The following is a 113,076-nucleotide window of genomic DNA, read 5'->3' as shown; positions in this document are numbered from 1 at the left end:
AATGATCATGTTTGCTTTATAGACTGCGATCGTATCGCCAATGCCAAGCTCTAATTCTTCCATAATGCTGATATTGTGAACACTCGCACGGCTCACTGTCGTCCCTTCCAGTTCCACCGGTTCAAAAATTGCAACCGGATTGATAAGCCCTGTTCTTGACGGACTCCACTCAATCTCAAGAAGGGTCGTCTCTCGGATCTCATCTGCCCATTTAAACGCAAAGGAATCTCTCGGGAACTTGGAGGTTGTACCAAGCGACTGCCCATATGCAATGTCATCATATACAAGCACCAGGCCATCTGACGGAAAATCATTGTCTGCAATCTTCTCCGAAAAGAATTTCACACGCTCTTCAATCGTACCGGCTGTGACCTCATATCCTTCCACCACTTCAAATCCTTGTTCTTTTAACCATTCCATCTGATAAATTCTGGAATTCTTAAAGTCCACATCATCTGCTTTTACAAGTGAAAATGCGAAGAACTTCACATTTCTTTTTGCAGTAATCTCATTATTCAACTGGCGTACTGAACCGCTGCACAGATTTCTTGGATTTTTATATTTTGCATCTACATCTTCAATCTCTTCATTGATTTTTTCAAAATCACGATAGCCGATGATCGCCTCTCCACGCAGAATCAATTCTCCCTGATAAGAGATATGAAGCGGCAGGTTCTTAAATACCTTCGCATTGTTAGTGATAACCTCTCCGACCTCTCCATTTCCCCTTGTTACTGCTTTTTGTAAAGTTCCATTCTGATATGTCAGCACTATGGTCAACCCATCTAATTTCCAGGAAATCCTTGCCTTCTGGCTTCCCAGAAATTCTTTTAATTTCGACACTTCCTTCGTTTTATCTAAAGAAAGCATCGGTTTTTCATGCCGTTCTTTCGGAAGCTCACTTAGCACCTCATATCCTACATTGACTGTAGGACTTGATGCCAATGTAATTCCCAGTTCTTTTTCCAACGCAAGTAACTCATCGTAAAGTTTGTCATATTCATAGTTGCTCATAATCTCCGCAGTTCCCTGATAATATGCCTTTCCTGCCTCATTCAGCAATTGTACCAGTTCCTGCATACGCTGTTTTTTTTGTTCCATGCTTTCTACCTCATTGTTCTTGTTTCTTTGGGATCACCGTCTCATTGGAAGAATCCTTGATCAATTCATATAATTTTTGAATTTCTGCTTCCGTCACCTTCCGGTATTCCCCCGGCTTTAACTCTCCAAGTGTGATGTTCATTACCCTGATACGTTCCAGTCTTGTCACTTTATAGCCAAGATATTCACACATCCTGCGAATCTGCCTGTTGAGTCCCTGTGTCAAAATAATCCGGAATTTATATTTTCCGAGCATCTCCACCTTACATTTTCTCGTGACCGTATCAAGAATCGGCACACCTTCCGCCATCTTCTCAATAAATTCTTTTGTCACCGGCTTATTGACTGTAACTTTATATTCCTTTTCATGCTGATTTCCTGCGCGCATCATCTTATTGATAATGTCTCCATTATTTGTCATCAAAAGCAGCCCTTCTGAATCTTTATCAAGCCTTCCGATATATGTGACCCTTGTCGGATAATTCAAAAACCGAATAATATTGTTTTTTTCTTTTTTTTCTTCTGTGCAGACGATTCCAACCGGCTTGTTGACCGCAAGCAGTACCATCTCATTTTTCTGCCGGACTTCTTTCTTGCCTACACACACTCTCTGGGAAGGACTGACACGCATTCCCATCTCTGCACGCTTTCCATCCACGGTCACTTTCCCGCTTTCAATCAGACGGTCCGCCTCCCTTCTGGAACAGAGGCCTGCCTCACTCAAAAACTTATTCAATCTTACTGTTGTCTCTGTAGTTTGATTTTCTCTCATCTTTTCTCCTATAAACTAAAATATGCCTTGATAAATCTGGTCAGACTCTCCTGATCTTTTGCTCCCATCAGTTCTCTGCTGGAATGCATTGCAAGCAACGGCACACCCAAATCTACCGTTCTCACCGGAAGCATCGCCGATGCGATTGAACCGAGTGTTCCGCCCCCTGTCACATCCGAACGATTTACAAATTTTTGATACGGAATCTGTTCTTTTTCACAAATCTGCTGCACGATTCCGACCGCTTCACTGTCTGTTGCATAGCTTTGTGAGCATGCTTCTTTAATGCAGAACCCTTGATTCAACATATTCTTATTTGTCGGGTCATATTTTCCCCCATAGCTTGGATGAAATCCATGACTGACATCCACAGACATTAAAAGCCCCTCCGCAAGTGCATTCTTGTACATCTGTTCAGACCCTCCAAGTGAAAGATAAATTTTCTCCAGCAAATACGGAAGCATCATAGATCCGGCTCCCTGCTTTGTCCTGCTGCCGACTTCCTCATGATCAAATATCGCGATCACATTCAGCCCTTCTTTTCGTTCACCTTCTAAAATTCCATCGACAAGCGCCTGAACAGACGTGAGATTATCCAGTCTCGGCGCCGAGAGGAATTCTTCGTGCAATCCTATCTTCTCTGCCCTGTCTGCATTATACAGATTCAATTCATAATCCAAAATCTCATCCACCTGCACTTGAAGCTTTTCCGCAAGCGCACTCAAAAAGCAGTTTTTATCCACCTCTTCTTCCAAGATTCCCACAATCGGAAGCATCTGTGTCTGCTTATTCAATTCTACGCCCTTATTCATCTCTCGTTCCAGATGAATCGCAATATTCGGAATCGTAAATAATGTTTTCTCGAGATCAACGAGACTAACTTTTGGACGAAATACATCATCAGATTTTAAGACGACACGTCCTGCGGCAGACAGTCCACGATCCAGCCAACTTGACAAATTCACCCCGCCATAACTCTCCACATTAAGTTGTACATATTTTTCTGTAGTCACCTCCGGATTTGGTTTGATACGAAATCCCGGAAAATCCCCATGTGCTGCCGCAATTCGGAAACTCTCTTTTTCTTGAAAACGACTCCCGATCGTAAATGCAAAAATACTGGAGCCATGATGAATCACCATATATTTCCCGCCTTTTTGCAAATTCCAGTTGTTTTTCCAACACAGTTCCTCATATCCCTGCTTTGCTAACTGATCTTTCACTGCTTCCACTGTATGAAACTGTGAGGTTGCCTTCCTGATAAGCGAAAGTAAGTTATCTATATAGTTTGTCTGTTGCATGCTTTTTACTCCTTTTATTGCTGTTTAACTTTCATGATACTGTTTTGGTTTCCAAAAGTCAACGTATCTGCTATAATACCATTATTGGATTTTATTTAAAGGAGATTTTTTATGCTGACAAACACACTTACAACCGAGCCAGTACGAAAATTATTCTTTCGTTACCTCATTCCTTCTATCTGCGGAACGATGGTAACGTCTATTTATGTACTTGCTGACACAATTATTATCGGGAAAGGAATTGGCATTGATGCTATGGCTGCATTAAATATCATCCTCCCGCTGTTTAATATTTTCTTTGGCACCGGACTTTTATTTGGTGTCGGCGGTTCTGTCTTAATGTCAATCGCCCGCGGAAAAGGCGATACTCAGACCGGAAACTGTTATTTTTCTGTCGCAGTACTTTTGAATGCCATCACCTGTATTTTATACATGATTCTATTTTTAAATTTCATGGAACCGATCGCACGTTTTCTTGGCGCAACAGATGTAACAATGCCTTATGTACTCAATTACGCGCCGTACGTGATCTTGGGACTTGGCTTTTTTGCATTCTCCACTTTTCTACAAACCTTTGTAAGAAATGATGGTGCACCAAAGCTTTCCATGATTGCCGTTGTATCCGGCGGTGTCCTGAATGTTGTTTTAGATATTGTTTTTGTATTTCCTTGTAAAATGGGCATGGCAGGAGCAGCAATTGCAAGTGTGCTTGGATCCGTACTTACAACTGTTATTTTGCTGTTCCATTTTCGCTCTAAGTCAAACGGACTGCATTTTAGCTTAAAGAAATTTTCACCTGTATTCATCACAAGTATCTACAAAAATGGATTTACAAGCTTTCTTGTGGAAGTCTCGTCCGGAATTGTTATGTTTGTTTTCAACTTACAGATTTTAAAATATATTGGCGATATCGGTGTGAGCATGTATGGTGTCATTACAAATACCGCTATTGTAGTCATCTGCCTGTGTAACGGAATCAACCAGGCTTCTCAGCCGATCATCTCAACCAATCATGGTGCAGGGCTTATTGATCGTATTGAGACTGTAAAAAAACTGGGACTGAGAACTGCATTTATCATCTGCTCCGTTCCGGCTGTTTTAGGATTGATCGTGCCAAATTTGTTTACTTATATTTTTATGAATCCAAATGAACAAATACTTGCCCTTTCATCCACTGCAATTCGTATTTATTTTGTTGGATTCTTTGTAATCGGATTGAATATGTTTATCATTGGCTATTTTCAATCTACAGTAAAACCACAGCTTTCATTGTTCCTCTGTCTTTCCAGAGGGTGTGTACTTGCAATTATCTTTGTATTTGTGCTGCCTCCGCTTATCGGAGTCATTGGAATCTGGGTATCTGTACCGCTTGCTGAATTCATTACACTGATTGCCGGAATATATTTCTTGAAAAAGAATGAAAAGGAGAGGATCTCATGATTGCATTAAAATTGCCGGAAGTAAAAGAATGTATGTCCAAGCTGTTATTATCGGACACCTTCGACTCATTTTTATTCATAGAAGGAGAAATTGTCACCTATAATACATTTTCCATTAATGGATTTCTCAAAAAAGATTTTTTTGAGAAAGACCTGGCTCCTTCCCGAGATTATTCATTGTGGAAAGATATTAGAGAGTACGCATTTTCTTTGATCAAGGGAAAAAAAACTCCCCTTAGTTTTCGCTTTGTATTCGGACTGTCAGAGGCGAATATTGAAAGATTACTGAAACAGCAGGAACTGAATTTCCAGCCACAAGATGTGCAGGGATTGTATCTCAATCTAAAATATGATGGTCAGAATCTTACCTGCGTCACCGGAACTTCCATGAGACTGTTCACTTTGGATAAGTCTTTGGAGGAAGCATGGGATCAGATGGTTCAAAGATTCTTTTTGAAAAAAGAGATTAGCGCAGAAGTCTTATAAGATGAAAAAGTAATAGAGGTCACGGTATCTCTATTACTTTTTATTTTCATTCATTCGTGGTAAAATGAGTGTTTTCGCACCTTATCGTTCTTCCTCATCAACACGTCCTATTAAGCGAATTAAGTCCTTATATCCGGATTTTTCAAGTAACTGCTTAAACCCAAAAAGTACTTCTTCTTTCGTGTAATCATTTCTTCTCAAAAAATCATCATCTTTTTGACTTAGATGTTGATAAAAAAATGCCGCCGCCATGACTTCTTCTTTATTTGTATAATCGAGATCTTCCAGCAAAAGATTCTCGGCTTCGTTTATATCTCCCTGGTCAATCATATCGAAAAAATATTTCAGCGTATTTCCTGAGACTTCATATTTATTTTCGTCTTCTAATTCGACAGAAACATATTTCTTCCCAAATACCAAAGAAAACAATACTTGTACCATTTCTTTTATCATTCGCATAATATAATCTTTCTCGTCTACAACTCCCATAGTCCATCCCTCCACGTTTTCAATATTCTAAAATCACTTTTTTCTATCTTCCTAGGCAAATCACTATTTCATTCTTTGCGTACTCAGTTGCAACTGTTCAACCTTTATCGTCCTTCCTTTATTGTCCTCGTCTTTAGAATTCTCTATTTCTGAATTTCGAATACTCAAAATGATTTCATCTTGAACCTGTAAATCCTCAAATGATATACTTACAACTTGTCCTGTATCATAATCACAGTAAATCATAGGAATGGATGAACAATCGATAAGACAGTTTTTACCTAAAATGCCTTCTTCTGCACCGTCTTTTACAGTTATCGTGTTGTTTCCCTCATCAATTTCTGTAATTACTGCATTCACGCCTAAATGAACTGGGTTATCTTTTAATGAACTACACGCCGTCATAGAAATCATAAAAAGAAATACGCACAACACCATTCCAATTTTTTTCATACTCTACCACCTTCTCCAAACTCAAGTTTTGATCTCCCCATCTCCGTTGCCTCTAATGAAATAGCTGAAATACCTTTACTTTTAATATCTTTAATCAACATATCTAATGTTTTATAGGCAATGCCCTTCCTTCTGTACTCAGGCTTTGTATACATATTCATTATATATGCCTTAGTTCCGCTTGGGTTGTTGTAGGTCGGCATTACTTGAAAAAAGCTAACACCACCCGCACCAACAACACAGTTTTAGTCAAAAACCAAATATGCAATATGCGAGCCATTACAAAGAGCTTTTTGATAATAATCATAGGATTGTCTTTCCACTTCGCTCCTACGATAACCTATTCTATTTCACAGCCACAAGTTCTGCTTCCTCTTCCTCGAAATAGTCAGCCGTATTACTGCTTAGTCCACTTGCTTTCCACGCCTGTCCAAACGTAATATCCTCTAGGTTACTCAGGAAAACAAATGTACGATCTTTAGCTGCTCCATTCATTCTTCCTGTTATCTCCAGTCTATATTTATATGTATGCGTGTCTGTCCCCCATGTACCATCACTCATTTCATAATATTTAACTTTCGTTACCAGCTTATTCTGTTCAGAATACTCTTCAACGAATTCCGGATCAGTCACATCATAAGTACTAATTACGGTTGCTTCGTCTTCTCTGACTTTCTGTTCTTCCAAAAAATCAGTTTCCGCATGCTTCTTAACCTCTGACGGTTCTTTCTGCGAACATCCAAACAGACTAAGTAACATGAATGTTACCAAGGTGATCCTAAATATTTTTTTCATCTGCTGCGAAAACTGATACATAATATTACTGATTCTTTCCGACATATTTCCCCTCCTTACTTTCAAATCGACCTTTCTTTATAACCTCATTTTACTCCATTTTCTCCATCTTGCCTATCCTAAAATCAATGAATTTTCCCATCCCAAAATTTGTCAGCTTCACACCTTCCAGCTCCACCTGCTGCTCTTTTTCCAACACATATCCTCGTCCTTCAAAAAACGGTTTTGCCGTAATGGAAGCATGTACGCTGATCTTTTGAAGCCCAAATTTCTTGGCATGCTGTTCCAACTCATCGCAGATTGCCGTTGCCACACCTTGATTTTGAAAATCTTTATGCACAAACAGATGGTCCAAATATCCTGTTCTGTCTATGTTTCCATATCCTATAATCTTCTCTCCCTCTACGGCAACGACTGTATAAAGTTTTTCAAAAAATGTTTTATTTTTTCTAAGATTCTCACATCGGTTTGACCACACTTCCACCTGTTCCTGCAAATAATCTTTTCGATTCACAGTTTGAATTGTCTCATAAAAGAGCTGCACAATTTCTTCCAAATCTTCTGCCTGATACTTTCTAATCTCCATCACAATCCTCCAATTCTTCTAAATTTATTCCATAGCCACAAAATGCGCAAACCCACCTGTGGATTTGCGCATCTTTTATTTCTCTTATTATTTTGCCAATAACATCATAATCTCGTTGCTTCTGTTGATAAACGCTGTCATTTCTTCCGGATTCAACGGTTTGTTACTCAACATTGCAAGGTCAAATAACTGTTTACAGAACATTGGTACATGTTCTCCATCTTTATTTTTGAGTACATACTGTACCAATGGATGATTTGCATTCAATACAAGTGTCACATCTGTTCCGAACATAGATGGATCCATTCCGTACATATTGTACATCTTCATCATTTCCTGCATACGGCGTGACTGCTCTGACAATGTTACCATAGATGCCACATTTTCATTTTTCAGCTTCTCTACTTTAACTTCCAGCTTGTCATTTTCCAATGCTTTGCGGAATACATCAGTCAATGTCTCTGTATCTGCCTTGAATGCTTCTTCTTCCTCTTTTGCAACTTCTTCTTTGAATGTGTCTGTCAAATCTGCATCGATACGCTGGAATTGTACATTCTCATTGCGCTGCTCAAGCTGTGTCACAAACGGAGAATCAATATTATGTGTCAGCAGCACTGCATCCAAACCTTCCTGTTTGAACATATTAATGTACTGGCTCTGCTGTTGTTCGTCTGTCACATAGTAAATTGTTACTTTCTTCTCTTCTGTATTTTCGCCCTCTGATGCCTCTGTCTTTTCTTCTTCAGCCTTCGTCTCTTCTGCACCGCCATTTTTTGCAATGCAGTCTTTGAGTGTCAAATATTCATGGTCAATATTTTTGAATAAAATGTAATCACTCATCTTGTCACAGAATTTTTCATCTTTCAAGCAGCCGAATTTGATAAATGGGCTGATATCATCCCAGTATTTTTCATAAGATTCTCTGTCGGTCTTACACATTCCTGTAAGCTTATCTGCCACTTTCTTTGAAATGTAATCTGAGATTTTATTTACAAATCCGTCGTTCTGCAATGCACTACGTGATACATTCAGCGGAAGATCCGGACAGTCAATCACACCTTTTAACAGCATCAGGAATTCCGGAATGACTTCTTTGATATTATCTGCGATAAATACCTGATTATTGTATAATTTAATCTTTCCTTCCACGGAATCATACTCTGTGTTGATTTTCGGGAAATACAAAATACCTTTCAAATTGAATGGATAATCCATATTCAGATGGATCCAGAACAATGGCTCTTTGTAATCCATAAACACTTTGCGGTAAAATTCGATATAATCCTCTTTTGTACAGTCATTTGGATGTTTTGTCCAAAGTGGAGTTGTATCACTCAGAGAAACCGGACGTTTGTTGATTTTCACTTTATCTACTGCCGGTGAAACTTCCACCATCTCTTTCTCGCCGTTCTCATTTTCTTTTTCTTCCATCTTTGCTTCTTCATGAATACGTTCCACGATGACATCATCATCTTTCAATTCCTCTTCCAAAATTGTCTCGTATTCTTGTTCTGCATTTTCTTTTGACAGGAAAATCTCTACCGGCATGAAAGAACAGTATTTTTCAATCACTTCTCTCACACGATATTCATTCGAAAACTGCACACTTTCTTCATTCAGGAACAACGTGATCTCTGTTCCAACTGTGTTTTTGCTGCCTTCTTCCATATCATATTCTGTGCCGCCGTCACATGTCCAGTGTACCGGAGCCGCACCTTCTTTGTAAGACAATGTATCAATGTGAACTTCCTCTGCTACCATAAATGCCGAATAAAATCCAAGACCAAAGTGTCCGATCATATCGTCTTCTGTTGTCTTGTCTTTATATTTTTCAAGAAATTCTGTTGCACCGGAAAATGCAATCTGTGTAATATATTCTTCTACTTCATCCGCAGTCATACCAATACCGGTATCAATAAATTTCAATGTTTTTTCTTCCGGATTTACCACTACCTTGATGCTTGCTTTATAGTCATCCGGCAGTTGATATTCTCCCATCATATCTAACTTTTTCAATTTTGTGATCGCATCACAACCATTTGAAATCAACTCACGCACAAAAATGTCGTGATCTGAATACATCCATTTTTTTATAATTGGAAAAATATTTTCACTGTTAATTGAAAGGTTACCGTGTTTTGCACCCATTTCTAACAACTCCTTTTTATCTTTAATTATCAATTCTCGGCGTTTTGCCTCATCTATTTGATATATTAATACTCTGATTTTTAAATGTCAATAGAAAATTAGCACTCTTTTAAAGTGAGTGCTAATAATCTTATGAACTTTATTAAATTCTCATAAACTATTCTACACTTTTCAGTGATTCAACCATATCTATACGCTTTAATTTGAAATACATTACCCAATTCACAAACAATGAAAATCCAACCGTGAATAAAAAGCTGTACAAAAAGCTTGGAAAATCAATATTTCTTCCAAACATAATTCCTTCCACTTCCACGGTAACAATCACAAATTGATGCAAAATCTTTCCGATTCCCATTCCAACCAGCGATCCAATAATTGTCAGCAAAATATTTTCCCGAAATACATACGATGCAACCTCTTTATCATAGAACCCAAGCACTTTTAAGGTTGCAAGTTCTCGTTTTCGTTCTGTAATATTAATGTTATTCAAATTGTAAAGCACAACAAACGCCAGCATTCCCGCCGAGATAATAAGTACCACAATAACCAGATTCAGACTGCCGAGCATATCTGCAATCCGCTCTTCCATATTATTTGTATATGTCACGTTCAAAACTGCATCCTGCTCAATCAGTTTTTCCCCGATTCCCATCAAACCTTCTTCATCATATTTCTTCATCTTGAACATAATACTATTTTCTTCCGGCTCTTTTCCATAAAGTTCTTCATATAATCCGGTTGTCATATACATATAGTTTCCAATATAGTTTTCACATACCGACACAACTTTCACCTTTACGTCACCGGTATCTTCTTGTATGGTAATCATATCTCCTGATTTCACATCTAATTCGGTGGCTACCTTCTCTGTTAATATCACACCTTCATTTGTCAATTCATATTCTTCTTTTGTAACACGATTTCGAAATGTCATAAATGGCTCCAAACCATGCTCCTTTACCGGAACACTCAGGTAGATTTCCTCTTCTCCTGCCGCGCTCTTCACTGTCTTATTTTTCATCATGACTTCCGAATACGTATCAATCTGATGTTCGCCTTCAAGCGTTTCCCTTAAACTCATCTTTTCCTGTTCTGATAAGTCCGAAGACAAATATGCCATCCCGTCATACTCCTGCAATTCTCCATATTGGAGCGTTGCGATATTGGTAATGGAATCTTTGAGTCCGAATCCCACTAACATCAATCCCATACAACCGCCAATTCCAATGATCGTCATAAAAAACCGTTTTTTATATCGGAAAAGGTTACGAATAGAGGATTTCCAAATGAAACTTAAATGTTTCCAAATAAACGTAATACGCTCTAAAAAAATTCTTTTGCCTTGTTTTGGTGATGGTGGGCGCATTAATACCGCCGGCAATGCCATCAGTTCTTTATAGCAGGCTGCCAGTGTTGCCACGAATGTACATAATACTGCGGCTGCTGTAGCCATGACCGCATATGACACATGATACGGCACAATGATATGCGGAAGATGCTGATACATAATCTTATAGGCATACACAATAATAAACGGGAATAGTTTCTCTCCAATCAGCACCCCGAAAACACTTCCTCCAAACGTTGCCAAAAGCGCATAATTCAAATATTTTTTCGCAATATCAATCTTGCTGTATCCGAGTGCCTGAAGTGTTCCGATCTCCACTCTCTGCTCTTCAACCATTCGTGTCATTGTCGTGAGGCTGATCAGTGCCGCCACAAGGAAAAACAACGCCGGAAACACCTTCCCGATTGCCCGCATGCGATCCGCATTTTCTCCATATTCTGAATATTCCGGCAAAGTGCTTCTGTCATATACATACCATGTCGGAGTTTCTATCTTTGCAATCTCTTTCTGGGCATCTTTGATCTTTTGTTCCCCTTCCTCAATCTTTGCCTGCGCCTCCGTCTTTGCAGTCTCATACTCTTCTCTACTTTTAATCAGCGTCTGTTCTTGTTCCTGCAAAGTATTTTCTCCACTCTCAAGTGTCTCTTCTTTTTCATGCAGCTCTTCCCACGCTGTATCAATCTGAGCCTGCCCGTTCTGGATTGTCTGCAGTGTGCAAGACAGCGATTCTTCTCCGGCGCTCAGCTGTTCTTTTGCCTGTTCAATCGCGATTTTCCCTTCTGACAACTGATTTTTCATCGCAGTAAGCTTTTCTATGTTCGCCTTAAGTTCTGCCTCCCCTGCATTCAACTGTTTCAATAACTCTGCTGCGATTGCCTGATCTTTTGGGTCTTCGCTGTCTTTGATGGTATTGTACTGCTGCCATCCCGCGTCTAACTTGGCTCTGGCATCTGCAATCTGCTTCTCGGCAGCCTCAATCTGTGGCGCTGCCGCCTCAGCCTGCTGCTGATATTCTTTTTCTTTTTTCTCTAATTCTTCTTTTTGGCTATCCAGTGTTTCTTTTCCGGTGCGATACTCTTCTAGTCCGGCATCCAGTTCTTTCTGCTTTTGATATAAGGTCTGTTTCGCATTTTCAATCTGCTCTTTTCCAGATGCAATTTCTGCTTTCGCATTCTGGATCTGTATTTCTCCATCTTTCAGCTTTTGTTCTGCATCCGAAAGTTCCTGCTGCGCGCTCGCTTTTCCGTCTTCCAACTCCTGTCTCGCCTTGTCAATCTCTTTGTTCGCCTCAGCTGCCAGAGACTGTTTCCGCGCCTCACATCTAGCATCTGTAATTTTCTCAATCTCATCAATCACATGATCCACTTTCTTTTGATACCCCTCTGTAAACGCAGTTTCCTCTTTTGCCCCGGCTGCTTTTACATAAATTTCTGTATAGGTATCCGGAGAAAAATTTTCATCTGTCACAGCGAGGAACCCACTGACCGTTCCTGTTCCAATCAGACTGCTTCCCCTTCCAAACGAGATGTAGGACGGGCTGCTTCCTGTTCCCACGATTTTAAACTCTTTGACCTCCAATATCCCGGAATTTTCTCCCGTCAGCGTAATCGTATCACCAATCCGATAAGAAGTACCTTCTAAAAAATCTATATCTACAAGACACTCTCCTTCTTTTTCAGGCATTCTTCCTTCACTTACCGTCAACTCATTCATGGACTCCGGAATAGACATCACATGAAGAACCTTTTGATTATCATCTATATTAAGCAGCATGTCCTGACTAAAACCGCCCTCTGCTTTAGCTACATCTGAAAGTCCTTCAATCGCATGCAGATCATCTTTTGTCAGTCCCATCGTGCTGATCACCTTGATATCCATCAGATTTTTTTCATCAAAATAGGCATCTCCGGAAATTCTCATATCCGGTTCCGATGCTCGAATTCCGGAAAAAAATGATACGCCCAATGCTACTATAAAAAATATCGACAAAAAACGTCCCAGGCTTTTTCGTATCTCCATATAAAAATCTTTTCTCAACGCTCGTTTTTTCATACTTATCTACCACTCAATCGTCTCAACCGAAATCGGATTCTCATTCAATGTCACTTTAGAAACCTTTCCGTTCTTTATTTTAATCACACGGTCTGCCATCGGTGCAATCGCCGAATTGTGCGTAATCAAAATGACCGTCATCCCCTTCTTACGACACGTATCCTGCAACAGTTTTAATATTGCTTTTCCTGTATTGTAATCCAGCGCTCCCGTTGGCTCATCGCAAAGTAACAATTTCGGATTTTTTGCCAGCGCCCTTGCGATAGAAACTCTCTGCTGCTCTCCGCCGGAAAGCTGCGCCGGAAAATTCGCCGCTCGTTCTCCCAGTCCGACATCCTCAAGCACCGCCATCGCATCCAGAGGATCTTTACAAATCTGAAGTGCCAGTTCTACATTTTCCAGCGCAGTCAGATTCGGAACCAGATTGTAAAACTGAAACACAAATCCGATGTCATCTCTTCTGTATGCCGTCAATTGCTTTGTATTATAGGTTGTGATATCATTTCCATCTACAATCACCTCTCCGCTCGTCGCCGTATCCATTCCTCCTAAAATGTTCAAAACAGTAGTCTTTCCCGCTCCACTTGCTCCGACAACAACTGCAAATTCTCCCTTTCCAACAGAAAAATCAATTCCATCCGCAGCCGCAATCTCCACTTCTCCCATCTTATATATCTTTTTTACTTCTCTCAGTCTCACATAATCTTCCATTCAAATGCCTCCCAACAAACTATAAGTTATTGTTCAGTAACAACTTTAACTATTTTCATTATAGCATAAATTGTTACCATTGACATACGACTCTTTCTTCCTTTACAATAAAACTTAATCACGTGTTACTGTGAACAGCAACACTCAAGCAAAGGAGGATTACTATCTTGGATGGTTTAAGAATTATTCCCGTCACAAATGAAGAGCTTATTTTTTCTGTTTCCGCACTTGCAGATGAAATCTGGCATGAACACTTCTCATCGATTCTTTCAACAGAACAGATTGATTATATGCTCGAAAAATTTCTTTCACCGGAGGCTTTGGCAGACCAGATCAATCATGATTATGAATATTTTTTATTTTCATACGAGTACACATTTGCTGGATTTGCCGGCATTCACGAAGAAAATGGCAGCCTGTTTTTAAGCAAGCTCTATGTACATAAAGATTTTCGCGGCAAAAAAATCGCATCTTATATGTTCCGGAAATTTATCGAGATCTGCAAGATGAGAAATCTGAATAAGATTTGGCTTACCTGCAATCGTTTTAACGAGAGCACACTTGCAGTCTACGAACATCTCGGATTTCAAAAAGTGAGAACCGAAGTAACCGATATCGGACAAGGTTATGTGATGGACGACTATATCTTAGAATATAAAGTAGAATAGTATCAGGGCAGAGTGTAATCACTCTGCCCTGATACTATTCTACATACTGATCTGCATAATATGCCCCATAATCTTCCGATTCAATTTTCTCACTCGGTGTGAGAATGATAATTCCTTCTTCCACCGTCACGGTCGTTCCTTCCGGCAGCACCACATTGTGGTAAATTTCCTCCGGTTCTCCAAGCAGAACACTTCCTGTGCTTATTTCATACTCTTCAATATCCTCTTCGCGAATGGTACCCGGCACAATGTATTTCATATATCCCATTCCATACTCCTCTTCATCAGGACGCCGAAACGTGACATCATAAACTCCCGCCGGAAAATCTTTCCCCGCAACCGCATCCTCTTTGATCTCAACGCTTTCTGTCAAAGGATTTTCCATTCCTGATTTCATTCCTTGCACCTGTGCATTCTCAGAGATGAATTTTACTTCCAACTGTGAATCTATATCTACTTTCGCCCCTGCAAACAAACGGAAATCTTCTATCTCTCTTTCGACACCTTCCTCTTGTGCATCTGCCAAAAATTCAGAATAGTACACATGGTTTTCACTGTCTTCCAAATCAACGCTTCCACTTCCCGATAACAATTCTACCCGGTACTGCCCCTCCGGAATATGCAGCCCGACAATATATTCTCCTCCCGTGTAGGTCTCCTCAAAGTGCTCTCCTGTCTCAGGCAGTGTCTTCTCCAAATACTTATATGGATCATATTCCTCCACAGATTCTTCTTTCCAACTGCTCATTTGTATCTTTTGAGCAATCTGGGCAAATCCAGTGATTACAAATATCAGAATCCCTATGACAACGAAAATCTTAACCGTATGTTTGCCCTTCTGAAATTGTTTTGCCGGCACCTTCTTCACAGTATGGGCTTTCGAAACTTTCTCCGCCTCATGATGTACATGCGTCAAAGGCTCATGAGTGCATTTGCTTTCATTCACTCTGTAAGATACATCACTTTTTGAATTGTCCAGACCACACTCCACGCATTTATTGTTTACCAGTTTCCCTCCGCATAAACTACATCTTCGTCTTCTCATCAGGCTCCTCCTTTATCGGACATTCCTCTTAACGTTTACCAAAATTGCTTTCACCCAACGGTCGGCAAGCTCCGGCCAAATAGACACTTCCTCATTCGGTTCATCTTTCGGTCGAACCTTTGTGACTTCTTCATAAACTTTTTCTTCTGCCTCTTTCGGCAATGTAATCGTTCCATTTTCGATACTTTTTACTAAAAGCTGCATCTGCTCTTTTGTATATGCGCCTCCGCATTCTCTGCTCGCCCACTGTTCATTGGCAAGTGACAAGCCATGCTTTCCATGTGAAAATATGTGGAACGCATACAAAACGCCCTGATCTTTACAGGCTCTTGCAAACAAGTGGCTGTTCTCCACCGGCACGGTCTGATCATCTACCGTGTGCCACACAAAGCAAGGCGGCATTTTCTCTGTCACATGTTTTTCCAGCGACATATATTCCATCTCTTTTTCAGAAGGCTCTTTTCCGTATAACGCTTCAAACGAACCTCTATGCGCATATACTCCGGAAGTAATAACCGGATAGGATAAAATTACCGCGTCCGGTCTGCACGAGAAATGTTTATACACTCTGTGCTCATCCTGAATATCTTCATAGTGTACACACACGCTTGCGCAAAGATGACCACCTGCCGAAAATCCACACAAAATAACTTTTTCCGAATCTATCTGATATCGTTCCGCTCCCTGCCTGATCTTGCGGATGGCACGCGCCAAATCTTTCATCGGCTGCTCCTTTAACGGTTCTGTCATCGTCAAATCAGTCGTATACGTCAGCACAAACGTGTTATATCCCTTATCATAAAACGTTCTTGCCACAATCTCACCTTCCCGCTGCGAGACAAATCGATACCCACCGCCCGGAACGATGATCATGCAAGGTCTGATTTTTTCATCTTCATGAATATAACTCACCAGATTCGGTACAAATCCACATGCAAGCGGATACGAATATTCTCCGTTTTCCCATAGTCTGATCACTTCTCCAAACATCTTTTCCCCTCTCTTTTTACAATGCTTTTACAGCCTCTAAAACAGCATCTCGCTCCGCTGTATTCTCAGGTCCATACGCAATACCGATCAGCACCGCATATCCATCTACCATACGGACATACGACTCACTGCATCGCTTTGTGTCATCCGATGTAAAATCAAGTTTCAGACATTCGTATGTCTCACCTGCAATTTTTTTTGAAAATATCTCTCCGTCATTTGTAAATTTTACTTTCGTCTCATATTGCTGCATAACCGTCTTTTTACTGGACTCCACATATTGTTCTGCCGACATATCGTCACCTTCCATGTTCCACGTAATCACACTGACAGATGTTCCTTTTTCCGATATCGCTGCCATCTCCATGCGTCTTCCACTTGTACTTTTCATTACATTAGCAAAAGAAACACTTGATTTCAATTGCTCATCAATCTGATCCTGAGAAGACATCTCAAATCCTTCCGGCGCGTCAAAAGAAATACCCAGCATCTCACTTTCGTAATGAGTACCCGTAATCTTTCCTGGTTTGTAAGAATCTTTTTCCATAATCATCTCCACGATTACCAATCCCATAATCGCAAAAACAACCAACAACAATAAAGGCAACGCCGTACGGACATACCCCGGCTTTGTTTTTACACTTTGAAAGTTTCTTTTTTCTACTTTTTTCATGCGCGTTCTCTCTTTCTTTTCTATATTCTCTTTTCTTATAGTAAATATAGTAACTTTTTTTCCGAATTTAAGCAATAGTATTCTACTAAAATAAGCACTAAAGATTTCCTGCGCAACAAAAAATAAGCTTTCAGATAAAATAACATAATCTCTGCCATCTCATCTCAAAGCTTATCGCCAAACAATATTCCAATAAAAAATCGGAGTGACGTGATTCGAACACGCGACCTCTACGTCCCGAACGTAGCGCTCTACCAAGCTGAGCCACACTCCGTTTTTTGTAACTACGGAAAAGGGATTCGAACCCCTACTAACAGAGTCAGAGTCTGCTGTGCTACCATTACACCATTCCGCAATGTTCTGTGTTCTCTTGCGAACAAATATTATTATACATATATTTCAAAAAATTGCAAGCACTTTTTTAAATTTTTTTTATTTTTTTGTTTTTTCTTACAATTCGCACTAGAAATCCCTTGACCTTGGCACTATACTAAGGTTTACTATTTGATTATCAAATCTAGGAGGTATTTCATAATGAAAACGATTTGGGAACGGTTCACAGACGGATTTACTCTTAAAAAGATCACATGGATCGTACTTGGCGCTGCCATTTGTTCTTTTGGAATTTACAATATTCATCAACAGACAGGAATTACCGAAGGCGGCGTGCTTGGCATGATGCTGCTTATCAATCACTGGTTTGGCATCTCTCCTTCTGTTATCACTCCGATACTGGATATTTCCTGCTATCTGCTTGCCTTCAAATATTTGGGCGGTAGATTTATCAAGATTTCCATTATCTCTACGCTCAGCGTCTCTTTGTTTTTTGAAATTTGGGAATTATTCCCTCCGGTCATTCCGGATCTGACACCTTATCCACTTGCCTGCGCTTTGCTTGGAGGTATTTTTGTCGGAATCGGAGTTGGTCTGATCGTTCGGCAAGGCGGTTCAAGTGGTGGTGATGACGCGCTGGCACTCACAATTTCAAAAGTGACGCGTTGGCGCCTTTCCAGATCCTATCTGTTTACGGATTTTCTGGTACTTGGATTGTCTTTGTCTTACATTCCTTTTGAACGAATCATTTTTTCTGTAATAACTGTTATGGTATCGTCACTATTGATTGATTTTGTCCAAAATTTCAATTTAGACGAAACTTCTGTACCTGCCAGCGAATAAATAGGAGATATGCATTATGAAAAAATATTTTAAAATTGGGGAAATCGCAAAACTTTATCACATTGGAACAGATTCTTTGCGTTATTATGAAAAACTTGGGATTTTGACTCCCAAGCGCAGCGAAAATGACTACCGGCTATATAGCCTTCATGATATTTGGCGTCTGAATGTCATTCGTGACCTGCGAAATCTGGATTTTTCAATGGAACAGATTAAAGACTATCTGAATAACCGCAGCATCACCTCTACCGAATCTCTGTTTGAACAGGAATTGTCTGCAATTGATAACAAACTGGAAGAATTATATGCGCTGAGAGAAAATGTTCAAAATCGTCTTCAGACTTTAAAAGACGTCAGGCGCCATCCTCTTGGCATCATAGAGCAGACTTATCACCATACGAGACATTGCCATATGATACAGTCCGGTTACCAGACAGATGAGGAGATGGACGTTCTGATCAAGCAGCTGTTAAATAAAGATGAACACAATCTTTATATCATCGGAAATAATCGTATTGGCTCTCTTCTTGCTTTAAACGATGTGCGCAAACAACATTTTCAGGATTATCAGGCTGTATTTATCATTGATGAGCACGGAAACGACACACTTCCCGCCGGTAATTATCTTTCACTTTGCTATCAGGGAAGCTGCAACCAAAACGCCACATATATACCAAAAATGCTTGACTATGCATCCAAAAACGGATTGACACCTGTCGATCCTGTTCTTGAAATTCTTTGGGTTGACATCCATCAGTCAGAAGATGCAAATGAACATATCATAGAATTACAGATACGATGTATCTAATTTTTAATCTGTTTTTTTTATTTTTTTATACAAAATCACTTTTTTTGAAATCTTTACCAAAAATAAATTGTACAAATTCCAATTTTGTGATAAAAAATAAAGGTAAGGTTTTTATTCTAGCCCTTAATTCAAACACAGAAAGGATATTTTAAGATGAAAAAGATTTATGAAGGAAAAACAAAAGACGTATTTAGCCTTGACAACGGAAATGTATTATTAAAATTTAAAGATGACTGTACTGGAAAAGACGGAGTATTTGATCCAGGCGAAAACGCTGTTGGTTTAACAATCGAAGGAATCGGAAAAGCAAACTTAGAGACTTCTGTTCATTATTTTGAATTATTAAAAGAAGCCGGAATCAAAACACACTATGTAAGTGCGAATGTAGAAGAAGCTACTATGGAAGTACTTCCAGCAACTGTATTCGGACACGGACTTGAAGTAATCTGCCGCCTTGTTGCAACAGGAAGCTTTATCCGCAGATACGGAGAGTACATGGAAGACGGAACTGTATTAGACGGTGGATATGTAGAATGTACTTTCAAAAATGACGCTCTTGGCGATCCACTTGTTACAAGTGAAGGTCTTGCAGCTCTGGGAATCATGACACCTGAGATGTTCGAAAGCATGAAAGAACAGACATTAAAGATCACAAAGATCGTTGCTGATGATTTAAAATCAATCGGTCTTGATTTATGGGATATCAAATTCGAATTTGGTTACAACAACGACGAAGTAATCTTAATTGATGAGATCGCTTCTGGTAACATGCGTGTATACAAAGACGGAAAAATTGTAGAGCCAGTTGAATTGACAAAATTAATTTTAAATAGATAATTATTTTTTAAGGAACGTGAGAATTTTCCCCACGTTCCTTTGTTTTATTACAATTTTTGAATCCGCTCGATCGCTGCAACTGTATTTTCATATGTTCCAAACGCTGTCAGTCGGAAATACCCTTCTCCGCTCGGACCAAATCCGGATCCAGGTGTTCCAACAATTCCTGCATTCTCTAACAGATAATCAAAAAACTCCCACGAAGTCATCTGATCAGGTGTTTTCAGCCAGATATATGGCGCATTGACTCCACCTGATACAGTGTATCCCGCTTCCTTCAGGCCATTCGAAATCGTCTTTGCATTTTTCATATAGTACGCTACCTGCTCTTTCAGCTGCACCTTTCCAGCCTCTGAATACACGGCCTCTCCTGCTCGCTGAACAATATACGGCGCCCCATTGTATTTTGTGCCATGACGTCTCGCCCACAGTGAATGCAGTGTCACATCTCCACATTTCAACTCTTTTGGAATGACTGTAAATCCAAGACGGACACCTGTGAATCCGGCATTTTTTGAAAAACTGCGAAGTTCGATTGCGCAAGTTCTCGCCCCATCACATTCATAGATACTGTGCGGCACATCTTCTTCTGAAATGTATGCCTCATACGCCGCATCATATATGATGACAGCTCCGACTTTATTCGCATAATCAACCCACACCTGCAGTTGTTCTTTTGTAATCGTCGAACCTGTAGGGTTATTCGGGAAACAAAGATAGATGATATCCGGTGTCTCCTTTGGCAATTCCGGTGCAAATCCATTTTCAGCAGTACATGGCATATAGATCACATCGCTCCACATCTCTGTCTTTGCATCATACACTCCGGTGCGCCCTGCCATGACATTCGTATCCACATACACAGGGTAAACCGGATCACATACTGCAATTTTATTGTCTTTACTGAAAATCTCCTGAATATTTCCGGAATCGCATTTTGCACCATCTGAAATAAAAATCTCGTCCGCTGAGATGTCGCAGCCTCTTTGGACATAGTCATTTTTTGCGATTGCACTTCTTAAAAATTCATATCCCAAATCCGGCGCATAGCCATGAAATGTCTCCGACACTCCCATCTCGTCTACCGCCGTATGAAGTGCATCAATAATCGCAGGAGCAAGCGGTTGTGTTACATCGCCGATTCCAAGCCGGATGATAGACTGTTCCGGATTTGCCTGTGTGTAGGCAGCCACTTTCTTTGCAATTGTCGAAAACAGATAGCTTCCCGGCAGTTTCAAATAGTTGTCATTTATTTTAAACATATTCTTTTTCCTCCGTTTATAGGTTTATTTCTCCGTCAAATGAAACTTCCGCCGGACCGGTCATATATATCTTGTCCGCCTCTTTATCCCATTCGATTTGTAAATCCCCTCCAAGTAATTTTACTGTCACTTTATCTTCTGTAAATCCATTTAGAATACATGCGACTGCGACTGCACACGCTCCCGTTCCGCAGGCCATCGTCTCTCCCGATCCACGTTCCCACACACGCATCTCAACTGTATTTCGATCAAGCACTTTCACAAATTCTGTATTCACACGATTCGGAAAACGCTCATGATTCTCAAATGCCGGACCGATTGTCTCAATATCAAGTCCTTTCACATCTTCTACATAGACGACCGCATGAGGATTTCCCATTGAGACTCCGGTCATACGATACTCAGTTCCATTCACGTTGATAGGCTCATCAATCACACGGTTCCCATCCGCCACAATCGGAATATTTTCCGGCACAAGCTCCGGACTTCCCATATCTACTTTTACAAGTTTCACTTTTCCATCTTCCACCGTCAAATCTAAATATTTGATTCCGGCAAGTGTCTCAACAGAGATGTGCTCTTTCTCTGTCAGACCGTAATCATACACATACTTTCCAACACAGCGGATTCCGTTCCCGCACATCTCACTTCTCGAACCATCCGCGTTGTACATCTCCATCTCAAAATCAGCCACATCAGACGGATTAATCATGATCAATCCGTCTGAACCGATTCCAAAATTCCGGTTGCTTACCTTTTTCGCCATCTCTGGCGGATTTTCAATAGTCTCTTTAAAACAATTCACATATACGTAATCGTTTCCCAAACCTTGCATTTTCGTAAATTTCATTTCATTTCTCCTAACTCTCTTATCCTGACATAACACTTAGTACCATCTGTGCCGTCTCTACCATATTTGTTCCACTGTCCATACTACATTTTTGCAAATAATGATGAGCCTCGTCCTCAGTCATGTTGTTACGGTTCATCAGTAATACTTTCGCTTCTCTCAGTAACGCCTGTTCTTTCTCGCTGCGGGCTTTCGGCTTCGCATTCCTCTTCTTTCTCCGCCTTTCTATCGCCTGCAGCATCATGTTCAGCGTGCTGAGCAAATCATGCACCTTCAGCGGCATCGTAAGTCCTACCACGCCGTTTACAATCCCATCTCCCCATTTATCCGGAGATGCGATCACGAGCATCTCAAATGTATCCGGCAGATATTCCCGCAATTCCGTATACATCATATCCAGCATCTTATAACCGCAAATCACAATTCCTTCATCCAACGTCTCCGCACTTTGTATTGCCTGGGCTCCTGTCGTCCCGATTCCTGTAACTGCCAGACCATTTCGCACTAAGATATTACGAATATTCGTTGCTGTATCCTTTTTGGGAAACACAACAATAATTTTACTCATACTTACCTCCTTCGGCTCAACGGGTTATTCATTACAGAAAGACTCAAATCTTGTGCAAATATTTTTCCAGTTCCCAGCCTGTCACATACTCTCGGAACTGCTGGTATTCATTTTTCTTTGCCATAACATATTTGGCTGATAAATCTTCTCCCAAAACATTCTGAACAAATGTATCCTCTTCAAAAGCTCTGACTGCTTCCAGGAGACTTCCCGGAAGTAACTCATTATATTTTTCCATGTGTTCCGGCGGAAGGATCTTCTTTTCAATTCCTTCTAATCCAGCCGCAAGGCACACTGCAAATGCGAGATATGGATTGGCAGATGGATCTGGACTTCGAAACTCAACTCTCGTTTTCTCCCCGCGCTCTGCCGGAATCCGAAATACCGGTTTTCTTCTTGTCACGAGTCTTTTATAAGAATTTACAATCGGATTGGTGATCAGTGTAATCGCCTGAATATGCGCCATAATTCCTCCGATGAAATAACTTGCTTCCTGACTCAGTCCATTCTCACCATTCTCATCGGCGAACAGATTCACTCCGTCTTTTGTCAAGGACATATTCAGATGCATACCCGAACCATTTTCTCCTGATTTTGGTTTCGGCATAAATGTTGCATGCAGTCCGTGCCGTTTTGCAATCGTTTTTACCACAAGTTTAAATGTCATCATCTTATCGGCGGCAGCCAATGTCTCATCATATCGGAAATCAATCTCATGTTGTGCCGCAGCCGCTTCATGATGAGAAGTCTCGATCTCAAACCCCATATCCTCCAATGTCAGGACCATGTCACGTCTTGCATTCTCCCCGAAATCCAAAGGTCCCAAATCAAAATATCCTGCATTTTCATGGGATACGGTTGTCGGGAGTCCATGATCATCTGTATGGAACAAAAAGAACTCACACTTCGGGCTTACTTGTAGTTGATATCCCATAGCTTTTGCTTTCTCAACCGTCTTTTTTAGAATATGCCGCGGATCATTCTCAAAAGGGGTTCCGTCCTGACGATACACATCACAAATGAGTCTCGCAACCTTTCCCTGCTGTGGTCTCCACGGAAAAATCTCAAATGTATTCAAATCCGGATACAGATACATATCCGAGTCCTCATCCTTTGCAAATCCCTCGATGGAAGAACCGTCAAACACACATCGGTTATCCAGCGCTTTTTCCAGCTGGTTTGTCGTGATTGCTATATTTTTCATCATTCCATATATATCTGTAAATTGAAGCCGGATAAAGCCCACATCCTCTTCTTCTACAAGTCTGTATATGTCTCTTTTTGTATAGTTTCTCACTGATATCCCTCCAAATCCTGAAATAAAAATGGACGTTCTCACTCCACGGAAAACGCCCTTGTTTCTTATAATTATATCGACCTGCTTTACGTTTGTCAATTACTTCTAAAATGATTTTATCAGTCTTAATTTCTCATTTATTTTTTATCTGTCTTCCGGTCACATCCAAATGATAATTTTCTTTATAAATTAGTTCTGACACCGGAACCAATTCATATCCTTGTTCTCGAAGCCCCAAAATCACAGATTCCAAAGCATCTTTTGTATATTTTGCTCCACTATGCATCAAAATAATCGCCCCACTTTTTAATTCTTTATTTTTTAAAATAGTTTTTACAATGCTTTCCTTCCCATAATCCTTCCAATCCTGAGAATCAATCGACCACTGTATCACTTCGTATCCACAAGCTTTTGCTGTCCTGATCACTTGATCATCATAATCTCCATAAGGAACTCGAAACAATTTCATCTCCATCCCCGTCAAAGCTTTTACTTTTTCGTGTACAGATACAATCTCTTCTTTGCAAGCTTCCTTTGAGAGCTGGCTCATCGCTTTGTGATTCTCACTATGATTTCCGATATCGTGCCTTGCAAGCTGAATCTGTTTTACATCTTCCGGATATTTCCCTACCCAGTTTCCTGTAAGAAAAAACGTTGCCTTCACATCATATTTATCCAGCACATCCAAAATCTGCTTCATATATTCATTTCCCCATGTTGCATCAAAGGAAAGCGCCACCTGCTTTGCTTCTGTCTCCACAGAATAAATCGGCAATTCTCTGCCGTTGACTGTGTTGCTTACAGATATTTCTCTCACCGCACCCATACACGTTCCTAAAATAAACAAGCAAACCAATACAGACATCAGAATTTTTCTCTTCATCCAAACACCCACTCTCTCTTTTTATTAATATATGCACAAACTTTTCAGACATAACATCTATGCAAATTGCACAAAATAGGAAAGATTACTATTTTTATCTAGACATTTATCAAAAATTCTGCTAGAATAAATTTTGTCAAAAAGATTATGATAGTAACTGATCTATCATGTTATTTATAAGGAGGTATTACTATGAAGAAATATATTTGCGAACCATGTGGCTATGAATACGATCCAGAAGTTGGTGATCCAGATAATGGAATCGCTCCTGGAACAGCTTTTGAAGATATCCCGGAAGATTGGGTATGTCCAATCTGCGGAATGGGTAAAGAAGTATTTGTAGAAGCATAATTACTTTTGACTTTATTTTCAAAAATCCGAAGAGAATCCTCTAACACGTGAATTCTCCTCGGATTTTTTGTATATTCCAACAAATTTATTAAAAATATTTCTTTTTTAATGAAACTTTTTCCTTTGATTTTGTGTATAGGTAAGTGAAAGGGGGGATTTCAATAAGATGAAAAAACTGGTATTGGATGAAAAAACATTGGAAAACCTTATGAAACAATATACCGGATATGTTTATACGATTGTAAAAGGGATTTCCTGTGACTGTTTAGAAAAGGAAGATATGGAAGAAATTGTTTCTGACGTATTTTTTTCCTTATGGAAATCACAGCAGTCATTTGAAAATCACAATACTTTGAAACCATATTTAGCACAGATTGCCAGAAATCAAACACGAAACCGCTTACGAGAAAAACATAAACAGATTGTTCTTGAAGAAGAGAGTGTATTGGATTTTATCTGTGTGGATGAATATTTCGGTGAAAAAGAACAAATCGAAAAAATTCGGGAACTGCTAAATGAGCTTAATGCCGTTGAACAACATCTGATGTTGGCATATTATTTTTACGGATTTAAACTGAATGAAATCGCCAATACAATGCAGTTACCCATATCTACTGTGAAATCCAAATTATACCGAGGGCGCGATAAACTAATCACAAAATTCAAAGAAGGAGGAGTGACTCATGAAAAAAGTAAATCTGTATGAATTATTTGGACATTTGGATTCAAAAGATGTATTGCTTACAGACATAAAGTCTGATTCTGTCAACTGTGACGAAGAGAAAATTCGAAATATGACACTCAAAAAAGTTCACCAGAATATGAAGCAGCAAAAGCAGGTTCGATTTTTACGGACTATGAAACGACTGGCGGCTGGTTTCGTCTTGGCAGCAATATTGGGTGGCGGTGCATATGCGGTGGCATCTGAGGAACTTGGATGGTCTATAAAAAAAATGTTTGGTCTAAACGAAAAAGAAGTCCTTACTTCAGACCAAAAAATTTCGACAGATGATTATTCTCTCTCCCTTGTAGACATGGCATATGATGGTAATATCGGACGTATACTGATAAAACTGGAAGCACTGACAAAAGAAGCAGAAAAAGAACTGAAGCAGCTGCCAGGTCCGGTTGCCTCAAAAGCGGCAAGCATGTGTTATTATACTGATCTGTCAAATGAAAAAGAAGCTTATTACTGGCTGGACATAAACGGGGAACAGGAGAATATCCGTATCAACATTCCAAAATCCACACAATATCTCACCGTTTCACTAAAAAAGACGATAGAACCAAAATCTATAGCTTTAGGAAAATCTGAAATGTATACAAAATTAGAATACTCTCCACTTGGAATCACAATATGGGCAGAAGGAGATACAGATACCAATTTTCCTGAAGATCCCGGGGACGTCCAGATTACTTTCCGCTATAAGAATGGTAAAGAAGACGTTTTGACAGGAAAATCATCAACAGAAAAGAAAGTTGGAATAAATCATTCCAGTCGTGAGGCAGTTCAAGATGATTCCTTTGAAGGATTCCGTTGGATTTATGGCTTCTCGAACCGCTGCGATTGGACGCAGATAGATGCAATTGGAATCGATGGAGTTTGGTATCCACTATAGATCTCAGACTTCCTCCTGCTAGTCTGAAGATTTATCCTTTTCAAACAAAATCTCCATTCTTGTTCCTTCTCCAACTTTACTGTTCACTGTAATCTCTGCATTGTGCAAAATCGCACCGTGCTTCACAATCGAAAGTCCGAGACCGGTTCCTCCGGTCTCTTTTGAATGACTTTTATCCACACGGTAAAAGCGCTCGAAAATACGTTCTTTCTGGTCTTCCGGTATTCCAATCCCGGTATCCTGAACAATCACTTTCGGTCCTTTGAGTGTATTGCCCACCCAGATTTTCACTTCACCGCCTGACACATTATACTTGATCGCATTTTCACAGACGTTGTAGATCATCTCATCCAAAATTCTTTTTACACCATGATAAATCACAGTTTCTCCAATCACTTCCAGATGCACTTTCTTCTTCTCTGCCTGCGGTGCCAGTCTGCTGCAAATTTCCCGCGCCAATCCGAATAAATCCACATCCTCCTGCTCAATTTCAACATTTCCCTCATCCAACTTAGACAACTTAATAATATCTTCAATCAAGGTAATCAGACGACTTGCCTCATTATAAATCCGCTCAGAAAATCCAATCATATCATCCGGTTTCACAAGTCCGCTCTTCATAATCTCAGCATATCCGGAAATAGAAGTAAGCGGTGTCTTCAATTCATGAGAAACATTTGCGGAAAATTCCTTTCGCATGTTTGCCACAGCCTCTTTTTCTTTGTTCTGTTTGTCAATGCTTAACAACAAGGGTTTAAATTCTTCATATACATTGTTCTCAAGCGGTTCTTCCAAATTCAGATTATTAATCGGGCGTATCAATCTCGACGTCTGCCATTTTGCAAGAAAATAGGCAAAGCAAAACATTCCAACCGCAATCACCGCCATATAAGGCAGCATATCCATAATTGCCGGCTGCACATTATCTACTGTTTTTGCAACTCTCAGGATATTTCCATCATTCAAGGTTAGTGCATAGTAATATGTCTGCTCTCCTAAGGTATTCGACTTTCTCAAATCTTCCCCCCAACCGTTCGCAAATGCATCCTTGACTTCTTTTCGCTCTTTGTGATTTTCAAATGTAAAATCATCTTCTTTTGAATCATATAAAACAGTACCATTCTCATCAATCACTGTCAGCCTCGTCTTCACCTGTGCCGCATCCATATCTTCCAGATACTTTGTCCCGGATATATTGATTGCCGTCTGAATATATACGGCCTCCTGCTTTAGCTCTGCTTTCATATTATTCAGAGACTGAAAATATGTAGCCGCAATCAAAAGCGAAAAGGTTGTAAGAAGTGTAATGCAAAGTACTAAAAGCATACTTTTTTGTATTTTAACTCTCATTGATCTCTCCTAACCTGTAGCCGACTCCCCGCACAGTCTGAATCATATCACCGGCGCTTCCTAGTTTCTGTCTGAGTGTCCGCACATGAACATCCACTGTACGTGTCTCTCCGTCAAAATCATATCCCCATACTTCCTCTAATAAACGATCTCTTGTCAACACAATATTGTGGTTCTGCACAAGGCGACCGAGCAATTCAAATTCTTTCAACGTAAGAGTCACCTGTTTTCCATCGACAAACACTACATGCTTTTTCAAATCCATGGAAAGATTGCCGACCGAATACTGTCCCTCTTCCTTCTCTTTTTTGGTTCTTCGAAGTACTGCCTTGATCCGCGATACCAACTCCATCATTCCAAACGGTTTTGTCACATAGTCATCCGCTCCGCCATCAAGCCCTACTACTTTGTCGTACTCTGCCCCTTTTGCTGTCACCATAATGACCGGTATTTCCTTTGTCTTTGCCGAATTCTTAAGTTTCTTTAACAATGATAGTCCATCTTCACCCGGAAGCATGATATCAAGCAAAATAAGCTCTGGCGTCTCAAACGCCAAAGCTTCCATAAAGGATTTTCCATCTTCAAACCCACGGGCTTCCATCCCCGTCGTGTTCAATGTGTATACTACCAGTTCCCGAATATTTCCATCGTCTTCTACACAATATATCATCCCTTGATTCTCCTTTATCTTTTCCTATACAGTTGTCATTCCTTTGTGTACACCTGTGATAGAAAATTCTACCCATTCCGCAATATTTGTCGCATGGTCTCCGATACGCTCCAAATATTTTGTGATCATAATCAGATCGATTGCCTTTTCTCCCTGATTTCCATGATCCTCAGCAATTAATTTTACCAGCTTTTGCTTTGTCTGGTCAAACAATTTATCTACCTCATCATCTGCAAGCATTACTTTTCTCGCAAGTTCCAAATCTTTATTCACATATGCAAGGACACTGTCATTCACCATCTTACTTGTAGCTTCCGCCATCTTTCCGATAACAGGAATCTCCCTTGCCTCAGACATGCCTGCTCCGATAATAATATCTGCAATATCAGAAGTCTGGTCCCCGATACGCTCCATATCCGTGATCATCTTTAAGGCTGCGGAAATCTGACGCAGATCACGGGCTACAGGCTGCTGCTGCAGCAAAAGCTTCAAACACAATCTTTCAATGTCTTTTTCCATCTGATCAATTTCTTCGTCTTCTTTCATTACAAGTTTCGCAAGCTCTAAGTCTCCTTTTTGAATTGCTTTTGCCACATTTGCAATCGCTTTTTCGCAGAGACTTCCCATATTAATTAACTGGGCACTTAAATTTTCTAACTGCATGTCAAACTTATTTCTCATACTATCCGAACCTCCCTGTAATATAATCTTCTGTCCGTTTATCCGACGGAATTGAGAACAACTTCTCTGTCTCATTATATTCAATCACTTCTCCCAAAAGGAAAAAGGCAGTATTATCAGACACACGAACAGCCTGCTGCATATTATGTGTAACCATAACAATAGTATAATCTTTTTTCAATTCCATCGCAAGGTCTTCTATCTTCGAGGTAGAAATCGGGTCAAGAGCCGACGTAGGCTCGTCCATCAAAAGCACTTCCGGTTGTACCGCCAGCGCACGCGCAATACACAATCTCTGCTGCTGTCCACCAGACATACCAAGAGCGCTCTTTTTCAATCTATCCTTTGTCTCCTCCCAGATTGCCGCATCTCGCAATGATTTTTCTACAATATCATCCAGTTTTGCTTTGGAGCGAATTCCATGTGTTCTCGGCCCAAATGCAATGTTGTCATAAATACTCATCGGAAACGGATTTGGTTTCTGAAATACCATTCCAACACGTTTTCTCAAAAGATTTACGTCCATACTTTTATAAATATTTTGATTGTCCAGTAAGATTTCCCCTTCAATCTTACATCCTTCCACAAGGTCGTTCATGCGGTTCAACGATTTTAAGAGTGTTGATTTTCCACATCCGCTCGGCCCGATAAACGCCGTAATTTTATTTGCCTCTATATCTAAATTCACATTTTTCAGTGCTTTAAAATCACTGTAATAAAGATCCAGATTTTTGATACTAATTTTCGCCATTTCCGTTTCCTTTCGTTATCTTTTTCGCTATAAATCCTGACAGCCAGTTAATTCCGATCACAAGTACAAGCAGTACTACTGCTGTTGCATACGCCTGATCCATATGAAGCCCTTCTCTTGACATACTGTACATATGAACCGCCAGCGTTCTTCCTGATCCCATCACTCCATCCGGGATATCTGCAACTGTTCCGGCTGTATAAATCAATGCTGCCGTCTCACCGACAATTCTTCCAACCGCAAGAATAACACCTGCTAAAATTCCAGGCACTGCCGATGGAAGCACAATTCGAAACACTGTTCGAAGTTTACCCGCTCCAAGTCCAAAACTTCCTTCCCGATAACTGTCGGGAACTGCTTTTAATGCCTCTTCTGTAGTACGCATGATGAGCGGAAGAATCATGATCGACAATGTAAACGCTCCCGCCAGCAAAGAGTACCCCCATTTTAATGTTGTAACAAAAAACAACATTCCAAAAAGTCCATATACAATCGATGGAATTCCAGACAATGTCTCCGTCGTAATACGGATAACATTGATAAATTTATTTCCTCGTTTGGCATATTCCACAAGAAAAATTGCAGAGAAAATTCCAAACGGAACTGCAATGATCAAAGACAACGCCGTCATAATAATCGTATTGATCAAAGCAGGGAACAGCGATCCATTTTCACTTGTGTATTTCAACGCAAACAATTCCGGCTTAATATGCGGGATTCCGTTGATCAAAATATATGCAATTAAAAATAATAACACTGCAAATGTTATGATTGCAGAGAGCATCACGAGGAGCATCAAAATAAATGATCCCGGTGTTCTTTTATAAGAACGCAGTTTTTCTCCTATACTTCTAGTCACGGTGTCCCCTCCTATTTAACAATGATACAGAAAGATTAATAATCAGGATAAATACAAACAGTACAACTGCTGTCGCAATCAATGCCTCTCTGTGCAGTCCGGTTGCGTACCCCATCTCAATGACAATGTTCGCAGTCATTGTACGCACACCCTTCATAATACTTACCGGCATTCTCGCCTGATTTCCTGCAACCATGATGACAGCCATTGTCTCTCCGATCGCACGCCCGATTCCAAGTACGATTCCGGCTACCACGCCTGATTTTGCCGCCGGAAGAACGACCGCAAAAATACTTCTTTCATGCGTTGCTCCAAGTGCAAGCGCTCCTTCATAATACTGATTCGGAACACTTCTGATTGCAGATTCTGTCACACCGATGATGGTTGGCAAAATCATCATTCCAAGCAAGATAGATGCTGTCAGCATACTGTTTCCATCTCCTGCTGTTTTTACGATTCCCGCACGCTTCAATGTCATACCAAGTTCTCGAATCATCGGAACCATCACAACCAGTCCGAAAAATCCATATACTACAGATGGAATTCCCGCTAAAAGCTCTGTCGCACCTTTTAATACCGGATAAATTTTCTTCGGGCAATATTTTGCCATGAATATCGATGTCAAAATTCCAATCGGCACTCCAAAAAGAATTGCTCCAGCAGTCACATAAATGCTTCCCACAATCATCGGGAAGATTCCATAGATATCATTGGAAGGTCTCCAACGCTCACCACTTAAAAATTGTAAAAATCCGATTTCTTTCATCGCAGGAATCCCATTTGCAAATAAAAATACACAAATGAGAGCTACCGCCAGCACCGAAGCACAGGCGGCAATGAAGAACACTCCCTGCATGAATTTTTCGTTCCATGCTTTTTTCATCGTCTTTCGTTTCCTCTACTTATTTTATAATTTCATCCCATGAAAGTGCATCACCAACATAGATTGATTTTACCTGATCACTTGTAATGTCATCCAATGTGTTTGCTTTGTTGACAATCACTGCGATACCATCTGTTGCGATTACAGTTGCTTTCAAGCCTTTTGCAAGCTCTTCCTCTTTCACTTCTCTGGATGCCATTCCGATGTCGCAGATACCGTCTGCTACAGATGTCATACCTGTTGTAGAATCACTTTCCTGAATTTCAATCTCTGCTGATGGATTTACTTTTAAATATGCTTCTTTTAATTTTTCCATAACCGGCGTGATAGAAGATGAACCTGCGATGGATACTTTACCTGCCGATTTGCTTCCTGCATATGCCTGAACGTTATCCAAAGCAATATATCCGCTTTCTGACACAACTGCCTGACCTTCCGTGCTCAAGATAAAATTGATAAAGTCCTGAGCCACCTCGCTTACATCACCTTTTGTTGCGATATTAAACGGTCTTGCCACTTTGTATTCGCCAGATTTGATGTTTTCTTCTGTCGGCTCTGCCCCATCTACTTTCAATGCTTTTACAGTGTCATTTAAAGAACCAAGTGAAACATATCCGATTGCATACTCATTGTCCGCCACTGTTGATAACATAACGGATGTACTATTTGTAATGTTAGCCTCCTCTGTTGTGTTATCTACTTTTTCTCCTGAAGCGTCTTTTTCTTCAATTCCGAACAACTCGATAAAAGCACCTCTTGTTCCCGAACCATCTTCTCTTGAAACAACTGAGATATCATTTGCCGCATCAAATTCTGTCTCTGCTTTTCCATCTGTTTTATCTGAATTACCTGAGTTTCCACATCCAACTGCCATTGAGGCTACCATTGCTACTGTTGCTGTTAACGCTAAAAACTTTTTCATTTTCATTTTTACATTTCTCCTTTTTCAGTAAAAGATTTTTTATTCCTTAACTTCTTCACAGGTCATATCATATCGAACCTCTGTTAAATCTAAAACGCAAGTAATGTTAAATCTATGTAAAATAATTTTACATAAATACGCCGTTTGCAGGCATTTTTGTTGTAAACGTGTTGTAAACGGTTTTATTATATTCTATTAAGTTTTGTAAGATGATACAATATTTTCGCCCCACCTCTTCGGAGATGGGGCTGTTCATTTAATGTTTTACATGCTCGATTTTCCTACAATCAACAACACCCTGCACTGTTGCTTTAATTCCTCCATATCCGCTGTCGTCCGATGTGATTACCGTTCCTTTTGGAATTGTAACTGTTACATCTTCCACCAGTTTCGCTTTATCCCCTTTTTTGAACAATGGCAATAAATCATTGCATTTCATGTATCCCTTCTGTGTGATTTCTACAGTTACCACTTCTGTTCCGGTGTCTAACACTTTCACCTTACTTCCCCGCGCCAATGTCTGTCTTACTGCATTACAATCGCCTGTAGTATATACATTTGCTTGATTTGCAGTGTAGGCTTCTCCTGGATAAAATTGTCTCTTACTCATATTGTTTGTGCCTCCCTTGATTTCTGCCGGAAAATCTCTGTAGCAGATATTCATGTCCACTCTTCCGTTAATTCCACTTACTGTTCCATCACTTGTGTGCTGCCAAATATCACACGCTACGGTCGGTTTATTTGATGAGTATCTTGCAATCCATTTTGTGTATCTATCAAGCTGATTTCCGATGATATTCTGAAACCAATTTTGATTCGCGTAGATACCGACCACGTATCCAGCTTTTTCAATAATATCACAGAAAATTTTCGCACCAGCAACTGCATGGCTTTCAGTGCCTGATTCCTCCAAGTCCAAATAGATTGGATAGCTTAACTTGTATCCGCTGATCAGACGTAACACATGTGCTGCTTCACTCCTACTCTGCGCTTCTGATTTTGCATAAGAGTAAATATACACCCCAAATGGAATTCCAAGCCTTGTACATTCGTCTGCATTACGAAACCACTGACTATCGTCTTGTCCGACAATATCATCTCCATATCCACATCGGAGAATTGCTCCTTCAATTCCACTGACTTTTACTGCATTCCAGTCAATTGTACCGTTATGATAGCTTACATCAATAATCTTTCTTTCCATATTAAATCTCCTTTCACAAAAGAGGACGATTACTCGCCCTCTGAATTATCTGTCTACGCTACCCTTGTAAAATCTCTTCCAAAGCTCTGCTGCTTTTTCCCATCCGTACATAGCCACAAATGCCACCAAGAATCCTGCCATAATAGCAGCAATGATCATGTACCACAAAATCGCTTGTTGTATGTACTGCATATATGCAATAAACGCCATCACCGTGATTCCGATAGACAGTACAAATACTAAGATGTCTGTAGGAATCTTCTTAAGCCCCGATACTCCTTTAAATACCTGTGTAATGACGGATACCGCAAACGCAAGTACTCCAATAATTCCAATAATCAATGTTGTATTCATAATAAGTTGTTCCATAGTCTTATCCTACCTTTCCCTCTAAATCTTCAATTCTATGATTTGCTACCTTAATTTTTTCTTCCAATAAAAAAGTCCTTTCCACAACTGAATTATGCTTTTCGACTTTTTTCGTAAGCTCATCGAGCTTGTACTGCATTAACGCTCTTGTTTTCTCCTGTTGTGCACGATTGCTTATGATACACACCAATAACGTCACGCATGCTGATATGCACGCTGAAATAATCGTCTCCAATTCTTCATCTCCTTTACTATTTTTATGCAACAAAAATAAAAAGACCCTTACGGTCTCACTCTGATTTCTTCATTCTTCATTTATAAATTTTCCTTCACTATTTCCAAAATCCTATTGCAAACCAGTTGTAGGCAATTCCATAATTTCCATTTGTTTTCGAGTGAGAAATACTGGTTTTTGCTGTTGTACGTATATTGTTTCCACCAACATCTCCCTCCCAGTAAGACGTAACAATACTTCCATTTCTTTGCACGTTTGACCCAAAATAATAGCCTGTATCTTTAAACGGAACCGGGAATACCACATCCGCTTTTGCTGTAATAGCTGTTGTAGCTGCAAAAGAAGTGTGTCCAGCACATAGCAACAATCCGTTCGCATACTTTATGGCGATTGTATTTGATGATGTTATAATTTCATAATTCATTGGCTTGCCACCTAAATTAAACAATCCATCATAGTTCAATGTCTGATTATCCATATGTACGATATTGCCAGCTACTCCAAATAGAAATCTGTTGTCTCCTGCAATCTCAATTCCATATTTGTCATAACCTCCATCCGTGTACGGTCTTATATATCCAATATGCTCTCTTTCAGCATTTGAATTATAAAAATCAACACTATTATTTCCTACTGCAAGTGCCCTTTTTCCTTCCACATAATTTGTAATTGTTCCGAACGAAACATCTCCTAGATTTGCTGAAATGGCACTCAATGTATCCACATCCAAATTATCTACCGAAATATAATGAATAGTCCACTTCTTTCCATCCCAGCGTTGTATTGGTTGACCGGATGCTTTCTGCCATAATTGACCTACTTCTGGATTTGATGGTGCTGTATCTGATACAATAATTCCACTCATTCCATTTTCTCCTGCGGCTCCTTTGTCACCGTATACCCCTATGATGCATGGAGCAGATGTGTATTTGCTCCCATCTGTATATACAACAATCTCATAATTCCAAAGATATTTTTTAGATGAAGTCATAGTTTGTATCGTTGTTGTCCAACCCTCTGTGGATATTGTCACGCCACTCTTCGCGGTAGTGGCAAGATAATAATTTGCAATTGATTTTATTCCGTTTCCAGTCTGTCCCGGCGGACCTTTGTCCCCATATATCCCAATTACTTTTGGTATAGTGTCCACAGAGGTATTATCTGTATATATCATTTTTTCATAAATTTTATATCTAATTTTCGATTATCCGCATAAACACTATACTTTCAAGTATTTTGAAGTATAGAAAAAACTCATTTTACCACGAATTTACCACGATTGAATGAGCCTTGATATGACCTATAAAATAACACCCAAAAGACATCATTACACCTAAATGGTGTCTTTTTAAAAAGCAGTCAATCCTAAAACTAACTGCTTTGTGTATATGGATATGAAATTGTAAACTAGAAGCTGTTTATTTTTTCTTTTTAGGTTTTGGCGTTGGTAGTTCATCATACATCACATCAAATAACCCCGTCAGAAAATCTTTATTATCAACTTCTTCCACCAATAACATTTCTTTGGCGTTTTCGTATGGAATTTCATAAGTAACTGTCGGCATATAAGAAATTGCAGACTTTGTTGGTTTTACAAGTAACCTATCATCATATATACCGCCAACGATTTTTCCACGATAATAAATAATAAATTCTCCCATCATTGCACGATATGTTATTTCTTGTAATTCTGATAATTGTTCTAAAACAAATTGTAAATAATCTTTACTTGAAGCCATTTCCAACCCTCCAATCTTGAATTTTATTATTCCAATGCTTTCTTTAAGTCCAGAACAAATTGCTTTTGTTGTTTTTTCAAATAGGTTTTTACAAAAGGTTTCATAAACCACTTTTTAGGTATCACATTTTCTGTAAAGTCTATTTGTGTTTCATTCCCTTTGTCTATAAAAACACCAATCCAATGACCTTTCATGTTGCTATTCTCCATATCAAATTCCCAGCGTTTATATGGTTCTGCAACGGTAACGGTAAATGTAGTAGCATATCCATTTTTTGTGTATTCAATAAATTGTTTGTCATTTATTATTTCTGTTTTGCTCAAATCACTTCGCCATGAGTTATATTTATCAACAGCTAAAACAATGTTCCAAACTTTTTGAATATCATTACTAATAATTGTATTTATATTTGAAATTGCCACTTTTTCATTTCCCCTTTTCAAACTGGAATTGAACAAAATCGCTGCGCGATGGCCTGCCAAGGCTGTGGCATAGCGATTTTCTGTTTTCTATAATAAAAAACAGTGGAAAGCAAGTCCTAAAAGTAGTATTGTTAAATCACCACAAAATAACAATCAAACAGGATCGACCTTCCCACTGCCTATGAAAAGAATACCACCCTTCCGCTTGGTTGGCAAGCGGTTTTATGACCCAAATGCACCTCCGTGTAAAGCAGTGTTTTGATTACTACTGATTTTACATGGAGGATTTTATTATGTATGAAAAATATTTAGAACAGCTTGAGGAAGCCGGAAAAATCCGTAACCTCAAAGAGCGTTCCATCAACTGCTATAAAAACTATGTTTCTTACTTTCTGAAATATCAAGCGAAGCCCCCTGAAGAACTTACCTGCCAGGATGTCAGAAATTTTTTGCTTGCCAAAAAAGAGGAAGGACTAAGAGCCACAACTCTGAACCTTTATAATTCGGCTATCCGTTTTTTCTATCGGAATGTCCTGCATATCCTTTGGGATGATATCACAGTTCCACGTATGATTCTGGAACACAAGCTTCCGACCGTACTGACTGTTGATGAAATAGACCGTCTATTAGAAGCTGTTGATGATATCAAATATAGAGCCATGTTTGCAACGATGTATTCTTCCGGGATGCGGGTTTCTGAAGTGCTCCACCTTCATTATGATGATATTTCCCGTTCAAATATGCAGATCCATGTCCGGGATACGAAGAACAGGATGGATCGCTATACAATTCTTTCTAAACGGTGTCTGGATATCCTTACACAATACTGGTTTGAGAAAGGACGTCCCCGTGGGATCCTGTTTCCTAATAAATTTACTGGTAATTACCTGACAGTCAGTACACTGGAGCAAGTGATGCGACGGGCAGTATCCGATGCTGAACTTCCAAAGAAAGCAACTCCACACTGTCTCCGTCATAGCTTTGCAACTCATCTGATGGAGCAGGGAGTAGAACGGCAGAATATTCAGGCACTGCTTGGACACCGTGACCCAAAATCCACGGAAGTTTATCTTCATGTCAGCAACAAATCCCTCATGGGAATCCAAAGTCCCTTTGACAGGAAAGAAGGTGCTGATTATGAATAAGCCCACCGTTCAGGATATTTTCCGGTGTTTTTATTCGGCATACCTTGAAAAGTATTCTCCTTCTCCGGAACAGGCAAAAGTTGCCCGGAACATCTTGAACTGCAAAACCGGAGCCTATGGTGCAAACGTCAGTGTATGTGAAGACTGTGGTGCTGTTCAGATTCACTATAATTCCTGCCGCAACCGTTGTTGTCCCATGTGTCAGGCTGTTCCAAAGGAAATGTGGATGGATGCCCGCAAAGAGGATGTGCTTGATGCACCCTACTTCCACTTGGTATTTACAGTTCCTGACATTCTGAATCCAATCATTTACAATAATCAGAAACTGTTATATGACACCCTGTATCATGCAGCTTCTGCTACAATCAGTGAACTGACTGCTGACCCAAAGCACCTTGGTGCTGCTGTCGGCTATATCTGCATCCTGCATACATGGGGATCTGAAATGAACTTTCATCCCCATATCCATACAATACTGCTCGGCGGTGGTCTGACATCCAAAAACGAATGGAAAGACAACGGTACTGAGTTTTTTCTTCCTATATGGGCTATCTCCAAAGTCTTTCGTGGAAAATATATGGATGAGTTGAAAAATCTCTGGAATACGAATCAACTTAAGTTTCATGGAACTGCCGAAAAATACAGTAACCATTATGTGTTCAAAGAACTGATTGATTTCTGTTATGATGCGGAATGGATTCCTTATTGTAAGAAAACTTTTAACGGCGCACAGTCTGTGATTGACTACCTTGGAAAGTATACCCATAGGATTGCCATCAGCAATCACCGCATCATCTGTATGGACGATGAAAACGTTACTTTTTCTGTAAAAGATTACCGGAACAAAGGACAATGGAAAGAACTGACCCTTTCCGGTGTTGAATTTATACGACGGTTTCTGATGCATGTACCGCCAAAACGTTTTGTCAGGATTCGGCATTACGGACTTCTTTGTTCCCGTAGCAAACACAAGAAGCTTACTTTATGCCGGAATCTCCTTGGATGCCAAAAGTATCTCTCGAAGCTTCGAGGTAAGGAGATGCCGGAAATATTAAAACAGCTTTATGAAATAAATATTTGTGTGTGTAAATCCTGTGGTGGGCATCTTGGAAAACCACAGCTTCGAATACCACAAAGATGTTAAAATCTTATTCTTTCATACATTTTCTAAAGCCTCAAAGCTTGAGGTTTTGTTGTCGTACCTAATTTATCTGAAAACACTTGATTTCTGTAGCTTCTGCACAGGAACTCCTGTATAATCATGGGTAAGAACAAAAGATTGAAAGTCCATAGGTAGTAGCTACCCGGACGCTCACTTTGTTCAATTAGGTCAAATCGAAAATGGTGTAAACGAAGGGGCAGTTCACTGGAATGCCAAAACTGCTTTTTCGTTTACCCCATCATCGATTCTAACCTAAAGAATTTGTCTTACAACAATTTATATATGCATAAAAAGCAATATATTTATGAAAACACCCTAAATCCAAAATCTACTCAATTCATTTTTCCTTACATAAAATGTTCTCGTATATTTCACTTCCTCACCAAGTGTTTCCCCTATCAAAACTTCAAAATCATTGATATCAAATTCTGGAAAGAATGTATCTCCATCTTCAATATTTAAATCTACTTCTGTGATATACATTTTATCTACTATTTGCAAAGCTTCCTTAAATAGTCCATATCCACCAGATATGTATACATCTCGTCCTTTAGCCAATAATAATGCATCTTCTAATGATTTAACTGAAACTAAATTATCTCCTTGATACTCTGTTGTGGTGGAAACAACAATATTCATTCTATTAGGCAACGGATGACCGATTTCTTCATAAGACTTTCGCCCCATAATAACCACATTACCCGTTGTTAACTCTCTAAATTGCTTTTGTTCTCCCTTTATTTTCCATGGTATATTACCATTCTTGCCTATAACATTATTCTTTGACCTCGCAACAATCAAACCTATCATCTATTTCATCCTCCATAATATGATGTCGTACCTGTGATTCCATCAAGTGCACCACATCTTAACAAACTCAAAATTATCTCGAACTAACCAGCTCGACAAATTCAAGTTTGTCGCTTTCTTCATATCCACATTATATCATTTTCATATCTGCACCACAATAAAATTTTATGCACCGATAATCTTACTGAACAGCTCTAACAAACACCATTTCATCACTCCAATCTGAAATTTAGGTATGAAAAAAGCAGTCAATCCTAAGACTAACTGCTTTGTGTATAGAGATATGAAATTGTGAAATAGAATTTGCCTATTTCAAATCAAAAAGAGAATTTTCATAGTCCTTTACATAGTATCGTATATTTTTACGCCCCTTTTGAATAATGGTATGTCCCTCTGCTTCTAATTTTTCTTTCTGTGCTTCAATACCATTTGGATATTTAGCATTTAATTCTCCGTTTGCTTTTAATGTTCTCCAATAGGGTGTTTCATCTTCGGAACGCTGATAACTCGCCCACGCTACAATAGAAACAAATATACCCGCTGTAATCGGCTCTGTAAAATCTGCACCACTCAATTTTGCAAAGTGTTCTCGTATTTTTCCAACCGTAATCACTTTACCATACGGAACTTTTTTCATTACTTTGTCATAGTCAATCGGGGGAGCAAAATACATTTTGTTTCCACCATATTTCTCAATACTTTTCTGGTCTATGATAATTTGAAATTTTGGCATATCCTTACTATCATGCAACATAGCATTAAAATCTTTTTTATCTTCATTTGCCATTTGTGCCACCTCCTACTTTAAGGATAGTCTGTTTCTTATTTCCATGCAATGAGGCTGTTTGAAAATTATTAACACTTTCAAATTTGTCGCTTTCTTCATATCCATATTATAACAGTTCCATATATCCGCCACAATAAAAATCAGCATACCCTTAGCATTTATGGAACAAAAATGCACACTTTTTCTTTCTTCCTCTTGATTACCCCACAACAGAAAAGAAAAAGCCCTGTCAAGAGCCTTGCCACCATTGGTGGTGCTTTGCACTCTTTACTGGGCTTTTTGTTTGCTGTATCTTCCATGCAAGAGGAAATTAAAGACCTCTGTTCCATTTCGCCTTTAGATAATCTTCATAGTCTGCTTCATTGAAGTCTACTTGTGGAGAAGTGTCGGGAATGTTGTTTCTGTTGTCTATATCCGCAAGCTGACGAAATATCCAATCATCATAAGGGTCATGGTATTTATACTCTTTGGGCTGTTCTCTGTATCGGTCTAACCCTCGCATTTCCTTATGTACTTTTATCATGCGTTCCAGTTTTTGACGCTGTATCAACTGCTTGATTTCCATAAGTTCTTCCAACTCCGTAACCTCATTGGTAATGTAGTTATGGATATACTGTATGAGTTTATATGCCTTGTAAAATGTGCATTCTTTTTCATCATCGAAAAATTCATTTTCAGACAGGTAATCTAAGGAAACATTGAAGTCTTGTTCCCGTTTGATAATATCCATGATATAGGGCTCGGTGTGGTCAATATACTTCCATTCTCCCGACAATAATTCATTGGGTGTTACTCCCAGCACGTCCATTATCTTTTCCAGCGTATCAAAGGTAGGATAATTCACGCCACGTTCAATCTTGGAAAGGCTCTGCATATTGATACCGATTTTGTCCGCAAGTTCCTGTTGTTTCATTCCTCTATGCTTTCTTATGGTCTGTATGTTCTCTCCTAAGAAACTGATTTTCTTTTCGTAATGCTCCATGACTTAGTATAAACACTCCTTTCATTGCTTTTCTTGGTATTTATAAGCATATCATACTTAATATATATCTAAAAGTCAACAAAAACTTCTTGACAAGTAATTCTAATGGCGTTATTATCGTATCAGATAGAGTGATTAAGCACGCTAGGGTCAATCACACGCTTGAGTAAGCATAGAAAAGATGTATTTTCATTTTGATAGCATGAATAAGCATAGACTATCAGACCGAAAATAAGGTTTCTGACTGGGGCTGTTCCGTTTAGCCACGAGCCTTACAAGGCTCGTGAGCGTTAAGAACGGATCAGACACAGGAAGAAAGGGAACGCCTTTAGGCGTTCATAAAGGGCGTATATGTAACACCGCCCTGCGTATACATGTCATAGTACCTAGAAACTGTGATAAATAAAGGAAAAAATACGATTTTTATCCCGCAAAAAAACGGGGCATACGAAAGGAGAAATGCACTATAACTACACACAAAAATTTATCCGTTAAGATTGATTACATCAGCATTGTATTTGAAACGGCAACCGCTGAAGATGTAATCATGCACATTTTAGATTTACCGACTGACATTTTCAATGTTTATCCAGCAACGATAAAATTCAAGACATATCAATCACGCTGGCAGATTGGAGATATTTATGTATCGGGGGACGCAAGAAAGACAGAGGACAACCCACAGGGGCTAGGCTGTTATCTTGTTATGACTGGCAGAGGTTGTGATGATATTTTCCGTATTCTCGACAGTAGGAATTATACCTTTGGGGATATGTTCCGACGCTGTGAGAGAAGATACGGACTGGATAACTTCCATTTCACTAGACTTGATATTGCCATTGATGATAAGAACGAAAAACCATTCTTTACCATAGAGCAGATAAAGAAGAAATGCGAAAAAGAGGAATTTATCTCGAATAGTGAGGGCTACCACTTTGACGAAAGCAAGTTTGATGATTTCGACACTGCAAAGACTGTTTATATTGGTGCTGGTAAATCGGGATTGTCCTACCGCTTTTATGACAAAGATAAGGAAGTCTGTTCAAAACATAATAAGACACTTGATGAAGTCGGCAGTTGGAAACGGACAGAAATGCAACTGCGTGATGATAAGGCTCATGCCTTTGCCATGACATTCAAAGACAGACCGCTGGAACTTGGGGAACTGGCTTTCGGGCTATTGGCAAACAACCTACGCTTTGTCGTGCCAAACAGAAATGAAAGTAATAAGAGCAGATGGAAAACGTGTCGGTTTTGGGAACGCTTTTTAGGGGCTGTGGAAGTCTTAAAACTGCAAGTACCGAAACTACATAATTCTCTTGAGGAAACACAGCAATGGCTCACAGAGGGTGGCGTGATTTCCGCTGTGAAAAGTTTTTACTTCTTGGAAGAACATGACGCATTAGGTGGACTGGAAAAAGTGGGAACTATGCTTGATAAGGCAAGATACAGCAATTCCCTTTCCAGTAAACTAACCGCCCACTTACAGAGGATAGACCGCACCGATCTTATCCCCTATATCCAATATAACACGAAACATGGGAAAGGGGGTATCTGATGAATAACAACGATATTCCCGTATGGGAAAAATACACCCTTACCATTGAAGAAGCGTCAAAGTATTTCCGTATCGGAGAAAACAAGTTAAGACGATTGGCAGAGGAAAACAAGGACGCTGGCTGGCTCATTATGAATGGCAACCGCATACAGATTAAACGCCGACAGTTTGAAAAGGTCATTGACAAATTGGACGCAATCTAATGCAAATGAGCCTTGTATGTGTTATGATGAACACAAGTCATATCAAGGCTCTTTCCAACAAGGAAAGGAGCAGACACCATGAAAGAAAAAAGACGGGATAGTAAAGGACGTATCCTGCATACTGGAGAGAGCCAACGAACAGACGGAAAATACTTATATAAATATGTGGACGCATTTGGAAACACAAAATATGTGTATGCTTGGAGATTGACACCCACAGACCCGACACCAAAGGGTAAACGGGAAAAACCCTCACTTCGTGAATTGGAACAGCAGATAAGACGGGATATTGAGGACGGTATCGACAGCACAGGCAAGAAAATGACGCTTTGCCAACTCTACGCCAAACAGAACGCACAGAGGGCAAACGTGAAGAAAAGCACACAGAAACAACGGGAACAGCTCATGCGGTTATTGAAAGAGGATAAGTTAGGTGCTAGGAGCATTGATACGATAAAACCCTCTGACGCTAAAGAATGGGCGTTACGCATGAAAGACAAAGGCTTTTCCTATAACACCATTAACAACCATAAACGCTCGTTAAAAGCGTCATTCTATATCGCCATACAAGACGATTGTGTAAGGAAAAACCCTTTTGATTTCAAGTTAAGTGAAGTCCTAGAAAATGATACCAAAGAGAAAGTCGCATTAACAGAGGAACAGGAACAAGCCTTGTTATCATTCATCAAGACAGACAATGTGTATCACAAATATTATGATGATGTGCTGATACTGTTAAAGACAGGACTTCGTATCTCGGAACTGTGCGGACTGACAATCATGGACGTTGATTTTATCCATGAGGTTGTGGTTATCGACCACCAGTTATTAAAGAGCAAGGAACAGGGCTATTATATTGAAACACCTAAGACAAAAAGCGGAACAAGGCAAGTGCCATTAAGCAAAGAAACGATACAAGCATTTCAACGAGTTATGAAGAAACGCCCAAAGGTAGAACCATTTGTGATAGACGGACGGGGCAACTTTCTATTTGTCAATCATAAAGGCAAGCCTAAAGTTGCGATTGATTACACTATGCTTTTTGTCCGTATGGTAAAGAAATACAACAAGCACCATAAGGATAACCCCTTGCCACATATCACACCGCACACGCTACGCCATACGTTCTGTACAAGACTGGCAAACAAGAACATGAACCCGAAAGATTTACAGTATATCATGGGACATTCAAATATCAGTATCACAATGAACTGGTACGCTCATGCGTCCATAGATACTGCAAAATCAGAGGTTCAGCGTCTAATCGCATAAGAAGTATTTACCACGATTTTAACCACGCTTGATAGCGAAATTATAAGAAGATAGACCTAGATATGTGAGGTTTACCACAAAAGCAAAATGCCCGTAGAGCCGATAAAATAAGGCTTTGCGGACATTTAAGAAGATATAAAAAGATAGTCAAAAAGACATATATAATTTAAATGAATTCCATAAATATTTATTTATAGTTGTCATAGTAGGAATTTCCGTACTCCACCCACTGTTTCCAGTTGTGATTCCAGAATTAACGGTAGATACCATATAATATTCCATTATGCTCTTAATCCCTTTTCCGTCAGAGCCATCATTCACACGGATTAAAGTAATTTCAGCTATTGACTTTATAGCCATACCTATCCCTCCAGTATCGCTGTATAAGTGGCTTTATTTGATACATCTCCCGCTGACACTGTAAATGTAGAGCCTGTAGCAATTGGCACAGATCCACCATCTTTATACCATTTAATTGTTCCAAGTGCCGAAAGTGCACCGCCAATCACCTCAGTACCTCCTTTATAGACATGTGCTGTCAATGTAGTTGCAATTGCTGTATTTTTAAAAATTGTTCCAGCTGAGGACTCTATAACAAGATTAAGCGCATCCTGTCCATCCGTGCCATTCGTTCCGTTCCGCGAAACACTATAGGAAATTGTATATTTTCCATCACTATAAGTTACAACCGTTTTAGTCCACAGAAATTCTCCCGGATTCGTTGCTGGAATGGTAGATGACCACTCTCCAGTAGGCGGTGTTGTTCCTGAGTTTCCTTTTTGATAAGTTACTTCCTGACTCGTAACAGTAATACTTGATCCATTTGAACCATTCGTTCCGCTACGCGATACGCTATATGCTGTCGTAGATTTTCCATCACTATAAGTTACAACTGTTTTAGTCCATAAGTATTGTCCCGCCGGCACATTAGGTACAGAAGTCAGCCACTCTCCTGTTGGCGTCGTCGTCCCCGAAGCTGAAATCTGATAAGTGACCGATGTACTTTTTACTGTAACACTTGTGCCATCCTGACCGTTTTGCCCCTTAAATGCAATAGAAAAACTAAACACCTTATTAACCGTAATCTCCCCGATAATAACCGGTATTGTAATAGATCCTGTCTTTTTTAGTGCTGATGTTGCTGTAATCGTAACCGTTGGAGTTGGTGTCTTTCCATCAGAAACTGCACTTAACCCTTCTGGACACTCTATCGCACCTATTTTACAAGCCACTTGTTCTGCACCACAAAGAGCCATAATCTGTGTCGAAGTTGTCTGTGTCCCATTTACACTTGTTTCTGTTCCCAAAAATGTATATGAGTCATTTGTCATTATGATTGAATACCCATCTGTAAGATCGAGTAAGTCTACCTGATTACTTGCTTTTTTTGCCATTTTAAATCCTCCTAATAATTCAAACTACAATTAAATGTTGATTTGACATCCACGTCTTCGGGCGTCAACGTGAAAATAAAACCTTCATCTGATAATCTCTTGTCAGTATGTGAAATCGGTTTAAATTCCGTCTCTCCTAATCGCTTACATTCCCACTCTAAATAAGCTGCTTGTCCGAAATAATCTTTCATTTTTTTAGATGTATCAATTCTCTCATCTGCAACAAGAATTGTTACTGTCAGAGTTGTTGCCACCCCGCTATTTTTAAAGATGCTTCCATTGCTCGAATCAATGTGGAGCGTAACAGCATCATCTCCTTTTGCCAGCATCCATGAATATATTGTTGCGTCACTCAAATCCGGTGTTTTCGTTGTTCTGTTTGCTGCTGTTCCAATATATTTCTTGCCATCCGGGTTCAAAGAAATTCCATTTCCCTTATTATCGTCCGCATAAGCAATCCAAGTATAAAATGTTCTATTTGCCGCCAACTGTTTAAACTGCTCTGCCAAATCCTCAAGAAGTTGTGATATCCCGTTATCCTTTATCAGATATTCTCCCAAAGTTGCCACATGTTCATCGTTTGTCTCAGAACTTTCCAGTTTCAAAATTCTTGCCTTTAAATACAATCCACCTTCATCATCTACGATGTTAATATAATCTCCTACCCGTGCACATTCTGGCAGTCTGCTGATATCAATCTCATAATTCACTTCCATTTTGCAAGCTTTTTTCAATTCATTTACAGATCTAGTACAAAGCTCCGATTGACTCATCGTATCATAACTATACGTTTTTGTGATATGCCCTACAATATCGCTATCTTTCATCATATAACGTCCCCAAAGCTTCAATGCTTCTCGTGATTTCACCTTTGTTCCGTCAATATAAATATCACCATCATCATATTGATATCCTTGTAACGTAATAGGCTCTTCGGAATCTTCCGGTATTCCCCCAGTCACTTCAAGGGCTGTCGCAATATTCGCAATAGACTCTTTCGTACGAATCCTGTCTATATCTCGATTCAAGCGTAATTCTGTACCAATATCCTTTCCACGTTTTTTATAAAAGTTGATATATTTTTTCGAAATTTGAAGTCCAGTTATTTCAAAACTATATGAGATTTCCGCATCAAACTGCGTTGCTACACTTGCAAGTCTTTCTGTCGCAGTCGCTTCACCTTCCCATTTCAGTTTCCTGGAGCGATCACTAATCTCATTCAGACCGATTTCAAATCCACTGTTTCCAACAAATTTTTCAGTATAATACACGACTGAATAATCCCGATCTGCTTCATACTCTCCAACAACCTCATTCAGAAGATCCAGCCCTGCATCCTCTGCGTAAATACAAATTTCTTCGTTTTTTGTATCCTTTTCACGCTCGATAATGGTATATGCTCTTGTCTCATCTCGATCTTTCTTTAATATATAGTTTCCTACTGTTGTATATATTTCCGCCCCTTTTTTGTCTTTTCCAGTAGCAGAAATATAGCATTCCAACGTCGCCACACCGGTATCAATCTCTTCTACCTTCTTGTCATCCCGAACTAGGATTCCATCAGGAAGATTTGTACTTGCTTGTCCTAATATATTCATATGTCTGTCTGCGAAATAAAAGATCATAGCCATACCTCTCTATATTTCAACTTGAAATGCGGTTTTTCTGCCCAATTGGAATATACACAGTTGATCTGATTTGTACCTGGATGAAGAAAAAACTGTTCCCAATCATTTCCAAGAGCCCCAAGCCCCTGCATCTCCACACCGTTTACTAAAATAGTTCCTGCTTTACAGTTCGCTAATATTACATCGCCTTCCCCGAATTTATTCGGTACATTTCGCCAAGACTCTACGGAATGAGAAACAAATTTTACAGAATAAACACCATTTAAGTTCATACTGTCATACCCCTTTGTTGCCAGGAAAAAAACACTTATTTCAGTTGCTTCTACATCCACAATTTCCGGGTCTGTAAACTCAAATACCTGACCCGCAAAATCAAACGCAACTTTCGCACCAAATTTCCGGATGCCGGAACGCCCTCCGCTGTATCCAGTCACTTTGTTTTCCGCAGTCACATCATCGATTGTGATATACGATTTTACACATTTATTATTTACATAAAACCATCCCCACGCTTTCGTATTCATCGCATTTCGTGAGTATGTCACAGATGCAATTGTGACCTTTTTCCCATTTTTAAGACCGGTCACAAGAAATTCCACCGCTCCCAACTGCTTTGCATGGGTAAGCGTGAAGTTATGATGCCACGAAAACGTCCAATTCTTTGCACCGACATGACCACTTTGATCAGCGGGTATCTGCCGGGTTACGCTTGGACCACCATACGCAACAATATTCCCGTAACTAGATGGACCTAAAATAGTTTTTCCACTCCTATCTTTTCCAACTGTTACCGTTCCTGTCTGTATCGTGCTCACTGTTCCACCTGAACTATTCGTAAATTCTATAATTTTTGCGGAATTTAATTTCCATTCCGGTGAAATGGATACAAATTCTTCGTCCACCAAAGTCTGTGACATCTCATAATTTTCTCCGTCAAGCTCATCTGCATTCCCGATCTGTATAACTTTCCCATTCTGCTTTATAAATCCAACAAATCCAATATCGCCATTTGCTTCCGCTTCCAGCACTGGAAAACATTTATGTGTTCCTCTGTAATCAACCACAAAGGTCGTATCTTCATCCATTGTCGGAATGACTTCTTTTTCTTTCACAGAATACTTAAATGGATCAGCACAATGAAATGTCAGTTCACTTTTTACTGCATTGACTCCAGTAGGAACATCATCAGTCCCTTCCTTGGTCCCTATAAAATACTTGTCGGGTTCATCCGCAAATATCAGTTTTGCTTCATCTGTATCTAAGATTGCATTCAACTTATTGTAAGCTGCTCGGAACGATAATACATCTTTTGCAATCAACTGATAGCCTACTGTGATAATCCTTTCCGGGTATCTTTTTCTCCGGTACCTTGTTCCGTCCCTCACACCGACTTCATCCGTCAAAAGCTCTGTATCAATCACTTCCCTGCCAGATACATACAATGTCCGGTAGCCAGGAATCAGATTCTCTATATATTCCCCATCAAAATTCAGGGCCTCAGAGGGCAGTGTACCGCCACTCTGACTTTCTGTCGTGTCTATAAAATTGTACATTTGCCCTCCTTATCGAAAACCTCTTTTTCTGTTATTTCTCTTCTCCAATTTATCCAGTTCTTCCTGCGTGTATGGTGCTGTCACTTTTGCAATTTCACGACCATCCACCTCAACTGGAACAACAATTGTATATGTCGCATTCCTGTTATAACTGTACCCCTCATCCAAGTCTTTAACAGTTCCATATCCAGCAACAGCGAGCCTTGGCTCATCCACTGCTGGAATTGACACCAATTCCTTCGCAACATGATATGCTTCCTTCATTCTCCGCTGAATTCCGCCAATCCAGCCATCGCCATAGTATTCCCCAAGTTCTGTCGAAACTCTTGAAGGACTATGAATTTTCGCTTTTGCACGGATTGCCTTTTCTGCCGCCTCAGCCAGCTGTGCTGCAATACTCCGTACGCGCCCCAAAGAAGCCTCCATGCCGTTCGCAAGACCTACACCAATATAATATCCACTGTTATACGCTCCTCCCTGTGCTGACTTCATAGCAGATACAATGGAAGTTGCCATTGCTTTCGCAATGGACATCGCTTTCGTCTTTCCAGAAGAAAATGCATTATTAAATCCATTCATAGCCTGTACAGCTGTTTTCGGCAACAAGGTAGTCAGTTTACCTGCAGCATCTTTTATCTTGCTTACCCCGTTCATCGTTTCCGTAGCAGCCTTCCTGAAACCAAAAGCCATCGCACCTGCATAATTGTTTGCAGTGTTTTTACCTGCTGCTGACACCTGAACCGCTACCATATTGGCACTCGAAACAATGGAACGAAATGATGCTGTAATCCTACTTGTATCAACTGGTGGAATTGAAAACCCGGCAAATGCTTTTTTGATTGCCGTAATACCAGAAGCGACTGACGCAGACAACGACCCCATCTTCTGCAAAGACACATTGAATAAGGCTAGCCGTGTAGATGCCGATGTGATAGATATAACCATAACCTCAACACCGGCTGCCGCCTCTTTCAGCCCCTTTCCCCTCGACGAGATTTCTCCTAAACCGATTGCCACTGCACCAAGAGACTTCGCAATGTCAATAATAGATAACTCTGAGATAATCTGAATTCCCTCTGCAACACTTTTAAATCCTTTTCCAGCGTTTTTTGCTGAATTTCCAATAGCATTTATCACATCAGCTACCGCTTCCAAAACACTGCTGAAAGCACCGCCTATCGCATCAATCACACCAGAAACACCGTCAGTAATCGTCTTAAATCCATCGCTGATTGATTCTACCACAGCACTTATGACATCTCCTGCCGTTTTTATCACATTCACAAGCGTATTTCCGACCGCTGTCACGATTGTATCTACTGCATCCGCTATGGTAGAAACCAAATCTCCGAATGCCGACAAAATAGTCGATATTGAAAACGCAATTGATGTTGCAACCTGTGATACGGTATCGCCCAACTGCCTTACAAATGGAATCAAGGCATTAATGAGAGAAGATGCTAGATTCATTCCGGCACCAACCATAAGTATTGTAGCTCCGAACGAAAGCATAGCTGGTATTGCAGCCGTTAAAGCCGTTCCAAAAATTGCAAACACTGCCACTAAAGCAGCAACCACCACACCAAACGCAGCCATTGCGATTGCACCATCTGTCCCTGTTTTAGCGATAGGAGCCATCGCTAAAGCCATTGCTGCGACAGATACTGCAAACACCCCAATTCCCATAGCACTTTCCTGCAACTTCTTCCCAAACACTCCAAATATCGCCGTTAATCCACCGATTACTATTCCAAACGCTGCAAGTGCCGGAACTGCAGTATCTCCTAATTTTCCAAGTGGGACAAGTGCCAATGCCACACCGGCAAGTGCAGCTAATACAAGAGCCACCGCACCTGCCATCTTTACGAATGATTTGGAGGCAGCATTCATCTTTTGGGGCGATGTCTTAATATTCTTCAAGAAACTCATAAAACCAAAACTTAAAGCCAACACTGCACCTGCCATTCCTGCCAAAACTCCCGCAGCCAATGGCCCCGAATCTGCTACCGCCTTTGCCCCTTTTGCAAGGAGAAAGAATCCACCACTGATTAAAGCTACTCCGGCACCTAGTACCATAAAAGATTTTGCTGATGCCAATATCTTTTTAGAACTCCCGGCACTGCTTTTCCCTAAAGCTTCCTGTCCTTTTGAAATTCCAAATAATTTTGAGCCTAATTTTGAAATTCCTTTCCCAGCAAGTCCTGCGATCGCACTGGTGAATGCGCCTACAAACGGAGCTACTGATTTTACAATCTTAAAACCCTTATATGCTACAAGCAATTTGGGAAGCTCCTTCAGTACCTTTGCAATAACATCCGCATGTTCCTCCATGAAGCCAGCAAAAGATTTCAATGCACCTGATGCCGAATCCATCACGTCAGAAAAACCGTTTATGCTCTCCGTTGAGCCGAACGCTCCTGTGAGTTTTTGCAGTTCGCTTGTAACTGCTCGAAATGCACTGCCAAATGCATCCTTAACCTCTGCTGCATTTTTCTTAAATACTTCCCAATACGGGGAAATCTTGTCGATTGCCTTCGGGATTGTAGCAGCAAGCCACTCAAAGCCTTTTCCCACTTTTTCGTTAAAGCTGTTAATTGCGTCCACTACACCTGACTTTGCAAAGCTGTCATACAAATTCATCATACCGCTTGTGACCGTTGCCTCCAGGTTTCCCATTGCACCCTCGAACGTCGTAACTGATGTTGCTGCTTCTTTCGCCATATCAGTCATCCCGATATTATTCATTGCTTGACCAAGAAGATCAGCTGTGATAGCACCTTCCTCCATTGCACCTTTGAAATCTTTCTCAAGCACCGGATTCAGCTTTACTAATTCTTTTCGCAATCCTCCAGCAAGCTGTGGACTCGCATTCAATATCTGGTTCCAATCCTGAGCGTGGAGTGCACCTGATGCCATAGCCTGCGAAAACGCCAATCCAACACTACTAAACTCCTGGGCTCCACCGCCAAAGACAGCAACCGCATTTCCGACTGCCTCGGTCATCTTATCTGCATCTTTAATTCCGTTCGCAGACAAAGCACCAAATGTAGACATTACATCTTCTAACGAAAATACCGTCTTATCCGCATATGTTTTCAGTGTCCCCGTTGCACCCGCAATCCTCTGAATCTCGGCTTCACTTTCTCCAGAAAACCGCATCGCCTGCTGCAATTTCTGCATAGAATCCGATGTATTGATTGTCTCTTTTGTCAGGCTTGACATACTTCCTGCCACTACAGAAAATGCTTTCTGACCTGCTGCCATCATCACTCCAAATCCTAGTCCGCTTGTAATCGTGTTTTTCAGATTATTAGCCGATTTCATTGCTGCACCAAAAGCAGACTTAAATCCTTTATCCTGCGCAGATAATATTGCCTTTACTGAATAACTTTCTGCCATGCCATCACTCCCCCTTTCTCATCATTTTGCCGATAACCGATAATCTCTCCTGCTTCTTTTTTCTGTTTTTTACTTTGTCAACCTCTTTTTCATAATCGTAGAATTTCCGAAACCGCTGATATACCGGTCTCGTTTTCCCTTTTCCAATCTTCTTCTCCGCTCTCACAGCAAAGTTCAGAAACGCCTGCAGGTGGTTTCGGTAGTCTTTATCTACCTCTTTCAACCGCACAGCCTCCATCAGAAGGTTGTATTCCGGAATCGTTAGATTATCGACCTCAGCAAAACTACGAAACCCGAGATACCGGAAACAATTCAAGGCAACCTCTTGATAGAATTCCTCAAAACTTATGCCATCATCTCCTGTTTTTTCGCTTCCATCTCTGCCTGTTTCTTCTTCTCCTTCTCCACAGCTTCCAATAATTCCACTGTGTTTTTCTTGGTAGCATTCGAACTCTTTAAGAAACCCAAAACATCCTCGAAAAGCTGGTCAATATCTGTGTCTTCATCGTCTACGTAATCATCAAGTATTTCCCTTGTCGCACGAGGATCCTGTCCTCTATTTGCAGTATTAAGAATAGTTACAAGTGCTTCTGGGTCATTATCCAAAAAAGACCCTAATGTATATCGGAATCCGATGTCTTTCTTTGCCCCTGGTATTCCGTCCACTGGAATGACCATCTGTTTATTCAGTTCTCTTAAAAAACCCATCCCAAACTTGAACTGATACACCTGTCCGTTAATTGTTAATTCCATCATCTTTAACTCCTCCTTGCTTTTCAGCAAAACAAAAGAGAGCAGTTTCCCGCCCTCTATGTATATATTTATTCCTTTCCTACTTTTGCCTTTCCAATTTTCCCTCTGCCGATTAAGGCTACATCCTCAGAGGGTATTATTCCCCCTCTTTCACAGAATCCTTGAACACATAATTTGCGATTTCCTGTTGCTGGGTTGTCACAGTGACATCCCCACGCTTTCCAGAACCGTTGATTCCAAATGTGAGAGACACTTCCACATTATCTTCTGCTGCCGAAGTGATTTCAAACTCTGTAAGATACCCTTGAAAATACATTCCTTTAAATTTATTCTGTCCTTCCTCTGCCGGATCAGCGAGATTCGCTTCCCAGATTTCAATCAATTCATCAGAATCCATTGCATCCTCAAGTTCCTGAACTGTCTTGTCTCCCTTTGATAAAATACTTGTAGCCGTAATCTCTACTTCCGTTGTCCCTGGTGTCCTGATAGAACCATCCTTTGTCGCAGTAGAATCCGCATCCTTACTTTTCGTTCTCCCATTTTCCGTTGTGAACGCCAAATTTTTTCCCGCCTCTTTCGAAGCATTCTTCGCCAACCTGTATAAATATACGATTTTCTTTCCGGATACGGCTTCGGCAAATAACTGTAAACCTGTCTTAAACATGCTTTTTCTCCTCTCTAACTAAAACTAAATTCTATTTCCAGCAACCCGTGTAAAAGAGGCTGCTTTGTTGTTGTATCCGGAAGTATCCTCTGGTTTACATTCCGGACATTCCATGCAAAATTTTCGGTATGATCCAGTCTTCTGCACACATTTTTAGTCGCCAGCAACATTTTTGACACCGTTCCTCTCTGCCTTGGATTGTCGTGCCATACGTGAATTGTCTGATACACATTGCCAAACACAGCCGTTTTATTGGCATCGTCTGTCTGTTGGCTATCTGCGAGATAAACAAAAGGATACGACGTACCATCCGGCGGAAGAAAACCGTCATATACGTCATACCCTAATGATTTGATCTCTGTTAATAATTTTGTAAATAATTCTTGTTGTGGATCCATGCCTCACCTCACAAGCTTTTGTAAATCTTTTTCAAACTGTTTCTTCTGCTCCTCAAATGCGGGTTTTAAATACGGCTGTGCTTCCATGAACCGGGTTCCGAGTTCCACGTATGGAGCATACTCAGCTGTCGGCTCTACTGTGGCAGTCATTCCATTGTCTGACATATCAAGACCTATGCTCCGCTTCAAAGTCCCGGTATCAACCGGCGCATTTCTCTGTGATTTTACTTGCATATCAGCTCCGTTTTTTCGGACAACTGTCTTGACTGCATTCAGATCCATTCTTTTTTTCAAACCTTTATCCAGCTTTGCGATTCCTTCAAATTTAATGCCTGCCATCACTGCACCTCCGATACCACAAACACGTGCTTTGTTCGAAGTTTCCGTTCAAAATCCACTCTGTATAGGACATTGCCTATCCGGATAAGGTCGAACGGCTTTTTATAGTGCATCTGCAAGCGCACTGTCTTACTTCCCTGCTTTATAGCACCGTACACAAGATTCATCATATCCGTGCCAGTATCTGTAACACTGGCATGCTTTTTTTCTTCCGTGATCTTATCTTCTTCATAATCTCCGGTAGACTCATCATATTCTCCGGGCGTGATCGACTGGAAGAATACCTCTGTATCACATCTCAAATAAACCGCACCCTTCCTCGTTTTGATTCCTTCTGCGAATCTAAAAAAGCTTGTATCTCATTCATAAATCCATCAAAATCGTTGTCATTGTAGGACATGTTCTCGCCCTCGACATTGTGGGAAGACATCCCCTCGGAACCTAGCCGGTTGAACCGGATCACCGCCACTTCCACAACGATATGATTCATTTCCTCCGGTACTTCAATTCCTCCGAGCAGGAGCTTTAGGCGCCCCTGCACAGATCTGAGTATCAACTCCAGTTTCTGATCAAGAGAATCATCCTCGATTCCAAGAAGTTTTTTTAAATCATTCAGCATTGAATTTCAACTCCTTACGAATTTGCCATGATACCCTGTTTTTTCATCTCCGCAAGAATTGCATTGATTTTGCTTTTCAGGTCAGATGCTGTTTCTGTAGACAAATCTGCAATTAAAGCCATCTGTTTCACACCGCCAATCGTTGTTTTATTCGCCGCTGGAAGAACGTAACTCTGCCCTGGATCGCCTTTTTCGCCTTTTGCTCCTGCTGGTCCTGGATCGCCTTTTTCGCCTTTTGCTCCTGCTGGTCCTGCTGGTCCAACCTGCTCATTCTTCACGCCCTGCTCCAATTTATTCATCTTCTCCGCAGTGATAACATCTCCATCGCTCCATGTTGTTGGTGTATATGCCATAATATATTCCTCCTATCCTTTTCCAATTTTCGCCTTGCCGATTTTCCCGCTGCCTACCAAGGCTATATCAGGAGCGGGTTCTATTCCCCCGATTTTGTTACTTTTACTACCGCTTTCTTATTGTCATTTAAGATAAATTCTCCGGCTCTTCCAGCTCCTTGTAATGCTACACCATCGAAATCTTCCGATTCAATCGTTCTCGCCGTGTTGATTCCGGTAAATGCTTTCCCCACTCCTGCAATATATGCATAAGCGCACTCTTTTGACTGGAAGAGCTCATCTGGAATCTCTTCTACAATGAAACCTTTGAATTTCACAACTTCGTTTCCTTCGATATTTACATTGGAATTCTTCGCAGTTGTATTAAGAGGATGATCTACAATAGCATTGTATAAATCGGAACAAACCTTAATCTTCCTCGTTCCAACTGCTTCGATGTTGTTAAAATACTTAGACAGCTCATTAAACAGCTTTAATACATTGTCTGCCGTATAATCAGTAACACTTAAAGTTTTTCCTGCAGATGTGGAAATAAATTTTCCGTGCTGCTTGTTAAACTGCTTTGTCTTAGCCCTCGCCTGCAGTTCCAAGCGATCTGCTACCGCAACGTCAAAATCATTATTTACGGTGTGTCGGTCAATTCCCTCGTGGTAATTCCATTCCCAAGAGTAATTAACCGGCGTGTTCGCGTAGATAATCTCTTTTCTCTCCCCGAAACGACTAGAGTTCCCTGTTCCCGTTCCAAACGCTTTCGTAGCTGTTTTATCGTACCCAGTTCCAACCACAACCGGAATGTCTGATGTTTTTACATAAAAGGCTGTTTCATTTTCTCTGACTCCATCAAGTGCCTCAAGTTCGCCGCCGAAAAAATCCGCGAAATAAGACATCTTTTTAAATACTGCCTTCAAAAGTCTTTTAAACTCAAGCTGGTAGCTTCTTACCGGCATATCATTGTTGTCTCCTGCCGCAAATAACTGTAACATCATAAATTCTTTGTTCTTCATCTTCACATTCTCCTTTACTTATACTTTGCAATTCGCTTGTCAAATTCAGATAACTGGCTTCCTGAGTTTGCCATAGTTTTTGGCGTAGTTCCGGTTGCCCTGGCAATCTCGGCTTTCTTAAGCTGGGATTCTACGATTTTCATGAGAGTGTCAATTCTTGCATTGGTATCTGCCTCATCGGCTCCTACGACAAAATCAAGAACGTCTTGTGTTGCTTCGATGCCTTTCTCTGCAAGCACCCCTGCCGCATTTCTGCCAAGCTGATTTCTTACAGACTCTGCCTGCAATCTCTCATTTTCTTTCTTTAACTTGTCCAGTTCGTACTGCTGTTTCTGTTCTGCATTCATCTTTGCGACTTTTGCCGCTTCTTCTGCTTTCTGGTCAGCATCCTCCTGCCACTTCACTTTCGCATTGCCTAGTGCAGTTTCGATTGCTTTATTGACTCTTCTGTCAAATTCCGCTTGATTCTTTCCGTCTTTTAAAAAGTCCTCAAACGTGTTGCCGGAAGTCCCTTGACTTTCCTCGTTGCCATGTGTTTCTTCGCCGTTCGCGCCGGATCCATCGCCTTCCGCCCCAATTCCTTCGTTCTCGGCAAATAATTGTAATGCCATAAATTCTCTAAGTTTCATGTTAACTTCTCCTTTCGCCCCAGTCCATCCATTGTCCAGACTATTGCATCGAATCATAGTTTTACGAGGTTTCGCTCACTTCCAGTTACAATACCCGGACATACTCCGGGAACTCATCGGCAATCAAACAAACGCTAATGAAAAAGGAATCTACCAAAGTTTTTGATTTCTCCGATAGATTCCTATGATTTATATCAACCCTTCCGGGGGATATGCTGTATTCTATTTCGTCATCCGTCAATTCTTCAATCGACTTGATCAACGTCTGTGTGAGTGCTGTAACAGCCGCACAAACAATATCTTTTCCAGGTTCTGCATACCTGGCGTGTCCAGAGATTTTAATTCGCTCTGGACGGATTCTTACCTCAATCAATCGTTATCGCCCCCCTTCGGCGTGAAACAATTGTGGATTATCGCAATGTAGCATATACAACGCATTTCCAAGTTTCTCAACCTGCTTCTCTTCCAGTTCAATACTGTACATTTCATCAAGTGCATGCAACAATTCATGTACTAAAGTCGATTTTTTCTGTTCTTCTGACGCATCTGCATTCAGGACGATTTTCTCTGGGAGATACTGTATCAGCCCATACAAATCGCCTTCTTCATCATGTAGATTCTGTTGTTCTTCTACTGTATATTCTTTATATAAAACTTTTACTTTCTCTGGTATGCTCATATCATTCACGCTTCCTTCCTTAAAAATAGGTATAAAAATACCACCAGCCCGCTCGACCGATGGTATCTATCTTGGATTTAAATAACCGTTTTCATATAAAAATCTTCCTTCTTCAATAGTTAATACCGAAAAGGGATTAGGTATGCTATCATCTTCTTCTACTGGTCCATCATATTTATATTCCGATGGAACAAATCCAAGTTTTTCACAAATTCTTTTATATTCTTTTTCCTTCTCCATCATAACACCTCCAAACAGACCCCCGCATCTACAAACTGCTTCTTTACTTCATCAGTATATCCTGTTCTTTCTAAGTTATCAAGTGCAAAATGTGCTAATACTTGATTAAACTTTTCCTCATCAACGAAATATTTATATATTTTTCCATCATGACACACTACTACTCCACACTTATATTGCCTGTATAAGCATGCGAGCAAGTCTCCCATACTTGGAACGCTGCTTCCTGGATGATTATGTATTCCAATGATGGTATACGGCTCTGCATCTTTCAGCATTGCGTCCATTTTCTTATTCGGCTTTGCACGACTTTCAGCATTATAATCCTTATTGATTTCATATTTTCCCGTTTTTTCATCAATATATGCTAAATCTTCAAACTTTGTTCCTGATCTGTGGAGTAACATATCTTTCGAAAGCTTCCATATATTTCTGTTGACCTTTGTTATATTGGAAATCTTATCAATTCGTCTTCTGTATTCTGGAGAATTAATGAGCTTTGAATCAACAACTGTATTTTTGTACTTATACTTCGTCTTGCTTTCTTCTTTCTCTCTCCTATTTTTCCATTCCTCAAAATTCATCCCATGTTTAGAATACCCATCCAACCACTCTCGATACTCTTTATCGTCCATATATGCTGCTGTACTGCACCGGCAACGTGGATGCATTGGATGTGCATTTTCTCCTGGCATCATTTTTGATACTTTAAAATGTTTTCCGTCTAAAGCCCTACAGATCGGGCAGGCAGTCGGCTCCGCGATAAACTCATACTCATCAAATCCATTGCGGATATAAGACTGTTTCTGCGCTTCTGCCTGCACCCTTGACAGTTCCGTTATCATCAGTCGCTCTGCATTTTCCCGGCTTACTCCAAACAGTTTGGTAAGATGTTTTGCCAATACTCTTGGATTCTTTCCCTGTATCAGACCTGTTTGTAAGAGTTTCGCCAGTTCTGCTTTCATCATATCCTGGTACATCCATATACGATCCGAATATTTTGCATTATGGAATGAAGCATTTACGATCGAATGTGCCATCTTCGCATTGTTCTGAATGGATTCCCCTAAGATACCTGCCTGCCTTTCAAATTCTTCCAGCGTTTTCTCCGTCAGGATCTGGTCAAAATACTTCTGCAACGCATCAAATCCACCGACAAGATGTATTCCGATATTAGCTTTCAGCATTTCCAGCCGGTTGATTTTCATGGCTGCATTGTAAAGCCTCATTTCCTCATTGGCTTCCTTCAAAAAATTTTTATCCTTTACATACTGTGCTGCTTTCCGGCTGTACGCATCAATGTCCATTTTGGATACCCGCTTTTTCGCTTCTGTAATCGAGATCCCCTCTGCTTTTGCGTATTTTGTATAGAATCCATTTATTTCTTTTTGGATCTCATCCATCATGTTCACATAGATCTTCCCGATCTCTTTTACATATTCGGCTTCATCCCTAATATTCTTCTTTCGCTGCTCTTCTTCCCTATTCTTCCAGTACGTCCTGCTGCTCATCTGCCGCACCTCCGAACATCCGTTTTTCTACGATTGTTTTCTGTCTCTTTTTTTCATCCTTCTCCATTCGATCCATTTCCTCGGAAACATCTTTTACAATAGACAGAACAGAAAGCTGGGTCTCCTTTGACACAACATCTTCAAGTGCCTGTGCTGTCTGCGCTTCTTCGAGGAGATTTTTCGGGATATTTCTGCTCATTGTAAAATCAATATCTTTCCATGCATCCTGATCAGATACATTCGTTGCAAGAGAGCAAAACAGCTTATATCGCTTTCTCATGGACTTTTCAATTTTACGGTCGAATGTTAGTGCAAGATTGCTCATGGACTGTAATTTGTATGCAAGGGATGTTCCAGAAGCGTTTCCAAAAGAATCATCCGAAATATTTGCTACCATACTTGTCTGATAAATCAAATCCTCAAGCCGATTCAAAAGATTTTCCTGCGTTCCGTCTGCAGTTGGTTTGCCAAGAAACTGCACGATAATATCTTTTGCACTTTCCGTACCATAAAGATTTATAATTCGATTGTCCCGGATCTTATAAACACCATCCTCATCCAGCTCGGCGCCAAGCACTGCTAGATATGCCTCTGCGAAAGAATCCACATCATTTGCCTTTTCTCCTATTACTCTGTTATATGTTTCTACCATGCCGGATACTTCTTCATAAAGTCCGATTCTCTCATCATTTAACATGTATTCTACACAATTAATACGACCATAGGGATTCGGTATGCTCTCCTGCATGATTTCCCCCTCGAATGGGATGATTTTCTCTCTTGTCAGTATTTCTCCGTGCCTTGTGACTTTATCATCTTTATATCCATATCTGATAGCAAATAGTGCACGGTTCTTTACGGTATCATCATAGACGACAAACAGTTCTTTTGGATTGCATATCACGGTCTTTGTCTTTGCCTCTTCATCCTGGTAAAAATACTCAAATGCATGTCCATAAATACAGCATTTCTTCGCAAGCTCGTATTCCTGATCAGAAATATCATTATCTCTGTCGAACTCAATAATTACATCTTTAATCTTTGTATCCGGATGTGATTTTTTCACCGGAATCCCATAGGCATATCCCAAAAATGTTTCAGTGATGTACCGTGGAAAATTTACTGCCAGTCGGTTATCCGGCTTCCATGATTCCTTTTCCGGAAGATGGAATACATCGTGAAATCCTTTGTATAGATTTTCAAGGTAGTTATATCTTGGCATCCTTTTCTCATGTTTTCGGATGTATTCATCTACCAATGTCATATTGATTTCTTTATCAGCGGAACATAAAAGCGGTTCCGGCAATTTATATGGTCTTTTTCCATTCATTCTATATTCCTCCTCTAAAGGTCTTTAGTTTCACTTTGCCCTTTCTCTCCTGCTCAATGGAATATCTAAGCATCGCCATCGCATCATCAAAGAAATTCACTGGCTCGTCCGTGAAAGTATTCGTCTTCTCATCTTTTCGCCATTTCCACTGCTGAATCTCTTTAATCGTATTCACGCAAGACGGATAAATGTGGATCGTGTGCTGCTTCAAATAATCAATCTGCGCCTTTACACTGTTCGGCTCTTTCTTAACCGGACATGCTCTGTATCCTGCTTTTTGCCACATCTTAATCCTATCCGGCTCCGCAGAATCGCAGTACATGATAATTCGCTTCTGAAACTTCCCTTCGGTCAGCTGTATAATCTCGGATGTATCTTTCTCAAATACATACAATTCCCGGCATAAGTAGATATCCCCATCTTTGAATCCAACCTCCCCAATGCAGTTCGCATGGTTGAATCCAAAATCCTGTGAATTTACCATGTAATCGAATCTTTCTGGAGATGTGTCGAACTCCTCGACCACATAATTTGTAAGAATCAAACCGCCTATTTCTCCCCACTCCCCAAGTCCGTAAATCCGATACCCATCCGGATCACGTTCTTTACGCATCATCATGCGTCGGTGATATGCTTCGTCTATGAACCGGTTCTGCAGGTACGTAGACTGGTGTGTGTATACATCATCACTTTTTATGTCGAAATATTTTGCTTTTAACCAGTGCGTTGCTGACACCGGATTGAAGCTGAATGTGATCTGATAATACAAAAATGGATTGAATGACAAGTCACCTCTGAGTCGGTCATCGAGAATATCGACATCCGCTTCATAAAGTTCCGTTGCTTCTTCAATCCATATCCATGTTAGTTTTCCGACATCGAATGTGATAGACTTTACTTTTTCTCGCTGTCCATCATCTTTCATCCCTCGGAAAATTATTTTATTTCCAGTCACTTTAGAGATCAGCTCCATCGGATTGCTTCTGATCTGCCAGAATAATCCCGCTTTATCTCCGTATATTTTGTATATTGCGCTCTTCAACTCCGCATAGGTACTATCTTTGTTTGTTGTGTCTACTTTCCGGACACACAGAAGATTCGCGCCTTTATACTTTGGATCACCAAGTTTGATGATAAAATTCTGTGCAATGTTTACCGACTTTCCAGAGCCAGCAGAGCCTTTTGCCAATCGGTATCGTTTCTTGCACTCATTAAATTCTTTGAAATTCCCGTTAAATCCCACCTTAACTTGTTTCATCTTCATCACCGTAGTCTACTACAATCTTCATGTCCATATCTCCTGCCACATCCAGTTTATCATTCCACATACCTAAATGACGTCCTAACATTTCCAACGCCTTTTCTTTATCATTCAATTTGATTTCAATTCCATTAGCTCCCTCTTTGATTCCTGCGATTGCTCCTATCTGCTCTTCTGACAGTTCTGTAGTTGGCTTCACCATAACCACGCTATTTGTACCATCAACTTTAATTTCTACATAATCTGTTGCCCTTGCAAAAGCAATCGAAGCCAACTCTTGAAGCACCATATCCTGTGTGATTTCCGTTCGCTTTTGGCGTTCGTTCATTCGATCTGAAATATACCCTGCAACGTTAGCATTTGTTAGCATTCTGCTTCCATTTGCCCTCGCTGTTTCATCTTTCTTCACGGATGGATATGCCGCGCGGTAAGCCCGTGTAGCATTCAAATCAATCAAGTATTCATCTGCAAATATTTTCTGTTTTTCTGTCATATGGCTCACCACCTTCCAATCTATCAATTTTCTATCTCTGGATACAACAGGAATCGAACCTGTGACATATTCACTACGAGTGAAGTGCTCTACCACTGAGCTATGTATCCATATTTGGGTATTAGAAAAGACGCCCTAATGGACGCCTTACATTTGTCTCATCTTCACATCAACTGCCTCTTTCCTGACATTGTGATGCTGGTTCTGATTCTCCGGCTTTACCTTCTCGGTAATGCTGTTGAATTTTTCATTGCTTTTCTTTCTGTTCAACTTCTCTTGGTTCTTCTTATCCATTTCCTCACCTCAGATATAGTATGTGAGGAATGAGAGGTTTTATGTATTGGAAGGAATCACAGCGGGTACGTTTAAAAATTTCCACTTCCTTGTGCTACAACACACATCGTAAAAATAACAATTGGAACTAAAACTAATACTACATACCATATATTTTGGCATATTATCTTCCCCTCTTCTAACCAAACATTAATCTCGCTGATATAATTATTAACAATTTGTTTTTGTTTTTTATCTTCTTCCCCTGAAATATTTGTATTAGTTTCCATTTGCTTTTCTTTCTTTTCTTTCTTTTTTTTCTTTGTTATCCAACTTATTCCAAATTCATTGCATAAATGTTTTACTGTAATAAAAAAATCAACGTCTGATCTTCTTTCTGTATTATCAGTTATTTTATTATATTCATCTACACATTTCTCTAATTCGCTAGTTTCCAAATTACGCTTAATTGTTTTTAATTTATTTAGCGATTCTTCAATGCGAGATATTCTTATTGAATAATTAGCACTATTATTTATTATAGAATACGCTAAAACAATGATAGACAATATAACCCCAAAATACTCAGAAACTTTTAGATTAAAATACTCTGGAAAATATTTTCCCGTTAACGTATTTACAATCAAAAAAATACTATAATAAATTAATACAAAATTTGACATCTTTTGGCTTTTATCTAATCGCTTTATCATATTTGCATAATTACTTTGTGTCGTATCAATTATGTTTTTCCACTTTGCCTTATCATATTTAGGAACTTCATTTTTTTCTTGCTCTTTTAATGAGTTGTTACATTTTTTCTTCTTGCTTTTCATTTTATTCTCCTTTACTTCCATTTTCTAAATTATTTACATGGGAAGTATACGTCAACTTTTTACATTTTTCAACAAAAAGCACCCTATATTTCTATATGGTGCTTTTCCAGATACGTATAAGAAGAATTTTGTCAGGAGAAACCAACCGATTCTCCGATCCGATTGCTGTTCGCCTATTGGCTCTATTGTTATTATACATGTGCTTTCTGTGCTTTTTGTGCGTTTTTCAAATATTCATCTATTCTTCTGCTTATTCTGCTTCTGTCTATATGAACTTTTTTTGATATCATGCTCTGATTAACTGGTTTGTCCCCATTTATGTAATAATGGAAGAATATTCTTCTTGTTAAGCTATCTGTGATTCTGCTTATAAAATCCTCTATCTCCTCATTTTCCTTTTCGAGATACGTTTTTCTACGCAAATCCCGGTTCTGCAGTCTTTCATACTTTTTCTGATCAAACCCTACGACTGATTGTGGCATCGGATAGCCTTTACTGTAATCGAAGACAACATCATTCCCTATCATACTGTCGCTCTCCCAACGATTATTCAGCATCCAGTCCAGTTCTCTTATTTCCTGGCGATTGCTCCTGTACGATGCTAATCGCTCTTTTGTCATTTCCACCGGCACCACCTCCCTTATGTATTTTTCTGATATAGTCCATTACCTCGATGCTTTGATATGCTTCGTGCTGCATCTGACGTTTTGCACTTTCTGACGGTCCCCGCTTTATAATATCATCAAAGGTATTTTCTTCGTCCAGCTTTGCTTGCTTCCGTGTTCTTCCATAGCTCAAATTATCACTTCCCTTCAAATTTTATATTTTTTTAAAAATAGCGTTAGATTTTTCAAGTTCGCGTGTATATATAGTAGAGGAGCCTATAATACTGTGAGGTCGGGGCAACGGCACTTAAGACCGTGCTCCGCTGCCCTCTTTAAACGCTTTGCTCCGTCGTATATATGCATACAAATCTTCAATACCCTGTTTGTATCCATCACAGTATGCTCTTTCTTTTTCTACTGTTCTTGTGTATTTCATTTCTGCGTCGCTTTGCATTTTATTTACAATGTTTTCCAGGTTGTCCACCTTTTCACTCCTCCTACTCCTCTTTCACAAATCTTTAAAACTTCGTTCACATTCTTTCTATCTTTTCATCACAGGATTATCACAAATCCTGTGTATAGTAATAATCAAACAAAGACATTTAGTTTTTATATAGATTTTCTTTTTCATAATTAGCCGGTCATTGTACCGACTTCTCCTCTGTTTGTAGTTTCTTAGGCTTGTATGGTTCCGGAAGTGAACGCCAGGCTATTACTCTCGGATTGCAAGGATTGCGTTTTATAACCCAACGCTCCTCCTGCACCCATGCTGTTTTTGTATAATATCTCATTCCACCAGCACTATCAGCCATCTCCTCGATAGTTACTTCCACTTCTTCTCCTTCTTCCGGCAATCCGTCCTCTACTGGAATCCAACCGTTATTGTCTTCATCGTTCATGTGCGAACGGATGATTTCTTCAATTTCAGTTGCTATTCCAGTAGCACCTAAAGCAAATAACACTTCATGTCCAACTACAAACTTTTTCTCGACTTCTTTTATCTCTTCCAAAATCTTCTCTAGTACGTTCATCAAACCTCACCTTTCTCTTTTAGCTGTTCCGCAGCTAATTTAAAAGCCAACATATACACATCCAAAATTCCTGTTGATCTTTTCCCGATATCTCTAACAAATTCCCATACATCGCTGAAATGTTCTGACAGTGCATCATATCCTTTTGAACCAACGCCTGTATCCTCTGAAAAATCTTCCAGCACATCTTCGTAAAATTCTTCTAATTTGTCTTCATCTGTCTCAAAATCGCATCTATCGTGTTGGAGAATCTCTTCCATCATATCCCATTCTTCCAACAATTCTTTTAGGTCTCTTTCCGCATCTTCGGAATTATATGTGTATATTTTACGATTGTGACAATCAATTTTTTCTCGGAAATAACCCACATCATTTACAAAGTCCGAAAATCCTTCGAAAGTCATGTTGTTATAATTCGATGCAATCAATTCTCCTAAATCACCGGAAATATGTAATCTACAATAATCTTCTTCAAAAAGAAATCTGATTCTGTATTCGTTGCTGTCAGGTCTTCCAAAGTCCACAATTTTTATATTTCCATAATCTGTGAATTTTGCTATATGATTCACAAATTGTTTTTTCTGAAATTTTAAATCAACCATCACGCCACCTCCAACAGCTCAAAATATTCTTCTAAGTGTGCTTTTGTAATCTCCAACCACGAACCATCATCAATAGAGTCAAGATGAATTTCTCCACCGACTATCGTGTTGCTGTTTTCGTCCAATTCATAAATTTTTCCAGATTCAATCACGGTAGAACTATTTTCGATCAAGAATCCATCCGCATCGTAGTTATCTACACAAAATGATTTCTTGCATCTATATGTTTTCATGTTCCACCTCCAACAGCTCCGGATTATCAAAAATATTTCCGACTACTGTCTGCATATTACTCACTCCAATCTAACCTCTGTCCGCACTCGTCGCAAAACCTCATATAACTTCTAAGTATTCCTCCACATTTTGGACATTCCCCCCACTCTGCATCCAATTGCTCCATTCACCCCGATGATAATCGGTTTCTTCGCCGTATCCCGTTCCTTCAGCTCCTGCACCTGCTTTAGCAGCTTTGCAGTCTGCGTCTTATCAAAATCATTAATCCGATTGTATTCATTCAAGATATCGCAGATAAACTTCCCAATTTTACATTCTGAACATATAATTTCTAAAGACTTTCCATCTGCCATGTACGGATATCGGCACAGATTGTCACAGATATGCTCTGCAAATTCCGTTGTTATCTTGTCCATCTTTGTTTCGTATTTGTTCATTTTCCTGATTCCTCCTTGATCCGTTTTATCCTTGCTTTCAAACTCTGCATCACGTAATTCTGCACATCATCTTTTCGTTCCAGCGCCTGTACTACGTCTTCGTCTCTTGTGCCGTCACATACCAACTGGTGAATGATTACCTTCTCCGTTTGCCCCTGCCTGTGCAGCCTTTTATTTGCCTGGGTGTACAGTTCGTAATTCCAGGTAAGACCAAACCAGATTACATGGTTTCCTCCATGCTGTAGGTTCAAACCATAGGCACTGCTTGCCGGGTGCGTCAGAAGGATATCAATTTCACGATTGTTCCAGTCATCCTCATCCTGTGTGGTCTTTAACTCTCTTACGCGTAACCCTGTCTTTGCAAGCGCCTTTAAGATCCGCTCCTTATCATGCTGGAAATTATAAAACACTAATGCTGGTTTCCCCTGAAGAGATTCCACCAGTTCCATGAATGCCTCAATCTTGCAGTTATGGATTTCATGCACGTTTCGATCCTCGTCATAAATCGCACCGTTCCCAAGTTGCAGAAGTTTATTGCTCAACGCCGCTGCACTTGTCACACTGATTTCTTCTTCATCCTCCGGAAGTGCCAGCACCATTTTTCTCTCCAGTTCCTGATATGCCTTTCTTGCTTTTGTATCCAAGGTAACGGTTACAGGATGGTACGTCACATCCGGAAGCTGCAGATAATCCTCTGCCTTCATGCTGATGCAGATGTCGGAAATGATTTTCAGGATGCTTTCCTCGCTCCCCTGCTTTGCCTTGTAGTTATATACCACATTGTTCCCACGTTCTCCCGGATCAAAATACCGTTCCCGGAACTGTGTATATCTTTTTCCGAGTCGTTCACCTCCGTCTAACAGATAGATCTGTGCCCACAGGTCATCAAGTCCGTTTGGGGATGGAGTTCCCGTAAGCTCTACAAGACGGTTGATCCTTGTTCCCACACCCGCAAGTGCTTTAAACCGTTTTGCTTTATGGCTCTTAAAACTGCTGGATTCATCGATCACCACCATGTCAAACGGCCAGCTGTTCCGGTAATAATCCACTAACCACACTACGTTCTCCCTGTTGGTGATGTAGATGTCCGCCGGTGTGTTCAGTGCACGGATGCGTTTTGTCTGACTTCCAAGTACCTGAGATACCCTCAGCATCTTCGTGTGCTCCCATTTATCTTTTTCCTTGGTCCATGTTCCTTCGGCCACTTTCTTCGGTGCGATCACAAGCACTTTCCGTACTTCAAACCGGTTATATTTCAATTCCTTCACGGCCGTTAATGTTGTGATCGTTTTTCCCAGTCCCATATCGAGAAATAACCCGATTTTTTTTATCTCGATGATCTTTTCAATACAGTGTTTCTGATAGCCGTGTGGTTTAAACTCCATCTGTTTTCACCCCTTTGTATTTTCCGGAAAGTAGAATGCTCACTTGCGGATATCCGTATTTCCCGAAAAATTTGATCAATCCGGCTATCCCCTTTACTACTTCCACCGTTTGGCCAAGTTCTCTCAGCCTTTTCACCTGTACAGTCTGCAGGTTCGTAAGCACGCCTGTGTCCGTTTTCAATTCCACAAACACCGGGGGTTTTTTCGGGAATATTACAATCCGGTCCGGTACCCCGCTGTTACCGGGACTGACAAACTTATATGCCTTACCTCCCAACTTCTTCACTTCTGTCACCAATATTTTCTCAATCTCTTTCTCTAACATTTTCACACCTCCTGCAACATCTACAACCTCGCACGCGTATGTGTACTCTCTATTAGGCGCGTTAGGTAATACATATAGCGTACGTGTACTCTTTATTTTTATATTTTTATTTTTTATAAAAAGTTTGTTGACATTGTTGACATATATTTATAAATGTTGTATTTCTGCGGTTTTTCGTGTCAACAGCTTTGCAACAATCCTGTTAACATGTGAACAAACTCATGATTTTTCTAATTTTTTGCATTTTTTATCCCTCTGTTGACGATTTCAGGCTTTGTATACAGGTGTCATTCTACATTGTTGACACCCTTTCAAACCCTCTTTGAGTTCCGTAAAAGCCATATCTCTGCGAAGACCGGTTCCTTTTCCATCCTGGTATTCCAGATAAAATATTATTGATCTCCATACTGTCTCTTTTTCCCATGTACTTGATATCACTTCCAAAACATTCCTGCCAAATCTCTGCAGCACATACCTTTTCCCGGTCTACCAGAACCTGTTTTTCTGCTGTCTGCATCCCTCCCTGGAGGTACTGCCGCCTCTGCAATAGGTTCATACTATTCCAGTCTGCTGGGATTTTTCTATCCAAAAATTCCCTTATTACACCTTCTTTTGCAAAAGACTCCCTGTGTTTTTCCTGCTGTTCTTCTGCCAGTTTTTCAATCTCTTTCGGTAAAAATAATTCTTCCCCCATTGCCCAATACACGTAGGCTTCTGCCCATATCTGATCCACTTCCAAAGGGAGATGCTGCCATACCGATTTCTTTGCTTTATGTTCTCCTACATCCACCGGCCAGAACCTTCTGTTCCCCGTGGAATCCTTTAAAAACTCGCTGTCGTTGCTTGTACCGAAGAATACGCACCGTCTTGGGTATTTATTCGTTGTACGTCCATAAGCCGCCCTATAGATATCATGCGTCTTGCTCAGAAACTGTTTGACCGCACTGGTCTCCTGCTTCGTCATCGCCGTCAGTTCCCCGACTTCATTGATCCAAGTTCCCTGTATCAGCTCCGCGGACTCTTTTCCTTCGAAACTTGTGAGGGAATCAGAAAACCACTCTCTTCCAAGAATTGCAAGAAATGTACTCTTTCCAATCCCCTGCGGTCCTGCAAAGATCGGCATGTAATCATATTTCACACCGCCTAAGATTCCCCTTGCCACTGCGGCGCACAATGATTTTCGTATTACTGCACGCGTATAGAGGTTATCGTCAGCCCCAAGATAATCCGAAAGAAGCGTATCCACCCGCTTCACACCGTCCCATTTGAGACTTGTCAGGTATTCCTTCACCTCATTGACCTTGTTCTGACTGCTGACGATCAGAAGACCGTTGTCCAGCTTTTCCTTGCCTGTAATCCCGTAAAACGTCTCCATATAGCGATAATATCCGGCATAGTCCACATCTTCCCATCTCCGCTTTCCTTCTCTCTGATTCCACGGAAGGCTCCCGCGCACCATGCCGCAGCTTGCAAACTCATCTGTCACAATCTTTCCTTTCAAAAAAGGGTCATTCTCCAGGATTATGGTCACGTTATTGATTGTTTTTTCAATCCTGTTATTTCCGTCTCTTGTAAGTCTTAAGACCCAGTCCACATTTTCATCCTCAGCCGGATTCATGCCGGAGACTTCTTTTGCCTGTTCAAACTTCTCTTTTACTACAAGCCCTGATACTGTCTTGTCTTCCCTTGCAAGCTTTGACATTGCTTGGAAAGATGGAAGCTTATTCACCGGAGTTGCCTCCTTTGATTCCTTATCCCTGTCGGAGAACATATGCAGCCTGATCAAGTCAAACGCATTCACAAGCTGTCCGGAGCATGGATCCGTTGCATGGTGGGAATATAAGAATAGATCGTCATCGTACAGGATCGCCCCGCCTGTTGTGGATCCACCAGTGTATGTATATCTCCCCGGAATATCCGTTGCCTCATACATGCCAGGGATAAATTTCTCCATTGCCTGCGTGACCGTATACGTACGGCAGAAAGCTCCGATAATTCCTTTTTTCTCTAACGGATTCTCCTGTCTTGCAAGTCTTCTGCGCTCGATCGCATCACTTCCCGGTACCTGCGGCCACTCGCTCACGCACTTCCAGTCCTGGTACATCCCAAGCAATCCGTCCAGACTGCAGAACGGATGATCATAACTTTTACAGATATATTCCCCATCACTACAGCAGCTTGGCCAGTACATCAGCCGGCTTGCATCAAATGTCGTTGGATCACAGAACTCGATCCCGATCAGCGCTGCTGCTTTTCTTGCTGCCGGCTCATATTCATCAGAGGTAGCTGTCCTGTCTAACGGGATCAGCACCCTCAGTCTTGGCGCATATCCTGTATGTTTCCTTGTACTGTAGACTGCAGCCGCACATCCAAGCCCTGATACTCTTTTCAATATTTCATCCGTCTGTCCTGCGGGGATATTATCCATATCCAAAGTCAAAATATCCCTTCCTTGTACATAAGAGCTCTTTCTCCTGTCATTTATAAAGGTGCCGCCTACGAATCCACCTACGTCCTTCAATTCCGCCTGCTGGCTTTTCCCCAGCGCCAGATATTCCTCCATTGTTTCAGAACTTCTCACCGGATTTTTCAGACGGTCCACAAAATCAGACCACATGATTTCATTCTTCGGCCAGTACGTTGCCTTTCTGGTTCCGGCCGTGCTGATCCATAATTTTCTATTGTAATCCATCTGTTTCCTCCTAGTCTTTCATATAATAACTGCTTTCAAATCCGGCTCCCTTTAAGAGCAAACCCGGTGCCCAGCTGATTGGTTCCGCCATCAAGTCACAGATTTGTTCCACCGTTACTTCCATCGGCGCATCAATGATAACCTCGTCATGTACGTGGAATACGACCTGCAAGCCTAATTGCTCAATCCTTCTGAGGGTTTCAGCTAAACAGTCTCTTGCGATTGCCTGCACGATATTTTCCGTCATTTTTCCTCCATAAGTAGATGCCACTTCCCATTTTTTTGTCTGCTGTCCGACTGTATAATAATGGATTGCCATCTTTCCGAACTGATTTTCCTTTAAGAACGGTTTCGGATAAAAAAGTTTTCGCCCACTTGGCAATTGTACTGTCAGGAAGCTCTGTCCATACATCAGTTCCCCCTCATACCGGAAAATCAAACCGTTGATGCCCTGTGGCTGAGCTGTCTGCATCGTTGTAAGCGCTGCCTGTTCCACCGCATACCACAAATCTCGGATTCTCGGATTCGCATTTCTCCATCTCTGCACAATATCCGGAAGTTCCTCTTCTGCCAGTCCCATGTTCAATGCTCCCATCGCGATCAGCGCAGCTGTTCCTCCCTGGTATCCAAGCGCAAGTGTCGCAACCTTTCCTTTCTGTCTAAGACTGTACTCCGGGTTTCCTTTTACAATCTTTTCAATCGGCACATGAAACATCTGAGATGCCGTTGCTTCATAAATCTTTCCGTGAGTAGCAAATACTTCGTTTACCCACTGTTCCCCCGCAAGCCATGCGATCACACGCGCCTCAATTGCGGAAAAATCGGCAACTACAAACTTATGTCCCTCCGATGGGATAAATGCTGTTCTGATCAGCTGGGAAAGGGTGTCCGGAACATTTCCATACAAGAACCTTATTCCGTCATAATTCTTTGTCTTAACAAGTTCTCTTGCATAGTCTAACGTCTTTAAATAATTTCTTGGGAGATTCTGTAACTGCACAAGACGTCCCGCCCATCTTCCGGTCCGATTCGCCCCATAATACTGTGTCAGACCACGCACACGGTCATCTGCACCCTTGGCCGTTTCCATCGCCACGTATTTCTTAATGGATGTTTTCCCAAGCTGCTGCCGTATTTCGAGAACACGCCTTATTTCCTTTGGGAGGTCGTTTCTTTCCAAAAGTATGGAGACGTCTTCTTTTCGTAGTCCCGGAAGTTCCACATCCATCTCTAAGCTGTCTGAAAGTTCTTTTTCCACCCATGCTTTCAACTGTGCTGTACTATTTGGATTTTGCAGTCCTGTAATATTGATCGCCTCTTCTGTCAGCTCTGTACTGCTCACCCCGTCTATCATCAGCGCTCCTTCAATCAATTTCGAATCCACACGTACACCAAAGGCGTTCATCCGGATATCCTGCTGCCATAACTCTTGTTCTTCTTCCGGAACCGGAAAACAACTCAGACGTTTTAATATTGCACGCTCTGTTACCACGTCCTGTTTGCAGTATTCCTTGAACAATTCCCATTTCTCCGGTGCATGTCTCGGGAGATTCCATGTCCGATTTCCATTGCTCTTTGTCGGTTTACATGGAACGCAGAAGTACCGGATCAATGCTTTTCCGGTTGTCAGTTTCTGCTTGTCCTGCGGAAGTCCGATTGCCTTTCCGGTCGCATCCAATCCGGCTGTGTAACCACAATACAGTCCATGTATCATAGTGCATCTCCACTGTTCTAATGGTGTCTCATAACCGGCACGATTCAGGCAATACCATTCAAACGCTGCATTGTATGCATGTTTTACAACAGTCGCATCTTTCAGCGTCAACTGTACATTTTCCGGGATCTGCTCTCCCTGTGCCAAATCCACAAGCTCAACTTCTCCATCATCCATCTGATAAGCAAACAATAACACTTCAAAATCTTCTGACTGTGCATATCTGTACAATCCGGCTTTTCCGATATCCACGCTGCTCTTTGTTTCAATGTCTATACTCAAATGCCTTAACATCTGCGTCCCTCCTGTTACAAAAAGGGGCATACGCCCCTAAATATCCTACATTGGTAATCCGGTAATCGGATTTATTGTAGATTGTGTCTGCTGATATTGCTGTGTTACTTGCGCTGCAGTCTGCTGAGGTGCAGGCGCTCCAAAAGCTTGTGAAGCTGTCGGTGCACTTCCTCCCAGCGCTTCTCCGTCTGCAAGTTTCTGCACTGGACCTAGTCCGCACCCGATTCCTTTCTTTCCTCCGAATGCATACGGGAAGAAATTCACATTTACTCTTGCATAAATACCACTGTAAATCTCTGACTGATTGATGATCGGATTTAGATTCGCATCTACAACTTCCGGTGGATAGTCTGCTTTTGCACTCGCAGTGAATACCCAGTGTCCTTTACACTCCGGACCAAAAGCCATCCCGTCTGATGGTCTCACGCCATCACCGTCGTATACCGGAGTCGGGACGATTGGAGTACACACTCCGTTCCATTTATCTGAAATCCCTTTCTGCTTGGCAGCTTCAATTGCTGCATTGATCCGGTTCATCGTATCCATATCTGTCTTTGGTACCAAGATGGTTACCTGAAATTTTTCTTCCTGTCCCGGCTGATACGCGTATGGTTTGAATACATGTACATATGATAATCTTACTTTTCCTGTTGTTACGTTTGTTAAATTTTCCATGATTATTGCTCCTCCTGAAATGCCTTTTCGGCTGTGATTTTATTTGTAATCGCTTCTCGTTTATCGGATTCTTTTACAAGGGTCGGCTTGCCCGGATTCTTTACGACCATACCGCCGACCATCTCCGCGAAATCTTTTTTCCCGATTGTCTTTTCTACCTGTGCAAGTGTCAATGCTTTCTTTTCGTACAGAATTTCTTCTGCAATTCCTTTTTCCTTCAACACTTCAAATGCTGCCTCCATATCGGTCCATTCTCTGGATCCTCTTCCCTCTACTGCCTTCCATCCTGCTACTTCGTTTCCCGCGAGGCATTCTTTCAATGCATGTTCTTTTAGGTCTGAAAGCCATTTGGCCACATCTTCCCCAGTGGAAAGATATTTCCCCATTTCCTCGTTACTGATCAGCGGCGGAAGTTTTCCTTTATCCGGATTAAAAGCCAGCTTTACGTTTTCTTCTGCCCTTGCCCTGCACTGTGCTTTTGCCCTGCAGAACCGACACTGTTTTTCTCCGGGGCAGAACTCTCCCGCTCCATTGATTGCCAGTTTCGCACGATCCTTTACATATTCTGCAAATTCAAGTAATTCCCCTAATGGACATTCCCATTCTGAAATACTGTCTAATCTAGGCTGTATGATCACAAGATGGATGCTCCGAATGTCGTATAAGAAACTGTACGCCTGATATGCGCCGAGCGCATACAACATCATCTGTGGATTTTCTTCTGCGCTGACTGGCACCCCTTTTCCATACTTGAGGTCAATTACGTGCAACGTATTACCACTTAACAGGATGCAGTCTGCAGTTCCAAATCCATCCGGAACATACTGACTAAAATCCACCCTCTTTTCAATCGCCGAATAAGGTTCTGCAGGAAATGAAAGCGCAAGCGTTTTAATGTAATCCTTATAGATTTCTGTATAACCGTCCATTTCATCCTGCCACAACTCTTCGGTTTTCAGCTTTTTAACCTCGGCGTTATATTTCCGTTTTCCAAACTCTTTTGTCTGAAAATAATGTCTCAGTTTCATCTCGGCCAGTTCATGCGCTAGAGTTCCTTCTCTGGCCGCGTCTGATGTGGTATCCGGAAACTGTTCTTCCAGTCTTGCACTCGGAGTGCACAGGAGCCATCGATGTGCTCCCGATGCACTTAAGACCGCATGTGTTCTCTCCTGATGATTCATTAGATCTGCGCCCCCATTCCGCGAAGTCCTGTCGCAAAGTTCCCATAATGTTCCGGTGAAAGCTCCATCAAAGATGCTACTCCAAAGCTTTGGATCAGCTGCATAAGCTGCGCCTGCATCCCCTTGTCCATCAGCTGCATGGCTGCCTTAGACAGATCATCTCTTGTATACGTCGGTTCAGATGTCGGTACTGCTGCAGGTGCCTGCATTGACTGTGCTGATGCTTGTACTGGTACTGAAGGAGTTGGTACTGCCCCCGTTGTGTTCTGCTGTGGAACGGATGCATTCCCCCAAGGAGCTTCTTCCGTACTCTGCTGTTCGTGCACGGCTTGTCCGACAGCTGCCTCGTCCATTTGTACAGATTTTCCTCCCATTGCAACTGCCAGCTGCATAAGTGCCTCTGATAATTCTTTTAATCCTGGTACATTGATTGTTACTTCTAAACTCATTACTGTTTCCTCTCTTTCATATATGTATGGTTAATTGTTACTATTTTTCTCTGCTAAAAATTTGCCAAAAAGTACCTCTCCAGCGTTTCCCTCAAATTCCCCACTTGATAACTTACTTAAAAATGCTAAAGAATCAATAAATGAATCTGCCTCCGCCTTACTCGTTGTTCTAGAAATTGATGCGTGAAAATTTCTCAAAATCTCGAGTGTTTCACACCAAATAGTCTCCAAGTCACCGGATATCTTTAACTCCATTGCTTCATTTTTTTTGTATTCTGCTTTAATCAATTGACTTTCCCTCCAAAATCCTCTACAATTTAATTGGTTTATTATCCGAGTACCCGAGCTTGCCGGCTCATGTGGGTGCTCTTTCTTATAGTAAAATTGATGCTGCTGTAATTTCTCCAGCTAAAAACCCTAGCATTGTGAGTATTACCATCACACCGCCTGTCATAATTCTGCGGAACAACAACTCGTCACGAAACTCTTTTACTGCCAACTGATTCTTCAATCTTCTCTGTCTTAACACATCCGAGCGTCCGAACTGCATCACCTTGATTTCTTCCATAGCTACACACCTCCTATCAAAATTATCTGCCCTACAATCCCGACGACAATTATCGCCAGTACCAAAAGAGCCATTACGCAAGCTGTTCTCTTTTCCTTACGCAGATATTTCTTATGTCTGTTTCGGATTCTTCTTTTCTCCCAATCAGGGAGTGCTTTTCTTCTGTTCCGGTTCAATTCCATCTTCCTCCAAAATCTTAATCAGTTCTTTCTTGAGTTCCCTCAACACACTTTCCTCGGCACTATACGGTATCGTACAGCCCTTATCTGATGCCACAAATAAACGTCTTACTGCTCTATCTACGTTCATGCTTCTTTCTCCTTTTCTTCGCCCTGTTTTTATTGCGTTTGTAACGCTGGTATTCTTTGTATGTCACAGTTCTTTCTCACCTCCCTTCAAGCCTACGAATTGCCTCTTCTCTGCTAATCTCGATATATCTTGCCACTTCGGTTATTGTAGCTTCGTATCTGTGCTTCTTCGGTCTGGTTTTAATAACTCGACCAAATTCCCAAAAACCATTTTTCATATTGTAACGAACTTTATTTTTGTCGCACCCTACTATTTTTGCGATTGCCGGTGCTTGTATGATTTCGCTCACGCTTATCACCTCCTACTCTAAGAAATACTCAATGCTTACTCCGAAGTAATGAACTGCTTTTCATTCCTTCTTACAATTTCATTAGTAACTTTCTTGTGAACTGATTCCGAAACTTCATCGAACTCAACTTTACCGCTCATTAATGCAACGCTTATCATTCTGTTTAATAAAGCCAATTCTTTGTAAGTTAATTTCATGCTGTTACCTCCACACTTGTCTCTAAATATTTTCTTTGATATAATTTTCCTATCAAATTATGAAAGGAATGATTAATATGTCCAATATTAAAATTGAAAGTAATAAATTTTCGTCCGAATACATCTCTTCTTTAGCATATAAGCCTACAAATGTTTGTCCCGTTTGCAAAGCAAATATCTCACCATTCCCTTTATATGCTTTTGCTTATGATGTCGGATATTGTGTCCAACACGCATGTGTTTTGAATTACTGCACTGGATGCCATGCTCCATTTATAAGTACTTATGAAGTATCTGCTGATGGAAGTGGCAACTCATGCGAAATTAACTATATTGGTTCTGAACCAAATCGTTTTGTCAAACAGGATTTCGATAATAAGATATCTGAGCTGTCACCTCAATTTGATAAAATATATAATCAAGCTCTTGCCGCCGAATCTTCTGGTCTCGATGAAATTGCAGGTCTTGGATATCGAAAAGCTCTGGAATTCCTTATCAAGGATTATGCTATCCATGAGTATCCAGATGAAGCTGAATCAATTAAATCTAAACCATTGGTACAATGCATTAAAAACTACATTTCTGCCGATAATATAAAAACTTTAGCTGAACGTTCTGCATGGATCGGGAATGATGAAGCCCACTACATTCGAAAACAAGAAGCTCGCGATGTTTCTGATATGAAATCATTTATTCAAGCAATTGTATACTTTATTGGGATGATGCTTATTACTGAAGATGCCGCATCTATGAATCCTGTGAAATAGGCTCTTTCACACCAAAATCTATATTCAGTTCAAAATTATGAAGCCGATCAATTGTCATTCTCAGTTGTTCGGCTTCTTTATAAGCCTGATTTATCAAGTCTCGAAATTCTGATAAATTCTTTACTTCTATACTTAGCCTTCCGGTTGGAACTTCTAATCCTGTTCCTGAATCTTCCTGATTGTAATATCCTTTCATCTCTATCACTCTCCTTTCTCTTCTTGTTCTGTCCGTATTATTGGACATCTAATCCGGTATTCTGCTCTATGAAGTATTTGATTGATACGCCGAAATAATCGGCTAGGATTTTGAGTTTATCCAATTTGGGAGTGGTTATCCCATCTCTCCAATCGTATAAAGTAGCTGTTGCAATTCCAGTATCTTTCGCAACCCTATAAATTGTTTTGTTTGTTTTTGATAATAATTCATCAAATTTTTTGTACACTTTTGCACCACCTTTCCGTGATAAAATATTGAAAATATATCGGAAATATGATATAGTCAAGTTACCATCTAGATTAAAACATATTTCCGAGATACGAAATCCGTTTTATATCACGGTTTTCTTTCGTATCTCTAATATATCACGGTTTTCTTTCATAGTCAATACTGATTTATGAAATTTTTCCGTTTTATTTTGGAGGCTTAACATGTATGAAAAATTTGAAACACTTTTAAAACAAAATAATGTGACCCCATATAGGGTTCACAAAGAAACTGGCATATCCACAGCTACTCTTTCAGACTGGAAAAATGGCAAGAGTGAACCTAAAAAAGATAAAATCGAAAAAATATGTGACTATTTTGAAGTTCCTTTATCCTATTTTTATGGAAATGATGGCATCGAAGAAAAACCAGTCTTAACAAAAAGAGATACTAAGGAAATAACCGAAATGTTGAATGATATGGAAAGCTTACTTCAGCAAGATGGTCTCATGTTTGACGGAGACCCAGCTACACCGGAAGCGATTGATTCCATATTGTCTGCCATGAAAATCGGAATGGAGATGGCTAAGCAGAAAAACAAAGAAAAGTACACACCTAAAAAATATAAAAAGGATTGATACTTATGGATATTAAAAAACGAGTGAATCAAATTGTCCGAAAATACGGCACAAGAAATCCACTCGAAATTGTTGAGAAAATGGATATGATTTTAGTACGATATCCATTGGAAGGTGTTCGTGGCTTCTATCACTACTTTCAGCGTAATCATATAATTTACGTCGACGATAGACTTCCGGATCACATGGTATTGTTTGTGATTGCACATGAACTTGGACATGTATTCCTACATAAGAAAAGTAATGCAATATTCATGGATACAAGAACGCACTTTGTCAAAAACAAATATGAAAACGAAGCGAATCTTTTTGCTATGAATTTACTTATAAGCGATGAAGATATAGAAGAACATCTTGAATATACAACTTCTCAGCTATCACGTCTTTTCGGATATGAAAAAAGTTTGATAGAATTGAGACTAAAAAATTTTAATTGATATAACCGCTACGGCGTTTATATATAAAGGGTTGGTTACCCTTAGATGTGAGCTAAAGAGAAAGGAAGTGAGAATTTGTATTGAACATAAATGAATACATCGTAAAACGAGTAGACGACCAAATAAACTGGTATGACAAAAAATCTCAAGAAGCACAAAAATGGTATAAGCTTCTGCAAATCATAGAAATTATACTTGCTTCACTTATACCATTATTATCCGGATATACATCTTCTTGTAAAAAACTATCCATTATTATAGGATTATTTGGAGCAATTATTGCAATAATTGAATCTGTATCAAAGCTTTACAAATTTCATGAAAATTGGATACAATACCGGTCTACCTGTGAAATGCTTCGATATCAAAAGCATTTATATATAACCGGATCTGCACCTTACAATAAAGAAGATGAAACTATTGAAAATATTTTTATTCGTAATATCGAAAATATCATATCATCGGAAAATAATCAGTGGAAAAATATAAATACTATGAAAGAAGAATCAAATGACACTCCACCCACTAATTAATTCTTTGATATGTTTTTTCAAAAATATCCGGCTTGCAAGGGTATTGTTCCCCTTCTACACCTGTTATAATCCAGTCTCCTGGAGATGCTTTCATATCACCTTCAAGAGTATGAATCACCATTTCCTTATCAGTCTGATAAGCCTCGATGATTACAGGTCGTTTTATAAATTTTTTTTTAACTTTATTCACAGTATCACCTCACATAGAAAGGATTGATTTATATGCCAAATTTATATGATTATCGTTTATTTATTAGTCACGCATGGAAATACGGAGAAAACTATAACCGATTAATTGATTTACTAGATAATGCATCTTATTTCTCCTATTTTAATTATTCAGCACCAACCCAAAAGCCATTGTTCCCACCAGGAACTCCAAAAACCAATTTAGAAATACAAGAGCTAATTACAGCAAAAATACGACCATCTCAAATTACAATCGTGATTTCCGGAATGTATGCTGCATATAGCGATTGGATGCAGTATGAAATCAGTGAATCTGTTCGAATGGGAAAACCTATTTTAGGTATTTACCCTTGGGGACAAGATCGTGCACCTATAGCAGTAACTAACGCGGCAGATGAAATGGTTCGATGGAATACATCTTCCATAGTTAATGCAGTTCGAAAATTAGTACCTTAAATACATATTGTTGACTGTCAACTTTAATATATCACAAGAATATATATATTTCAATAAAGCTATCTAAGGTTCTCCACGGCATGTAGAGAAACAACAAAACAATATTTTTACCTAGATAACTAAAAACCGCCCGGCACGCCAATACCGAACGGTCAACATACACCCGAAGATGTACATCCATATTGCAAATTATATTGTATCATCTTCGGAACAGTTTAACAATCAGAACATGTATTCTGTTTGTTGGCTGTTATTTTTATACCCAAAATCACGAAAGGAGATGATAATATGCCAAGACGTAAAAAATATCCAAAGCTTCCTAACGGATACGGACAGATTCGCTATCTAGGAAAGAACCGCCGCAATCCATACGGAGTTTATCCTCCTGCTACGGAAGAGTATCCAAACGGACAGATGAAGCCACAGAAAGCACTCTGCTACGTGCCTGACTGGCCAACAGGCTTTGCAGTCCTGACAGCCTATAGAGCTGGCACATACATACAGGGAATGGAAAAGGATTTTGCAGAGATAAACAATGCACAGAACGCTGACAAGTTTATACAAAGTCTGCTCGCAAATTATAATATAATGGAAGGAATCAAAAGCAAGTCAAACGAAAACTTGAGTTTTAAGGAAGTGTTTTATAAATTTTATAAAAGAAAATTCGGCCACGAATTTGCTGAAAAAATTCAGAAGCGTAGCAGTTTGGAATACGCGTTCCGTGCCGGCTTTAAAAACTGCCAATCATTACATGACAGAATTTTTACTGATATCGTATCTGACGATCTGCAAGAAGTGATGGACAATTGCACGCTTAAACACGCCAGCGTCGAACATATACAAAGAGTTTTTCGTAACTTGTACAAATATGCCATTGCAAACGATATTGTAAAGAAAGATTACTCGGCGTTTATCGAAATAACACAAGATGATGATGATGAGCATGGCATACCGTTTTCAAAAGCAGACATAAAAAAATTATGGGACGAAAAGGAAAATGAAATTGCAGAGATGTTGATAATTATGTGTTATTCAGGTTTCAGAATAACAGAGTACAAAACACTGGAAGTAAATTTGAAAGAAAAATATTTCTTAGGTGGAATAAAGACTGATGCCGGAAAGGACCGTATAGTCCCAATTCACTCTGCCATTCTTCCGCTGGTTGTCCGAAGAATGAAAAAGAATAAAAAATTACTCCTAACATCCGATGTGCAGTTCAGGAAAAATATGTACGCTCTTTTAAGTGAACTCGGTATAGCGAAGCATACACCTCACGACTGCCGGCACACCTTTTCAAAATTATGCGAAGATTTTGAGGTGAAAGAAAATGATAGAAAGAGAATGCTCGGGCACGCATTTAAGGATGTGACAAATAAAATTTATGGACACAGAGACATTGAAGATTTACGAACTGAGATTGAAAAAATAGTATCTCCTGATTTGTTGTAAATGTGTTGTAAACCGTTTTATTTTATCCAATTACTAATTGTTATATTTTTCGATATTTCAACACTTAAAAACCCCCGTGGTTGACAGGTTTTCTATGAATTTGCGTCAACCACAAGGATTTTCGATAAACCTATTAATTTTAAATCTATGTAAAATAATTTTACAAAAACAGGTTGGAAAATCAAACGATTTTCCAACCTATCAAACATTTTACCATATATGCATTACATGCTGCATTCCAAGACTTACGATTGTAATTCCAAGCCAACATGACATTCCAAGAAGAATCGGGCGTCCTCCGCTTTTTATTAACTTTACAATGTCTGTGTTGAATCCAATTGCCGCCATCGCCATAATAATAAAGAATTTAGACAAATCTTTAAGCGGCACAAATACTTCTGCCGGTACTCCCACTGCTGTAGCGATTGTCGTAATCACACTCGCTCCGATAAAGAATAAAATAAAGAACGGAAATACCTGTTTCAGGGACACTTTATCTCCTTCTTTCTCCTCTGCTTTTCTCGCCCTTATAAATGCAAGTACAAGTGTAATCGGAATAATTGCTAAAGTTCTCGTCAGCTTTACAGTCACTGCCTTATCAAGTGTCTGGCTTCCCAAATTATAAAGGCTGTCCCATGTAGATGCTGCTGCTGTAACAGAAGATGTATCATTTACCGCCGTTCCCGCAAATACACCGAACGCTTCTCCGGATGTGGTAGAAAAACCAAGTGCACCTCCAAGTGCTGGGAAAATTAATGCCGCCAAGATATTAAAGAGAAAGATAACGGAAATCGCCTGCGCCACTTCTTCTTCATCTGCATCAATGACAGGTGCCGTGGCTGCAATCGCAGAACCTCCACAGATGGAAGAGCCAACTCCAACCAATGTTGAAATCTTCGCTGGTATGCGAAGTACACGGTGAAGTACATATGCAATCACCAATGATACCGTAATCGTACAGATAATAATCGGCAAAGACTGTTTTCCGGTCTCCATCACAACTTTTAGATTCATTCCAAATCCTAACAGCACAACTGCATACTGCAAAATCTTTTTCGATGTATACTTAACTCCTGGTGCAAAGGATTCTTTCTTTTTTACAAGCGGAGCAAAAGTCATCCCTCCAAGAATCGCAAATACAGGACCTCCTATAATCGGAAATTGTTTTCCAAGCAGACTTGCTGGTACTGCCAATAACAGGCACAATAAAAGTCCTTTCCAGTTTTGTCTAATTAAATTCATACTAACCTCCCTCTACATTGATGCCCGAATTGCTGCTATCGTTCCATCTGAAACTGCTGTTGCCACCTGACGCACCTGTTTTTCACAAATATCTCCTGCTGCATATACCCCATCTATCTTTGTTTCCTGATTCTCATTGACTGGAATAAATCCGTTATGCAACTGTAGTTCAGTATACAATTCTGTATTTGGTATCGTTCCTGCATAGACAAATATTCCGCATCCCGGATCAGAAATTGTCTCAATGCTCCCAGTTTTCTCATCTGAAATTTCCAGAGATTCTACTTGCTCTACCCCGTATACTGCATGCAGCCTCGATCCAAGACGCAACTCAATATTTGAAGTATTTGAAACTTTTTCCTTGAATTCCGCAATACATCCTAATGTCTCTTCAAAATGAATAATTGTGACCTGTTCTGCATACTTTGCCAGATACAATGCTTCTTTTACAGCTCCATCTGCCCCTCCAACTACATAAATATGCTTTCCTTCATAGCTTTTCCCATCTTTTGCCGCATTGAGGCCCACCCCTTTTCCTGATAATTCTAATTCTCCTCGGATTCCAAGTTTTCTAGGTGTCATTCCATTAGCTATAATTACTTTTTTTGTCCTATAAACTGCATCTCCCGTATAAATTTTTTTAATGTTATTGCTCAATTCTACTTGCTTTACCGTCTCATATATAATTTCCACCCCTGCATTTTCTGCCTGCTGTTTCATACGTTCTGCTAATGTTACTCCTGTCTCACCTTCTATAACTCCTGCATAATGTGTAACCGTTGATACTTTACCAATCAATCCACCCACTACATTTTTTTCAATCAATAATGTCTTTTTGCCTCTGCTCACCGCATAGATTCCAGCACTAATTCCTGCTGGTCCCGCTCCGATAATAATAATGTCATACATAGCTACTCCTCCTTATTCCCTGTCTTTCTCTATGTTTTACAACTACACTATATACAATTATCACCATTTTGTAAAATTATATATATTGATATAACCATAAATATTTGTTATGATTATAAAAACTATTACCACATTAAAAGGAGAAGCCATGCTTGATTTTCGAATGGAAACATTTTTAAAGGTCTGTGAATATATGAATTTTACGCATGCCGCTCATGATTTGAATCTGACTCAGCCTGCTGTTTCACAACACATCAAATATCTGGAAAAAGAATATGATGCACCATTGTTCGCGCGTGATAAGAAAAAACTAACACTGACTCCTGCGGGTGAAATTCTTCGCTCTGCTTTGGAGACGATGCGAAATGATGAGAACACTATGAAGATACGCATGAAAGAAAGTCTCTGTGAAAAAAAGATCCTGACTTTTGGTGTCACAATGACAATTGGCGAATATGCCATAGTACCTTCCCTTTCTGCATTCATTAAAAAGCACCCCGACACCGATATTCACGTTCGTTACGCCAATACGCAGACGCTGCTCTCTTTTTTATACGAGGGAAGCATTGATTTCGCCATTGTGGAAGGGTATTTTAAATCCGATAATTACGAGACCCGTATTTTTAAGACAGAAGAATATATTGCTGTGGCTTCCAAAAACCATGTGTTTCAAAAACCTGTTCACTGTCTGAAAGACTTAACCTCTGAATGTCTTTTGATTCGGGAGCACGGCTCCGGCACAAGAGCAATCCTGACGAAAACACTTGCGCTCAAAAATATGTCGATTCAGAATTTCCCTCATATTGTGGAAATTGAAAATATCCACGCTATCGTGAGCCTGCTTTGTCAGGACTGCGGCATCTCATTCCTGTACAAATCAGCTGTTGAACAGGAAATAAACGATGGTCGCCTGAGACAAATTCCACTCTCTGACTTTATGGTCATGCATGATTTTACATTTCTTTGGAATAAAGACAGTGTGTTTTCACAGGAATATGAAGTAATCTTTAATGAATTACAATCTTCTATCCTTCCATAATATCAAAAAAGGACTGCTTTTTGCAGCCCTTTCTTCTATAATCCAAATTGAATCTGATTCTCCTCAAGCTCTTCCTGTCTTTCCTCTTCTCGCCCGTTCTTCTGCTGCCTGAGGCATTCTAAAATAGCTTCGTTCAAAGACAGCATCTTTTCATCCAACGCAGATACCATCTCCGCACATTCTCTTAAGTCTCTGCTGATGTAAGCCGGTGCTTTTCCCTCAAACTTATAGTAAATCTTATGCTCTAAACTAGCCCAAAAATCCATTGCAATCGTACGTATCTGAATCTCAACTTTCGTATTCACAACACTATCTGACAGAAAAATCGGAACTGCCACAAGCATATGATAACTTTTATATCCGCTTTCCTTTGGATTTTTAATATAGTCCTTAATAGAAAGCACTTTCAAATCACTTTGATTCCCGATCATCTCCGCAAGTCTGTAAATATCAGAAGTAAACGAACAGATCAATCTCACTCCTGCAATATCATTCACATATTTTACCATGTTCTCAATCGTTGCCTCATATCCGTATCTTTTCAGCTTTTTGACGATACTCTCCGCCGTTTTGATTCTTGTCTTTATATGCTCGATTGGATTATACTGATGCACATGCTGAAATTCATCATTCAAAATCTCTAATTTGGTGCCCACTTCTTTCAATGCCGAATTATACAAAAACATAACTGTTTTCCAACTGTCGACATCTTCATAACTTTTAATTGCATCTAACATCAAGTTCTTCTCCCCTATCTTACTCGAAGAGTAATTATTACTACAATAGTATACCATAATCCAAAGAGACTGTCATAAACTTCATGCTTTTTTTAGAAAGTTTCTCCTCATCGGCCCTTATAATTCTAATTTCATATCGCCATACTGAATCCATTTTTTCTTTCTCATAAATTCTGAAATGAGCAGTGTCACAATCGCCGGAAGGGCAATCTGTATCACGATAATTTTTATAAGTACGATCATCGGCGGCTCCACTGCCGTCATCGTCTGCCATGTCATAATCTGTCCGACAAGTCCTGCTGTTCCCATTCCAGAGCCGGTCGCATTGCTTGTCATGTGCAGAATCATCGTTCCGACAGGTCCTAAGATAGCACTTGATAAAATTGCAGGAACCCAGATAATTGGCTTTCTCACAATATTTGGCACCTGAAGCATCGATGTTCCGATTCCTTGTGCTAATAGTCCCCCGATTTTATTTTCTCGATAGCTTGCAACTGCAAATCCAACCATATTACAGCAGCATCCAATTGTTGCAGCTCCTGCCGCAAGACCGGAAAGATTCAAAATAACCCCAAGTGCCGCGGAACTAATCGGAAGTGTCAGAATCATTCCCATCAAAACCGAGACAATAATTCCCATCAAAAACGGCTGCTGCTCTGTTCCCCAATTAATCAATGCTCCAAGCGCTGTCATAAATTCAGAAATCGGAGGTCCAACTAAAAGACCTACTGCCGATCCGGCTGTAATCGTTACAATCGGAGTAACCAAAATATCCACCTTTGTTTTTCCTGAGACAAGATGTCCGAATTCAATCCCTACGTAAGCCGCAAGAAATGCTCCCAACGGTTCTCCCGGTCCTGCAAATACCATGGCACCATCTACAAGAACACTTCCCGCGAGCAGTTTTGCCGCAAATGCGCCCACCATTCCGGCAGTCGCTGCTGACAGCACAACAAGCGGACTTTCCTTAAATCGATAGGCAACACCTACACCAATTCCTGCCCCCGTAAATGTGGCTGCCATCTTTCCAAGTACAAAAATCATATTCCCGACATTCCCGCCAATCAAACTTCCAATCTGCTGAATAATTGTGCCGACGATCAATGTTGCAAAAAGTCCCTGCGCCATTCCTGTTAATCCATCAATAAAAATACGATCTAATAATTTCTTTAATTTTTCCATTCTACGCTCCCATTACATTTTATTTTACATGTGTCTTGTCACTAGCAGAGTCTACCATATCTGCCTATAAAAAGTCAAGCATGTCTATATTGAAAATCAATTGCAAAGTATTGTATAATGATGCATACGAACAAATATAGAAAGGATGACAACCATGTTTCGTTTATGGGGAAAAATATTTAAAGATAATCGAATGTTAAAAGATACTGTCATTTGTGATGATACAGACGATACAAGAACACATAAAATTTTCCACGCGCTGGATGAGGTTTGTTACCAGTTTGATTTAAGCAAACCGATTTGGCTGGATTCTACGATTGCCGAATTCAAAAAACATGACAAAGCACGCTTTTATCAGGACAATTTCGTAGACTCTATTGATTTTGACTATCTGGAAATTCATATCATTGAAGAGTAACAAATGAGGGATGTGAGCTTCTCAAAAGCCACATCCCCAATTATCATTTTTCAAATTGCTATTCATTTCGAATTGCTGCAAGCGGACTTAATTTCATTGCTCGTCGTGCCGGGAAGTATCCTGCCGCCATTCCCACAAGAATCGCAAATGCAAGTGAAATCAGCACAAGCCAAGGTGGAATATAAGAAATTACATCTGTCATGCCCATCTCGGCTCCCATGCTTCCAACCACTTTATTGACCACGAATGACATCATAAGACTTAAGATATTTCCGATCACGCCCCCGATCAGTCCGATAAATCCGGCTTCCAGCAGAAACATCTGCCGAATATTTTTCAGACTGCAGCCTAACACTTTAATGACACCGATTTCTTTCGTTCTCTCATAAATCGACATCATCATCGTGTTTGCAATACCAATCGCTGCAACAAGAAGCGATACCGCACCGATTCCTCCCAGAACCGCCTGTATCATTGCAAACTGTTTCTGCATACTTTCCAGATACTCTGCATTGCTGTATGTCTGAAATCCCAGTGTCCTGATTTCATTTGAAACAGATTCTACATTGTCAAGATTATCCACTTTCACCTGCGCTGAGCTATACGTAAAATAACTGTAAGGTTTTCCGCTGCTTGTGGACGGTTGACCAGGAATCACTCTTCCCCGAAATTCTTTTTTCAAAATGGTCTTCAGTGTCTCGATGTCGCAAAAGGTTGAATACGAATATGCATTGTATTCATCAACAGTTCCTTCCACGACACCGGACGCTTTTACAACATATTTTTTTGCTGTCTTTGGTGTCTTTGTTGCTGTCTCTCCTCCATTTTCCACGTTACCAAAACCACTTCCCGACTGGCTCTGGTAATAGGCATCTGTATCCAGGATCAAAAACAGAGAATCCTTTGCGAAATCAATATCCGGAAGTTCTCCGGTATCCCAATAACCACTGCCTCCTGATTTATTGCTGAAATTCGTGATTACCATGTTCCCCATCACCAGATCTAATGAGCTTCCATTTTCAGCCGGCAATTTTCCGCCCTCTTTCAATGGAATATTCATTTTTTCCAGTGCCTCATGGGACATTCCCTGCACCGTCAAAAATCCTTCATAATTGCCTTTTAACGCAATTGCCGATACCTCTAAAACAGGACTTACAAATTCTACATTTTCTAATTTTTTCAATTTTTCAATCACATCATCTGTGATATATTCTTTCGATTCCTCTCCGGAATCTACCATCATGCCACCCTGCCTGTCTTTTCCTGTCACCTGAATGGTCGTCAAACCACCAGATTTTTCTATTTCTTTATAGGTAGACTGCTGAAGACCAAGTCCGAGAGAAATCATAACAACAATGGAAGCTGTCCCAATCACAACCCCTAGAACGGTTAAAAAGGTTCGAAGCTTTCTGCGTTTCAGATTTCCACTACTCATTCTCAGTAAGTCTATTAAGCTCATCCTCTAAAATTTCCTCCTCTTCTGCTCTTCTTTTTTTCTCTTTTTTCTTCTTCACAATTACAACGACAACAATCACTCCGATGATAATTACTCCGACAATCACCGGAATAATCGGGAACGCTTTTTCTTGCTCAACCATTTCACTTTCATTCATCATGTCATCTGTCATCGGTGCTGTCACTAAAAGTGTCAGTTCTTTTTCAGTTGTAAATACTGCTCCCGACTCATCTTCATAAGTAACAATCATCTTAACTTTACCATCACCTGTTGTCTCTGACTCTCCGGTTATCATACCATCAATTGAAGCTGTCGCTCCGGATTCTACATTTCCGACAAAAATCTCTTTAGATTTGATTCCTTCACCCTCAAATTTTGCTTTTACGTTATACAATTTAATTCTTCCCATGTTATACAGACTGCACATGACATTAACTTCGCTTCCAACTTCCACAGTCTCTCCACTCAGCTCAAATTCACTGAATTCAAATCTCGCATCCTGTTTAACCGGAACTGAGATACTTGATGTACTTTCAAATTGTGTTCCACTTCCGTCTTCATACTTCATAGACATCTCGACACTATATGGTTTCTGTACCAGATCTGATTTTGCATTCATATCAATCGAAATGTCTTTTGTCCCATTTGCTCCGATTCCATCCAGATATACAGTGCTAGAGCCGGACGCCGGAAGGAACGCCGGAGATGCAGTGTTTGCATCCTGTCCTTCTGTCGGTGCGTTAAAGTCAAACAGCATATTTTTTACCGCTGTTGTCTTGGATGTATTTTTCAAATGTACAATCAGTTTAAAATTGCTTCCCGCCTTTACTTCTGCCGGATCTGTTGAAAATCCTGTGACAATTACTCTCGGAACAGATGTCGATGTCGTTGCTGATCCGCCACCTGCACTATCTCCTCCAGTATACATCATCGGTTCACTGTTGTAGACACCTGTATCCCCCGAAGGTTGCTGCGGTTGTGGATCTTTCTGTGTGTTTTCTTCTGGATTTTCCTGTGGCCTCTCTTCCGGCTTAGCTGTCATTTTTACAAATACACTCTGCTCAAATGCATTTTCCAATCCATCGTAACTAACATCGAATTTCACATTATAATATTTTGATGCCACATCTTCCCTTGCTTTCACATCATATGTGAGCTCATAAGATTTTCCCGCTTCGATCTTATCCACTTTCTGCTCATAGGATACATTTTCAATTTCAAACGGCCACTTCTCAATATTTGCCTTCACCTGCGGAGTTACTACTACATTTTCAATTGCTGTATCTGTACCGTTTGTAATCGTAAGCTTTAACTCTTTCTCCTGTCCATACTGATAAGCCGGTGTCGCAGTTCCACTCGCCTTTACGGTCACTTTTCCCGCTGCGTGCAGTGGCATCACCATCCCTGCCACCAGAATCATACTCATGGCAACCATCATTATTTTCTTAATCTTTCTCATCTTCTTTCTCCTCTCCCTTTGTACGGTTGTCTTCTATCTTTACAATCTCTCCATCAATAATATGGAAAATCCGATCGGCATACGAAGCCAGATGATTGTCATGTGTAACCATAACAAGCGTCTTTTTCTGCTCCCTTACCACCTTCTGCATCAATTCCATCACCTCTTTGGATGTATGCGAATCCAGATTTCCTGTCGGCTCATCCGCAAATATAATCTTCGGATCAACAACCAGTGCTCTTGCAACCCCTACTCGCTGCTGCTGCCCTCCCGACATCTGATTCGGCAAATGCTTTTTATGCTTTTTTAAATTGACCAGATCCAGCATCTTATCTGCTTTTTTTAGTCGGCTTTCTTTTTTCTCTCCGCGAAAGCTCAAGGGCAATGCCACATTTTCCACCGCATTCATCGTCCCAATCAGATGAAAAGACTGAAAAATAAATCCAACATGATCACGTCTAAAGCTGACAAGCTGATCTTCCTTCAACTTCTCCATGTGCTCGCCGTTAATGATCACTTCTCCTTTTGTCGGTTTTTCCAGTCCGGCAAGCATATTTAACAACGTTGATTTCCCTGATCCCGAAGTCCCTACAATCGCACAGAACTCTCCTTCGTTGATTGAAAAATTCACTCCATTCAAAGCATGCACAACACTGTCCCCGACACGATAGAGCTTAAACAAATTCTTCACTTCTATAATTTTCCCCACAGATACTCTCCTTCCTGTTTTTTTCTTAATTTTACTATACCAAAGGATTTTCTGAATATTATATAGGAAATCTTAAGTTTTCCTTAACCTATAAAATAAGTGCTTTTAAGCAAGAAAAAAGAGCCTCTAAAAGCTCTTTTCTCTTGACTTTATTTTTCTTCTCTTCGTTTCCAAACGTTCACACTTACCAACGCACTTCCTGCCGCAGCAGTCAACAGCCACATCAATGGAGTAGCATCTCCTGTTTTTGGTGAAGGACCTGTTGGAGTCGTTTTCTCTTCCGATACCGATTCTTTCTCTGGTTGTGGTACCGCTGCCTGTATTTTTTCCAAGCCTTGTAATGCACTGTCAAGCTGTTTTGTCGCTGCATCAATCTCATCTTGAACTGCAAATTCATCTGCTAATACCGTCTTTGCGTTTTCCAGTTCTTGTTCTAATGTCGCATAACTGGCTTCTGTATACATATCTTTCTGAACAGCTTCCGCTTTGGCAATCAACGCCTCCAACGCTTCTGTTGAAACTTCATCCATCACACGTGCAACTGTGTAATTTGGCATTATATTCTCTGTCAATACAGATGGTACAAACATTTCTGTTGATCCACTTTCTTTGAACGCTTTTAATTCTGTCAAAATACTTTTTGCACTGTTAAATGCATCCTGTGCAATTACTTTTCCAATCTCTGTTGCTTTTTCCTGTGCAAGTTCCGGTGATTTTTCATATAACTTCTGCATATCCACATCAACTTGTTTTTGCTGTTCAATCAATTCTGCCTGATACGCATCCCAGTATTTTCGAATATTTGTCCCATACAATTCTCGATTGTCATCTGCCAGATCATTCAAGTCATTGAACACCCAAAACATAGAATCTTCTACAGATGTCAGCTCATCATTGTGGTATCCATCCCATGTCTCTGTCAGCATTGCTCCATAATACGGAAGATATAAAGAAAACTCTGCTCTTGACATCGCAAGCCATTCTACTCCTGACATTCCCTGATACATCCCGTCACGCATCTCCAAAATATGGCATTCTGCCTGATTCTTATTGCCGATTGCATAGATTGACTCATTTACATTGGAATCCATCTTTGTTCCTTCTCCTCTGTATGCCAGAAACTTCATGATATCCTGTGTAGAAAATTTTTTATCTGGCGTAAACAACAAATCATACGGACCATAAACTCCATCCTCTGAAGGCTCAATACTTAAACCCTCTCCTTTTTCATGGTTCAAGTAATATGTCCCTTGCCACAAACGTGTCAGCTGACCTTTTCCCGGGTTTTCTGCACCATATGTCTGTGTGACATGAATCATTCCATCTTCCGTCTTTAAAAATCCATTTTCTTCCGCTAATGATACCAATCCTTCAGATGCAATCACATTTTCTGTATCTGTCACATCAACCGTTCCAAGAAGCATCATATTCGGAATTGCCGCAACCTGATCTTCCGGCAGCTTAATGGCTGCATATTGATGACCGGAAACAATTTCCATGTACCACGCTTCATTTGGATCACTGATCATAATCGTGTTACATTCCCCCGAACCGTATTTTTCCACAATCTCTCCTAACAATTCCACTCCGTCTCTTGCTGTTTTGGCCTGCCCAAGTAGAATCGATCCCATCGATAATTCACAGATACCGGTATCTACCAATGGATCTGCCGCTTTTGCCTTATCATTATAATAGGTAGATACAGTGGCTGTCATAGCAACCTCATTTTCATTGATTCCTACCTCTGCATAAGGCTCTTCTCCTTCTCCAAACAGTGGTGAATCTTTTGCAAGTGTATATTGATATGTGTGTTCTGGATATGGCATTGAAAATCCATATGCATCTTCAAAAATTGCTCCTGGTTCATGGTCTTCTGCCGGATGCACCGTAAATATTTTTGTATGTCCCGCTCCGATATCCTCTGATCTTCCAATATAGGATGAGCCATTCTCTGAAACTTCTTTCCCTACATATACTCCCATACAGGCAAATGCCTGCATAGAACTCCCCATGGCCATTGTGCCTGCCAAAACCAGTGCTGCTATTTGTTTCTTCTTTATCATTTTCCCCATTCCCTTCATTTCCTTTTTTGTATAACTATACATTTTATTCTTATATTATACATCCTATTTTTTATTTTTCAAGCACTTTTTTGTATTTTATACACTTTGAATGTTTTTTTATTCACATCATATTCTGTTTTATGCACTTTTTATGTGCTCAAACTTCTTTACTTTTCCTAAAAAGTATGTTATTTTGAAGAAACAACTTTTCTCGCTGCATTTCATCTTTTTCGCAGCAAAATCTCTTAAGCCTAAAGGCTTCTTTATTTCCAGCTTCCACTCAGAAGCATTGATCCAACAACACACATGAGATAATCAAGGAGGTTTATCTATGACAAACAGATTAAAACAATATTTTCCCATGCTCCGTACACGTACAGAAATTATGGAAATCATTATCAAAGATGAAACATTAAAAACTTTATTTGACAGTTGGGAAACCGAATTTCAAGAAGAATTTCTGAATATCTGTACAGGTATATCCGGAGTCAAAGTATTATACGATTTTATGATTAAAGAAATACTGAATCCAGAGGCAGTGCCGGAACGAATTGGAGAACTACTGTCTTTACTGCTAAACCAGAAAGTAAAAGTACTAACCGTACTGCCAAATGATACTACCCGCATCGCTGATGAAACATCTCTTATTATCACCGATATCGTTGTAGAACTAGAAGACGGCAGTATCGCAAACATTGAAATACAAAAAATCGGGTATCAGTTCCCCGGTGAACGATGTGCCTGCTATTCCTCAGACTTGCTTCTACGTCAATATAAAAGAATAAAAGGAATGAAGAAAAGAAAATTTACATATAAAAGTATCAAAAACGTCTACACCATTGTCTTCTTTGAAAAAAGTCCAAAAACATTTCATAAATTTCCTCAAAATTATCTTCATTTTTTTGAACAAAAATCTAATACTGGATTGCAGATAGAATTGTTACAAAAATATATTTTTATTCCTCTTGACATCTTTAAAGAAAATCAGCAAAATAAAGATATCAAAAGCAAATTAGATGCATGGCTTGTATTTTTAAGTATGGATAATCCCGAAATGATTGTAAAACTTATCGAAACATATCCTGAATTCAAGCCAATGTACGAACAAATCTACGATATCTGTAGAAATATTGAGGAGGTCATGGAGATGTTTTCTAAAGAATTACGAGAATTAGACAGAAATACTGTCTTATATATGATTGATGAAATGCAAGATGAGCTAGACCAAAAGAAAATACAATTGCAAGATACAGAATCCAAATTAAATGATGCACACACTCAACTAAACAGTACGCAGGATAAACTGCACTCCACACAGGATGAACTACAATCCACACAGGATGAACTACAATCCACACAGGATGAACTACAATCCACACAGGATGAACTGCAAAAAGCTCTTTTAAAAATTGCAGAATTAGAGCACCAACATACTTAAAAAAAGTGTGCTGAGCACACTCTCAGCTCCCCTGCCCCTCATTCTTGAGGGGGAGGGTTTTCCTTTGTTTCTATTTGTTGTAAAATATTTACATGAGTAATATTTTACAAACGATCTTTCTTGATCATTATGAACACTTAATTTACGAACTTCATCCAAGGACTTCCGTCATTGAAAATGTCAACAAAATGATTCATTGTGGTGACCCTTCTTTTGGTGGCGCTTTTTTTGCTTGTCCAGACTGTGGGGAATTGAAGTTTGTTCCTTTTCGATGTAAATCTAGATTCTGCCCTACTTGCGGTAACAAATATAATCTGCAACGCTCTTTTCATATGTCCTGTAAGCTCATTCGCTGTGTCCATCGTCACTGTGTGTTTACTATTCCTAAAGAACTTCGCACTTTCTTTCTCAATGACCGTTCTCTCCTCAATTGTCTCTTTCATTCCGTTCGAGATGTTGTTCTTCGCACGTTTTATAAGCAAAACAAATCTGAAAACTTTACTCCTGGTTTCATTTGTGTTCTTCATACCTTCGGCAGGGACTTAAAATGGAATCCTCACATTCATGCTCTTATTTCTGAAGGTGGCGCTGGAAACTCTATCGTTTGGCGCCCTATGAAGCATTTCGATTATACCTTCCTGAGAAACGCATTCCGCAAAGTTCTTCTTGAACGGCTTACTAATTCCATTGGTAAGTCTTTCATTCCTGTTAAAAATAAAATTTATAAAGACCATGCCGATGGCTTTTATGTCAGAGCCAAACCGAATCTCTGCACTCCTGATGTTACAATCAAATATATCAGCAGATATCTCGGAAGACCTGTCATAGCAACTTCTCGCATTGATCACTATGATGGTGAGTCTGTTACTTTCCATTACACAAGACATGAAGATAACAAAACTGTTTCCGAATGTATTCCTGCTTTAGACTTTATAAAAAGACTCATTGTTCATATCCCGGAAAAACATTTTAAAATGCTTCGTTATTACGGCATCTATGCCAAACATCACAAGCAAGAACAGAAACTTTATAAATGTATCTCTTCCGAGAAAAAACGTTTTATCTTACGACATATGAACTGGCAAAATCTTATTTTTTTAACCTTTGGATACGACCCTCTCAAGTGTCCAAAGTGTGGTTCTTCTATGTTGGTGTTGGAAGTTTATCACAAAAAAACTGTACTATTTGAACAATATCGAAAGGCTATGGGATATGGATGAATCCATAAATCTCATTCTTTCTAAAATCGTCAGATAGTGCAGTCACACCAAAAACAAAAAACTTCATAATCAACGTTGTGGCGAATACAACCTTTCGCTCTTTTGTTATGCTATTTTTTATTTCTTATACATTATACACTATTTCTGACAAAATGAGAAGTTTACTATAAGGTAAAAAAGCAGGTAGCCCCTACCTGCTTTTCTACTCTTATCCCATCTGTTCCAATACTTCTTCTGCAATATTTCTTGCATGATCTGAAATACGCTCCAGGCAAATAATCGTATCTAAGAATACAACTCCCGCCTCTGTATTGCACAGATTGTTTGTCAAACGTTTGATATGTTTTGAGCGAAGCTTAATCTCCAGATCATCTGCCTTCGTCTCTTTCTCAATTACCTTTAACGCCTTATCTCGACTTCCTTCCACAAATGCTTCCAATGCATAGCGGTAGCTGTCCGCACAAACTTCTATCATCTCTTTGATTTCTTCTTTTCCTGTCTCAGAGAACGACAATTTCTTTTCTTTTAACGTCTCTGCAAATTCTGAGATATTTTCACAGTAATCACTGACACGTTCAATATCAGAAACAATTTGGAGTAAGTGTGCCACTTGCTGATGTTCCTTTTCCCCAACTTGAAGTCCGGTAATCTTGATTGCATAATCTGTGATTCCCGCAGTCAGTTTATCCACTTTGGATTCATCTTCTTTCAATGTATGAATATCTTCTTCACTCAGTGTAAAAAGAACACGTTTTGCCGCATCTAAAGTATCATTCACGATTTCTCCCATGCGTGCCACTTCACCGACTGTAGCTTGAAGTGCAAGAGAAGGTGTCTGTAACATTCTATCATCAAGTGAAACAACACTGTCATCTCTTTCATCATCTTTCACACCACTGATTTTCTTAGCAAGTTTGATAATCAGATTAGATACCGGGAACAGCATTACGGTTGTTGCAATATTAAAAATCGTGTGTACTGTACTGATCTCTGTCTGTGTAATCTGACCGTGTCCCCAAACCGGATTGACCACTTTGAAAAACACAATTGCCACCACACTAAAAATAATCGTTCCGATGATATTAAACAATAAATGCATAAGTGCTGCTGTCTTAGCATTCTTTTTCGCACCCATACTTGACAGCATTGCAGTTACACATGTACCAATGTTCTGTCCCATAATAATATAAATTGCCGCATTAAACGGAACTAAGCCCGCTGCTGCAAGACTCTGCAAAATACCAACAGATGCTGATGAACTCTGGATAATCGCTGTAACAAGTGCTCCCGCTATAATTCCCAATAAAGGATTCTTTCCTAATGTCACGAAAAGATTTACAAATCCTTCTGACTCTTTTAACGGATCAACTGCTCCTGACATTGTAGAAATACCGACAAACAAAAGACCAAATCCTACGATAATACTCGCAATATCCTTTGTGGATCTTCTTTTTCCGGTCAACATAATCACAACACCAATCATAATCGCAATCGGCGCCAGTGTTGTCGGGCTCAAAAATTTTGCCCATTCCACGCTGGAAACAAGCCATCCTGTTACCGTTGTCCCGATATTCGCACCCATGATAACACCCATTGCCTGTGTCAGGTTCATAATTCCTGCATTCACAAAACCTACCACCATGACAGTCGTCGCCGACGAACTTTGAATCACAGCAGTAATAAATGCTCCCAATAGTACTCCTAATAACTTATTTTTTGTCAATGCTTCAAGAAGCGATTTCATCTTATTCCCAGCCGCATTCTCCAAGCCTTGAGCCATAATCTGCATTCCATAGATAAACATCCCAAGCCCACCAAGGAAAGGGATAATAATGCTAGTGTAATTCATAGGTTTCCTCCTTCAAATCCTCTCAATAAACTCACTATTTTTACCATAACATTATCTACGGAAGAAAACAACAAAATTTTACATTTTTTTGACATTCTTTTAACTATTTCTTCATTTTCGGGTCGAAAATGAGCGAAGCGAGGTAACCAAAAATAAGTGCCGCAGAAATTCCAACTGCACTTGCCGTAAATCCTCCCATAAATATACCGATAAATCCTTCTTTCCCGATTGCCTCTTTCACACCCTTAAATAACAAATTGCCAAATCCAAGCAACGGAACACTCGCACCTGCCCCTGCAAATTTTAAAAACGGCTCATAAATATTTAAGAATCCCAATACAGCACCGCCGCACACAAGCAGCACCATCACTCGTCCAGGCATCATTTTTGTCCGATCCAGGAGAATCTGAATCAAGGCACAGATAAGCCCTCCTATCCAAAATGCATTTACATACTCCATATCCTTCTCCTTTTTAACAATGTTCTAACACAATCCCATGCGCGATTCCAGGAACGCTCTCTCCCTCATTAAAACTAACTGTAGACATCAAGGCCCCGGTTGGTACAAATAACACTCTCTTCCATTCCCCGCTTGCAAGCTTTGGAAGAATATACGCAGAAAGCGTAACCGCCGCACAGCCGCACCCACTTCCTCCTGCATGTGTGTCCTGTGTCTTCTGATCAAAAATCATCATCCCACAGTCTGCATGATTGTATTTGATATCTTTCCCCTGCTTTCTTATCAGATCAAAAAGAATGCTTTGTCCCACATATCCAAGGTCTCCTGTAATAATGCGGTCATAGTCGCTCTCCTGTCTTCCAAAATCCTGAAGGTTCTGTATAATCGTATCACAGGCTGCAGGCGCCATACATGCACCCATATTCTGAGAATCCTTCAATCCAAAGTCTACAATCTTACCAACTGTCACACCAGCTACCCTCACATGACTTTTCTGCCTTCCAATTAGAAATGCACCACTCCCTGTCACTGTCCAGTGTGCTGACAACGGTCTTTGACTTGCATACCCAAGCGGAAAACGAAATTCTTTTTCTGCACTTCCAAAATGACTTGATGTCACAGCCAGCATATACTCGCCATATCCCGCTGCCACGCTCATCGCTCCCAATGCGATTGCCTCTCCTGATGTAGAACAGGCTCCATAAAGTCCGAACATCGGAATCTGAAGCGCCTCCACTCCCATGGATGTAGCAATTCCCTGACGCAGTAAATCTCCTCCAAAGAGATATCTGACTTTCTCCAACGCAATATCTGCTTTTCCAACCGCCAAAAGACAGGCCTCTTTCTGCATCGTACTCTCTGCTGCCTCCCAGGTATCTTCTCCAAACAGATTTTCCATCTCCACCATATCAAACAATTTCCCTAAAGGGCCTTCCCCTTCTTTCTTTCCCACAACAGAACCACTGCTGATAATATATGGTGCTTCCTGAAATGCTATACTTTGGCTTCCTTTCGTCATCATAGTACAATCCCCACTTTCATTAAGAAATAGTAAATCAATCCAAGTACCCAGGAAGTCAGTATCCCATATAAGATAACAGGACCTGCTATCGTAAAAATCTTACATCCGATTCCAAATACCTGTCCTTCTTTCTTATATTCAATCGCCGGTGCTGCCACAGAATTGGCAAATCCCGTGATTGGGACAAGCGCTCCTGCACCACCCCACTTTGCAATACTTGGATAGATATTAAAGCCGGTCAGCAATACACTGATGAGCACCAATACTAACGATGTCCATGAACCTGCTATTTCTTCTTTCATTCCTGTATTTTTACAATAATTCAGAATCACCTGCCCAAGCAGACAGATAGTCCCTCCCGTCACAAACGCCTTCGCCATATTGACATAAACATTGTGTACCGGTGTTTTTTCTTTCACATAGGCTGCATACGCCTGTTTACTCATTTTTTTCATTTTTTGTCCTTTCCTACCATCCTTTCAGGAAAAACAGCAATGCTCCGATTCCCTTCCCGATGGCCATGCTTAAAATGATATACGGCACTCCTCTCAACAATTTAACGCGCCGGATAAAAATAGGAAAAATATTTAAAATTTCTGCCAGTGCCATGGACCAGCACCCTACAAAAATGCCGGCACAAAATCCAACCGGACCAATCAGAAACTGTACACCTGGAATACAAATTTGGTAAACATACATAATATTTCCTAATATTCCTCCAAGCGCAATCATTTCTTCGTATAAAATAACATTTGCACCTGTGTGCGTCCTGTCTGCAAAATCAGACACCACTCCCAGACCAATGATAAACGAAAATAGTCCTCCTGCCACCGCAATTCCAGAGCTAAGTCCGATGACTGCGAGAATGACTTGTCTTGCCCACATCCATCTCCTGCTCCTTTCTGGAATAATTTTCAATCAACGTTGTCTGGATATCATTCTCGTACAATCGCATTTCCACCTCCATCGGAGTCGGATCGACCGTAAATTTCTTCCCTCCGAAATGATTGAAAAATGCTAAAATTCCGACAATCAGCCCCACACAATACGTCAATTCCAACACGCTGAACCCTTCTTTTGGCTTTCCCATAAAAAACTCATAAATCTGCGCAAACAGTCGTGAAACATCCACATCGTTATTGAACGCCATAATGGAAAATCCGGCGCCGATAAATGTGACCGCCACAACCCCAACAATCTTTAAGAAATGCCCAATTGGATTTGTCACCTTCTGTTCCTCATACGTAACGATAATATCGGGTACTCCCAAATTTTGAATATCCAGATTTGGATATTCTCTGTGAATACACTCTATAATCTTCAGGATAGATACTACATATCGGTGCTTTCCGGTATCTGGAATTTTTAACAGCAGAATCGTTTTGATTCTAGCAGCAATCTTTTCATTCGTACATTCCAAGGATAAAATGTCCCCGAGTCTCACTTCTCTTTTTTTTACTTCTACATTCTGTTCACTCTTGATATAAACGGTATCCTTCGTCACTGCCATAATTTTTTTATCCCCATCTCAACATTTGAAATCAAAGTTCCTGTATTTGCCGTTCCATTTCCTTTTATTTCATAATAATAATAGAACAGTCCGATTCCAATCGCCGCAAGAACAATACATGTCAAACAGATGCGAATTCTCTTTCTTGCCTTTTCCATTATTTTCACCTTCCCTTCATATGCACTTTATTATGTCATTTTTTCTCAAAACTATGCAAAAAACCGAGTTCGCACTTTTTCTATTACGAACTCGGTCGATTTAAACCTTCTGCCTCAAATTTTTCAAAATCTTTTTTTCCAGTCTCGACACCTGAACCTGAGAAATTCCAAGTGTCTTTCCCACCTGCGACTGTGTCTGATTTGCAAAATAGCGCAAATAGATCAACTGGCGCTCTTCTTTTTCAAGCCCCTCCAAAAGCTGCGCAAGCAGCATCTGATTAAGCACCTTTTCTTCCTGTGCCCCTGTCTCCTCTAATTTATCCATCAGTTGAATTTCATTTCCATCTTTCTGGTAAATCGGTTTATGGAGTGATTCCACTTCACCACTCGACTCCATCGCCATGACAAGCTCTTCTTTTTCTACTTCCATAGTTTCTGCCAGTTCTTCCAAAGTTGGATCTCTTCCAAGCTTTTCCTGTAGCTTTTCTTTTGCAAAATATGCTTTGTATGAAAGTTCTTTCAAAGATCTGCTCACCTTGATCATTCCGTCATCCCGCAAAAAGCGCTTAATCTCTCCGGATATCATCGGCACCGCATAGGTTGAAAACTTGACATCATACGTCATATCAAATTTATCAATTGCTTTCAGAAGACCAATACTTCCAATTTGGAACAAGTCCTCCGGCTCTGCACCTCTTCCATAAAATCGTTTTACAATACACCAGATCAGACCGATATTTTCCTCCACTAATTGTTCTCTCGCTTTTTCATCCCCATCGTGTGATTGTCTGATCAAAGCGATTGTGTGGTCCATAATTTCCTTCCTTTTCCGATTGTTTTTTGCATTTTTACCGTAGTTCCTTCTCCTTGCACCGATTCCACACAAATATGATCCATAAAAGCTTCCATAAACGAAAATCCCATTCCCGACCGATCCATTTCAGGCTTTGTTGTAAATAGCGGCTCCATCGCTTTTTTTACATCCTCAATTCCTTTTCCGTGATCCTCCACTTCTATATAAATGGTCTCCTCTTTGATATTGCATCGTATAAAAATCTTATGTATCTCATTTTCGTATCCGTGAATCACTGCATTTGTAACCGCCTCAGAAATTGCGGTCTTCACATCAGCCACTTCTTCCACCGTCGGATTTAACTGAGTCATAAATGCTGCAACTGCAACTCTTGCAAATCCCTCATTCGCAGACAGACTGTCAAAAATCAGCTCCATTTCATTTGTATTTCTCATATCGTCTCCTCCTCATACATCTGAATTATTTTTGTCACGCCGGACATCGTTAAAATCTTTTTCATTCTTTCATTTGCATGGACTGCCCATACTTCTCCCCCCAGCAGATACACTAGTTTGTATCTTCCCATAATCACTCCTATTCCTGAACTGTCCATGAAATTTGTCTCCTGAAAATCAAAAATGACACACTTAATGTGATTTTCTTCGATCAGTTTATCCGATCCCTTTCGAATCTCTTCTGCATTATGATGATCCAACTCACCCGGCAGAAAAATTGTAAGACAATTTTCTTCCACCTGATACTTCATATTTCTTTCCCTCCTGTTTTAAAAGTCACATCTGTCCTTTTTTTACACAAAAAGGATATGTAACCAAATTTGTTACATATCCTTTCTCTTTTGTATCTCTATTGCTGGCTATTGTTATCACCATCATCATTCGTTCCGTTCAATGCTTCTGTCGCCTTTTGTGCAACGTCGCTGTCCGGGAATAATTCAATCACACGGTTATATTTCTCTGTCGCTTTTTCCGTATCTCCATTTCCCGCATAGGAATCTGCAAGCAGCAAGAGCGCCTTTCCGTCTTCATAGGATTCATTCATCTTCATAACTTTTTCCAGCGATTCAATCGCTGTTCCATAATTTTCCACTCGATAACTCTGTCTTGCGGAACGGTAAAGTTTATCACATTGTTTCGGGAATATTTCACTTGTCATCTCATCATACTGTGCTTTTCCGACTTCTCCTAACGAATCCGTGGAAAGTGCAAGCAGCTCATCGATCAAATTTGTCGTACTGTAATTATTCTGATTATAATGATCGATCACATCGATTAATGCCTCGTAACTGCTCTGTGTATTGGCCGCTTTCTGTTTTTCGGCTTCCAGTTCTTTTTCTTTTGCCTGATAATCTTCCACCTGTTTTTGTAGTGCACTGATCTCACTTTCTTTAGCTGCAATCTGATCACTGTATGCAACCACATCTTTATTCGTCTTCGTCGATTTGCTGTGATTGATTGCGGGAACAATCAGAAACCATACAATCGCCGCTCCCATCAAAATTCCAATCACAATATTCATAATCGTAATTGTAGCTGCATTATCTTTTAAAGATGCCGACACCGGCTGTATAATCGTTTCATTTCCTAGATTGTATGTGACTGTCTGATCTTTTTCCTCTTTCGCCTTCGCCGTTTTCTTATTGTGCAGCTTTGTAAGCTCATGCATATACCGGATTGTAATCTCGTTTGTAGCATCTAATTTATGTGCTCTTCTCAGAACTTGTCTTGCTTTTGCGTACTGTTCTGTCTTCAGATACAAAAGCGCAAGAAGCTGGTACGCTTTTAAAAATGTCGGATGCGATGCAACTACCTTTTTCAGTTGAATCACCGCAAGATCCTCTCCATCCTGCTGACAATATGTAAGACACTGGTTATACTTCTTGATCGCCTGGTTCATTACTTCTAACTCACTCGGTGTCTCCTGAACCTTTTTGATATAATAGTCCGCGATATTCTCATGAGATTTAATATTCTTGCTGATAATCCATTCTACAAGTGCTTCGGCAACTTCTCCCTGCCCAAAATACACAAGTCCCAAAAGATTTCGTGCTGCAATATTATCTCTGTTAAATTGCAAACTTTTCTTCAAAGATGTAACCGCTCCGGATAAATCTCTTATATTTGCCCTGCGAAGTCCATCATTATACCACTGATTTGATTGATATAGAAACTTTTTTGTATACTCCACTGAATTTCACCCTTATCCTCTACTTATTCTGTTTCATCATTTCACGTAAAATATCTGTCATATCTGTCATATCTTCCTGATAGACTGCCTCCTCGATATCTTCCACTTCCAGACTTGGTTTGAATTTTTTTAGTTCTTCTTCAAAATTAAGCATGCTTTTTTCCTCCCACTATTAATTCTTTGAGCATCCCGACCAGATACAATGACCCAAGGCAATACACCCTGTCATTCTCCCCTTTTTCTTTCAGCGCCATGCAAAACGCCTTTTCGAGATTCTCCTCTTCTATAATCTTTTTATCTGTATATTTCCGAAAAACACCGGCAAGCTCCTCTGTGCTCACCCCGCGTTCATTCTCAATCTGAGTCAAAATATACTCTTTGGCATCTATTGTTTCACAAAGCATTCGTATCATCGTTTCATATTCTTTTTCTTTTACCGCTGAGAACAAAATAATTTTTTCAAAATTATTTTCCTGTTGTGCGTTCACACTCTCCACAAATACTTCGACTGCACCAGGGTTATGCGCTCCATCTAAGATGACCCCAGGCAGGATCTCCTCCATCCTCCCCTCCCAGTGAGTCTTGTAAAGAGCCTCTTTCCACCGGTTCAAATGCTTTTCTTCTTTTACAAGATACCGCATTGCTTCCAATGCGAGCATTGCATTTTCCACCTGATAAAGTGCTTTTGTACCAAGTTTCCAAATACTATTCTCATAATACGCATTTGTAATTGAAAATGCAATATCTTTACTCGTGATTTCCTGAATTTCGTACGCATTTTTCGAGATTTCTCTACAAGGCGCTCCGACCTTTTCTGCAAACTCTCGAATCACTTTTGCACTCTTTTCTTCTTTTCCTATATAAATTATCGGAACATCGCGCTTTAAAATCCCGGCCTTCTCTGCCGCGATCTCCTCGATCGTCTCTCCCAATATTTCTGTATGGTCCAAACTGATCGATGTGATGATCGTCAAAAACGGAACATCAATTGCATTTGTCGCATCCAGCCTTCCGCCGAGTCCTGTTTCCAGTATAATGTACTCCACCCCACTGTCTGCAAATGCAGTCATCGCCATCGCGAATAAAAACTCGAAAAAAGTCGGATGTGGTTTTCCATCGGCTTTCATTTTCTGCACAGCTGCAAACACAATATCAAATGTACTTAAAAACATCTCATCGCTGATTTCTTCTCCATCGATACGAATCCGCTCATTCATCTTCACAAGATGCGGAGATGTAAAAAATCCGACAGTCTTTTTTTCAGTCAAAAGAAGCGACTGCATATATGCACATACCGATCCTTTTCCATTTGTCCCAGCAACATGAATGATCTTTTTCCCTTTCTCCGGGTTACCAAGAATCCTCAAAAAATCTTTTGTGTGTTCCAAACTGTTTTTCTTTGTAAATTTCGGTATCTCTAAAATATACGTAATCGCTTCTCTATAATCCACTTATCTCACCATCATTTTCTTGTGTATTTTCTATCTATTGTTCTGTATTCTCTGTTGTTGTACCCTCCGTCTGATCAACGGTCGTATCCGGTGCCTCCACCAGTTTTCCACCTTGATAAATATACTGTTTCGATGTCCTGAAAATTCGATTGCTCGAGCCGACCTGACTGACTTCAATCGTATCGCCCTCTTTTATCTCAGTATCCAAAATATCGATTCTCGTATTATTTAAAAATGTCGTCTTTTGTTTTTCACCATTGACATAAACTTTACTTGACTTCGTAAAGTTCTCTCCGTACAGGCTGTAACTTCCATCCATCTGTGCAATCAGTTCGCTCAACGTCACATCAAGCACACCCATCTGCATATGTCCTTCTTTTATCGGATTGTTTTCTTTTCCGCCATATACGTACTGCTCTCCATATAAAATATCATACTGCAGCAATTCCAGGTCTGACAAATAGTGTTTTGTCTGACGTCTTGTCTGATGATAGTTAAAAATCGTTCCCGCATGAATATCCAATCTGTCAAATACATCTGCCATAATCTGATAAGACGGAATATTGCGGTCTTCTTTTTGCAGTCCGGTATTGTCCCAGATTACATAGTTGGTATTGTACAGATAACGGCTCTTCAGATCTTTTGCTTCCAATCCCATTGTAGGAAGGTGATCCCCGTACAGTACAAGCACTGTCGGCTCTCCTCTTTCTTTTAATTTCTGTAAAAGTTCCCCAATAAACTGGTCAGTCTCATACAGCTGATTCACATAGTATTCCCACGCATTTGTACGACCTTCATCCTCAATTCCACTGACTGTGATTCTCGGGTTCTCCAGCACTTTTTCTTCCGGATAATCACCGTGTCCCTGCACTGTGATGCCAAACACAAAATCCTGCTGCTCTGTGGAATCCATCGCATTTAAAATATGCTGTGTCAAAATATCATCTTTTGCCCATCCATTTTCTGTCACCTGTAAAATATTCATGAACTCTTTACTTGTGTACGTGTCAAATCCAATATTGTTAAACACATCTGCACGGCTATAAAAATTTCCACCATTGTTGTGTAATGCGTGTGTGCCGTATCCAAAATTTTCAAGCGCGGTTGCCGCACTCTCTGCCGTCTGATATTTCAAGACCGTTTTATATGGATATTCTCCAGGTCCGAAATAACGAAGGTTCATTCCGGTCAGCACTTCAAACTCTGTATTGGCGGTTCCCGCACCGACAGAAGGCACTTTGAAATACCCTGTGGAATAATTTTGCATCAACTTTCTGAAATTCGGAATTGGGTCTTCTGATGTTGTGAAAAACTCCACTTCACTTGGGTCAAAGAAAGATTCCAGCTGAATAAAAATAATATTCGGCATCTCTTTTCTGCCTGTTGTTGCCTCTGTAATCTTCCCGTCATTACTGATCTGTTCAATTGTCTCTTTACTGTAATTATTCGGCTGAGAAATTCCTGTATTAAACACACTTGCACTAAAGCAATACGGAAATCCATAATCCTCATACGCAAATGCGATATTCCCAAAATAATTTGAGACTACACGCTTATTGATTGCCAGATTTGTGATCAATCCGGTAATTCCAAAGCAGAACACAATTCCGATCAGCGCAATAATACGATGCATCTTTCCCTGGTATTGTCCGCCTCTTCTCCACATGGATATGAGCCACACAACAACTGCAATGATTCCTACAGCCAGCATCATGCCCTCAAATCCGGAAAAATATTTATCAAACAATGTCACCGCATCGCCTGCAACCTTTAAATCCTGTGCATTGAATGGTGTTACCCTCACCATCAGCATATAGCCATTTGTAATACCAAGTATCATCCAGAAAGCGGTAATCAATATACGCACAAAAACACGTCTTCTCACCAAATATACGAGTAAAAATGTAATAAATATCAAGTACGTATTAAACAAAAATGTCCAAGGCGAACCGACCATATAATCCCATGCGGCAAAAAATGAGTGTCTTGAAATTGATTCAATCACAAGGTTGATCAGACACGCGTACAACACATGCAGCAAAAGTGAAAATCGGTTCATGATTTTGTAGACAGGCTGCATTTTTTTTGCAAAAGCACTGTTTCTTCTCTTTTCCAAAATTGCTTCTCTTCGAAGTTTCTTTTTATGCCAATATTCTTTGATATCTTCCTTTTTTAAATGTCTTAGTTTTTGAAATTTCCCCTTTATATCTGGTTTCCTGATGTGGATTCGTTTCATACTCTAACCTCACCTATATTTCCTGACTTTCGCAGGACTTATTTTTGAAGTCCTGCAAGTCTTTCTTTTACCTGTTCCATCATTTGTGTATATTTTTCTAATTTTGCCTTTTCTTCATTAATCTTAGCTTCCGGCGCTTTGCTGATGAATTTTTCATTGCCAAGCATTCCGTTTACACGAGCAAGTTCTTTCTCTAATTTTGCTTCTTCCTTTTTCAGACGTTCAATTTCCTGTTCAAAATCTACCAGTTCTGCCAACGGAAGATATACAACTGCATCTGTCACAACAACGGAAACTGCATCTTCAGCAACGCCTTCCTTGTCTGACTGAATCACAATCTCACTTGCATTCATTAAAGGAGCAGAAGAGATTTTGATTTCTTCCAAACCATTTCTCAATGTCTCATTCTCGCATACAATAAATGCTTTTGCTTTACGGCTAGGTGCAACATTCATCTCTGCGCGCACGTTACGCACACCACGAATTACTTCTTTCATGTGTTCTACCACATTCTCTTCTGCCGCAAAATTCCACTCTTCTTTATATTGTGGCCATGTTGACATCATCAAAGACTCTTCTTCCGGCACTAATGCACTGTAGATTTCCTCAGACACAAACGGCATAAACGGATGTAACAATTTCAAGCCGTTTGCCAATACTGTTTTCAAGGTCCATAATGTCGCATTTGCAGCTTTTGCATCTTCATCTGCATGATACATACGATATTTTGCAAGCTCAATATACCAGTCACAGAACTCATCCCAGATAAAGTCATATACTTTCTGAAGTGCGATTCCAAGCTCAAACTTATCCATATTCTCTGTCACGTCTTTTGCAAGTGTATTCACTTTTGAAAGAATCCACTTATCTGTCGGTGTCAACTCACCCAGATCCGGTGTTGTAATTGTCTTATCTTCCATGTTCATCAAGATAAAACGAGATGCATTCCATACTTTGTTCGCAAAGTTTCTGTTTGCCTCAACTCGCTCATCATAGAAACGCATATCATTTCCCGGCGCATTTCCTGTCACAAGCGTCATACGAAGCGCATCTGCACCGTATTGTTCGATCACTTCCAACGGATCAATTCCGTTTCCAAGTGATTTACTCATCTTACGTCCCTGTGAATCACGCACAAGTCCGTGAATGAATACTGTGTGGAACGGTGATTTTCCTGTGTGTGCAAACGCTGAGAATACCATACGGATTACCCAGAAGAAAATGATATCATATCCTGTCACAAGCACATCTGTCGGATAGAAGTAATCCAATTCCTCTGTGCTGTCCGGCCAGCCAAGTGTTGAGAACGGCCAGAGCGCTGAACTGAACCATGTATCAAGTGTATCTTCATCCTGTGTAAAATGTGTACATCCACAGTGCGGACATACTTCCGGCATCTCTCTTGCCACTACAAATTCCCCGCACTCGTCACAATAGTAAGCAGGAATTCTGTGTCCCCACCAAATCTGTCTTGAAATACACCAGTCACGGATATTTTCCAGCCAGTGCAGATAAATCTTGTCAAAACGTTCAGGAACAAATTTTAATTCTCCAGCCTTTAACGCATTGATCGCCGGTTTTGCAAGTTCTTCCATCTTCACAAACCATTGTTGTTTAATCAACGGTTCCACTGTTGTGTGACATCTGTCATGTGTTCCTACATTGTGTGTGTGGTCTTCGATTTTCACAAGGTATCCCTGCTCTTCCAAATCTGCCACGATTGCTTTTCTTGCCTCATAGCGATCCATGCCTGCATATTTTCCACCATGTTCATTGATTGTCGCATCATCGTTCATGATATTGATCTCCGGCAAGTTGTGACGTTTTCCAACTTCAAAGTCATTCGGGTCATGCGCTGGTGTAATCTTCACCGCACCTGTTCCAAATTCTTTGTCTACATAGTAGTCTGCCACAATCGGAATCTCTTTATTTACCAATGGAAGTAATACGTTCTTTCCAACAATATCTTTATATCTGTCATCATCCGGGTGAACTGCGATTGCAGTATCTCCAAGCATTGTCTCCGGACGTGTTGTCGCAATCTCAAGGAAACGGTCTGTTCCTACGATTGGGTATTTGATATGCCAGAAATGTCCTGCCTGTTCCTCATGCTCTACTTCCGCATCAGAAAGGGAAGTTTTACATACCGGACACCAGTTGATAATTCTGGAACCTTTGTAAATATATCCTTCTTCATACAACTTGATGAACACTTCTTCTACTGCTTTGGAGCATCCCTCATCCATTGTGAAACGCTCTCTGTCCCAATCACAAGATGTTCCCAGTTTCTTAAGCTGCTGTGTGATTGTTCCGCCGTACTCTTCTTTCCATTCCCAGGTTCTCTTTAAAAATCCTTCACGTCCCAGCTCTTTTTTGTCAATTCCTTCTTCTTTTAACTGGTTTGTAACCTTTACTTCTGTTGAGATTGCCGCATGGTCTGTTCCCGGAATCCAAAGTGCATTGTACCCCTGCATTCTCTTATAACGAATTAAAATATCCTGTAATGTATTGTCAAGTGCGTGTCCCATATGCAGCTTACCCGTAATATTCGGTGGCGGCATAACAATTGTAAATGGTTTCTTGCTTCTATCTACTTCTGCGTGAAAATATTTATTCTCACACCATCTTTCATAAAGTTTCGTCTCAATCTCCTTTGGATTATATGTTTTCTCTAAATTTTTACTCATTACTTCCTCCTTGTAAATCCCTCTCATGATTCGTATTATTCGTAATAAAAAGCCCTTTACATCATGAAAATGTAAAGGGCGAATAATCGCGGTACCACCTTTGTTATATACGAAATCTTTCATATATATCTCGTCGGTTCTTTAACGTGAACCACCCCGTGACTTCCTACTTTGACCTTATTATATAATTATACACAGTTCAGAAATCCGGTTCGAAAGCTACCTTCTACATTTCTATCTTGAAACCACCTTTCAGCCTAAGAGCGGTTCTCTCTTTCAAGCGACTTATGTGTACTCCTCTTTCTCATTACCTTTTGCTTTAGAAACTACTGAATATATTATCCTCGAAACAACCATTTGTCAAGCTGTTCCAAAATTCTTCATACATTTTTAAGATTACAGTTCTTCCCTCAACTCACTCACCGTCTCCACAATGCAATCTGCACCATACCGTTCAAATTCTTCTCTGCTTCCATATCCGTAAAGTACACCGATGCAGGAAAGTCCATGCTCTTTCGCTCCGATAATATCATGCTCCCGATCTCCGATCATGACAGCCTGTGAATATTCTTTTATATTCATCTTCTCTAATGCATATGCGATCACATCGCCTTTTTTCACTCTTCGTCCATCCAGCTCACTTCCTGCCACATAAGAAAAGTAAGAATCCAAATGAAAATGCTCCAATATTTTCTGTGCATAGACTCCCGGCTTTGAGGTCGCAAGAACAATCTCTTTTCCACTTGTTTTCAGTTCCTTTAACAGATTTTCCACCCCGTCATACACTTTGTTTTGAAACATTCCACACGGTTCAAAATATTCCCTGTATTTTTCCACCGCAAGGTGTGCATCATCCTCACTCAGTCCATAATATTGCATAAAAGAATCCTTGAGCGGTGGTCCAATGAACTTGCATAATGTGTCCAAATCTTCCACATCGATCCCAAAATGTTTCAATGCATATGCAACCGACTTCGTGATTCCTTCTTTCGGGTCTGTTAATGTTCCGTCCAAATCAAACAAAATATATTTGTAATCTCTCATCTTGTCCTCCTGTTACGCTAAATGCCCCGCATCTTCTGTTTCACATTCCACTGTCCAATCACTTCATTTACTGTTGAGACAGTGACAAATGCATTCTCATCAACCGAATGTAGATAATTCAATACTTCCGCATATTCATTTCTTGTAAGAATCGTCACCAATTCTATCTTTTCTTCATTATTATATCCACCAATTGCCGGATACAATGTCACACCACGGTGTAATTCGTGGACAATAAAATTTTGTAATTCTTTATACTGTTCTGTAAGAATACAGATTCGTTTTCTTCTGTTAAATCCATCAATAAAATGGTCCAGAACAATTCCATTTGCATAAGTTCCCAAAATACTCAGCACCAATGTCTTCGTATCATACACGAAAATAGAACTGATCGCCGTACACATTCCCGCAAGCGTCATCGCTTTTCCAATCTCAATATGCAGATATTTGTTCAAAAGTTTCGCCACGATGTCCAATCCTCCGGAAGATGCATTCGCATTGAACAAAAGAGCAAGTCCAACGCTCACGACAAGAATATAACAGATCGTGTCAAGCACCACATCATTTGTCAGCGACTTGTTGTTCGGAAAAATCAACTCAAACACATACAAAAATATCGGCATTAAAAGCGATGTGTATACGGTCTTTGCTCCGAATTCCTTTCCGATAAACAGAAAGCCTACTACAAGAAGAACCGCATTTAAAATAAATGTCATAACCGAAATTTTAAGTGGTATAAACGTCGCCAGTACCATCACAAGTCCCGACAAGCTTCCCACAACTACATTACTTGGCAGCAGGAAAAAATAAACTGCCATCGAGACAATCAATGTTCCCAACGTAATAATTACATATTCCTTTATCTTCTTTGTCCGTTCCATAAATTTTTCGAATCCCCTCTATTTTTTTGTAAAAAGAATGTCATGGTTCACCATCGTATAAAATCTGTTCTTAAACTCTTTATACTTCATCTTCGGAAGCCCCATCAGCCACATCAATTTAGTAATCGTCGCCTCCAAAGTCATATCATATGCTTCAAGCAAATTAAAGTCCTGTTTTACTTTTTTCCCAACTTCGTAGACTGTCATATTACTTCCCTCATTTGCCACCTGTGTTGTCATAACCACGATCTTCCCTCGTTCAATCCAACTGCTCATCTCTTTGTAGAACGTCTCCACAATTGTCTCAGGAAGACCTCCTACGCCAAAGCTCTCAATTACAATCGCATCATAATTTTCAAAAATGTACGTCAAAATATCTGCTTTCATTCCCGGAATCAATTTCAATACATAAATGCTTTCCTTCATATCATAATAAAACATTACGTCTTTCTCATGCGGAATAGAAGGAATATAGCGGATCACGCGCTGATCCTGAATCACAGCAGGATACGGAAAATTAATGCTTGAAAACGCATTGTAACTTTTCGCCCGCTCCTTTTTTGCTCTTGTTCCCACAATCACTTTTCCGTCAAATACAATTGTCACATCCTGTGAATCTTCATCTGCCGCATAAATAAAACTGTCAAGCAGATTCGTCTTTGCATCTGTCACATCCATATTAATCGGCTTTTGCGCCCCGGTAATGACAATCGGTTTTGAAGAATTTTGAATCATATAGGATAATGCCGCCGCTGTATATGCCAGTGTGTCTGTTCCATGGCAAATAACAAATCCGTCATACTGCGCATAATTCTTTTCGATCGTCTCTGCAAGAAGTCTCCAATGCATTGGAGTAACATTTGTACTGTCAATATTACACACCTGCAATGTATCCACATCACAGACACTTTCAACCTGCGGAATATAGGATAAAATATCCTCCGACGACAGTCCCGGT

General features: G+C 40.1%; 131 protein-coding genes, 3 tRNA genes, 1 pseudogene and 1 other annotated feature (2 of these 136 running past the window's edge). Of the genes and pseudogenes, 24 read left to right on the top strand and 111 right to left on the bottom strand.

Annotated elements, in window-relative coordinates:
* The 3 genes in view from ligA to BQ5364_RS04445 are tightly spaced (at most 10 nt apart) and all read right to left on the bottom strand, a layout consistent with a single transcriptional unit that may run on beyond the window.
* Window positions 1-1,101: the 5' portion of an NAD-dependent DNA ligase LigA gene (gene ligA / locus BQ5364_RS04455; RefSeq protein WP_004614622.1), read on the bottom strand. 861 nt of this gene lie to the left of the window's left edge; the window shows 1,101 of its 1,962 coding nt (coding positions 1-1,101); its start codon is at window positions 1,099-1,101; its stop codon lies off the left edge, out of view.
* Between the two features lie 10 nt (window positions 1,102-1,111).
* A complete protein-coding gene (gene rluF, locus BQ5364_RS04450) occupies window positions 1,112-1,873 on the bottom strand; it encodes a 23S rRNA pseudouridine(2604) synthase RluF (protein WP_071143731.1) in 762 nt (253 codons plus the stop codon).
* 8 nt (window positions 1,874-1,881) lie between these two features.
* Window positions 1,882-3,174 (bottom strand): M18 family aminopeptidase, encoded by a 1,293-nt coding sequence (locus BQ5364_RS04445; protein WP_071143730.1) that lies wholly within the window; start codon window positions 3,172-3,174, stop codon window positions 1,882-1,884.
* A 111-nt stretch (window positions 3,175-3,285) separates the two neighbouring features.
* Here BQ5364_RS04445 and BQ5364_RS04440 point away from each other — a divergent pair, with 111 nt between their 5' ends.
* Both BQ5364_RS04440 and BQ5364_RS04435 read left to right on the top strand, forming a co-directional pair.
* Window positions 3,286-4,614: an MATE family efflux transporter gene (locus tag BQ5364_RS04440; RefSeq protein ID WP_071143729.1), complete on the top strand. Its 1,329-nt coding sequence runs from the start codon at window positions 3,286-3,288 to the stop codon at window positions 4,612-4,614.
* Entirely contained in the window at window positions 4,611-5,099 is a 489-nt protein-coding gene (locus BQ5364_RS04435; protein WP_022250562.1) for a DUF5721 family protein, read from the top strand. The genes BQ5364_RS04440 and BQ5364_RS04435 overlap by 4 nt, the downstream gene beginning before the upstream one ends.
* A gap of 81 nt (window positions 5,100-5,180) precedes the next feature.
* Here the strand turns inward: BQ5364_RS04435 and BQ5364_RS04430 are convergent, their stop codons facing one another.
* The 8 genes and pseudogenes from BQ5364_RS04430 to BQ5364_RS04395 all read right to left on the bottom strand — a co-directional run bounded on the left by BQ5364_RS04430 (window position 5,181) and on the right by BQ5364_RS04395 (window position 13,684).
* Window positions 5,181-5,588, bottom strand: a complete 408-nt coding sequence (locus BQ5364_RS04430; RefSeq protein WP_004615127.1) for a DUF6483 family protein — start codon at window positions 5,586-5,588, stop codon at window positions 5,181-5,183.
* Window positions 5,589-5,651: 63 nt separating this feature from the next.
* Window positions 5,652-6,041 (bottom strand): hypothetical protein, encoded by a 390-nt coding sequence (locus BQ5364_RS04425; protein WP_022250561.1) that lies wholly within the window; start codon window positions 6,039-6,041, stop codon window positions 5,652-5,654.
* A pseudogene (locus tag BQ5364_RS04420) lies at window positions 6,038-6,370 on the bottom strand (GNAT family N-acetyltransferase); the annotation flags it as partial. The pseudogene BQ5364_RS04420 and the gene BQ5364_RS04425, both read right to left, overlap by 4 nt.
* Before the next feature lie 16 nt (window positions 6,371-6,386).
* Complete coding sequence (locus BQ5364_RS18265) at window positions 6,387-6,881, bottom strand: LptM family lipoprotein (protein WP_235837117.1); 495 nt, start codon at window positions 6,879-6,881, stop codon at window positions 6,387-6,389.
* Window positions 6,882-6,927: 46 nt separating this feature from the next.
* Window positions 6,928-7,422, bottom strand: coding sequence for a GNAT family N-acetyltransferase (locus BQ5364_RS04410; RefSeq protein WP_207646110.1), 495 nt, complete (start codon window positions 7,420-7,422; stop codon window positions 6,928-6,930).
* Between the two features lie 87 nt (window positions 7,423-7,509).
* On the bottom strand, window positions 7,510-9,570 hold the full coding sequence (gene htpG / locus BQ5364_RS04405) for a molecular chaperone HtpG (RefSeq protein WP_044988131.1): 2,061 nt from the start codon (window positions 9,568-9,570) through the stop codon (window positions 7,510-7,512).
* Between the two features lie 157 nt (window positions 9,571-9,727).
* Window positions 9,728-12,973 carry an FtsX-like permease family protein gene (locus tag BQ5364_RS04400; RefSeq protein WP_022250556.1) on the bottom strand — a complete coding sequence of 1,082 codons (3,246 nt, stop codon included), beginning with the start codon at window positions 12,971-12,973 and terminating at the stop codon, window positions 9,728-9,730.
* 6 nt (window positions 12,974-12,979) lie between these two features.
* On the bottom strand, window positions 12,980-13,684 hold the full coding sequence (locus BQ5364_RS04395; protein ID WP_004614633.1) for an ABC transporter ATP-binding protein: 705 nt from the start codon (window positions 13,682-13,684) through the stop codon (window positions 12,980-12,982).
* A gap of 167 nt (window positions 13,685-13,851) precedes the next feature.
* On the opposite strand from BQ5364_RS04395, the gene BQ5364_RS04390 reads away from it, so the two are divergent.
* Window positions 13,852-14,352, top strand: a complete 501-nt coding sequence (locus BQ5364_RS04390) for a GNAT family N-acetyltransferase (protein WP_004614634.1) — start codon at window positions 13,852-13,854, stop codon at window positions 14,350-14,352.
* 34 nt (window positions 14,353-14,386) lie between these two features.
* Here the strand turns inward: BQ5364_RS04390 and BQ5364_RS04385 are convergent, their stop codons facing one another.
* The 5 genes from BQ5364_RS04385 to BQ5364_RS04365 all read right to left on the bottom strand — a co-directional run bounded on the left by BQ5364_RS04385 (window position 14,387) and on the right by BQ5364_RS04365 (window position 17,415).
* Entirely contained in the window at window positions 14,387-15,397 is a 1,011-nt protein-coding gene (locus BQ5364_RS04385; RefSeq protein WP_071143727.1) for a hypothetical protein, read from the bottom strand.
* Window positions 15,398-15,409: 12 nt separating this feature from the next.
* On the bottom strand, window positions 15,410-16,387 hold the full coding sequence (locus BQ5364_RS04380; protein WP_071143726.1) for an alpha/beta hydrolase: 978 nt from the start codon (window positions 16,385-16,387) through the stop codon (window positions 15,410-15,412).
* 16 nt (window positions 16,388-16,403) lie between these two features.
* A complete protein-coding gene (locus BQ5364_RS04375; protein WP_022250553.1) occupies window positions 16,404-17,060 on the bottom strand; it encodes a hypothetical protein in 657 nt (218 codons plus the stop codon).
* A gap of 200 nt (window positions 17,061-17,260) precedes the next feature.
* A tRNA-Pro gene (locus tag BQ5364_RS04370) sits at window positions 17,261-17,334 on the bottom strand.
* A 10-nt stretch (window positions 17,335-17,344) separates the two neighbouring features.
* Window positions 17,345-17,415: transfer RNA gene (locus BQ5364_RS04365), tRNA-Gln, on the bottom strand.
* Between the two features lie 179 nt (window positions 17,416-17,594).
* Between BQ5364_RS04365 and BQ5364_RS04360 the strand changes: the two genes are divergently transcribed.
* The 3 genes from BQ5364_RS04360 to BQ5364_RS04350 all read left to right on the top strand — a co-directional run bounded on the left by BQ5364_RS04360 (window position 17,595) and on the right by BQ5364_RS04350 (window position 19,881).
* Window positions 17,595-18,236 (top strand): YitT family protein, encoded by a 642-nt coding sequence (locus BQ5364_RS04360; protein ID WP_004614646.1) that lies wholly within the window; start codon window positions 17,595-17,597, stop codon window positions 18,234-18,236.
* 16 nt (window positions 18,237-18,252) lie between these two features.
* The gene (locus BQ5364_RS04355) at window positions 18,253-19,044 is read left to right on the top strand and encodes a MerR family transcriptional regulator (protein ID WP_004614647.1); all 792 of its coding nucleotides are present in this window, start codon (window positions 18,253-18,255) and stop codon (window positions 19,042-19,044) included.
* A 153-nt stretch (window positions 19,045-19,197) separates the two neighbouring features.
* Entirely contained in the window at window positions 19,198-19,881 is a 684-nt protein-coding gene (locus BQ5364_RS04350; protein WP_004614648.1) for a phosphoribosylaminoimidazolesuccinocarboxamide synthase, read from the top strand.
* Window positions 19,882-19,928: 47 nt separating this feature from the next.
* Here the strand turns inward: BQ5364_RS04350 and BQ5364_RS04345 are convergent, their stop codons facing one another.
* The 5 genes from BQ5364_RS04345 to BQ5364_RS04325 all read right to left on the bottom strand — a co-directional run bounded on the left by BQ5364_RS04345 (window position 19,929) and on the right by BQ5364_RS04325 (window position 24,741).
* Window positions 19,929-21,143, bottom strand: a complete 1,215-nt coding sequence (locus BQ5364_RS04345) for an LL-diaminopimelate aminotransferase (RefSeq protein ID WP_004614649.1) — start codon at window positions 21,141-21,143, stop codon at window positions 19,929-19,931.
* Between the two features lie 16 nt (window positions 21,144-21,159).
* Window positions 21,160-21,993: a diaminopimelate epimerase gene (gene dapF / locus BQ5364_RS04340; RefSeq protein WP_022250552.1), complete on the bottom strand. Its 834-nt coding sequence runs from the start codon at window positions 21,991-21,993 to the stop codon at window positions 21,160-21,162.
* 19 nt (window positions 21,994-22,012) lie between these two features.
* Entirely contained in the window at window positions 22,013-22,561 is a 549-nt protein-coding gene (locus tag BQ5364_RS04335; RefSeq protein ID WP_004614651.1) for an ANTAR domain-containing response regulator, read from the bottom strand.
* A 43-nt stretch (window positions 22,562-22,604) separates the two neighbouring features.
* Window positions 22,605-23,858: a type I glutamate--ammonia ligase gene (glnA, locus tag BQ5364_RS04330; RefSeq protein WP_022250551.1), complete on the bottom strand. Its 1,254-nt coding sequence runs from the start codon at window positions 23,856-23,858 to the stop codon at window positions 22,605-22,607.
* Window positions 23,859-23,991: 133 nt separating this feature from the next.
* The gene (locus tag BQ5364_RS04325; protein ID WP_071143725.1) at window positions 23,992-24,741 is read right to left on the bottom strand and encodes a polysaccharide deacetylase family protein; all 750 of its coding nucleotides are present in this window, start codon (window positions 24,739-24,741) and stop codon (window positions 23,992-23,994) included.
* Between the two features lie 192 nt (window positions 24,742-24,933).
* Here BQ5364_RS04325 and rd point away from each other — a divergent pair, with 192 nt between their 5' ends.
* The 3 genes from rd (at window position 24,934) to BQ5364_RS04310 (ending at window position 26,711) form a co-directional block, all read left to right on the top strand.
* Entirely contained in the window at window positions 24,934-25,092 is a 159-nt protein-coding gene (gene rd / locus BQ5364_RS04320) for a rubredoxin (RefSeq protein ID WP_004614654.1), read from the top strand.
* 166 nt (window positions 25,093-25,258) lie between these two features.
* Window positions 25,259-25,798: an RNA polymerase sigma factor gene (locus tag BQ5364_RS04315; protein WP_004614655.1), complete on the top strand. Its 540-nt coding sequence runs from the start codon at window positions 25,259-25,261 to the stop codon at window positions 25,796-25,798.
* Entirely contained in the window at window positions 25,776-26,711 is a 936-nt protein-coding gene (locus BQ5364_RS04310; protein ID WP_004614656.1) for a hypothetical protein, read from the top strand. The genes BQ5364_RS04315 and BQ5364_RS04310 overlap by 23 nt, the downstream gene beginning before the upstream one ends.
* Window positions 26,712-26,729: 18 nt before the next feature.
* On the opposite strand, the gene BQ5364_RS04305 is transcribed toward BQ5364_RS04310, so the two are convergent.
* From BQ5364_RS04305 to BQ5364_RS04245, 13 genes are all read right to left on the bottom strand, one after another.
* Window positions 26,730-28,061, bottom strand: a complete 1,332-nt coding sequence (locus tag BQ5364_RS04305; RefSeq protein WP_004614657.1) for a sensor histidine kinase — start codon at window positions 28,059-28,061, stop codon at window positions 26,730-26,732.
* Complete coding sequence (locus BQ5364_RS04300) at window positions 28,051-28,731, bottom strand: winged helix-turn-helix domain-containing protein (protein WP_004614658.1); 681 nt, start codon at window positions 28,729-28,731, stop codon at window positions 28,051-28,053. The genes BQ5364_RS04305 and BQ5364_RS04300 overlap by 11 nt, the downstream gene beginning before the upstream one ends.
* Window positions 28,732-28,755: 24 nt before the next feature.
* Window positions 28,756-29,412 carry a phosphate signaling complex protein PhoU gene (gene phoU / locus BQ5364_RS04295; protein ID WP_004614659.1) on the bottom strand — a complete coding sequence of 219 codons (657 nt, stop codon included), beginning with the start codon at window positions 29,410-29,412 and terminating at the stop codon, window positions 28,756-28,758.
* A 1-nt stretch (window position 29,413) separates the two neighbouring features.
* The gene (gene pstB, locus BQ5364_RS04290; protein WP_004614660.1) at window positions 29,414-30,163 is read right to left on the bottom strand and encodes a phosphate ABC transporter ATP-binding protein PstB; all 750 of its coding nucleotides are present in this window, start codon (window positions 30,161-30,163) and stop codon (window positions 29,414-29,416) included.
* Entirely contained in the window at window positions 30,150-30,959 is an 810-nt protein-coding gene (gene pstA / locus BQ5364_RS04285; RefSeq protein ID WP_004614661.1) for a phosphate ABC transporter permease PstA, read from the bottom strand. The genes pstB and pstA overlap by 14 nt, the downstream gene beginning before the upstream one ends.
* Window positions 30,960-31,014: 55 nt before the next feature.
* The gene (pstC, locus tag BQ5364_RS04280; RefSeq protein ID WP_004614662.1) at window positions 31,015-31,905 is read right to left on the bottom strand and encodes a phosphate ABC transporter permease subunit PstC; all 891 of its coding nucleotides are present in this window, start codon (window positions 31,903-31,905) and stop codon (window positions 31,015-31,017) included.
* Window positions 31,906-31,924: 19 nt separating this feature from the next.
* Window positions 31,925-32,833: a substrate-binding domain-containing protein gene (locus BQ5364_RS04275; protein ID WP_004614663.1), complete on the bottom strand. Its 909-nt coding sequence runs from the start codon at window positions 32,831-32,833 to the stop codon at window positions 31,925-31,927.
* Between the two features lie 250 nt (window positions 32,834-33,083).
* Window positions 33,084-34,031: a glycoside hydrolase family 25 protein gene (locus BQ5364_RS04270; protein ID WP_071143724.1), complete on the bottom strand. Its 948-nt coding sequence runs from the start codon at window positions 34,029-34,031 to the stop codon at window positions 33,084-33,086.
* Between the two features lie 45 nt (window positions 34,032-34,076).
* A complete protein-coding gene (locus BQ5364_RS04265; RefSeq protein WP_071143723.1) occupies window positions 34,077-34,400 on the bottom strand; it encodes a hypothetical protein in 324 nt (107 codons plus the stop codon).
* A 4-nt stretch (window positions 34,401-34,404) separates the two neighbouring features.
* Window positions 34,405-34,635, bottom strand: a complete 231-nt coding sequence (locus BQ5364_RS04260; protein ID WP_071143722.1) for a hypothetical protein — start codon at window positions 34,633-34,635, stop codon at window positions 34,405-34,407.
* 97 nt (window positions 34,636-34,732) lie between these two features.
* A complete protein-coding gene (locus tag BQ5364_RS04255) occupies window positions 34,733-35,809 on the bottom strand; it encodes a gp53-like domain-containing protein (protein ID WP_071143721.1) in 1,077 nt (358 codons plus the stop codon).
* 244 nt (window positions 35,810-36,053) lie between these two features.
* On the bottom strand, window positions 36,054-36,374 hold the full coding sequence (locus BQ5364_RS04250; protein ID WP_004612621.1) for a TfoX/Sxy family protein: 321 nt from the start codon (window positions 36,372-36,374) through the stop codon (window positions 36,054-36,056).
* A gap of 26 nt (window positions 36,375-36,400) precedes the next feature.
* A complete protein-coding gene (locus BQ5364_RS04245) occupies window positions 36,401-36,796 on the bottom strand; it encodes an SRPBCC family protein (RefSeq protein WP_010775277.1) in 396 nt (131 codons plus the stop codon).
* A 293-nt stretch (window positions 36,797-37,089) separates the two neighbouring features.
* On the opposite strand from BQ5364_RS04245, the gene BQ5364_RS04240 reads away from it, so the two are divergent.
* Window positions 37,090-37,941: a tyrosine-type recombinase/integrase gene (locus BQ5364_RS04240; protein ID WP_071143720.1), complete on the top strand. Its 852-nt coding sequence runs from the start codon at window positions 37,090-37,092 to the stop codon at window positions 37,939-37,941.
* Entirely contained in the window at window positions 37,934-39,085 is a 1,152-nt protein-coding gene (locus BQ5364_RS04235; protein ID WP_071143719.1) for an IS91 family transposase, read from the top strand. The genes BQ5364_RS04240 and BQ5364_RS04235 overlap by 8 nt, the downstream gene beginning before the upstream one ends.
* Window positions 39,086-39,418: 333 nt before the next feature.
* Here the strand turns inward: BQ5364_RS04235 and dfrF are convergent, their stop codons facing one another.
* From dfrF to BQ5364_RS04215, 3 genes are all read right to left on the bottom strand, one after another.
* Window positions 39,419-39,913 carry a trimethoprim-resistant dihydrofolate reductase DfrF gene (gene dfrF / locus BQ5364_RS04230; RefSeq protein WP_002322211.1) on the bottom strand — a complete coding sequence of 165 codons (495 nt, stop codon included), beginning with the start codon at window positions 39,911-39,913 and terminating at the stop codon, window positions 39,419-39,421.
* A 307-nt stretch (window positions 39,914-40,220) separates the two neighbouring features.
* Window positions 40,221-40,700 (bottom strand): MGMT family protein, encoded by a 480-nt coding sequence (locus BQ5364_RS04225; protein ID WP_002322212.1) that lies wholly within the window; start codon window positions 40,698-40,700, stop codon window positions 40,221-40,223.
* A gap of 310 nt (window positions 40,701-41,010) precedes the next feature.
* Window positions 41,011-41,682 carry a type II toxin-antitoxin system RelB family anti-toxin gene (locus tag BQ5364_RS04215; RefSeq protein WP_002322214.1) on the bottom strand — a complete coding sequence of 224 codons (672 nt, stop codon included), beginning with the start codon at window positions 41,680-41,682 and terminating at the stop codon, window positions 41,011-41,013.
* 496 nt (window positions 41,683-42,178) lie between these two features.
* On the opposite strand from BQ5364_RS04215, the gene BQ5364_RS04210 reads away from it, so the two are divergent.
* The 3 genes from BQ5364_RS04210 (at window position 42,179) to BQ5364_RS04200 (ending at window position 44,715) form a co-directional block, all read left to right on the top strand.
* The gene (locus tag BQ5364_RS04210) at window positions 42,179-43,240 is read left to right on the top strand and encodes a replication initiation factor domain-containing protein (protein WP_328585597.1); all 1,062 of its coding nucleotides are present in this window, start codon (window positions 42,179-42,181) and stop codon (window positions 43,238-43,240) included.
* The gene (locus tag BQ5364_RS04205) at window positions 43,240-43,443 is read left to right on the top strand and encodes an excisionase (protein ID WP_002610247.1); all 204 of its coding nucleotides are present in this window, start codon (window positions 43,240-43,242) and stop codon (window positions 43,441-43,443) included. The genes BQ5364_RS04210 and BQ5364_RS04205 overlap by 1 nt, the downstream gene beginning before the upstream one ends.
* 78 nt (window positions 43,444-43,521) lie before the next feature.
* The gene (locus BQ5364_RS04200; protein ID WP_071143717.1) at window positions 43,522-44,715 is read left to right on the top strand and encodes a site-specific integrase; all 1,194 of its coding nucleotides are present in this window, start codon (window positions 43,522-43,524) and stop codon (window positions 44,713-44,715) included.
* A 147-nt stretch (window positions 44,716-44,862) separates the two neighbouring features.
* Here the strand turns inward: BQ5364_RS04200 and BQ5364_RS04195 are convergent, their stop codons facing one another.
* The 45 genes from BQ5364_RS04195 to BQ5364_RS17875 form a co-directional block, all read right to left on the bottom strand.
* Window positions 44,863-45,075 (bottom strand): hypothetical protein, encoded by a 213-nt coding sequence (locus BQ5364_RS04195; RefSeq protein WP_071143716.1) that lies wholly within the window; start codon window positions 45,073-45,075, stop codon window positions 44,863-44,865.
* A 2-nt stretch (window positions 45,076-45,077) separates the two neighbouring features.
* On the bottom strand, window positions 45,078-46,109 hold the full coding sequence (locus BQ5364_RS04190; protein WP_071143715.1) for a hypothetical protein: 1,032 nt from the start codon (window positions 46,107-46,109) through the stop codon (window positions 45,078-45,080).
* Window positions 46,110-46,120: 11 nt separating this feature from the next.
* Window positions 46,121-47,734 (bottom strand): phage tail spike protein, encoded by a 1,614-nt coding sequence (locus tag BQ5364_RS04185; protein WP_071143714.1) that lies wholly within the window; start codon window positions 47,732-47,734, stop codon window positions 46,121-46,123.
* Window positions 47,731-49,290 carry a distal tail protein Dit gene (locus tag BQ5364_RS04180; RefSeq protein WP_071143713.1) on the bottom strand — a complete coding sequence of 520 codons (1,560 nt, stop codon included), beginning with the start codon at window positions 49,288-49,290 and terminating at the stop codon, window positions 47,731-47,733. The genes BQ5364_RS04185 and BQ5364_RS04180 overlap by 4 nt, the downstream gene beginning before the upstream one ends.
* A gap of 9 nt (window positions 49,291-49,299) precedes the next feature.
* On the bottom strand, window positions 49,300-52,689 hold the full coding sequence (locus tag BQ5364_RS04175) for a tape measure protein (protein WP_071143712.1): 3,390 nt from the start codon (window positions 52,687-52,689) through the stop codon (window positions 49,300-49,302).
* A 4-nt stretch (window positions 52,690-52,693) separates the two neighbouring features.
* Window positions 52,694-52,912, bottom strand: a complete 219-nt coding sequence (locus BQ5364_RS04170) for a hypothetical protein (RefSeq protein ID WP_207646109.1) — start codon at window positions 52,910-52,912, stop codon at window positions 52,694-52,696.
* Between the two features lie 122 nt (window positions 52,913-53,034).
* Complete coding sequence (locus tag BQ5364_RS04165) at window positions 53,035-53,445, bottom strand: tail assembly chaperone (RefSeq protein ID WP_083382674.1); 411 nt, start codon at window positions 53,443-53,445, stop codon at window positions 53,035-53,037.
* A 133-nt stretch (window positions 53,446-53,578) separates the two neighbouring features.
* On the bottom strand, window positions 53,579-54,106 hold the full coding sequence (locus BQ5364_RS04160) for a phage major tail protein, TP901-1 family (RefSeq protein WP_071143710.1): 528 nt from the start codon (window positions 54,104-54,106) through the stop codon (window positions 53,579-53,581).
* Between the two features lie 14 nt (window positions 54,107-54,120).
* Window positions 54,121-54,504, bottom strand: a complete 384-nt coding sequence (locus BQ5364_RS04155; RefSeq protein ID WP_071143709.1) for a DUF3168 domain-containing protein — start codon at window positions 54,502-54,504, stop codon at window positions 54,121-54,123.
* 3 nt (window positions 54,505-54,507) lie between these two features.
* The gene (locus BQ5364_RS04150) at window positions 54,508-54,843 is read right to left on the bottom strand and encodes an HK97-gp10 family putative phage morphogenesis protein (protein ID WP_071143708.1); all 336 of its coding nucleotides are present in this window, start codon (window positions 54,841-54,843) and stop codon (window positions 54,508-54,510) included.
* Window positions 54,843-55,145 carry a hypothetical protein gene (locus BQ5364_RS04145; protein WP_071143707.1) on the bottom strand — a complete coding sequence of 101 codons (303 nt, stop codon included), beginning with the start codon at window positions 55,143-55,145 and terminating at the stop codon, window positions 54,843-54,845. Before BQ5364_RS04145 ends, BQ5364_RS04150 begins: the two co-directional genes overlap by 1 nt.
* On the bottom strand, window positions 55,142-55,462 hold the full coding sequence (locus BQ5364_RS04140; protein ID WP_071143706.1) for a phage head-tail connector protein: 321 nt from the start codon (window positions 55,460-55,462) through the stop codon (window positions 55,142-55,144). The genes BQ5364_RS04145 and BQ5364_RS04140 overlap by 4 nt, the downstream gene beginning before the upstream one ends.
* A 14-nt stretch (window positions 55,463-55,476) precedes the next feature.
* The gene (locus BQ5364_RS18435) at window positions 55,477-55,815 is read right to left on the bottom strand and encodes a collagen-like triple helix repeat-containing protein (RefSeq protein ID WP_071143705.1); all 339 of its coding nucleotides are present in this window, start codon (window positions 55,813-55,815) and stop codon (window positions 55,477-55,479) included.
* An 80-nt stretch (window positions 55,816-55,895) separates the two neighbouring features.
* Window positions 55,896-56,819, bottom strand: coding sequence for a hypothetical protein (locus tag BQ5364_RS04130; RefSeq protein ID WP_207646108.1), 924 nt, complete (start codon window positions 56,817-56,819; stop codon window positions 55,896-55,898).
* A 14-nt stretch (window positions 56,820-56,833) separates the two neighbouring features.
* The gene (locus tag BQ5364_RS04125; RefSeq protein WP_071143704.1) at window positions 56,834-57,448 is read right to left on the bottom strand and encodes a DUF4355 domain-containing protein; all 615 of its coding nucleotides are present in this window, start codon (window positions 57,446-57,448) and stop codon (window positions 56,834-56,836) included.
* Between the two features lie 85 nt (window positions 57,449-57,533).
* Complete coding sequence (locus BQ5364_RS04120) at window positions 57,534-57,821, bottom strand: ribosomal-processing cysteine protease Prp (RefSeq protein WP_071143703.1); 288 nt, start codon at window positions 57,819-57,821, stop codon at window positions 57,534-57,536.
* Window positions 57,822-57,824: 3 nt separating this feature from the next.
* Complete coding sequence (locus BQ5364_RS04115) at window positions 57,825-58,127, bottom strand: ImmA/IrrE family metallo-endopeptidase (RefSeq protein ID WP_071143702.1); 303 nt, start codon at window positions 58,125-58,127, stop codon at window positions 57,825-57,827.
* Between the two features lie 66 nt (window positions 58,128-58,193).
* Window positions 58,194-58,370, bottom strand: a complete 177-nt coding sequence (locus BQ5364_RS17895) for a hypothetical protein (RefSeq protein ID WP_159431671.1) — start codon at window positions 58,368-58,370, stop codon at window positions 58,194-58,196.
* Complete coding sequence (locus tag BQ5364_RS04110; protein ID WP_071143701.1) at window positions 58,367-59,878, bottom strand: minor capsid protein; 1,512 nt, start codon at window positions 59,876-59,878, stop codon at window positions 58,367-58,369. Before BQ5364_RS04110 ends, BQ5364_RS17895 begins: the two co-directional genes overlap by 4 nt.
* Window positions 59,850-61,208, bottom strand: a complete 1,359-nt coding sequence (locus tag BQ5364_RS04105; protein ID WP_071143700.1) for a phage portal protein — start codon at window positions 61,206-61,208, stop codon at window positions 59,850-59,852. The genes BQ5364_RS04110 and BQ5364_RS04105 overlap by 29 nt, the downstream gene beginning before the upstream one ends.
* A gap of 1 nt (window position 61,209) precedes the next feature.
* Window positions 61,210-62,472 carry a PBSX family phage terminase large subunit gene (locus tag BQ5364_RS04100; protein WP_071143699.1) on the bottom strand — a complete coding sequence of 421 codons (1,263 nt, stop codon included), beginning with the start codon at window positions 62,470-62,472 and terminating at the stop codon, window positions 61,210-61,212.
* The gene (locus BQ5364_RS04095; RefSeq protein WP_071143698.1) at window positions 62,453-62,962 is read right to left on the bottom strand and encodes a terminase small subunit; all 510 of its coding nucleotides are present in this window, start codon (window positions 62,960-62,962) and stop codon (window positions 62,453-62,455) included. The genes BQ5364_RS04100 and BQ5364_RS04095 overlap by 20 nt, the downstream gene beginning before the upstream one ends.
* A 38-nt stretch (window positions 62,963-63,000) precedes the next feature.
* A tRNA-Thr gene (locus BQ5364_RS04090) sits at window positions 63,001-63,072 on the bottom strand.
* 37 nt (window positions 63,073-63,109) lie between these two features.
* A complete protein-coding gene (locus BQ5364_RS18070) occupies window positions 63,110-63,256 on the bottom strand; it encodes a hypothetical protein (RefSeq protein WP_162841121.1) in 147 nt (48 codons plus the stop codon).
* 71 nt (window positions 63,257-63,327) lie between these two features.
* The gene (locus BQ5364_RS04085; RefSeq protein WP_071143697.1) at window positions 63,328-64,071 is read right to left on the bottom strand and encodes an SLATT domain-containing protein; all 744 of its coding nucleotides are present in this window, start codon (window positions 64,069-64,071) and stop codon (window positions 63,328-63,330) included.
* A 191-nt stretch (window positions 64,072-64,262) separates the two neighbouring features.
* Window positions 64,263-64,691, bottom strand: a complete 429-nt coding sequence (locus tag BQ5364_RS04080; protein ID WP_083382921.1) for a hypothetical protein — start codon at window positions 64,689-64,691, stop codon at window positions 64,263-64,265.
* Window positions 64,618-64,869, bottom strand: coding sequence for a hypothetical protein (locus BQ5364_RS17670; RefSeq protein ID WP_136017791.1), 252 nt, complete (start codon window positions 64,867-64,869; stop codon window positions 64,618-64,620). Before BQ5364_RS17670 ends, BQ5364_RS04080 begins: the two co-directional genes overlap by 74 nt.
* Before the next feature lie 114 nt (window positions 64,870-64,983).
* Window positions 64,984-65,160 (bottom strand): hypothetical protein, encoded by a 177-nt coding sequence (locus BQ5364_RS17890; protein ID WP_159431670.1) that lies wholly within the window; start codon window positions 65,158-65,160, stop codon window positions 64,984-64,986.
* 157 nt (window positions 65,161-65,317) lie between these two features.
* Window positions 65,318-65,707, bottom strand: a complete 390-nt coding sequence (locus BQ5364_RS04075; protein WP_071143695.1) for a DUF551 domain-containing protein — start codon at window positions 65,705-65,707, stop codon at window positions 65,318-65,320.
* Window positions 65,707-66,309 carry a hypothetical protein gene (locus BQ5364_RS04070; protein ID WP_071143694.1) on the bottom strand — a complete coding sequence of 201 codons (603 nt, stop codon included), beginning with the start codon at window positions 66,307-66,309 and terminating at the stop codon, window positions 65,707-65,709. The genes BQ5364_RS04075 and BQ5364_RS04070 overlap by 1 nt, the downstream gene beginning before the upstream one ends.
* Window positions 66,309-66,542, bottom strand: coding sequence for a hypothetical protein (locus BQ5364_RS04065; protein ID WP_071143693.1), 234 nt, complete (start codon window positions 66,540-66,542; stop codon window positions 66,309-66,311). The genes BQ5364_RS04070 and BQ5364_RS04065 overlap by 1 nt, the downstream gene beginning before the upstream one ends.
* A 111-nt stretch (window positions 66,543-66,653) precedes the next feature.
* Complete coding sequence (locus tag BQ5364_RS18165; RefSeq protein ID WP_071143692.1) at window positions 66,654-66,980, bottom strand: hypothetical protein; 327 nt, start codon at window positions 66,978-66,980, stop codon at window positions 66,654-66,656.
* Window positions 66,977-68,365: a DEAD/DEAH box helicase family protein gene (locus BQ5364_RS04055; RefSeq protein ID WP_083382670.1), complete on the bottom strand. Its 1,389-nt coding sequence runs from the start codon at window positions 68,363-68,365 to the stop codon at window positions 66,977-66,979. The genes BQ5364_RS18165 and BQ5364_RS04055 overlap by 4 nt, the downstream gene beginning before the upstream one ends.
* Window positions 68,355-68,690 (bottom strand): PDDEXK family nuclease, encoded by a 336-nt coding sequence (locus BQ5364_RS04050; protein WP_071143691.1) that lies wholly within the window; start codon window positions 68,688-68,690, stop codon window positions 68,355-68,357. The genes BQ5364_RS04055 and BQ5364_RS04050 overlap by 11 nt, the downstream gene beginning before the upstream one ends.
* A 292-nt stretch (window positions 68,691-68,982) precedes the next feature.
* Window positions 68,983-71,382, bottom strand: a complete 2,400-nt coding sequence (locus BQ5364_RS04045) for a virulence-associated E family protein (protein WP_071143690.1) — start codon at window positions 71,380-71,382, stop codon at window positions 68,983-68,985.
* A gap of 10 nt (window positions 71,383-71,392) precedes the next feature.
* Window positions 71,393-73,390 carry a DNA polymerase gene (locus BQ5364_RS04040; protein WP_071143689.1) on the bottom strand — a complete coding sequence of 666 codons (1,998 nt, stop codon included), beginning with the start codon at window positions 73,388-73,390 and terminating at the stop codon, window positions 71,393-71,395.
* A 45-nt stretch (window positions 73,391-73,435) separates the two neighbouring features.
* Window positions 73,436-74,065: a DUF2815 family protein gene (locus BQ5364_RS04035; RefSeq protein WP_083382668.1), complete on the bottom strand. Its 630-nt coding sequence runs from the start codon at window positions 74,063-74,065 to the stop codon at window positions 73,436-73,438.
* A 2-nt stretch (window positions 74,066-74,067) separates the two neighbouring features.
* Window positions 74,068-75,246, bottom strand: a complete 1,179-nt coding sequence (locus tag BQ5364_RS04030) for a DUF2800 domain-containing protein (RefSeq protein WP_071143688.1) — start codon at window positions 75,244-75,246, stop codon at window positions 74,068-74,070.
* Window positions 75,246-75,695 (bottom strand): hypothetical protein, encoded by a 450-nt coding sequence (locus BQ5364_RS04025; protein WP_071143687.1) that lies wholly within the window; start codon window positions 75,693-75,695, stop codon window positions 75,246-75,248. The genes BQ5364_RS04030 and BQ5364_RS04025 overlap by 1 nt, the downstream gene beginning before the upstream one ends.
* A 30-nt stretch (window positions 75,696-75,725) precedes the next feature.
* The gene (locus BQ5364_RS04020) at window positions 75,726-75,983 is read right to left on the bottom strand and encodes a hypothetical protein (protein ID WP_071143686.1); all 258 of its coding nucleotides are present in this window, start codon (window positions 75,981-75,983) and stop codon (window positions 75,726-75,728) included.
* A gap of 85 nt (window positions 75,984-76,068) precedes the next feature.
* On the bottom strand, window positions 76,069-76,263 hold the full coding sequence (locus BQ5364_RS04015; protein ID WP_071143685.1) for a hypothetical protein: 195 nt from the start codon (window positions 76,261-76,263) through the stop codon (window positions 76,069-76,071).
* Between the two features lie 2 nt (window positions 76,264-76,265).
* A complete protein-coding gene (locus tag BQ5364_RS17885; protein ID WP_159431669.1) occupies window positions 76,266-76,439 on the bottom strand; it encodes a hypothetical protein in 174 nt (57 codons plus the stop codon).
* Entirely contained in the window at window positions 76,408-76,572 is a 165-nt protein-coding gene (locus tag BQ5364_RS17880) for a hypothetical protein (RefSeq protein WP_159431668.1), read from the bottom strand. The genes BQ5364_RS17885 and BQ5364_RS17880 overlap by 32 nt, the downstream gene beginning before the upstream one ends.
* A gap of 76 nt (window positions 76,573-76,648) precedes the next feature.
* The gene (locus tag BQ5364_RS04010; RefSeq protein WP_071143684.1) at window positions 76,649-76,861 is read right to left on the bottom strand and encodes a hypothetical protein; all 213 of its coding nucleotides are present in this window, start codon (window positions 76,859-76,861) and stop codon (window positions 76,649-76,651) included.
* Window positions 76,862-76,896: 35 nt separating this feature from the next.
* The gene (locus BQ5364_RS17875; protein ID WP_159431667.1) at window positions 76,897-77,058 is read right to left on the bottom strand and encodes a hypothetical protein; all 162 of its coding nucleotides are present in this window, start codon (window positions 77,056-77,058) and stop codon (window positions 76,897-76,899) included.
* A gap of 59 nt (window positions 77,059-77,117) precedes the next feature.
* Here BQ5364_RS17875 and BQ5364_RS04005 point away from each other — a divergent pair, with 59 nt between their 5' ends.
* Window positions 77,118-77,825 (top strand): DUF4145 domain-containing protein, encoded by a 708-nt coding sequence (locus BQ5364_RS04005; protein ID WP_136017789.1) that lies wholly within the window; start codon window positions 77,118-77,120, stop codon window positions 77,823-77,825.
* Here BQ5364_RS04005 and BQ5364_RS04000 read toward each other — a convergent pair.
* Entirely contained in the window at window positions 77,806-78,021 is a 216-nt protein-coding gene (locus tag BQ5364_RS04000; RefSeq protein ID WP_071143683.1) for a hypothetical protein, read from the bottom strand. The two genes, BQ5364_RS04005 and BQ5364_RS04000, sit on opposite strands and share 20 nt — an antisense overlap.
* A 37-nt stretch (window positions 78,022-78,058) precedes the next feature.
* Window positions 78,059-78,268: a helix-turn-helix domain-containing protein gene (locus tag BQ5364_RS03995; protein WP_071143682.1), complete on the bottom strand. Its 210-nt coding sequence runs from the start codon at window positions 78,266-78,268 to the stop codon at window positions 78,059-78,061.
* Window positions 78,269-78,473: 205 nt separating this feature from the next.
* On the opposite strand from BQ5364_RS03995, the gene BQ5364_RS03990 reads away from it, so the two are divergent.
* The 3 genes from BQ5364_RS03990 to BQ5364_RS03980 all read left to right on the top strand — a co-directional run bounded on the left by BQ5364_RS03990 (window position 78,474) and on the right by BQ5364_RS03980 (window position 79,857).
* Window positions 78,474-78,887 carry a helix-turn-helix domain-containing protein gene (locus BQ5364_RS03990; protein ID WP_071143681.1) on the top strand — a complete coding sequence of 138 codons (414 nt, stop codon included), beginning with the start codon at window positions 78,474-78,476 and terminating at the stop codon, window positions 78,885-78,887.
* Between the two features lie 5 nt (window positions 78,888-78,892).
* The gene (locus BQ5364_RS03985; protein WP_083382665.1) at window positions 78,893-79,324 is read left to right on the top strand and encodes an ImmA/IrrE family metallo-endopeptidase; all 432 of its coding nucleotides are present in this window, start codon (window positions 78,893-78,895) and stop codon (window positions 79,322-79,324) included.
* A gap of 80 nt (window positions 79,325-79,404) precedes the next feature.
* Window positions 79,405-79,857, top strand: a complete 453-nt coding sequence (locus tag BQ5364_RS03980; protein ID WP_083382662.1) for a DUF4231 domain-containing protein — start codon at window positions 79,405-79,407, stop codon at window positions 79,855-79,857.
* On the opposite strand, the gene BQ5364_RS03975 is transcribed toward BQ5364_RS03980, so the two are convergent.
* A complete protein-coding gene (locus tag BQ5364_RS03975) occupies window positions 79,850-80,047 on the bottom strand; it encodes a hypothetical protein (protein ID WP_071143679.1) in 198 nt (65 codons plus the stop codon). The two genes, BQ5364_RS03980 and BQ5364_RS03975, sit on opposite strands and share 8 nt — an antisense overlap.
* A 32-nt stretch (window positions 80,048-80,079) precedes the next feature.
* Here BQ5364_RS03975 and BQ5364_RS03970 point away from each other — a divergent pair, with 32 nt between their 5' ends.
* Both BQ5364_RS03970 and BQ5364_RS03965 read left to right on the top strand, forming a co-directional pair.
* Window positions 80,080-80,502 (top strand): TIR domain-containing protein, encoded by a 423-nt coding sequence (locus BQ5364_RS03970; protein ID WP_071143678.1) that lies wholly within the window; start codon window positions 80,080-80,082, stop codon window positions 80,500-80,502.
* Window positions 80,503-80,790: 288 nt separating this feature from the next.
* Entirely contained in the window at window positions 80,791-81,951 is a 1,161-nt protein-coding gene (locus tag BQ5364_RS03965; RefSeq protein ID WP_071143677.1) for a tyrosine-type recombinase/integrase, read from the top strand.
* 210 nt (window positions 81,952-82,161) lie between these two features.
* Here BQ5364_RS03965 and BQ5364_RS03960 read toward each other — a convergent pair whose 3' ends face one another.
* Together BQ5364_RS03960 and BQ5364_RS03955 are read right to left on the bottom strand one after the other, a co-directional pair.
* Window positions 82,162-83,193 (bottom strand): YeiH family protein, encoded by a 1,032-nt coding sequence (locus BQ5364_RS03960; protein ID WP_004614664.1) that lies wholly within the window; start codon window positions 83,191-83,193, stop codon window positions 82,162-82,164.
* A gap of 12 nt (window positions 83,194-83,205) precedes the next feature.
* The gene (locus BQ5364_RS03955) at window positions 83,206-84,102 is read right to left on the bottom strand and encodes an NAD(P)/FAD-dependent oxidoreductase (protein ID WP_004614665.1); all 897 of its coding nucleotides are present in this window, start codon (window positions 84,100-84,102) and stop codon (window positions 83,206-83,208) included.
* 148 nt (window positions 84,103-84,250) lie between these two features.
* Between BQ5364_RS03955 and BQ5364_RS03950 the strand changes: the two genes are divergently transcribed.
* A complete protein-coding gene (locus BQ5364_RS03950) occupies window positions 84,251-85,141 on the top strand; it encodes a LysR family transcriptional regulator (RefSeq protein WP_022250545.1) in 891 nt (296 codons plus the stop codon).
* A 35-nt stretch (window positions 85,142-85,176) separates the two neighbouring features.
* On the opposite strand, the gene BQ5364_RS03945 is transcribed toward BQ5364_RS03950, so the two are convergent.
* The gene (locus tag BQ5364_RS03945) at window positions 85,177-85,878 is read right to left on the bottom strand and encodes a GTP pyrophosphokinase (protein WP_004614667.1); all 702 of its coding nucleotides are present in this window, start codon (window positions 85,876-85,878) and stop codon (window positions 85,177-85,179) included.
* A 117-nt stretch (window positions 85,879-85,995) separates the two neighbouring features.
* A complete protein-coding gene (locus BQ5364_RS03940) occupies window positions 85,996-87,060 on the bottom strand; it encodes a PTS sugar transporter subunit IIC (RefSeq protein ID WP_004614668.1) in 1,065 nt (354 codons plus the stop codon).
* A gap of 154 nt (window positions 87,061-87,214) precedes the next feature.
* Between BQ5364_RS03940 and BQ5364_RS03935 the strand changes: the two genes are divergently transcribed.
* Window positions 87,215-87,478, top strand: coding sequence for a hypothetical protein (locus BQ5364_RS03935; RefSeq protein ID WP_022250543.1), 264 nt, complete (start codon window positions 87,215-87,217; stop codon window positions 87,476-87,478).
* Between the two features lie 58 nt (window positions 87,479-87,536).
* Here the strand turns inward: BQ5364_RS03935 and BQ5364_RS03930 are convergent, their stop codons facing one another.
* From BQ5364_RS03930 to BQ5364_RS03915, 4 genes are all read right to left on the bottom strand, one after another.
* Window positions 87,537-88,937 carry an ABC transporter permease gene (locus tag BQ5364_RS03930; RefSeq protein ID WP_044988141.1) on the bottom strand — a complete coding sequence of 467 codons (1,401 nt, stop codon included), beginning with the start codon at window positions 88,935-88,937 and terminating at the stop codon, window positions 87,537-87,539.
* Entirely contained in the window at window positions 88,906-90,393 is a 1,488-nt protein-coding gene (locus BQ5364_RS03925; protein WP_071143676.1) for a COG1361 S-layer family protein, read from the bottom strand. The genes BQ5364_RS03930 and BQ5364_RS03925 overlap by 32 nt, the downstream gene beginning before the upstream one ends.
* Complete coding sequence (locus BQ5364_RS03920) at window positions 90,380-91,102, bottom strand: ABC transporter ATP-binding protein (protein WP_004614673.1); 723 nt, start codon at window positions 91,100-91,102, stop codon at window positions 90,380-90,382. The genes BQ5364_RS03925 and BQ5364_RS03920 overlap by 14 nt, the downstream gene beginning before the upstream one ends.
* 149 nt (window positions 91,103-91,251) lie before the next feature.
* Window positions 91,252-93,165, bottom strand: a complete 1,914-nt coding sequence (locus BQ5364_RS03915) for a C69 family dipeptidase (RefSeq protein WP_159431666.1) — start codon at window positions 93,163-93,165, stop codon at window positions 91,252-91,254.
* Between the two features lie 331 nt (window positions 93,166-93,496).
* Between BQ5364_RS03915 and BQ5364_RS03910 the strand changes: the two genes are divergently transcribed.
* Window positions 93,497-94,603: a PD-(D/E)XK nuclease family transposase gene (locus BQ5364_RS03910; RefSeq protein WP_071143675.1), complete on the top strand. Its 1,107-nt coding sequence runs from the start codon at window positions 93,497-93,499 to the stop codon at window positions 94,601-94,603.
* 92 nt (window positions 94,604-94,695) lie between these two features.
* Entirely contained in the window at window positions 94,696-95,823 is a 1,128-nt protein-coding gene (locus BQ5364_RS03905; protein ID WP_071143674.1) for an IS91 family transposase, read from the top strand.
* A 208-nt stretch (window positions 95,824-96,031) separates the two neighbouring features.
* Here BQ5364_RS03905 and BQ5364_RS03900 read toward each other — a convergent pair whose 3' ends face one another.
* From BQ5364_RS03900 to BQ5364_RS03825, 18 genes are all read right to left on the bottom strand, one after another.
* A complete protein-coding gene (locus BQ5364_RS03900) occupies window positions 96,032-97,672 on the bottom strand; it encodes a Na/Pi cotransporter family protein (RefSeq protein ID WP_004614679.1) in 1,641 nt (546 codons plus the stop codon).
* 103 nt (window positions 97,673-97,775) lie between these two features.
* Window positions 97,776-98,132, bottom strand: coding sequence for a SpoVA/SpoVAEb family sporulation membrane protein (locus BQ5364_RS03895; RefSeq protein WP_004614680.1), 357 nt, complete (start codon window positions 98,130-98,132; stop codon window positions 97,776-97,778).
* Window positions 98,133-98,145: 13 nt separating this feature from the next.
* Window positions 98,146-99,150 carry a stage V sporulation protein AD gene (locus BQ5364_RS03890; RefSeq protein WP_044988214.1) on the bottom strand — a complete coding sequence of 335 codons (1,005 nt, stop codon included), beginning with the start codon at window positions 99,148-99,150 and terminating at the stop codon, window positions 98,146-98,148.
* Entirely contained in the window at window positions 99,150-99,608 is a 459-nt protein-coding gene (locus BQ5364_RS03885; protein WP_004614682.1) for a SpoVA/SpoVAEb family sporulation membrane protein, read from the bottom strand. The genes BQ5364_RS03890 and BQ5364_RS03885 overlap by 1 nt, the downstream gene beginning before the upstream one ends.
* 13 nt (window positions 99,609-99,621) lie before the next feature.
* Window positions 99,622-100,038: a stage V sporulation protein AB gene (locus BQ5364_RS03880; protein ID WP_004614683.1), complete on the bottom strand. Its 417-nt coding sequence runs from the start codon at window positions 100,036-100,038 to the stop codon at window positions 99,622-99,624.
* A complete protein-coding gene (locus tag BQ5364_RS03875) occupies window positions 99,998-100,663 on the bottom strand; it encodes a stage V sporulation protein AA (protein WP_004614684.1) in 666 nt (221 codons plus the stop codon). Before BQ5364_RS03875 ends, BQ5364_RS03880 begins: the two co-directional genes overlap by 41 nt.
* Window positions 100,654-100,821, bottom strand: a complete 168-nt coding sequence (locus BQ5364_RS18065; protein WP_022250538.1) for a hypothetical protein — start codon at window positions 100,819-100,821, stop codon at window positions 100,654-100,656. The genes BQ5364_RS03875 and BQ5364_RS18065 overlap by 10 nt, the downstream gene beginning before the upstream one ends.
* A 100-nt stretch (window positions 100,822-100,921) precedes the next feature.
* Window positions 100,922-101,635: an RNA polymerase sporulation sigma factor SigF gene (gene sigF, locus BQ5364_RS03870; RefSeq protein ID WP_004614688.1), complete on the bottom strand. Its 714-nt coding sequence runs from the start codon at window positions 101,633-101,635 to the stop codon at window positions 100,922-100,924.
* Window positions 101,614-102,069: an anti-sigma F factor gene (gene spoIIAB, locus BQ5364_RS03865; protein WP_004614689.1), complete on the bottom strand. Its 456-nt coding sequence runs from the start codon at window positions 102,067-102,069 to the stop codon at window positions 101,614-101,616. Before spoIIAB ends, sigF begins: the two co-directional genes overlap by 22 nt.
* Window positions 102,066-102,380: an STAS domain-containing protein gene (locus BQ5364_RS03860; RefSeq protein WP_004614690.1), complete on the bottom strand. Its 315-nt coding sequence runs from the start codon at window positions 102,378-102,380 to the stop codon at window positions 102,066-102,068. Before BQ5364_RS03860 ends, spoIIAB begins: the two co-directional genes overlap by 4 nt.
* 98 nt (window positions 102,381-102,478) lie before the next feature.
* Window positions 102,479-103,819, bottom strand: coding sequence for a tetratricopeptide repeat protein (locus BQ5364_RS03855; RefSeq protein ID WP_022250537.1), 1,341 nt, complete (start codon window positions 103,817-103,819; stop codon window positions 102,479-102,481).
* Between the two features lie 19 nt (window positions 103,820-103,838).
* A complete protein-coding gene (locus BQ5364_RS18430) occupies window positions 103,839-103,973 on the bottom strand; it encodes a hypothetical protein (RefSeq protein WP_022250536.1) in 135 nt (44 codons plus the stop codon).
* Entirely contained in the window at window positions 103,966-105,270 is a 1,305-nt protein-coding gene (locus BQ5364_RS03850; RefSeq protein WP_071143673.1) for a bifunctional folylpolyglutamate synthase/dihydrofolate synthase, read from the bottom strand. The genes BQ5364_RS18430 and BQ5364_RS03850 overlap by 8 nt, the downstream gene beginning before the upstream one ends.
* Before the next feature lie 34 nt (window positions 105,271-105,304).
* A complete protein-coding gene (locus BQ5364_RS03845; RefSeq protein ID WP_004614694.1) occupies window positions 105,305-107,506 on the bottom strand; it encodes an LTA synthase family protein in 2,202 nt (733 codons plus the stop codon).
* Window positions 107,507-107,544: 38 nt separating this feature from the next.
* The gene (locus tag BQ5364_RS03840; RefSeq protein ID WP_071143672.1) at window positions 107,545-110,193 is read right to left on the bottom strand and encodes a valine--tRNA ligase; all 2,649 of its coding nucleotides are present in this window, start codon (window positions 110,191-110,193) and stop codon (window positions 107,545-107,547) included.
* A 71-nt stretch (window positions 110,194-110,264) separates the two neighbouring features.
* Window positions 110,265-110,510: a binding site (T-box leader), on the bottom strand.
* 79 nt (window positions 110,511-110,589) lie between these two features.
* A complete protein-coding gene (locus BQ5364_RS03835) occupies window positions 110,590-111,237 on the bottom strand; it encodes an HAD family hydrolase (RefSeq protein ID WP_004614696.1) in 648 nt (215 codons plus the stop codon).
* 17 nt (window positions 111,238-111,254) lie between these two features.
* Window positions 111,255-112,118 carry a YitT family protein gene (locus tag BQ5364_RS03830; protein ID WP_004614697.1) on the bottom strand — a complete coding sequence of 288 codons (864 nt, stop codon included), beginning with the start codon at window positions 112,116-112,118 and terminating at the stop codon, window positions 111,255-111,257.
* An 18-nt stretch (window positions 112,119-112,136) separates the two neighbouring features.
* Window positions 112,137-113,076: the 3' portion of an asparaginase gene (locus tag BQ5364_RS03825; RefSeq protein WP_004614698.1), read on the bottom strand. 71 nt of this gene lie beyond the right edge of the window; only the last 940 of its 1,011 coding nucleotides appear in the window; its start codon lies beyond the right edge, outside the window — the gene reads right to left on this strand; it ends in the stop codon at window positions 112,137-112,139.

The organism is Coprococcus phoceensis (assembly GCF_900104635.1).
GTDB classification, from domain to species: Bacteria; Bacillota; Clostridia; order Lachnospirales; family Lachnospiraceae; genus Faecalimonas; species Faecalimonas phoceensis.
Note: the sequence above shows the minus strand (reverse complement) of the source record. Positions and strands in the feature narration are given on the sequence as shown.

Excerpts from the sequence above, each read along its gene's own strand:
- rluF (WP_071143731.1), bottom strand. The coding sequence starts at position 1,873 with ATGAGAGAAAATCAAACTACAGAGACAACAGTAAGATTGAATAAGTTT.
- BQ5364_RS04445 (WP_071143730.1), bottom strand. The coding sequence starts at position 3,174 with ATGCAACAGACAAACTATATAGATAACTTACTTTCGCTTATCAGGAAG.
- BQ5364_RS04440 (WP_071143729.1), top strand. The coding sequence starts at position 3,286 with ATGCTGACAAACACACTTACAACCGAGCCAGTACGAAAATTATTCTTT.
- BQ5364_RS04435 (WP_022250562.1), top strand. The coding sequence starts at position 4,611 with ATGATTGCATTAAAATTGCCGGAAGTAAAAGAATGTATGTCCAAGCTG.
- BQ5364_RS04430 (WP_004615127.1), bottom strand. The coding sequence starts at position 5,588 with ATGGGAGTTGTAGACGAGAAAGATTATATTATGCGAATGATAAAAGAA.
- BQ5364_RS04425 (WP_022250561.1), bottom strand. The coding sequence starts at position 6,041 with ATGAAAAAAATTGGAATGGTGTTGTGCGTATTTCTTTTTATGATTTCT.
- BQ5364_RS18265 (WP_235837117.1), bottom strand. The coding sequence starts at position 6,881 with ATGTCGGAAAGAATCAGTAATATTATGTATCAGTTTTCGCAGCAGATG.
- BQ5364_RS04410 (WP_207646110.1), bottom strand. The coding sequence starts at position 7,422 with ATGGAGATTAGAAAGTATCAGGCAGAAGATTTGGAAGAAATTGTGCAG.
- htpG (WP_044988131.1), bottom strand. The coding sequence starts at position 9,570 with ATGGGTGCAAAACACGGTAACCTTTCAATTAACAGTGAAAATATTTTT.
- BQ5364_RS04400 (WP_022250556.1), bottom strand. The coding sequence starts at position 12,973 with ATGAAAAAACGAGCGTTGAGAAAAGATTTTTATATGGAGATACGAAAA.
- BQ5364_RS04395 (WP_004614633.1), bottom strand. The coding sequence starts at position 13,684 with ATGGAAGATTATGTGAGACTGAGAGAAGTAAAAAAGATATATAAGATG.
- BQ5364_RS04385 (WP_071143727.1), bottom strand. The coding sequence starts at position 15,397 with ATGAGAAGACGAAGATGTAGTTTATGCGGAGGGAAACTGGTAAACAAT.
- BQ5364_RS04380 (WP_071143726.1), bottom strand. The coding sequence starts at position 16,387 with ATGTTTGGAGAAGTGATCAGACTATGGGAAAACGGAGAATATTCGTAT.
- BQ5364_RS04375 (WP_022250553.1), bottom strand. The coding sequence starts at position 17,060 with ATGAAAAAAGTAGAAAAAAGAAACTTTCAAAGTGTAAAAACAAAGCCG.
- BQ5364_RS04360 (WP_004614646.1), top strand. The coding sequence starts at position 17,595 with ATGAAAACGATTTGGGAACGGTTCACAGACGGATTTACTCTTAAAAAG.
- BQ5364_RS04355 (WP_004614647.1), top strand. The coding sequence starts at position 18,253 with ATGAAAAAATATTTTAAAATTGGGGAAATCGCAAAACTTTATCACATT.
- BQ5364_RS04350 (WP_004614648.1), top strand. The coding sequence starts at position 19,198 with ATGAAAAAGATTTATGAAGGAAAAACAAAAGACGTATTTAGCCTTGAC.
- BQ5364_RS04345 (WP_004614649.1), bottom strand. The coding sequence starts at position 21,143 with ATGTTTAAAATAAATGACAACTATTTGAAACTGCCGGGAAGCTATCTG.
- dapF (WP_022250552.1), bottom strand. The coding sequence starts at position 21,993 with ATGAAATTTACGAAAATGCAAGGTTTGGGAAACGATTACGTATATGTG.
- BQ5364_RS04335 (WP_004614651.1), bottom strand. The coding sequence starts at position 22,561 with ATGAGTAAAATTATTGTTGTGTTTCCCAAAAAGGATACAGCAACGAAT.
- BQ5364_RS04325 (WP_071143725.1), bottom strand. The coding sequence starts at position 24,741 with ATGAAGAGAAAAATTCTGATGTCTGTATTGGTTTGCTTGTTTATTTTA.
- rd (WP_004614654.1), top strand. The coding sequence starts at position 24,934 with ATGAAGAAATATATTTGCGAACCATGTGGCTATGAATACGATCCAGAA.
- BQ5364_RS04315 (WP_004614655.1), top strand. The coding sequence starts at position 25,259 with ATGAAAAAACTGGTATTGGATGAAAAAACATTGGAAAACCTTATGAAA.
- BQ5364_RS04310 (WP_004614656.1), top strand. The coding sequence starts at position 25,776 with ATGAAAAAAGTAAATCTGTATGAATTATTTGGACATTTGGATTCAAAA.
- BQ5364_RS04305 (WP_004614657.1), bottom strand. The coding sequence starts at position 28,061 with ATGAGAGTTAAAATACAAAAAAGTATGCTTTTAGTACTTTGCATTACA.
- BQ5364_RS04300 (WP_004614658.1), bottom strand. The coding sequence starts at position 28,731 with ATGATATATTGTGTAGAAGACGATGGAAATATTCGGGAACTGGTAGTA.
- phoU (WP_004614659.1), bottom strand. The coding sequence starts at position 29,412 with ATGAGAAATAAGTTTGACATGCAGTTAGAAAATTTAAGTGCCCAGTTA.
- pstB (WP_004614660.1), bottom strand. The coding sequence starts at position 30,163 with ATGGCGAAAATTAGTATCAAAAATCTGGATCTTTATTACAGTGATTTT.
- pstA (WP_004614661.1), bottom strand. The coding sequence starts at position 30,959 with ATGCTCCTCGTGATGCTCTCTGCAATCATAACATTTGCAGTGTTATTA.
- pstC (WP_004614662.1), bottom strand. The coding sequence starts at position 31,905 with ATGAAAAAAGCATGGAACGAAAAATTCATGCAGGGAGTGTTCTTCATT.
- BQ5364_RS04275 (WP_004614663.1), bottom strand. The coding sequence starts at position 32,833 with ATGAAAATGAAAAAGTTTTTAGCGTTAACAGCAACAGTAGCAATGGTA.
- BQ5364_RS04270 (WP_071143724.1), bottom strand. The coding sequence starts at position 34,031 with ATGGAAAGAAAGATTATTGATGTAAGCTATCATAACGGTACAATTGAC.
- BQ5364_RS04265 (WP_071143723.1), bottom strand. The coding sequence starts at position 34,400 with ATGGAACAACTTATTATGAATACAACATTGATTATTGGAATTATTGGA.
- BQ5364_RS04255 (WP_071143721.1), bottom strand. The coding sequence starts at position 35,809 with ATGATATATACAGATAATACCTCTGTGGACACTATACCAAAAGTAATT.
- BQ5364_RS04250 (WP_004612621.1), bottom strand. The coding sequence starts at position 36,374 with ATGGCTTCAAGTAAAGATTATTTACAATTTGTTTTAGAACAATTATCA.
- BQ5364_RS04240 (WP_071143720.1), top strand. The coding sequence starts at position 37,090 with ATGTATGAAAAATATTTAGAACAGCTTGAGGAAGCCGGAAAAATCCGT.
- BQ5364_RS04235 (WP_071143719.1), top strand. The coding sequence starts at position 37,934 with ATGAATAAGCCCACCGTTCAGGATATTTTCCGGTGTTTTTATTCGGCA.
- dfrF (WP_002322211.1), bottom strand. The coding sequence starts at position 39,913 with ATGATAGGTTTGATTGTTGCGAGGTCAAAGAATAATGTTATAGGCAAG.
- BQ5364_RS04225 (WP_002322212.1), bottom strand. The coding sequence starts at position 40,700 with ATGGCAAATGAAGATAAAAAAGATTTTAATGCTATGTTGCATGATAGT.
- BQ5364_RS04215 (WP_002322214.1), bottom strand. The coding sequence starts at position 41,682 with ATGGAGCATTACGAAAAGAAAATCAGTTTCTTAGGAGAGAACATACAG.
- BQ5364_RS04205 (WP_002610247.1), top strand. The coding sequence starts at position 43,240 with ATGAATAACAACGATATTCCCGTATGGGAAAAATACACCCTTACCATT.
- BQ5364_RS04200 (WP_071143717.1), top strand. The coding sequence starts at position 43,522 with ATGAAAGAAAAAAGACGGGATAGTAAAGGACGTATCCTGCATACTGGA.
- BQ5364_RS04195 (WP_071143716.1), bottom strand. The coding sequence starts at position 45,075 with ATGGCTATAAAGTCAATAGCTGAAATTACTTTAATCCGTGTGAATGAT.
- BQ5364_RS04190 (WP_071143715.1), bottom strand. The coding sequence starts at position 46,109 with ATGGCAAAAAAAGCAAGTAATCAGGTAGACTTACTCGATCTTACAGAT.
- BQ5364_RS04185 (WP_071143714.1), bottom strand. The coding sequence starts at position 47,734 with ATGATCTTTTATTTCGCAGACAGACATATGAATATATTAGGACAAGCA.
- BQ5364_RS04180 (WP_071143713.1), bottom strand. The coding sequence starts at position 49,290 with ATGTACAATTTTATAGACACGACAGAAAGTCAGAGTGGCGGTACACTG.
- BQ5364_RS04175 (WP_071143712.1), bottom strand. The coding sequence starts at position 52,689 with ATGGCAGAAAGTTATTCAGTAAAGGCAATATTATCTGCGCAGGATAAA.
- BQ5364_RS04165 (WP_083382674.1), bottom strand. The coding sequence starts at position 53,445 with ATGATGGAATTAACAATTAACGGACAGGTGTATCAGTTCAAGTTTGGG.
- BQ5364_RS04160 (WP_071143710.1), bottom strand. The coding sequence starts at position 54,106 with ATGTTTAAGACAGGTTTACAGTTATTTGCCGAAGCCGTATCCGGAAAG.
- BQ5364_RS04155 (WP_071143709.1), bottom strand. The coding sequence starts at position 54,504 with ATGGATCCACAACAAGAATTATTTACAAAATTATTAACAGAGATCAAA.
- BQ5364_RS04150 (WP_071143708.1), bottom strand. The coding sequence starts at position 54,843 with ATGGCAGGCATTAAATTTGAAGGAATCGCAAAGCTGGATAAAGGTTTG.
- BQ5364_RS04140 (WP_071143706.1), bottom strand. The coding sequence starts at position 55,462 with ATGCTGAATGATTTAAAAAAACTTCTTGGAATCGAGGATGATTCTCTT.
- BQ5364_RS18435 (WP_071143705.1), bottom strand. The coding sequence starts at position 55,815 with ATGGCATATACACCAACAACATGGAGCGATGGAGATGTTATCACTGCG.
- BQ5364_RS04130 (WP_207646108.1), bottom strand. The coding sequence starts at position 56,819 with ATGAAGAACAAAGAATTTATGATGTTACAGTTATTTGCGGCAGGAGAC.
- BQ5364_RS04125 (WP_071143704.1), bottom strand. The coding sequence starts at position 57,448 with ATGAAACTTAGAGAATTTATGGCATTACAATTATTTGCCGAGAACGAA.
- BQ5364_RS04115 (WP_071143702.1), bottom strand. The coding sequence starts at position 58,127 with ATGAGCATACCAGAGAAAGTAAAAGTTTTATATAAAGAATATACAGTA.
- BQ5364_RS17895 (WP_159431671.1), bottom strand. The coding sequence starts at position 58,370 with ATGATGGAGAAGGAAAAAGAATATAAAAGAATTTGTGAAAAACTTGGA.
- BQ5364_RS04110 (WP_071143701.1), bottom strand. The coding sequence starts at position 59,878 with ATGAGCAGCAGGACGTACTGGAAGAATAGGGAAGAAGAGCAGCGAAAG.
- BQ5364_RS04105 (WP_071143700.1), bottom strand. The coding sequence starts at position 61,208 with ATGAATGGAAAAAGACCATATAAATTGCCGGAACCGCTTTTATGTTCC.
- BQ5364_RS04100 (WP_071143699.1), bottom strand. The coding sequence starts at position 62,472 with ATGAAGATGAAACAAGTTAAGGTGGGATTTAACGGGAATTTCAAAGAA.
- BQ5364_RS04095 (WP_071143698.1), bottom strand. The coding sequence starts at position 62,962 with ATGACAGAAAAACAGAAAATATTTGCAGATGAATACTTGATTGATTTG.
- BQ5364_RS18070 (WP_162841121.1), bottom strand. The coding sequence starts at position 63,256 with ATGGATAAGAAGAACCAAGAGAAGTTGAACAGAAAGAAAAGCAATGAA.
- BQ5364_RS04085 (WP_071143697.1), bottom strand. The coding sequence starts at position 64,071 with ATGAAAAGCAAGAAGAAAAAATGTAACAACTCATTAAAAGAGCAAGAA.
- BQ5364_RS04080 (WP_083382921.1), bottom strand. The coding sequence starts at position 64,691 with ATGACAAAAGAGCGATTAGCATCGTACAGGAGCAATCGCCAGGAAATA.
- BQ5364_RS04075 (WP_071143695.1), bottom strand. The coding sequence starts at position 65,707 with ATGAACGTACTAGAGAAGATTTTGGAAGAGATAAAAGAAGTCGAGAAA.
- BQ5364_RS04070 (WP_071143694.1), bottom strand. The coding sequence starts at position 66,309 with ATGGTTGATTTAAAATTTCAGAAAAAACAATTTGTGAATCATATAGCA.
- BQ5364_RS04065 (WP_071143693.1), bottom strand. The coding sequence starts at position 66,542 with ATGAAAACATATAGATGCAAGAAATCATTTTGTGTAGATAACTACGAT.
- BQ5364_RS18165 (WP_071143692.1), bottom strand. The coding sequence starts at position 66,980 with ATGAACAAATACGAAACAAAGATGGACAAGATAACAACGGAATTTGCA.
- BQ5364_RS04055 (WP_083382670.1), bottom strand. The coding sequence starts at position 68,365 with ATGGAGTTTAAACCACACGGCTATCAGAAACACTGTATTGAAAAGATC.
- BQ5364_RS04050 (WP_071143691.1), bottom strand. The coding sequence starts at position 68,690 with ATGTTAGAGAAAGAGATTGAGAAAATATTGGTGACAGAAGTGAAGAAG.
- BQ5364_RS04045 (WP_071143690.1), bottom strand. The coding sequence starts at position 71,382 with ATGGATTACAATAGAAAATTATGGATCAGCACGGCCGGAACCAGAAAG.
- BQ5364_RS04040 (WP_071143689.1), bottom strand. The coding sequence starts at position 73,390 with ATGTTAAGGCATTTGAGTATAGACATTGAAACAAAGAGCAGCGTGGAT.
- BQ5364_RS04035 (WP_083382668.1), bottom strand. The coding sequence starts at position 74,065 with ATGGAAAATTTAACAAACGTAACAACAGGAAAAGTAAGATTATCATAT.
- BQ5364_RS04030 (WP_071143688.1), bottom strand. The coding sequence starts at position 75,246 with ATGAATCATCAGGAGAGAACACATGCGGTCTTAAGTGCATCGGGAGCA.
- BQ5364_RS04025 (WP_071143687.1), bottom strand. The coding sequence starts at position 75,695 with ATGAGTTTAGAAGTAACAATCAATGTACCAGGATTAAAAGAATTATCA.
- BQ5364_RS04015 (WP_071143685.1), bottom strand. The coding sequence starts at position 76,263 with ATGGAAGAAATCAAGGTGATGCAGTTCGGACGCTCGGATGTGTTAAGA.
- BQ5364_RS17880 (WP_159431668.1), bottom strand. The coding sequence starts at position 76,572 with ATGAACGTAGATAGAGCAGTAAGACGTTTATTTGTGGCATCAGATAAG.
- BQ5364_RS17875 (WP_159431667.1), bottom strand. The coding sequence starts at position 77,058 with ATGAAATTAACTTACAAAGAATTGGCTTTATTAAACAGAATGATAAGC.
- BQ5364_RS04005 (WP_136017789.1), top strand. The coding sequence starts at position 77,118 with ATGAAAGGAATGATTAATATGTCCAATATTAAAATTGAAAGTAATAAA.
- BQ5364_RS04000 (WP_071143683.1), bottom strand. The coding sequence starts at position 78,021 with ATGAAAGGATATTACAATCAGGAAGATTCAGGAACAGGATTAGAAGTT.
- BQ5364_RS03990 (WP_071143681.1), top strand. The coding sequence starts at position 78,474 with ATGTATGAAAAATTTGAAACACTTTTAAAACAAAATAATGTGACCCCA.
- BQ5364_RS03985 (WP_083382665.1), top strand. The coding sequence starts at position 78,893 with ATGGATATTAAAAAACGAGTGAATCAAATTGTCCGAAAATACGGCACA.
- BQ5364_RS03970 (WP_071143678.1), top strand. The coding sequence starts at position 80,080 with ATGCCAAATTTATATGATTATCGTTTATTTATTAGTCACGCATGGAAA.
- BQ5364_RS03965 (WP_071143677.1), top strand. The coding sequence starts at position 80,791 with ATGCCAAGACGTAAAAAATATCCAAAGCTTCCTAACGGATACGGACAG.
- BQ5364_RS03960 (WP_004614664.1), bottom strand. The coding sequence starts at position 83,193 with ATGAATTTAATTAGACAAAACTGGAAAGGACTTTTATTGTGCCTGTTA.
- BQ5364_RS03955 (WP_004614665.1), bottom strand. The coding sequence starts at position 84,102 with ATGTATGACATTATTATTATCGGAGCGGGACCAGCAGGAATTAGTGCT.
- BQ5364_RS03950 (WP_022250545.1), top strand. The coding sequence starts at position 84,251 with ATGCTTGATTTTCGAATGGAAACATTTTTAAAGGTCTGTGAATATATG.
- BQ5364_RS03945 (WP_004614667.1), bottom strand. The coding sequence starts at position 85,878 with ATGTTAGATGCAATTAAAAGTTATGAAGATGTCGACAGTTGGAAAACA.
- BQ5364_RS03940 (WP_004614668.1), bottom strand. The coding sequence starts at position 87,060 with ATGGAAAAATTAAAGAAATTATTAGATCGTATTTTTATTGATGGATTA.
- BQ5364_RS03935 (WP_022250543.1), top strand. The coding sequence starts at position 87,215 with ATGTTTCGTTTATGGGGAAAAATATTTAAAGATAATCGAATGTTAAAA.
- BQ5364_RS03930 (WP_044988141.1), bottom strand. The coding sequence starts at position 88,937 with ATGAGCTTAATAGACTTACTGAGAATGAGTAGTGGAAATCTGAAACGC.
- BQ5364_RS03925 (WP_071143676.1), bottom strand. The coding sequence starts at position 90,393 with ATGAGAAAGATTAAGAAAATAATGATGGTTGCCATGAGTATGATTCTG.
- BQ5364_RS03915 (WP_159431666.1), bottom strand. The coding sequence starts at position 93,165 with ATGATAAAGAAGAAACAAATAGCAGCACTGGTTTTGGCAGGCACAATG.
- BQ5364_RS03910 (WP_071143675.1), top strand. The coding sequence starts at position 93,497 with ATGACAAACAGATTAAAACAATATTTTCCCATGCTCCGTACACGTACA.
- BQ5364_RS03905 (WP_071143674.1), top strand. The coding sequence starts at position 94,696 with ATGAGTAATATTTTACAAACGATCTTTCTTGATCATTATGAACACTTA.
- BQ5364_RS03900 (WP_004614679.1), bottom strand. The coding sequence starts at position 97,672 with ATGAATTACACTAGCATTATTATCCCTTTCCTTGGTGGGCTTGGGATG.
- BQ5364_RS03895 (WP_004614680.1), bottom strand. The coding sequence starts at position 98,132 with ATGGAGTATGTAAATGCATTTTGGATAGGAGGGCTTATCTGTGCCTTG.
- BQ5364_RS03890 (WP_044988214.1), bottom strand. The coding sequence starts at position 99,150 with ATGACGAAAGGAAGCCAAAGTATAGCATTTCAGGAAGCACCATATATT.
- BQ5364_RS03885 (WP_004614682.1), bottom strand. The coding sequence starts at position 99,608 with ATGAAAAAAATGAGTAAACAGGCGTATGCAGCCTATGTGAAAGAAAAA.
- BQ5364_RS03880 (WP_004614683.1), bottom strand. The coding sequence starts at position 100,038 with ATGTGGGCAAGACAAGTCATTCTCGCAGTCATCGGACTTAGCTCTGGA.
- BQ5364_RS03875 (WP_004614684.1), bottom strand. The coding sequence starts at position 100,663 with ATGGCAGTGACGAAGGATACCGTTTATATCAAGAGTGAACAGAATGTA.
- BQ5364_RS18065 (WP_022250538.1), bottom strand. The coding sequence starts at position 100,821 with ATGGAAAAGGCAAGAAAGAGAATTCGCATCTGTTTGACATGTATTGTT.
- sigF (WP_004614688.1), bottom strand. The coding sequence starts at position 101,635 with ATGGACCACACAATCGCTTTGATCAGACAATCACACGATGGGGATGAA.
- spoIIAB (WP_004614689.1), bottom strand. The coding sequence starts at position 102,069 with ATGAGAAATACAAATGAAATGGAGCTGATTTTTGACAGTCTGTCTGCG.
- BQ5364_RS03860 (WP_004614690.1), bottom strand. The coding sequence starts at position 102,380 with ATGAAGTATCAGGTGGAAGAAAATTGTCTTACAATTTTTCTGCCGGGT.
- BQ5364_RS18430 (WP_022250536.1), bottom strand. The coding sequence starts at position 103,973 with ATGCTTAATTTTGAAGAAGAACTAAAAAAATTCAAACCAAGTCTGGAA.
- BQ5364_RS03845 (WP_004614694.1), bottom strand. The coding sequence starts at position 107,506 with ATGAAACGAATCCACATCAGGAAACCAGATATAAAGGGGAAATTTCAA.
- BQ5364_RS03840 (WP_071143672.1), bottom strand. The coding sequence starts at position 110,193 with ATGAGTAAAAATTTAGAGAAAACATATAATCCAAAGGAGATTGAGACG.
- BQ5364_RS03835 (WP_004614696.1), bottom strand. The coding sequence starts at position 111,237 with ATGAGAGATTACAAATATATTTTGTTTGATTTGGACGGAACATTAACA.
- BQ5364_RS03830 (WP_004614697.1), bottom strand. The coding sequence starts at position 112,118 with ATGGAACGGACAAAGAAGATAAAGGAATATGTAATTATTACGTTGGGA.